This is a genomic window from Streptomyces justiciae, assembly GCF_015163075.1.
Classification (GTDB): domain Bacteria; phylum Actinomycetota; class Actinomycetes; order Streptomycetales; family Streptomycetaceae; genus Streptomyces; species Streptomyces justiciae.
Window position 1 is genome coordinate 1 of record NZ_JADDXU010000021.1, and the last position, 114,304, is coordinate 114,304.

Consider the following 114,304-nt stretch of genomic DNA (forward strand, 5'->3'; position numbering starts at 1 on the left):
CCGTACCGTCTTCCCGGACGTCGAGGGTGTGCCGTACCAGGAGATCCGTGAGGGCGCCGAAGGCCGCCCCCAGCTCCAGGTCGTCGAGGCCGGCGAGCAGTGGCGGGCGCTCATGCAGGAGGAGGCCGAGCGTGGCTTCGACGTCCGGGGTGATCTGCCGTGGCGGACCACTCTGCTGAAGGTCTCCGACACGGAGTGGGTCCTGCTGCTGGTCGCGCATCACATCGCGACCGACGCCTGGTCGATGGGCGTACTCGCCCGCGACCTTCAGGGCGCCTATCGCGCCCGTCTTGTCGGGGCGGCCCCGGAGTGGGAGCCGCTCCCCGTGCAGTACGCGGATTACGCGCTGTGGCAGCGGGAGGTGCTGGGCGACTTGGACGACGACGGGGCCGGTGCGGGGTCGGCGCAGATCGAGTACTGGCGGGGGGTGCTGGAAGGGGCGCCGCAGGAGACGGTGCTGCCGTTCGACCGGCCGCGTCCGGCGGCGCCGTCGATCCGCAGTGGGTCGGTGCCGGTCGGGGTGGATGCGGAGACGCATGCCCGGCTGACGGAGCTGGCCGCGCAGGGCGGGGCGACGATGTTCATGGTCGTGCATGCCGCGCTGGTGGTGCTGCTGGCCCGGATGGGGGCCGGGGAGGACGTCTGCGTCGGTACGCCGGTCGCGGGCCGGTCCGATGTGCAGCTGGAGGATCTGGCCGGGTTCTTCGTCAACACGCTCGTCCTCCGCTCCGACGCCTCTGGCGACCCCACCTTCGGGGATCTCCTGGCGCGTATCAGGGAGACCGATCTCTCGGCGTACGCGCACCAAGACGTGCCGTTCGAACGGCTCGTCGACGAGCTGGGTGTGGCGCGTTCCGCGGCCCGCAACCCGCTGTTCCAGGTGATGCTGGCGCTTCAGAACGTGCCGAAGGCGCAGTGGGATCTTCAGGGGCTGGCGGTCGAGGAGATACCGCCCGCGTCCGACCCGGCCGCACGGTTCGACCTGTCGGTGGCGCTGAACGAGTTCCACACCGCCGAGGGCGAGCCGGAGGGCATGCGCGGCGGCATCCTGTTCGCGGCCGATCTGTTCGACGAGGCGACGGTCCGTGCGCTGGCCGGGCGGCTGGAGCGGGTGCTGGAGCAGGTCGCGGCCGATCCGGAGCTGCGGCTGAGTGCCGTGGAGGTGCTGGACGAGGCCGAGCGGACCACGGTCGTGGCGGAGTGGAACGCCACGGCTCGCGACGCGGACGACGTCACCACGGTCGTGGAACGGTTCCGCGAGTGGGCCGCGCTGACGCCGACGGCGGTGGCACTGCGCACCCTCGACCGGTCGCTGACGTACGCCGAGGTGGAGGCGCGGTCGGACGCGCTGGCGCGTGGGCTGGTGGCGCGGGGTGTGGGCGCGGAGTCCCGGGTGGGGCTGTGCCTGCCGCGTGGCGCCGAGATGGTCGTGGCGATGCTGGCGGTGTGGAAGGCCGGTGGGGCGTACGTCCCGCTGGACCCGGAGTATCCCTCCGACCGGCTGGCCTACATGGTGACCGACAGCGCGGCACAGCTCGTGCTGGTCTCGGACGAGACCGCCGGCCGGCTGTCCGAGGGCATCGCCACCGTCCGCCTCGATGAACTCGCGGGCGGTTCCGGTGACTTGCCGGATGTCGGTGCCGGCCAACTGGCCTACGTCATCTATACGTCGGGGTCGACGGGCCGTCCGAAGGGTGTGGCCGTGGCGCACGGCCCCGTGGCGAACCTGGCCACCGCCATGCGCCCGGTGCTCGGCGTCGAGCCGGGCGTGACGGCGTTGCAGTTCGCGTCGTTCAGCTTCGACGCCTCGGTCCTGGACGTCGCGGTGACGCTCGCCGCCGGCGGTACGTTGGCCATCGCGTCGGCCGAGGAGCGGCTGGACACCGCTGCGCTCGCCGCCCTGGTGGAGGCCTGCGGGGTCGAGGTCGCGAGCGTCGTCCCGTCGCTGCTCGGGGTGCTGGAGCCGGAGGCGGTCGCCGGGATCGGCAACTGGGTGCTGGGTGCCGAGCGGCTGGAGGCCGGTCTGGCCGCCAAGTGGCGGGCGCGGTCCAGGGTGTGGAACACCTACGGTCCGACCGAGGCGACCGTCATCACCACGGCGACGTTGCTGCCGAAGGGCCTCACCGCCGAGGACGCGCCGCCGCCCATCGGGCGCCCCCTGGAGAACGTCCGGACCCATGTCCTGGACGCCTATCTGCGGCCGGTGCCGGTAGGGGTGCCCGGCGAGCTGTACATCGCCGGTGACGGACTGGCCCGCGGTTACATCGGACGCCCGGACCTGACGGCGGAGCGGTTCGTGGCCTGCCCGTTCGACGCGGACGGTGGCCGGATGTACCGCACGGGTGACCTGGCCCGCTGGATGGCGGACGGGCGACTGGAGTTCGTGGGCCGTGCCGACGAGCAGGTGAAGATCCGTGGCTTCCGGGTCGAACTCGGGGAGGTGGAGGCCGCGTTGGCCGCCCACCCGGAGGTGAAGACGGCCATCGCGGTCGTACGCGACGAACGGCTGATCGGCTACGTACTGCCGGTCGCCGGGCGGGAGCCGCGGGCGGACGCGGTACGGGAGTTCGCCGCCGGCCGGCTGCCGGACTACATGGTGCCGTCCGCCATCGTGCTGCTCGACGCCCTGCCGCTGACCGTCAACGGCAAGATCGACCGTGCCGCGCTGCCCGAGCCCGAGCGCGCGGCGGACGGTGGCCGTGCCCCGTCGACCCCGACCGAGGAGGCGCTGGCCGCCCTGTTCGCCGAGGTGCTGGACCTGGAGCAGGTCGGCGCCGAGGAGAGCTTCTTCGAACTCGGTGGTGATTCGCTGAAGGTGATGCGGCTGATCGCCCGTGTCCGCTCGGTGCTGGAGGCGTCGGTCGGGGTCCGTGAGGTGTTCGCCGAGCCGACCGTGGCCGGTGTCGCGCGGCTCGTCGACACGGCGGGGGCGTCGGCGGGCGTGGTGCTGGCGCGCCGGGAGCGCCCCGAGCGCGTCCCCCTGTCCTTCGCCCAGCAGCGGATGTGGTTCCTCAACCGCATCGACGAGACCGGGGCGTCCGCCTACAACCTCCCCTTCGCGCTGCGCCTGTCCGGCACCGTCGACACCGAGGCCCTCCAGGCGGCGCTCTGGGACATCGCCGACCGGCACGACAGTCTGCGGACGGTCTTCCCGGACGTGGAGGGAGTGCCGTACCAGGAGATCCGCGTGGGCGCCGAGGGGCGTCCGCGACTCCAGGTCATCGAGGCCGGCGAGCGGTGGCACGACCTCATGCAGGAGGAGATCGGGCGCGGCTTCGACGTGCGGGTCGATCTGCCGTGGCGGGCCTCCCTGTTGAGGATCTCGGAGACGGAGTGGGGCCTGCTGCTGGTGGCCCACCACATCGCCTCCGACGGCTGGTCGATGGGGGTGCTGGCGAACGACCTCCAGAACGCCTATCGCGCCCGTCTGTCGGGTGCCGAACCGGGATGGGAGCCGCTTCCCGTCCAGTACGCCGACTACGCGCTGTGGCAGCGCGAGGTGCTCGGCGAGCTGGACGACCCGGAGAGCCCCGGCGCTGGGCAGATCGCTTACTGGCGGCGGGTGTTGGAGGGGGCGCCGCAGGAGACGGCGCTGCCGTTCGACCGGCCGCGTCCGGCGATGCCGTCGTTCCGCAGCGGTCAGGTGCCGGTGCGGGTGGACGCGGAGACGCATGCCCGGCTCACGGAGTTGGCCGCGCAGGGCGGCGCGACGATGTTCATGGTCGTGCATGCCGCGCTGGTGGTGCTGCTGGCCCGGATGGGTGCGGGGGAGGACGTCTGCGTCGGTACGCCGGTCGCCGGGCGTTCGGATGTGCAGCTGGAGGGGCTGGCCGGGTTCTTCGTCAACACGCTCGTTCTCCGCTCCGACGCCTCCGGTGACCCCACCTTCGGTGACCTGCTGGCCCGTATCAGGGAGACCGACCTCTCGGCGTATGCCTACCAGGACGTGCCGTTCGACAAGCTCGTGGACGAGCTGAACCCGACCCGGTCGGGGGCCCGCAGCCCGCTGTTCCAGGTGATGCTGGCGCTCCAGAACGTGCCCGAGGCGCAGTGGGACCTCGAAGGGCTGGCGGTCGAGCAGATCCCGCCGGCGGAGGACCCCGCGGCCCGCTTCGACCTCTCCTTCTCACTGGGGGAGCGGTGGTCCGAGCAGGGAGTCCCGGCCGGCATGGGCGGCGGCATCCTGTACGCGGCCGACCTGTTCGACGAGGCGACGGTCCGTGCGCTGGCCGGACGGCTGGAGCGGGTCCTGGAGCAGGTCGCGGCCGATCCGGAGCTGCGGCTGAGCGCCGTGGAGGTGCTGGACGCCTCCGAGCGGGCTGCGGTCGTCGACGGCTGGAACGCCTCCGACCAGCAGGTGGACACGTCAACCGTGCTGGAGCGGTTCCGTGCCCGTGCGGCCGGCGCGCCGGAGGCGGTCGCGGTGTGGTCCGAGGGTCGGGGGCTGTCGTACGCCGACCTGGACGCGCGGTCGGACGCGCTGGCGCGTGGGTTGGTGGGGCGCGGTGTGGGCCGGGAGTCCCGGGTGGGGCTGTGCCTGCCACGCGGTGCCGAGATGGTCGTGGCGATCCTGGCGGTGTGGAAGGCCGGTGGTGCGTACGTCCCGCTGGATCCCGAATACCCGTCCGAGCGGCTGGTGTTCATGGCCGCGGACAGTGACGCCGAGCTGGTGCTGGTGACGGCCGAGACCGCCGACCGCCTGTCCGCCGAGGTCGACACCGTCCTGCTCGACGAGTTGGGCAGTGACGTCGGTGTACTGCCGGAGGTCGGCTCCGATCAACTGGCTTACGTCATCTATACGTCGGGGTCGACCGGGCGTCCGAAGGGCGTGGCCGTGGCACACGCCTCCGTGGCCAACCTGGCGTCGGTGATGCGGCCGGTTCTCGGGGTCGAACCGGGCGTCACAGCCTTGCAGTTCGCGTCGTTCAGCTTCGACGCGGCGGTGCTGGACGTGGCGGTCACTCTCGCTGCGGGCGGCACGTTGGCGATCGCCTCGTCCGACGAACGACTGGACGCGGCGGCGCTTGCGCGCATGATCGAGGCGGCCGGCGTCGGGGTGGCGAGTGTGGTGCCCTCCCTCCTCGGCGCGCTGGAGCCGGAGATGGTCTCCGGGATCGGGAACTGGGTGCTGGGCGCGGAGCGCCTGGAGGCCGGTCTGGCGGCCAAGTGGCGTGAGGGCGCCCGGGTTTGGAACACCTATGGCCCCACCGAGGCGACCGTCATCACCACCGCCGTCCTCCTGGACGAGGGCATCACGGGCGAGGACGCCCCGCCCGCCATCGGCCGACCGCTCGGAAACGTCCGTACTTACGTCCTCGACGCCTCTCTCCGCCCCGTCCCCGTAGGGGTGACGGGTGAGCTGTACATCGCCGGTGACGGTCTGGCCCGCGGCTACGTCAACCGCCCCGACCTGACCGCCGAGCGCTTCGTGGCCTGCCCCTTCGGTGACGGTGGCCGGATGTACCGCTCCGGTGACCTGGCCCGCTGGACAAGTGAAGGACAGCTGGCCTTCGTCGGCCGTGCCGACGAGCAGGTCAAGATCCGTGGCTTCCGGGTCGAACTCGGGGAGGTGGAGGCCGCGTTGGCGGCCCACCCGGACGTGAAGACGGCCATAGCGGTCGTACGGGAGGACCGCCCGGGCCAGCCGCGCATCGTCGCGTACGTCCTTCCGGGCGACTCCGGGGCCGCGGACCTTGAGGCCGGGAGTCTGCGGGAGTTCGCGGCGACGCGGCTCCCGGACTACATGGTCCCCTCGGCCGTGGTCGTCCTCGACGCGCTGCCGCTGACGGTCAACGGCAAGGTCGACCGGGCCGCGCTGCCCGTCCCCGATCCGGAGAGCGACGGCTCGGGTCTCCTGCCCCGGAACGGGACCGAGGCGCTGCTGTGCACCCTGTTCGCCGGGGTGCTGGGCGTCGACCGGGTGGCCGCCGACGGCAACTTCTTCGATCTGGGCGGCAATTCGGCGCTGGCGATGCACCTCGCGGGCCGGGTCCGGTCGGAGATCGGGGCGGAGCTGAACCTGAAGCAGTTCTTCGGTGATCCGACGCCGATCGGCGCGGCACGCATCCTGGGCACCAAGTCGCGTCCCTCGCTGCTGCCGGTCGACCATGAGGGGGGCGAGGCGCCGGCGACGGCCGGGCAGCGGTTCGTCTGGCGGCGGGCCGCGGCCGATCCGGGTACGCGGGCCCTCCAGTCGTCGGTCGCCCTGCGGCTGCGCGGGGAACTCGACCGGGACGCGCTGCGGGCGGCGCTGGCGGATGTGGCCGCACGGCACGCCATCCTGCGGACGGTCTTCGCCGAGACCCCGGACGAGGGACTGGTCCAGCGGATTCTGGACGCCGGCGATCCCGCGGCCCGACCGGAGCTCCCGGTCGTCACGGCGGCCGAGCGGGAACTTCCCGCCGTACTGGCCGCCGGGGCCGCCCGCCGGTTCGACCTCGCGAGCGAAACCCCCTGGGCCGCCACGCTGTTCGAGCTCTCCGACACCGACCATGTCCTGCTCCTCGTACTGCACCGGATCGGTGGCGACGACGCGTCCCGCGACGCTCTCGTGCGCGATGTCTCCGTGGCGTACGGCGCGCGCTGGGAGGGCCGGGCCCCGGAGCGGGCGCCCCTGCCGCTCCAGTTCGCCGACTACGCGGTCTGGGAGAGCCGGCTGCTCGCGGACGCGGACGCGGAGACGGCGGAGAGCGTGGCCGGTGATCAGCTCGCGTACTGGAAGGAGGTGCTGGCGGACGCGCCGTCCGCGATCACGCTTCCCGTGGACCGGCCGCGGTCCGCGCGGCTCAGCCGGCGGACCGGCGCGGTGCCGCTGCGGGTACCCGCCCCGGTGCACGTCCAGCTGACGGAGACGGCCCAGTCGCTCGGCGTGACCTCGGTCGCCGTGGTGCACGCCGGGCTGGCGATGCTGCTCGCCCGGATGGGCGCCGGCACCGATCTGGTGCTCGGCGCGGTGGCGCCGCGGCCGACCGGCGAGGGTGAACTCGAGGCGGTCATGGGCCCGTTCGCCGGGTTGCTGCCGCTGCGCACCGATGTCTCGGGCGACCCGACGTTCCGGGAGATGCTCGGCCGGGTCCGGGAGACCACCGAGGAGGCGGAGCGGTCCCGGGACGTGCCGTTCGCGCGGATCGCCGAGGCCCTGGGCGTCGCGGACACGGCACCGGGTGACCCGCATCCGCTCGTCCAGGTCGTCCTGGACGTCCGGGACGACACCGCGGCGAAGTGGGACGTCCCGGCGGTCCCGGGGCTGGACGCCTCGCTCGTCGGCCTCGGCACCCCGGCGTCCGCGTTCGATCTGACGGTACGGCTGACCGACCGGCACCGGGACGACGGCGGGCCCGACGGCCTCGACGGCAGCCTGGACTACGCCGAGGAACTGTTCGACCGGGCCACCGCCGCCGCTCTCGTACGGCGTCTGCTGCGGCTCCTCGGACAGGTGGCGACCGAGCCCGAACTGCGGCTGAGCCAGCTCGACATCCTGCTCGGCGAGTCGGAGCGGCGGCAGCTGACCGAGGACTGGAACCGCGGCGCGGCCAGGGTCCCGGACGGCACCGTGCTCCCGGCGCTCGCCGAAGCCGCGGTACGCGAGCCGGGCGCGCCGGCCGTCCAGGACCGGCACGGCTCCCTCAGCCGCCGCGCCCTGGACCGGGCCGCCGCGTGGCTCGCCGCGGGGCTGGACCGGCGCGGGGTGGGCGCGGGCGACACCGTGGTGGTGGCGGTACGGCCCGGCACCGACTGGGCGGTCGCCGTGCTCGGCGTGCTCCGGTCGGGCGCCATGTGCCTGATCGCCGACCCCGACGCCCCCGAGGGTCCGTTGTCGGCGGCGGCCGGACTGGGCTGCGTACGGCCGGCCGCGCTCGTCGTGGCGTCGGGGACGGGGGAGAAGGACTCCGTGGCGACGGTGCCCGTGCTGCGGGTGGCGGACGCGATCCGGGCCGCGGGCAGGCGGCTGCGCCGTCCCGCCGTACTCCCGGACCCGCTGCCGTCCCAGCCGGCCGTACTGCTCCCCGCGGAGGCGCCGGACGGCACGCTCGTGGGCGAGCTGGTGGACCACCGGTCCCTGCTCGGCCGGGTGATCGACCGTCAGGCGGCCTCCCCGTCGTCCGAGTCGGCCGCCGCCACGCTCCACCTGGACGCGGCCGCGCCGGTCACCGACCTGCTCGTCGGACTGCTGGCCGCGCTGAGCGGGGGGCGTACCGCTGCTGTGGAGACCGGCGCGCAGGGTGAGGGTCGTACCGCCGCTGTGGAGACCGCCGCATCGAGCGACGGCCCTACCGCCCCTGCCGGGGCCACCGCCTCGGGTACGGGCTCCAGCCCGATCGCCGCCCTCTCCCTCCCCCGCACCGCCCGCGCCTACGTCCTCGACGAGTGGCTCCGGCCGGTACCGGTCGGGGTGGCCGGTGACCTGTACGTCGCGGGGCCGTCGCTGGCCCGTGCCTACGCCGGGGCCCCCGCCCGCACCGCGGGCAGCCTCGTCGCCGATCCCTTCGGGCGCGGCGGTGATCTGATGCTGCGTACCGGGCGGCGTGCCGCGTGGACCTCGGACGGGCTGGTGCAGCCGCGTGCCGCGCTGGACGGCGCGGCCGGGCTGACGGCGCCGCGGCGGGCCGGGCGGCGGCGTGACGACCTCGACGCGCTGCTGGCGTTGCAGAGCGGCGGGTCCCGGACGCCGCTGTTCTGCCTGCACCACAGCACCGGGCTGGCCTGGTCCTACGCCGCGCTGCTGCGCCACCTGCCGCAGGATCTGCCGGTCTACGGCCTCCAGACGCCCGGGTTCACCGACCGCAGGGCGATGCCGGGCAGCGTGCCGGAGCTGGTGGCCGACTACGTCGAGCGGATCCGCTCGGTGCAGCCCGAAGGGCCGTACCAGCTGCTCGGCTGGTCCTTCGGCGCGGTGCTGGCCCAGGCCATCGCCGCGGAGCTGGAGGAGCGGGGCGAGGAGGTCACGCTGCTGGCGCTGCTGGACGGCTTCCCCGGCGGACACCACCGCAGGGACGAGGACGGGCCGCGCCAGGAAGGCGACGACGGCGACGCCGCCGGTGTGGACGGGACGCGCGTCCGGATCGACGGCGCCGCGGACCAGGAGGGGCGGGCCCTGCTCGACGGGCCCGGGGCGATGAGCCCGCCGGCCGACTCGTTCACGGTGAACGTGGAGGAGACGAAGGAGCACATGATCCGGCTGGCGCAGGGCCACACACCCCGGCGCTTCGGCGGTGGCGCGCTGCTGTTCCTGGCCACCGAGGGCGATCTGGCCCAGCTGTCGCTCGCGGCGGCGCGCTCCACCTGGGAGCAGTACATCGCCGAGCCCATCGAGGGGTTCGAGATCGCCGCCGACCACGTCGGGATGCTCCGCGGCACGCACGCCGAGACCATCGGCCGGGAGGTCGCCCGACGCCTGGTGGCACCGGAATCCACGTCAGACCACAAGCCCGTGTCAGAAAGGTAGGACTCGCATGACGCAGTCGTTCGAGCTTCCGGTCGACAAGCGCCGGAACGTCCTGGACCCGGTGCCGGAGCTCCTGGAACTCAACGCGCGGGCGCCGCTGTTCCGGCCCCCCGGCGGGATGCCCCACTGGATCGTGACCGATCGTGAGGTGGTGCGGCAGATCCTCGCCGACGCCGAGCGGTTCTCCAGCATGCCGCCGCCCGAGCCGGACGGCCGCAAGCCCGATCCGCACCCGGGGAGCCTGCTCCAGACCGACGGGGCCGAGCACAGCCGGCTGCGGCGGCTGGTGGCGCCGATGTTCACGGTGCGGCAGATGAAGGCGCTGGAGCCGATGATGGCGCGGATCGTGGACCAGCGGCTGGAGGTGCTGGAGCGGGCCGGCCGCCCCGCTGACCTGATGCGGTACTTCGCCCGGCCGGTGTCGGGCCTGATCCTCGCCGAGCTGATCGGCCTGCCCCGCGACGACCTGTCGGAGCTGTCCCGGCTCGGTGACCACCGGGCGTCCGGGCACAGCCCCCGGCGCCATCCGGCGACGTCGGAGTACGTGGGGCACTTCCGGAAACTGGCCGCCGCCCAGCGCCGCGATCCGGGCGAGGGCCTGGCCGGGATGCTGATCCGCGAGCACGGCGACGCGGTGTCGGACGAGGAGGTGGCCGGCATCTGCGAGAGCGTCGCCAACGGCTCGATCGAGAACACCGCGGAGACCATCGGCCTGGGGGTGCTGGCGCTGCTGTGTCATCCCGACCAGCTGGCCCTGCTGCGCGAGCGGCCGGAGCTGATGGACCGGGCGGTGGAGGAGCTGCTGCGCTATGTGTCGGTGGTGGCGTCCGTGTCGCCGCGGACCGCGCTGGTGGACGTGGAGATCGGCGGGGAGCTGATCAAGGCCGGCGAGGTCGTGTCGTGCTCGGTGTTCGCCGCGAACCGCTGCCCGTACGGCGGCGACGACGGCACCGCGGACCGTCTGGACGTCGCCCGGGAGCCCGGCAACCACCTGGCGCTGGGCTTCGGCGTGCACTTCTGCCTCGGTGCGGCGCTGGCGCGGCTCCAGCTGCGGATCGCGCTGACGGGGCTGCTGGAGCGTTTCCCCGGCCTGCGGCTGGGCACCGGGGTGGAGGAGCTGCGGTTCCGGTCGCTGGCGCCGCAGTTCGGCGTCGAGACGCTGCCGGTCCTGTGGTGAGGCCGGTGGCGGACACGGCACACCCGGCACACACGGCGGATACGGCGGATACCGCGGATACGGCAGATACGGCGGGCACCGCGGGTACCGCGGACACGGCCCGGGTGGGCATCCGGGTCGACCGGGACAGCTGTGTGGGCTCGGGCGCCTGCGCGCTGTTCGAGCCGGAGTTCTTCGACCAGTCGGAGGAGGACGGCCTGGTCGTGCTCCGGGCGCGGGAGGCGGGCGCTGAGGCGCTGCCCGCGTTGCGCCGGGCCGCGTCCCGCTGTCCCGCTCGCGCCATCACGCTGGTGCCGTCCGACGGACAGGGAAGTGCCGGGTGGGACCGGTCTGACTGAACGGCCCCGCGGGGCGCCCGTTGCAACCCTGGTGTGACCGGGCGCCCCGTAGAACTTCTGGTATGCCGAATAACCATCAGAAGCGCGTGACCGGGCCCCTCCTGGCGGTGCTGTCCGTGATGACAGCAGGAGCACTTCTCGCCGGCTGTTCGTCGGGCGAGGAGGACGCCACCGTGACCAGCGAAGGCGGCGCGAACTCCTCTTCCTCGAGTGCGGGCGGCACGGAGAGCGCGGGCGTGGCTTACGCGCAGTGCATGCGCGAGCACGGTGTCTCGGAGTTCCCCGACCCGGAGAAGGACAGCGGGGGCGGCGTGAAGCTCGTCATCCCGCAGGGCGTCGACCAGAACTCGCCGACCTTCAAGTCGGCCCAGTCCGCCTGTCAGGGCCTGCTCTACCAGGGCGACACCGGTGACGCCGCCGGCAGCCGGGCCTTCGACGCGACGAAGGTCGCCGCCTGGGCCAAGTGCATCCGCGAGAACGGCGTCCCCAACTTCCCCGACCCGCAGGTGAACGGGAACACGATCGTCATCGACGCCAACGCCTCCGGCCTGACCGGGCGGGACGATCCCAAGTTCTCCAAGGCGGCCGAGGCCTGCTACAGCATCCGGCCCGGCGGCACGCTCGCCTTCATGGGAGGGCCGCAGGGATGACCAGTCAGGAGGAGGGGACCGTCGCCCGGACGGCTCCCGAGGAAGCGCCGGGCATCGACGGCAGGGAGCTGGAGTTGCGGCCCGAGGCCATCCCCTCCCCTTCCTACGAGGGGAGCGGCGGCGCCGTGGACGAGGCGCCGGTGGACCGCCGCCGTCGCCGCCGAGGGGTGCGTATCGCCCTGGTCGTGGCGTGTGCGGCGGTGGTCGCCGCGGCCGCGGCCGGTGCCGCCCTCGGGGTGTTCGGCGGCGGGGACGACGGTACGGAGGCGACGGCGCCGTCCGGGCCGCCCGCCACGACGCAGGTCAAGCGGACGACGCTGACCAGCTCGCAGGCCCTGGACGGGCAGCTCGGGTACGGCGACACGGTGGCCGTGCAGGCCCCGGCCGCGTCCGGCTCGGCGCAGTCCGGGCAGGCGCAGGGCGGGGGCGGGGCGGCCGCCGGGGTCGTGACCTGGATGCCCTCCGACGGCGACACCATCACCCGCGGAAAGCCGGTCTACAAGGTCAACCAGCAGTCGGTGCCGCTGCTTTACGGCTCGGTGCCGCTGTACCGGACGCTGAAGCCGGGCGTCAGCGGCAGCGACGTCAAGATGCTGGAGAAGAACCTGAAGGCGCTCGGCTACGACGGCTTCACGGTGGACTCCGACTACACCTCCGACACGGCCGCCGCCGTCGAGGAGTGGCAGGACGACCTCGGCCGTACGGAGACCGGGGAGGTTTCGGCCGGCGACGCGGTGGTGGCGTCCGGCGCGCGGCGGGTCGCCAAGGCGGGGCTCGCCGTCGGCGACAGCCTCACCGGTGACGTGCTCACCTGGACGGGCACCGACCGGGTCATCTCCGTCGACCTTCCCGTGCAGTACGCGGACCTGGCGAAGAAGGGCGGGAAGTCGACCGTCACGCTGCCGGACAACACGACGGTGACCGCCGTGGTGACGGACATCGGCACGCCGACCTCGTCGGGCGACTCCGGGGGCGAGGGCGGGGACCAGCAGAAGTCCTCGGGCTCGGGTTCCTCGAACGCCACCGTGCCGGTGGAGCTGAAGGTGGAGGACGCCAAGAAGCTCGGCGCCTACCAGGCCGCCTCCGTCAGTGTCGAGTTCGCGGCGGAAGCGCGGTCGAACGTGCTCGCGGTGCCGATCAGCGCCCTGTTCGCGCTGCCGGGCGGCGGTTACGCGGTCGAGGTGGTGACCGGGTCGAAGACGGAGTACCGGAACGTGAAGCTCGGCATGTTCGGCAACGGCATGGTCGAGGTCTCCGGCACCGGCATCACCGAGGGCACCGTCGTGGGGGTCCCGAAGTGACCGTCACCGCCCACCCGGTGATCGAGCTGGCCGGGGTCGGCAAGTCGTACGGGGACGTGGCCGCGCTGGTCGAGGCGGACCTGGTGGTCCACCGCGGCGAGATGCTCGCGGTCGTCGGCCCCTCGGGCTCGGGCAAGTCCACCATGCTCAACATCATGGGCACCCTGGACCGGCCCACCTCCGGGACGGTGGCGATCGCCGGGCACGCCGTGGACTCCCTCAACGACCGGGAACTGTCGGCGCTGCGGGCCGGGACCATCGGCTTCGTCTTCCAGCAGTTCCATCTGGCCTCCGGGGTGTCCGCGCTGGACAGCGTGGCGGACGGGCTGCTGTACAGCGGGCGGCCGCGCCGGGAGCGGCGCCGGGTCGCCGAGGTGGCGCTGCGCAGGGTGGGTCTGGGGCACCGGCTCTTCCACGAGCCGCAGCAGCTGTCGGGCGGTGAGAAGCAGCGGGTGGCGATCGCCCGGGCGGTGGTCGGCGATCCGCCGCTGCTGCTGGCCGACGAGCCGACCGGCGCCCTCGACTCCCGCTCGGGGACGGTGGTGATGGAGCTGCTCCACGAACTGCACGAGGCCGGCACGACGGTCGTTGTCATCACCCACGACCGGGACATCGCGGCGTCCCTGCCGCGCGAGGTCCGGGTGCGGGACGGCCGTATCGAGCACGACTCGGGATCACCGGGGCCCCGGGCCCTGACGCACACGGGGGTGGGGCGATGAGTACGGCGTATCCGGCGCTGCCGGCCGAACGGCAGCGGCCCTGGGACGACCTGCCCCCGCCGCCGCGGCCCAAGGCGGCCCGGCTGAGCCTGTCGGACGTGGCCCGGGTGGGCGGCTGGGGCCTGCGCTCGCGCCCCATGCGGGTCTTCCTGTCGGCCCTCGGCATCGCGATCGGCATCGCCGCGATGATCGGCGTGGTGGGCATCTCCACCTCGTCGACCAACGACCTGAACAAGCAGCTGGCCGCGCTCGGCACCAATCTGCTCACCGTCGCCCCGGGCACCACGATGACCGGCGACAACGCCCATCTGTCCGAGGACGCCGTCGCGATGATCGCGAACCGGCCCGAGGTGATCTCGGCCTCCGCGACGGGCACCACGGACGCCAAGCTCTACCGCAACGACCGGGTGCCGGCGGTGGAGTCGGGCGGTCTGACGGTCAGCGCGGCCCGCACGGACCTGCTGCGCTCCATCGGCGGGAAGATCGTGGACGGCCGCTGGCTCAACAACGCCAACAGCCGCTACCCGGCCGTGGTCCTCGGGTCGGAGACGGCACGCAGCCTGGGCATCCACCGGGCCGGGACGGACGTACAGGTGTGGCTCGGCAACCGCTGGTTCACCGTGGTGGGGCTGCTGGCCCCCAACGAACTGCTGCCCGCCCTTGACACCCAGGCCTTCGTGGGCTGGTCGGTGGCGGAGAAGGAGCTGTCCTTCGACGGCTACCCGACGACCGTCTACACCCGCGCCAAGGACGCGGACGTCGAGACGGTGCACAGCGTGCTCGGCCCGACGGTCTCCCCGGAGGACCCCAACGAGGTCAACGTCTCCCGCCCCTCCGACGCACTGGCCGCCAAGCACGCCGCCGACAAGTCGCTGAGCGGGCTGCTCCTCGGCCTCGGCGGGGTCGCGCTGCTGGTCGGCGGGGTCGGGGTGGCCAACACCATGGTCATCTCGGTGCTGGAACGCCGCTCGGAGATCGGACTGCGCCGCTCGCTCGGCGCCACCCGGGGCCAGATCAGGATCCAGTTCCTCGCCGAGGCGCTGCTGCTGTCCGGGCTCGGAGGCCTCGGCGGTGTCCTGCTGGGCATCGGGGTGACCGACGGCTACGCCGCCTATCAGGGGTGGGCGGCCCTGGTGCCGCTGTGGGCGATGGCCGGCGGCCTGGCCGCCACCCTCGCCATCGGCGGACTGGCCGGCTTCTACCCCGCGGTCCGCGCGGCCCGGCTCCCCCCGACGGAGGCCCTCGCGACCAACTAGCCGCCCTGGACGGTGGCTTGACATTCCGGACCGCGGCGCCTCCGTCGCCATCCCCCGCCGGCGGGGGCGCCGCACCCCGGTCGTCCGGTGTCCAACTGCCCGGGTCGGCCGGTTGGACGACCCTGTCGCGCCGGACGCCCGCAGGTCAGACTGTGATCCGGCTCCGCCCGGCCCACCCCAAAAACAAATATCTAATGCCGCGGAATGTCCTCGAATTGGTGAACCTTGTTCGCCCCAATGGCTCGGGCTAAGGTTTTCTTATCCATCGAGGAATTAATCCGATCCGCGGGAGTGATTATGGCGAACCCGTTCGATGATGAAGACGGGACCTTTCTGGTGCTCGTGAACAGGGAGAATCAGCACTCGTTGTGGCCTGCATTCGCTGAAATTCCGAATGACTGGAGGCTCGTTTTCGGAGAGGCCTCGCGCAAGGAATGCCTCGCCTATGTGGAGGAGAGCTGGACGGACCTGCGTCCGCAGAGCCTCATCGACGCCATGAAGGAGACCGAGGCGGCCCGCTAGTGGCCCGCCCGACCGCAGCGACGCTACCCAGGGAGTACCCGTGGCCATGATGGGCGGACCCGTCATGATCCGGTCCGACGGGCCGGATTCCTCGAACAACACCCAGCGGGCGAAGCCCGGAACGACGAAGAGAATCATCCCGTACACCCGCGGACACCGCCGCGCCATCGGCTATCTCGTGGTCTGCACCACGCTGAACGCCCTGTGCGCGGTGGCCCCGCCCCTGCTCCTGAAGTACCTGATCGACGACGGCATCATGGCCGGCGACAACGGGACCGTGGCCTGGCTCGCGGGCGCGGTCGCCGCGGTCTCCGTCCTGGCGGCCGTGGTCGGCTTCGGGGAGAGCTGGTTCTCCGCCAAGGTCAGCGAGGGACTCGTCTACGACCTGCGGGTGCAGGTCTTCGACCACGTGCAGCGCCAGTCGCTCGCCTTCTTCACCCGCGCGCAGACCGGCGCGCTGGTGAGCCGCCTGAACACCGATGTGATCGGCGCCCAGCAGGCGGTCACCCAGATGCTCTCCACGGTGGTCTCCGCCGGACTGACCGTCCTGTTCGTGCTCGGCACGATGTTCTACCTGTCCTGGACGATCACCCTGATCTCCCTGGTCCTGGTCCCGTTCTTCATCCTCCCCGGCCGGCTCGTCGGCCGCCGGCTCCAGGGCCTGGCCCGACGGCACATGCAGGTCAACGCCGAGATGGGCTCGCTCATGCACGAGCGGTTCAACGTCGCCGGCGCGCTCCTCGCCAAGCTCTACAGCCGCCCGGACCGGGAGACCGCCGGCTATGCGCGGCTCGCCGCCCGCGGCCGGGACATCGGCGTGCGCAACTCGGTGTCGATGAAGCTGCTCTTCCTGTCGAGCATGTTCATCGGCTCGATCGCCACCGCCGTCGTCTACGGCGTCGGCGGGACCCTCTCCGTGAACGGCGTCTTCGAGGTCGGCACCCTGGTCGCCCTCGCCACGCTGCTCACCCGGCTGATGGCCCCGGTCGGCCAGCTCTCCAACGCCCAGGCCGACGCGATGACGGCGCTCGTCAGCTTCGACCGGCTCTTCGAGATCCTCGACCTGAAGCCGCTGGTCACCGAGAAGCCCGACGCGGTGGCGCTGCCGGCCGCCGGCAGCCGCGAGACGGCCCCCGGCGTCGAGTTCCGCGGGGTGTCGTTCCGCCACCCGCGGCCCGCCGACGTCTCGCTGGCCTCGCTGGAGGACTTCGCCACACCGACGCCCGAGCGCGAGGGCGACAGCTGGGCGCTGCGCGACCTCAGCTTCACCGTGCCGGCCGGCAAGCTCACCGCGCTCGTCGGCCCGTCCGGCGCGGGCAAGACCACCGTCACGCACCTGGTGCCGCGGTTGTACGACCCGGAGGAGGGCACCGTCCTCATCGACGGCCGCGACGTGCGCGACCTGACGCTGCAATCGCTGAGCGACACCGTCGGCATGGTCACCCAGGACGGGCACCTGCTGCACACCACCATCCGGGAGAACCTGCTCTACGCCCGCCCGGACGCCACCGAGGAGGAACTGGTCGCGGCCTGCCGGGCCGCCCAGATCTGGCGGCTCGTCGCCTCCCTGCCCGACGGCCTCGACACCATGGTCGGTGACCGCGGCTACCGGCTCTCCGGCGGCGAGAAGCAGCGCATCGCCATGGCCCGGCTGCTCCTCAAGGCCCCGCCGGTGGTGGTGCTCGACGAGGCGACCGCGCACCTGGACTCCGAGTCCGAGGCCGCCCTGCAACTGGCCCTGAAGACCGCGCTCGCGGGCCGCACCTCCCTGGTCATCGCGCACCGGCTGTCCACCATCCGGGACGCGGACCAGATCATCGTCCTGGACCAGGGGCGGATCGCCGAGCGCGGCACCCATGACGAACTGCTCGCGCTCGGCGGGCTCTACGCCGAGCTGTACCGCACCCAGTTCGCCACGCCGGCCCTCGCCGACGAGGAGCCGGCCGAGGCCGAGGAGGTGCCGCAGCAGCGGGTCCCGGAACCGGTCGGCCACGGCCACGGGGGGCCGGTCTTCTTCGGCCCCGGCGGCCCCGAGGGCCCGGGCGGCCCCGGCGGACCGGGGATGCAGGGCGGTCCGGGGATGCCCGGCCCCGGCCCCGGGCCCGGACCGCGGCCGGTCGTCTTCGGCCCCGGCCCCCAGGGGCCCGGCGGACCGGGCGGCCCCCGGCCCCACTGAGTACGGCCCGAATGACCGGTGCCCGCGACGCTCCCACGGCGTCGCGGGCACCTCTTTGTCCAGCTCACACCCACACCCCCTAGAGGTAGGGGGGAGGCCCGCTCGAACCGCAGGGGTTTCGCCCAGGATGTCAGGCTGTTAATTTCGGTCACATCTGAAGCAGGCAAATGTCGACCTTGTGAAATCGCTCCCCCCACATTCCGACAACCGGCGATGGATTTTCGGCAGAAAGCGTGCTCGGACGAGAAATTCTTCTTCGTGGACGGCAACCGCCTTTCGCAGCAGCGTGGGGATGTAAGGAGCTGGGGTGGAGTCCGAGGGAGCAATAAGTCAGCAGCCCGTCGTGGAGGTCGAGATCGGCTCGTTGAGCCTGTCCGGATCGCCACGGTTGGCCGGAGAGAGAACGGAGCACATCCAGGTACTCGCGGCGGCGCAGAATCCGCTGCCGCCGATCACGGTGCACCGGCAGACGATGCGGGTCATCGACGGCTACCACCGGCTGAAGGCCGCCCGGTTGCGCGGCGAGAGCAGGATCGCCGCCCGGTTCTTCGACGGCGACGAAGCCGCGGCCTTCGTCCTCGCGGTCCAACTCAACGTCCACCACGGCCTTCCGCTGGCGCTCGCCGACCGCAAGCGCGCCGCCGAGCGCATCGTCGTCTCCCATCCGCAGTGGTCCGACCGCAGGGTCGCCTCGGTCACCGGGATCGCCCCCGGGACCGTCGGCGAGATCCGCAAGCGGGTCGTCCAGCTGCCGGGACCGGAGGGACGGCGGCTCGGTCAGGACGGCAGACTGCGGCCGGTCGACGGCAGTACCGGCCGCATCCTGGCAGGTGAACTGCTCACGGAGAACCCGGAGCTGTCACTGCGTCAGGTCGCGCGGGCGGCCGGGATCTCCCCGGAGACCGCCCGGGACGTACGCAACCGGCTGCGCAACGGCGAGGACCCGCTGCCCCGGCAGCGCCGGCGCAAGCAGGAGCGGACCGAACCCGGGGAGCCGCCCGGGCGCGGGGAGTTCGGGGCGCTGCGACTCGCCCGGCCGGCTCCCCGGACCCGCCCGGACATGACGCAGGCGCCGGACCGCGCCGTGCTCATCAAGCGACTGAAGGCCGACCCGGCACTGCGCTTCACGGAGACCGGCCGCAACCTGCTGCGCCTGCTCGTCCTGCACTCGCTGCGCAAGGAGGAGTGGGAGGCGATCGTCAGCAACGTCCCGCCGCACTGCAGCGACATCGTGGCGGATCTCGCCCGGCAGTTCGCCGACCTCTGGTCGGATTTCGCCGAGCGGGTCAGGGACGACGTCGCACAGATCGGCTGAGACCGCCTTTCGGAATGTCGACCGTCGCGAAAGTTGCCGCTTTCGCGACGGTTTTCCTGTCCACTCCGCCGGTGAGATGGCGCGAATCCTTCGCCCGTTATTCACCGAAGGGTTCTGTGTCTTGCCTTTGAGTTTCCCGTGGATTATCGGCCGATCGCTGTCCGAAAATCGCCCCCATTCCTCTAGCCGAGTGGCCGAAATCTTGCCGTGCTGGCGCTAATGAGCCGCTATCCTGGCGATGTAGTTGCAGGTCAGAGACGTTTTGTTCGGACCTCAAATACTCACGGGTCAGCGTAGGTACGGGGGGTACCTGTGAAGCTCCATGAAAGGGACGGAGAACTCGGTCTGCTGCGAGAACTCTACGAGGGGTGCGTGGCCGGAAAGGGAGCCCTGGTCATCGTCAACGGCCCCGTGGGCTGCGGCAAGACCACCCTCGTCCGGGCATTCGCCGAGCAGGTCACGGACCGGGGAGGAACCTTCCTGTCGGTGACCGGCGCCGCGAGCGAGAGCCTCGACAGACTGGGACTGATCGACCAACTGGTCACCGCGATGCGGGCGGCGGGCCCGGCCGACGGGCCACCGGCCGCCACCGAACTCGCCGGGGCCGCGGAGGCGAGCGGACGCGTGCCGCGCGCCCTCATGCAGCGCATCCACCGGTCCGTCGCCGAACTCGCCGGCCGCGGACCGCTCGTCCTGCACGCCGACGACGTGCACTTCGCCGACGAGGCGTCACTGCAGTGCCTGCGCTATCTCGTACGACGCATCGACGCGCTGCCCGTCCTGGTCGTCCTGACCGAGACCGCCGGCCACGACCGGGCCCTCGCCACGCTGCACGCCGAGACCCTGCACCTGCCGCACTGCCGACGGCTGCGGATCGGACCGCTCGGCGTCGACGGGGTCGCCGCCCACCTGGCCGGACATCCTCCGGCGCGCGCCGCGGCGCCGGAGACCGTCGAGCTGTGGGCCAGGACCAGCGGCGGGAACCCCCTGCTGCTGGAGGCGCTGATCGAGGACACCGCGCGGTGCGGCACGCCGGAGGCCGTGAGACGGGGCGCCCCGATGCCCCACGAGGCGTTCCGCAACGCCTTCCTGCGCTGCCTCCACCGCGGTGAGCCGACCCTGCTCGCCGTCGCCCGGGCCGCCGCGGTCCTGGGCGAATCGGTCACCCCGGCGCTGATCGGCACCCTCCTGGGGGCGGACGCGACCTCCGTGCGCTGGAGCATCACCGAGCTGCGCGCGGCCGGCCTGTTCTCAGGCGCCTGGTTCGGCCACGAACGCGCCCGGCTGACCGTCCTCGCGGACATCCCCGGACCGGACCTCGCCGCCCTGCGCACCCGGGCCGCCGAAGTGCTCCGCGAGAGCGGTGCCCCGGCCGCGGTGGTGGCCCGGCAACTCCTCGCGGCCCACGACCCGGCCAGGGCCGCCTGGCAGCTGGACATCCTGCGGGAGGCCGCGCGCGAGGCCCTGGCCGCGGGCGACCTCGCCGCCGGCGTCGACCATCTGCGGCACGCCTCCCGTCTGTGCACGGACGCCGACCAGGAAGCGGAGGTGATCGCCGCCCTCGCGGACGCCCAGTGGTCCATGGACCCGGTGAAGGCGTCCCGGTACCTCCCGCAGCTCGGCCGGATGGTGGGCGCCGGGCAGCTGACCGGCTCCGACGCCCTGGTCGTCGTCAAGCAGAAGGTGTGGCGGGGCGAGTTCGCGCAGGCCGACGACCTGCTGCGGATCATCGAGGCGCGCGAGGGCGGCGGCCCGGAGCAGGCCTGGGACACCGCGGGCTACCCGCCCGCCCTCAACCGCTCGGACCCCGCCCTGGTCCGGCTCTGGCTCTCCTTCTGCTGCCCCGGCCTGCGGCGCGGCAGCAGAACGGCGACCCGTACGGCGGCCCATGCGCGCACGGCGGGGGACGCGGCGGGCCGGCAGGCCACGATGTCGCCGCGTACGTTCCTCACCCTCGCGGCCGACCTCGTCGAGTTCGAGAAGGGCCGACCGGCCGGCCGGCTGCTGCCCGGGCCCGGCAGCGTGACCCCGTTCGCGGACCCGCTGGTGGCACTGATCTTCCTGGTCGGGGCCCAGCGGCTGGACAAGGCGGTGCTCCGGGCCGAGCGGCTGCTGGACGAGCCCCGCACCCGGCGCATCCCCATGGGGCACGCGCTGCTGGAGACGATCAGGGCGGCCGCCGCCCTGGGCCGCGGTGACGTCGAGGGCGCGGGCGAGGCCACCAGGATCGCGCTCGACCTCGTCAGCCCCGAGGCCTGGGGCATCGCGATCGGACTGCCGCTGGCCCTGGCGATCCGCGCGGCGACCGAGGCCGGTGACATCGAGACCGCGCGGACCTGTCTCAACGTGCCCGTTCCCATGGTCATGTTCGGCACGCCCTTCGCCCTGCCCTACCTCCACGCCCTGGGCCGTTTCCGGCTCGCCCTGCACCGGCCGCGCTCGGCCCTGCGGGACTTCGAGTCGTGCGGCGAGCTGATGGCGAAGTGGGAGCTGGACTCCCCGGAACTCATTGACTGGCGCAACGACGCGGCCGCCGCGCTCATCGCCCTGGGCGAGGGCCCGCGCGCCCGGGAGCGGATCGAGGAGCACCTCGCCCGGCTCGGCGCCCGGCCCAGCCGGGCCCGCGGCACCGCCCTGCGTCATCTCGCGGCGGTGAGCGCGCCCCGGCACCGGCTGCGGCTGCTGGAGGAGGCCGAGCGCGTCCTCGACGCCTGCGGTGACGGTCTGGAACTGCGGCGGGCCCGGGCCGACGCGCAGGCCGCCCGGCACGCGGCCCGGGCCGACGCACCGGAGGCCGTGGATCCGCTGGCCGCGCTGTGGGACACGCCGTCCCCGCCCGACCGGGAGGCGCTGCCCGCGCCGCTGGCCGAACTCACCGACGCCGAACTCCGGGTCGGGGCGCTCGCCGCGGCCGGCCGCACCAACCGGGACATCGCCGACCGGCTCTCCATCACGGTCAGCACCGTGGAACAGCACCTGACAAAAATATACCGGAAATTGAAGGTGCGCGGCAGGGCCGATCTCCCGGCGGCAATCACCGGCCTTTCCGAGGCCTCCTGCTCGCCGAATGCAAGCTGAATAACTCCCCGTCCAAGTGACGGTTTCGGGCTGTTGGACAGAGTTGTGACCAGGATTGCGATCGTGTGATTCTGGTCGCCGAAATCAACCTGCCAAATCCGAATCCGCCGGGGGGAATTCATGGGCCTGGATCTCGTGCTGGAAGAATCCCCGGAAACCGCGGTCCACCCGCTGCGCAAGGACGACCTGCACCCGAGCCTCTCCGACCCCGTCCTGGACACGATGACCTTCCTCAACGAGGTCACCCACCGCTTCCCGGACGCGATCTCCTTCGCGCCCGGCAGGCCCTACGACGGGTTCTTCGACACCGAGCAGATCTTCACGTACCTGCGCCGCTACCTGGACCACCTGGCCGCGCAGGGCGCCACGGAGCAGGACGTACGGACCGCGATGTACCAGTACGGGCCCACCGCGGGCCAGATCCGGGAGATCGTCGCCGACTCGCTGCGCAAGGACGAGGACATCGACGTCCCCGCCGAGTCGATCGTGATCACCGTCGGCGCCCAGGAGGCCATGCTGCTGGTGGTGCGGGCGCTGACCGCCGGCCCCGAGGACACGCTCCTCGTCGCGAGCCCCTGCTACGTCGGCATCACCGGCGTGGCCCGGCTGCTGGGCGTGCCGGTGACCGCCGTCGAGGAGCGGGAGGACGGGTTCTCCCGCGCCGACCTGGAGGCCGCGATCCTGCGGGAGCGCGCCCGGGGACGGCGGCCCCGCGCCCTCTATGTGATCCCCGACCACTCCAACCCGTCCGGGACCACGATGGACCTGCCGACGCGCCACGCGCTGCTGGAGGTGGCCGAGCGGTACGGCATCCTCCTCATCGAGGACAGCCCGTACCGCCGGGTGAGTCCCGGCACGCCGCTGCCGACGCTCAAGTCCCTGGACCGGTCCCGTCGCGTCGTCCACCTCGGCTCGTTCGCCAAGACGGTCTTCCCGGGCGCCCGGGTCGGCTTCGCCGTCGCCGACCAGCAGGTGGTCGACGACGAGGGCCGGACCGGGCTGCTGGCCGCCGAACTCGCCAAGATCAAGAGCATGGTGACGGTCAACACCTCGTCGCTGAGCCAGGCCGCGGTGGCGGGCGCCCTGCTGGCCGGCGACGGCCGGCTCTCCGTCCTCAACGCGGAACCGGCCGCCTACTACGGCGACGCCCTGCGGACCACGCTGCGCGCCCTGGACGCCCGGCTGCCCGAGGCCCGGCGCACCGCCCTGGGCGTGCGCTGGAACGAGCCCACCGGCGGCTTCTTCCTCACCGTCCACGTTCCCTTCCGGGCGGACAACGCGGCCCTGACCCGGTCGGCACAGGAATTCGGCGTCATCTGGACGCCGATGACCTACTTCTATCCGCAAGGCGGCGGCCATCAGGCCCTCCGTCTCTCCACCAGCTATCTGACGACCGCCGATATCGAAGAAGGCACCGAGCGGCTCGCGCGGTTCATCGAGGCACAGGCTTCGGCGTCGTGAACTCTCCGGAAAGGCGAGGCAAGTGAGCGGGAACAGCCATGCACAGCGATCGCGGTCCAAGCCGCGAATGTGGGGGTGGACTTTTCGATGACAGTCAGCCTGGACCGGCCGCCGCTGGCCCTGACCGGTGACGGCGCCCTGAAGACGCCGTACCGGCCGCGGATCGTCGGAGTGGGGACGGCCACCTCGGCCGCCGTCTACTCCCAGCAGGAGGTGCTCGACGCCTTCGCCATCACCGACCCGAAGATCCGGTCCGTCTTCGCCAACAGCGCCATCGACCGGCGCCACCTCACCCTGCCGGAACCGGACGCCGACGGAGTCCGCGCCCCCGAACCGCAGGGCGATCTCCTCGACAAGCACAAGGCCATGGCCATCGAGATGGGCGCCGAGGCCCTGCGCGCCTGTCTGAAGCGGGCCGGCGCCGAACTCTCCGACCTGCGGCACCTGTGCTGTGTGTCGTCGACCGGCTTCCTCACCCCCGGCCTCAGCGCCCTGATGATCCGCGAGCTGGGCATCGACCGGCACTGCAGCCGCAGCGACATCGTCGGCATGGGCTGCAACGCGGGCCTCAACGCGCTGAACGTGGTGGCCGGCTGGTCCGCCGCCCACCCCGGCGAACTCGCCGTCGTGCTCTGCACGGAGGCCTGCTCGGCGGCGTACGCCATGGACGGCTCGATGCGCACGGCCGTCGTCAACAGCCTCTTCGGCGACGGCGCCGGGGCGATCGCCCTGATGAGCGGGCCCGGTGACGAGGCGTCCGGGACCACCGAGGGCCCGACCGTCCTGAAGTTCGCCAGCTGCATCATCCCCGAGGCGATCGGCGCGATGCGCTACGACTGGGATCGCGAGCTGGACCGCTTCAGCTTCTACCTCGACCCCCAGATCCCGTACGTCGTCGGCGCCCACGCCGAGATCGTGATCGACCGCCTGCTCGGGGACACCGGCCTGCGGCGCAGCGACATCGGCCACTGGCTCGTGCACTCCGGCGGCAAGAAGGTGATCGACGCGGTCGTGGTCAACCTCGGGCTGACCCGCCACGACCTGCGGCACACCGTCGGCGTCCTGCGGGACTACGGCAACGTGTCGAGCGGGTCGTTCCTTTTCTCGTACGAACGACTCCTCGACGAGCAGGTGACCCAGCCCGGCGACTACGGAGTGCTCATGACCATGGGACCGGGCTCCACGCTCGAGACGGCGCTGGTGCAGTGGTGACAACAGGAGAGAGTGCAGTGAGCGAGCTGAGCGACGTGACGACACTGACCATAGACGGCTCCCAGCCGCTGTCGATCAAGGCCATCAAGGACGTCACCGTCCTGTGCGACACGGTGGAGGACCGGGGCGGGGCCGTGGTCCTGCGTGTCACCGGCGCCCCCGCGCCGGGCTGGACCGACGGGCTGGACGTCGCCCTCGTCACCAAGTGGGAGCGGGTGCTGCGCCGGCTGGAGCGGCTGCCCGCGGTGACCGTCGCGGTCGCGACCGGCGACTGCGGCGGAACCGCCCTCGACGCCTTCCTCACCGCCGACATCCGGATCGCGACCCGCAGCAGCCGGCTGCTGCTGCCCTTCGAGGGGGAGGCCACCTGGCCCGGCATGGCCGTCTTCCGGCTCGCCCGCCTGGCCGGTGCCGCGCGCGCCCGCCGAGCCGTCCTGTTCGGCCTGCCGATCCAGGCCCCCGAGGCGCTGATGCTGGGCATCGCCGACGAGCTGACCGAGACGCCCGACACCGCGGCGGCCACCGCCGTGCAGCGCCTGGAGGGCCTGTCCGGCAAGGAGATCGCCCTGCGCCGCCAGCTGCTCTTCGACGCGGCCACCACCAGCTTCGAGGACGCCCTCGGCCCGCATCTGGCCGCCTGCGACCGGGCCCTGCGGCGCACCGCCGAGGAGGCGGCCTGATGGCGGTGGCCGGCGACGCGACACAGAAGTGGTCGGCCCTGACGGAGGCCGCCGAACAGGTGGACAAGACGCTCGCGGCGCTCCCGGAGCCGACCCGCCGCACCCCGCAGCAGCGCGACGAGGCCGAGGCGGCGAAGAACCGGGCCCGCGCCCTGCGCGCCCGCTACCTCGACGCGCACGCCGACACCGTGTACGACCGCCTCACCGAAGGACGCACCCGCGCCCTGCGCATCGACGAACTCGTCGAGGCCGCCGCGACCGCCTACCCCGGACTGGTGCCGGACGCCGACCGCCTCGCCCAGGAGCGTGGCCGCCCCCAGGCCGACAAAGAGGGCCACGAGATAGACCAGGGCATCTTCCTGCGGGCCGTCCTGCGGTCGCCCACGGCCGGCCCGCACCTCCTCGACGCCATGCTCCGCCCCACCGCCCGCGCCGAGCGGCTCCTCCCGGAGTTCCGGCGCACCGGCGTGGTCGAGATGGAAGCCGTACGACTGGAACGCCGGGACGGCGTCGCACGGCTGACGATGTGCCGGCACGACCGGCTCAACGCCGAGGACAACCAGCAGGTCGACGACATGGAGACCGCCGTCGACCTGGCCCTCCTCGACCCGGACGTCCGGGTCGGGCTGCTGCGCGGCGGGGAGATGAGCCACCCCCGCTACCGCGGCAAGCGGGTGTTCAGCGCCGGCATCAACCTCAAGAACCTCAGCTCCGGCGACATCTCCCTGGTCGACTTCCTGCTCCGCCGCGAACTCGGCTATATCCACAAGCTCGTCAGGGGCCTGCGCGTCGAGGGCGCCGACGCGCCGTGGCACTCGCCCTACGTCGAGAAACCCTGGGTCGCCGCCGTCGACGGCTTCGCGATCGGCGGCGGCGCCCAGCTGCTGCTGGTGTTCGACCACGTCCTCGCCGCGTCCGACGCCTACCTCAGCCTCCCGGCGGCCAAGGAGGGGATCATCCCCGGCGTGGCCAACTTCCGCTTCAGCCGGTACGTCGGACCCCGCCTGTCCCGCCAGGTGATCCTGGAGGGCCGCCGCATCTGGGCCGCCGAACCCGAGGCGCGGCTGCTGGTCGACGAGGTCGTGGACCCGCAGGAACTGGACGACGCCGTGGAGCGGAGCCTGGCCCGCTTCGACGGGGAGGCGGTGCTCGCCAACCGGCGGATGCTCAACCTCGCCGAGGAACCCGCCGAGGCGTTCCGCGCGTACATGGCGGAGTTCGCCCTCCAGCAGGCGCTGCGGCTCTACGGGGAGGACGTGATCCACAAGGTCGGCAAGTTCGCGGCGAGGTCCGCGTGACCGCCGCCGGCCGTCCCCTTCGCGGCGAGGTCCGCGTGACCGCCGCCGACCGCCCCCGGGTGCGGTACGAGAAGAAGGACCACGTCGCCCACGTCACCCTCGACCGGCCCGAGGTGCTCAACGCGATGGACCTGCGGATGCACGAGGAACTTGCCGGTGTCTGGGACGACGTGGAGGCCGACGACGACATCCGCGCGGTCGTCCTGACCGGCGCCGGCGAGCGGGCCTTCTCCGTCGGACAGGACCTGAAGGAACGGAGCCGCCTCGACGGCGAAGGCGTCCCCCGCACCACCTTCGGCAGCCGGGGCCTGCCCGGCTGGCCCCGGCTCACCGAGCGGTTCACCCTGTCCAAACCGGTGGTGGCGCGGGTCAACGGCTACGCCCTCGGCGGCGGCTTCGAGCTGGCGCTCGCCTGCGACCTTGTCATCGCCTCGCACGACGCGGTGTTCGCCCTGCCCGAGGCCAGGCTCGGCCTGGTCCCGGGCGCGGGCGGCGCGTTCCGGCTCGCCCGGCAGCTGCCCCTGAAGACCGCCATGGGGTACCTGCTCACCGGACGCACCATGGACGCGGCGACGGCACTGCACTTCGGGCTGGTCAACGAGGTCGCCGACGACGAGGAGGGCGACCTGGACCGCCGGGTGGCCGCCTGGACGGACGACCTGGTCCGCAGCGCGCCCCTGTCGGTGCGGGCCATCAAGGAGTCCGTGATGCGCTCGCTCGACCAGCCGCTGGAGGACGCGTTCGCCACCCGCTACGTGTGGGAGGAACGGCGCATGCACAGCGAGGACGCCGTGGAAGGGCCCCGGGCCTTCGCGGAGAAACGCGCTCCTATGTGGTCCGGCCGCTGAGCCGGACGCGGTGACCCCCGGCCCGCCGACAGGAACCCGAACACGTCGGCGGGCCCGCCCCTTTCGGCTCCCCCACCTCCGGTCCTCTCCGGACCTCTCTTCTGGTTTCCGACCGCGGAAGGACATGCCGATGCCGATCGCGTACGTCAACGGGATCGATCTCAGTTACGACGACCATGGCCCGGCCGGCCGGGCGGAGCCCGTCGTGATGCTCGCCGGCACCGGCGGCCCGGGACGGATCTGGCGCAGCCATCAGGTCCCCGCGCTCAAGGCGGCCGGCCACCGGGTGATCACGCTCGACAACCGGGGCATCCCGCCGACCGGACCGTCCGTCGTCGGGTTCACCCTCGCCGACATGGCCGCGGACGTCGCCGCGCTGATCGAGCGCCTGGGGGCGGGGCCCTGCCGGATCGTGGGCCACTCGCTGGGCGGTCTCATCGCGCAGGAACTCGTCCTCGCCCGCCCCGAACTCGTCAGCCGTGCCGTGCTGATGGCCAGCTGCGGCCGGGCGGACGCGCTGATCGAGGCCATGTCGGCCGCCGACATCGAACTCGCCGACAGCGGCGTCAAGATCCCGCCCTCCGTGACGGCGTACCAGCACGCCCTGCAGAACCTCTCGCCCCGCACCCTCAACTACGAGGACGGGCTGCGGGACTGGCTCGGCATCTTCGAGCTCTCCGCGCCCGACCCGTCGACGATCCGCGCCCAACTCGGCCTCGAGGTCATCCCGAACCGCCTTCCGCACTACCGCCGGATCAGCCGCCCCTGCCTCGTCATCGGCTTCCAGGACGACCTGGTCGTCCGCCCGCACCTGTCGCGCGAACTCGCCCTGGCCATCCCGGGCGCCCGGTACACGGAGATCCCCGGCTGCGGCCACTACGGCTATCTGGAGCGGCCCGACGCCGTGAACGAGGCGCTCATCGCCTTCCTCGCCGACTGAGCGGAACCAACCGCCGTGCGATCTCGAGTTGTTGCGCGTCCATGGGACGGCCGTCCTCGATCTCCCACAGGGAGGTCTGCAGGACGCGCCCCAGCGTCCACGCACGCGCGCGTGCCCGGTCCAGCCCCAGTACGTCGGTCATGGCGTCGAAGCGCCAGATGACGTCGTCGGCGTCGAAACGGTTCCACAGGGCGGGCAGGAGGTCGAAGCCGGGGTCGCCGGCGAGGGGCTTGGGGTCGATGGCGAGCCAGTCCGCGCGGTCGGCGCCGAGGACGTTGTCGTAGTGCAGGTCCCAGTGCAGGAGGCGGTCGCCGGGTTCGTCGACGACTTCCCTGACGACGGCCGCGCAGTCGGCGACGAGCGCCCGGTCCTGCGGGTCCGGGATGCGCTCCAGCGCCCGGGGCGTCCGCGCCAGCATCGCCCGGGCGATGTCGCCGAGCCGACGCATGCCGTCCGGTGCCGGAACGGCCGTCAGCTGGGCCAGGAGGCGGGCGATGACGAGGACGGCCTCGCGGGTGTCGGGGACGTACGACAGCATGCGGGCCGGGTCGAGGCGCTCCAGGAGCAGGGTGCCCGTGGGTTCGTCGTGTTCGAGGAGGCGTACCGCGCCGTCGCCGTCCCAGACGCGCAGGGCGACGGGCTCGCCCTCGCTCTCGTCGTCGAGGAGTTGCAGCTTCAGGACGGCTCCGGAGCCGTCGGCCCGGAGGACGGGCAGGACGAGGGCCGCGACGCCGTGCATGGCGTCGCCGTCCAGCCGTAGGTCCCACTCCGCCAGGAAGCGCTCCGCCCGCTCCGGCAGTCCGGCGATGAACGCCCTTCCCGCCGCTCCGTTGAACTTCTCCTGCGCCGCCGCGAGTCCATCCGGAATGTCGATCACGCGTCGAGCGTATCGACGTGGGTAAATCGGCTCATGCGAATTACCCGGGGCCTGCACAGGGTGTGGACGTACGTCCGCGGCGCGCCCGGCACATACGTCTGGCTGGCGGTCCTGTTCGTGACGACGGTGGCGATGCACCACATGTCGCCGGACTTCGAGGCCGAGTTCCTGCGGCAGCGGTCGACGAACATCCGTGAGCTGTCCAGCAATCCGGTGCGGGTGCTGGTGTCCAGCGCGATGTGGATCGACGGCGGGCGGTGGCTGCCGTACGCCGTCCTGTACTCCGTCTTCCACGCACCGGCCGAACGCTGGCTGGGGACGGCGCGCTGGCTGGCGGTGTGCGCGGCCGCGCACGTGCTGGCGACCCTGATCAGCGAGGGCGCGCTGCTGTGGGGCATCCGGCACGGGATGGCGCCGGAGTCGGCGGTGAACACGCTGGACATCGGGGTGAGTTACGCGCTGGCCGGGGTGGTGGCGGTGCTGGCGTACCGGATTCCGGTGCCGTGGCGGGCGCCGTACGCCGCCGCCGTGCTGATCGTCTACGGGGTGCCGCTGGTGACCGGGCGGACCTTCACCGACCTCGGGCACTTCACTTCGGTGTTGATCGGGTTCGCCTGCTATCCGCTGGTCAGAGGGCGGGCAAGACCACGAAATCCGAAGGAGACAGCGGCGGTCGTGGAGAGCTAACGTCCCGGCATGAGCAGCTCGGCCACCGCTGTCGTGAACGGCGGCATCTCGTTCTGGTTCGCGGACGACGGTCTCCCGGCGGTGCGGGAGCCGCTGACCGGGGACGCCACGGCGGACGTGGTGATCGTCGGAGGCGGATACACCGGTCTGTGGACGGCGTACTACCTGAAGAAGGCCGCCCCCTTCCTCCGCGTCACCGTCCTGGAGCAGAAGTTCTGCGGCTACGGCGCCTCCGGCCGCAACGGCGGCTGGCTCTACAACGGCATCGCCGGCCGCGACCGCTATGCGCGACTGCACGGCCACGAGGCGGCGGTACGCCTGCAACGGGCCATGAACGACACCGTCGACGAGGTCGTCCGGGCCACGGAGGCAGAGGGCATCGAGGCCGACATCCACAAGGGTGGGGTGCTCGAAGTCGCCCGTACGCCCGCCCAGTTGGCCCGGCTGAAGGACTTCCACGCGCACGAGCTGTCGTACGGCGAGAAGGACCGCGAGCTGTACGGCGCCGGTGAGACGGCCGAGCGTATCCGGGTGGCCGACGCGGTCGGCTCTACGTGGACGCCGCACGGGGCGCGGCTGCACCCGGTGAAGCTGGTGAAGGGGCTGGCCGCGGTCGTCGAGGCGCTGGGCGTGGTCATCCACGAGCGGACGCCGGTGACGGAGATCCGGCCGAAGCACGCGGTGACGCCGTACGGCACGGTCCGCGCCCCGTACGTCCTGCGCTGCACCGAGGGGTTCACGGCGAGCCTGAAGGGACAGCGGCGGACCTGGCTGCCGATGAACTCGTCGATGGTGGTGACCGAGCCGCTGACGGACGAGCAGTGGGCGTCGGTCGGCTGGGACGGGCGGGAGGCGCTCGGGGACATGGCGCACGCGTACATGTACGCGCAGCGCACCGCCGACGGGCGGATCGCGCTGGGCGGGCGCGGGGTGCCGTACCGCTTCGGGTCGCGGACGGACAACGACGGGCGGACGCAGGCGACGACGGTCGAGGCGCTGCGGGAGATCCTGGTCGGCTTCTTCCCGTCGCTGGCCGGGGTCGCCGTCGAGCACGCGTGGTCGGGGGTGCTGGGGGTGCCGCGCGACTGGTGCGCGACGGTCACCCTGGACCGGGCGACGGGGCTGGGGTGGGCCGGGGGGTATGTCGGGTCCGGGGTGGCTACGACGAACCTTGCGGCTCGGACGCTTCGGGATCTGGTGCAGTTGGACTCCGGGCAGGGTGGGAAGACCGAGCTGACGGATCTGCCGTGGGTCGGGCACGAGGTGCGGAAGTGGGAGCCGGAGCCGTTTCGGTGGCTTGGGGTGCAGGGGATGTACGCGACTTATCGGGCGGCTGATCGGCGGGAGTCCCGGTTGCATACGGCGGAGTCTTCGAGGTTGGCGCGGGTTGCGGATCGGGTTTCGGGGCGGCACTGAGGGTTGTCGGCTGCGGGTGTGTGGGGGCTGGTCGCGCCCACGCGGCGGCAGCCGCATATCGATGCAGCCCCGCGCCCCTTAGGTGGGTCATGCTGCCGTTTCCGATAGGGGAGCCGGCGTTTGGGCTCCCTGCGCCGTCGGTTTCGTCGTCACCATCAGCGCTGCCACCACCCCCGCCAGCAGCATGATCCCCGCCGCCCACCAGATCGCGACCGTGTACCCGTGCACGACCGCCTCCTTCGCGACGAGGTCCCGGTTGGCACCGCCGGTCAGATGGGCCGTGAGATAGGCCGTGCTGCTGGTCGTGGCGATCGTGTTGAGCAGGGCCGTGCCGATCGAGCCGCCCACCTGCTGGGAGGTGTTGACGGTGGCCGAGGTGACGCCGGAGTCCTGCGGGGCGACGCCCGCCGTCGCGGTGGCGAAGACCGGCATGAAGGTCAGGCCCATGCCGAGGCCCATGAGGATGAGGGCGGGCAGGATCTCGGTGGCGTAGTCGCTGTGGATCGTCATCCGGGTCAGGATCAGCATGCCGCCCGCGGCGAGGACCATGCCGGGAGCCATCAGCAGCCGGGGCGGCACCCGGTCCATCAGGCGGGCCGAGATCTGGGTGGAGCCGATGATGATCGCGGCCGTGAGGGGCAGGAAGGCCAGGCCGGTCTTGACGGGTGAGTAGGCGAGGATCACCTGGAGGTAGTAGGTCATGAACAGGAACAGACCGAACATGCCGATGACGGCCAGGCCCATCGTCAGGAAGCAGCCGGCGCGGTTGCGGTCCTTCACGATGTGTAGCGGGAGCAGCGGCATGGGGGCCCTGTTCTGCCACCACACGAAGGCCGCCAGGAGGACCACGCCGCCCGCGAGGAGTCCCAGGACCAGCGGGTCGCTCCAGCCGCGCGGCTCCGCCTCGCTGAAGCCGTAGACGATCGCGACGAGCCCGCCGCAGCCCAGCAGCACGCCGGGTACGTCGAGGCGGGCGCCCGCGTGGCCGGGGCGGTCGTGCAGGAGGGTGAGGGCGCCGAAGACGGCGACGACGGCGATGGGGACGTTGACGTACAGGCACCAGCGCCAGTCGAGATACTCGGTGAGCAGTCCGCCGACGATGAAGCCGATGGCGGAGCCGGACCCGGCGAGAGCGCCGTAGATACCGAACGCCTTGCCGCGTTCCTTCGGGTCCGTGAACGTCGTCGTCAGCAGGCTCAGCGCGGACGGGGCGAGGACCGCGGCGAAGACGCCCTGGAGGGCGCGGGCGCCGAAGAGCATGCCGGAGCTCTGCGCGGCGCCGCCGAGCGCGGAGGCGGCGGCGAAGCCGACGAGGCCGATGACGAAGGTGCGTTTGCGGCCGACGAGGTCGGCGATCCGGCCGCCGAGCAGGAGGAGGCCGCCGAAGGCGAGGGTGTAGGCGGTGATCACCCATTGCCGGTTGCCGTCGGACATGCCCAGGTCCTCCTGCGCGGAGGGGAGGGCGATGTTCACGATGGTGGCGTCGAGGACGACCATCAGCTGGGCGAGAGCGATGATCACCAGGCCCCACCAGCGGCGGGGGTCGGCCTGATCCGGTTCACCTGTTCGGGTGACACTCACCCCGCCAGAAGACCATGAATCGGGACGTATCGCATCTGCGGCGGGTGTCTTGCGGTTGCTCATGGTTCGAGTACGACCTTTCCGGTGGTGCCGCGTGTCTCCAGCGCCCGGTGCGCGGCGGCGGCCTCGGCCAGCGGGAAGCGCTGTACGGCCGGGGTGAGGCGGCCCGCGGCGGCTTCGGCGAGGGCGCGGAGTTCGAGGGTCTGTACGGGGTGGGGGCCGCCGGCCTTCCGCATCATCACGGGGCCGAGGACCTGCTCGGAGATACCGTCGACGAGGTGGGGCTCGCCGCCCTGGATGCCTTCGGCGGACCAGCCGAACACGAGGTGCTTGCCGCCGGGCGCGAGGAGGGCGACGGCCTCCCGGGCGACGTCGCCGCCGACGCCGTCGAAGACGACGGTGACCTTGTCGCCGCCCAGATGGGCGCGGACCTTGTCGGGCCAGGCCGGGTCCTTGTAGTCGACGGCGAGGTCGGCGCCGTTGGCCTCGACGCGGGCGGTCTTCTCGGGGCCGCCGGCGAGGCCGACGACGGTGGCGCCGGCGTTCTTGGCGTACTGCACGAGCAGCGTGCCGATGCCACCGGCGGCGGCCGGGACGAGGACCACGGAGTCGGGCCCGAGCGCGGCGAACTGGAGAATCCCCATCGTCGTACGGCCCGTCCCGATCATGGCGACGGCCTCGGCGAAGTCCAGGTTGCCGGGGATCTCGTGGACGCGGTCGACGTCGGTGACCGCGAGCTCGGCGTAGCCGCCGGGCGCGAACCCGAGGTGGGCGACGACGCGCTTGCCGAGCCAGAGGTCGGCGACACCCTCACCGAGCGACTCGACCACACCGGCGACCTCGCGGCCGGGGATCGTGGGCAGCTGGGGGAGTTCCGGCAGCGGCCCCTGGGCACCCTCGCGCAGGGCGGTGTCCAGGAGGTGGACACCGGCGGCTCGTACAGCGACACGGACCTGGCCCGGGCCGGGCCGGGGGTCCTCGGTCGGCTCGTAGGTGAGGTTCTCGGCCGGACCGAAGGCGTGCAGACGGATGGCGTGCATGAAGGGGCTCCCTGGGCGGTTGCTGTCGAGGGCTCCAGCCTTCAACCTCAAGCATGCTTCAGGTCAAGGGCGTTGCGGCCGAGAGCCAGGGACACGGCGGTGAGAGCGCTGTTGAAGGAGACCTCGGACAGCACGCCGGGGGCGGCCACCTGGTCGCCGGCGAGGTAGACGCCGTCGCCGCGGTCGATGGCGGGACGGTCCCGCCAGCTGGTGCCGGGCAGGTCGACGGCGCCGGTACGGCCGTTCGCGAGGGCCTCGCTGCGCCAGGTGACGCGGTCCCGCCAGCCGTCGAAGGCCAGGTCGAGGAGGGTCTCGGCGCGGGCGACACCGTCTGCCTTGGACTCGTGCGGGGCGACGGGGATCTGCCCCTGGATCAGCTGCTCGCCGGCCGGGGCAAGCGTCCGGTCCTGGGCCGTGAAGCGCTCGATCCAGCCGGGGGAGTCCAGGTCGGAGACGGCGAAGGCGTCACCGCGCCGGGTACGCACGGCGAGGTCGATGAGCGCCGTACGGCCGCTGGTCCACGTCAGCGTGGGGTCGGCGAGGAGACGGCGGGCGGCGTCGAGGGAGGTGGCGACGACGACGGGGGTGTCGGTGGGGAGGGTGTCGACGCGGGACAGGGTCTCCATCCGCACCCCCAGATTCCACGCGCGGGCGGCCATGCGGTCGACGACCGTGGCCCAGCCGCCGACCGGGTAGTGGGCCTCGGGCGGCAGCTTGGTGGCGCGGCGCAGCCGCTCCTGCACGAAGGCCGCGGACAGGGCGCCCGGGTCGTGGTGGAAGAGGGCGACGGCGGAGTAGTGGGCGGCGGCGCGGGCGCCCTCCTCACCGGCGATGCCGGTGGCCCAGGTCAGGAAGTCGCTGTCGACGGGCGCCTGGGCGAGCCCGGGGCGCAGCAGCTTCAGCATCGCGAAGGGCGGGGTGCGGCGCAGGACGCCCTTGTGGCGCAGCCGCAGCCGGGCCGCCTCCAGGGGTGGTATCGGGGCGAGCGGCCCGATGAGGTCGCGCTGCTTGAGCCAGGCCCAGTGCGGGCCGCCGTTGTAGAGGGCGTGCGGGCCCTCGTTGGTCCGGTAGGGCCCCTCGGCGGTCCGCGCTCGCCCGCCGAGGGTGTGATGGGCCTCGTGGACGGTTACCTTGGCGCCCGCTTCGGCGGCGGTGATGGCGGCGGTGAGTCCGGCCAGGCCGCCGCCGATGACGGTGATGCGGTGCATGGAGTGTCCTCACGGTGGAGTGCGCTGTCGCTGTCTCGGATATGACGTCCGCAGGGGCCGAAATGTGACGTGAGGGGTGTTTCCGCAGGTCAGGGCCTTGGTGCTCGGGCGTTGTCAGTGGTGGGGTGCAGCATGGGGGGATGGTGAGCAGAGCGGCGGGCGGGACCGGTGTGAAGAGCGCGCGGCGGCCGGAGGTGCGGTTGCCGGCGTTGGAGGCGTTCGACGGGGGTGCGCTGGAGCCGGACGGGGACTACGACGGCCTGGAGTTCCGGGACCTGGACCTCGCCGGGCAGGACGGCGGGGGCGCCCGCTTCATGGACTGCGCGCTGACGGGCTGCGCGCTGGACGAGACCCGGCTGCGCAACGCACGCTTCCTGGACTCGCTGCTCACCGGCGTACGGGGCGTCGGCACCGACCTCTCCGACGCGACCCTGCGAGACGTCGAGCTGGTGGACGCCCGGCTGGGCGGCGTGCAGTTGCACGGGGCGGTGCTGGAACGGGTGGTGATCCGCGGCGGCAAGATCGACTACCTGAACCTCCGCACGGCCCGCCTCAGAGACGTCGTCTTCGAGAGCTGCGTCCTGGTGGAACCGGACTTCGGAGGCGCCCGCCTGGACCGCGTCGAGTTCATCGACTGCGCCTTGAAACGCGCGGACCTGACAGCGGCCACACTGACGGACGTCGACCTGCGGGGCGCGGCCGAGCTGGACATCGCAAGGGGGGTGGAGCGGCTGGCGGGGTCGGTGATCAGCGCGGCCCAACTGATGGACCTGGCACCGGTGTTGGCGGCGCAGATGGGGATTCGGGTGGAGGGCTGAGGGGCCGGGTCGGACAGCCCGGGGTCGTCACCCGATCAGGGCCTGGAAGCCCTCGACGGTACCGCGGCGTGCGGTCATGAAGGCGAGCCATGAGCCGTCGGCGTAGTGCAGCCGGAAGCGGGCCGGCAGCTGAAGGCGGGGACGCCGCTCGACCCGGACCACCCAGGCCCGCGGCACCTCCCACCCGGGGATGCCGTCCCGCTGGTGGCCGGGACGGCTGTGCCGTACGGCTGGCGGTCCATGCGCGGCCTGGGCGGGGTCAGCTCACCCGCGGGAACTTCGCCTGCAAGCTCCAGATCGCCGGGTTCTCGCCCAGGTCGTCGTGGAGGTCGATCAGGTCGGCGAGGAGGTCGTGGAGGAAGTCGCGGGCCTCGCGGCGGAGTTCGGCGTGGGAGAAGGTCAGCGGGGGTTCCTCGGCCGGCATCCAGTCCGACTCGATGTCCACCCAGCCGAAGCGGCGCTCGAAGAGCATGCGGTCGGTGGACTCGGTGAAGTCCAGCTCGGCGTGCTGGGGGCGGGCCGCGCGGGAGCCGGCCGGGTCGCGGTCGAGGCGTTCCACGATGTCGCACAGCGCCCACGCGAAGTCGAGCACCGGCACCCATCCCCAGGCTGTGGACAGCTCCCGGTCCGCCTTGGTGTCGGCGAGGTAGACGTCCCCGCAGAACAGGTCGTGCCGCAGCGTGTGGACGTCCACACGGCGGTAGTCCGTCTGGGGCGGGTCCGGGAAGCGGTTGGAGAGGGCGTAGCCGATGTCGAGCACGTACGTGATGGTGTCACGCCGCCGGGGCCGGGACCTCGGCGCGCCATAGGATCTCTGACATGTCCAGATCCGCACGCCTTGTCCCGGCCTGTGTGGCCGCTCTCACCGCCCTCGCCCTCACGGCCACGGCGTGCAGCGGCGGCGGTGGCGGCGTGCAGGGCACCCCGGGCGGGGCAGGGGTCCGGGACCCGTACTTCCCCAAGGCGGGCAACGGCGGCTACGACGTCGGCCACTACGACCTGCGGCTCTCCTACGACCCCGACACGGCACAGCTCTCCGGCACCGCCGCGATCACCGCCGAGGCCACCCAGGACCTGTCCGCCTTCGACCTGGACCTGAAGGGCCTGGACGTCGACAAGGTCACCGTCGAGGGCAAGGCCGCCCGCTGGAACCGCACCGGGCAGGAACTGACCGTCCGCCCCCACGACGACCTCGACGACGGCGAGACCTTCGAGGTCGAGGTCCGCTACTCCGGCACCCCGCGCACCCTCACCGACGCCGATGGCTCCCACGAGGGCTGGCTGCGCACCGCCGACGGAGCGGTGGCCCTGGGCGAGCCGATCGGTTCGATGACCTGGTTCCCCGGCAACCACCACCCCTCGGACAAGGCGTCGTACGACATCGACGTCACCGTCCCCGAGGGCCTGGAGGCCGTCTCCAACGGGGAGTTGCGCGGCAAGGAGACCGCCGACGGCCTCACCACCTTCTCCTGGCACACCGCCGAGCCCATGGCGAGCTACGTCGCCACCCTCGCCATCGGTGACTACGACATCCGCCGGTCCACCGCGGGCGGCGTACCGGCCTACACCGCCGTCCAGCCGGGCGGGAGCGCGAAGGTCCTGGCCCGGCTGCCCGAGGTCATGGAGTGGGCGCAGACCAACTTCGGGCCGTACCCCTTCTCCTCCACCGGCGCGATCATCGGCGGCGAGGACGACGCCGAGTACGCGCTGGAGACCCAGAACCGGCCCTTCTTCCCGGGCGCCCCCGACACCGGACTCCTCGTCCACGAGCTCGCTCACCAGTGGTTCGGCGACTCCGTCACGCCGAGGAGCTGGCGGGACATGTGGCTCAACGAGGGGTTCGCCACCTACGCGGAGTGGCTGTGGGAGGAGGACGAGGGCGGCGACAGCGCCCAGGACACCTTCGACGCGCTGTACCAGGAGGGCGAGGACGAGTACCCGGACCTGTGGGCCTTCCCGCCGGCCGAGCCGACGAGCGGCGCGCACATCTCCGACGACCCCGTCTACCAGCGCGGCGCGATGGTCATCCACAAGATCCGGCAGACCGTCGGGGACGACACCTTCTACGACATCGTCCAGGGCTGGACGGCCGAGCACCGGCACGGCAACGCCGGCACCGACGACTTCACGGCCTACGTCGAACAGCAGGCGCCCGACGAGGACTTCGACGCGATCTGGGACGCGTGGCTGTACGGAGACGGCAAGCCCGCACGGCCATAACGGTCACCGCGTGAACACAGAACGGTCCCGGACGGTCGGAAACAGGCACCTTATGGGCGGCCGCCCCGCGCGCGCATCGGTATACCTAGGGTGAGCGCCCCGGGTAGGTATCCGGTCCCGCTGCCGAGGGGGCGCCATGGACAGCTTCGTACAGCCCGCGCTGCCGGCCCATGACACGGACGACGTCGGACTGCCCGCCGAACTCACCCGGTTCATCGGCCGCGAGGCCGAACTCGCCGAGATCCAGGACGCGTTGCACCGGGAGCGGCTGGTGACGCTGATGGGCGCGGGCGGGGTCGGCAAGACCCGGCTGGCGCTGCGCACGGCCCGGCGGATGCGGGAACGCTGCCCGGACGGCGTGTACTTCGTGGAGCTGTCCGAGCTGCGCGACCCGGAGCTGCTGGCCAACGCGGTCGCGGCGGTCGTGGAGCTGCCCGAGCAGTCCGAGCGGGCGGCCCGCACCCCGCTGGAGGCGCTCATCGCCTACTTCGGGACCCGCAGGCTGTTGCTCGTCCTCGACACCTGCGAGCATCTCGTCGACGCCTGCGCGGTGTTCGCCCAGTCCGTACTGCGCTACTGCCCCCAGGTGCGCATCCTCGCCACCAGCAGACAGCCGCTGGACGCCCCCGGCGAGCGGGTGCTCCAGGTGATGCCGCTGCCCGTGATCGACCCGGACGACGACGCCCGGCCCGGTGCCGAACCCAGCGACGCCATGCTGCTGTTCGCCGAACGCGCGGCGGCCGTGGTGCGCGGCTTCGGGCTCACCGACGCCAACCGCGGCCTGGTCGCCCGCCTCTGCCACCGCCTCGACGGCATCCCCCTGGCCATCGAACTGGCCGCGGTACGCCTCCGCGCACTCTCCCTCGAACAGCTGCTCTCCCGGCTCGACCACCGCTTCCGCCTCCTGTCCGGCGGCAGCCGCGGAGTACTGCCCCGCCACCAGACCCTGCGCACGGCCATCGACTGGAGCCACGGACTGTGCACCGAGCAGGAGCAGTTGCTGTGGGTGCGGCTGTCGGTGTTCGCGGGGGAGTTCGAGCTGACGGCCGCCGAGGAGGTGTGCTCGGGACCGAAACTGCCGCCGGAGGAGATCCTGGAGTGCCTGATCGGCCTGGTCGACAAGGCGATCGTGCTGCGGCTCGACGACGAGGGCGACGGCAGCGACGCCCGCTACCGCATGCTCGACACCATCCGCGAGTACGGCCGCGAGCGCCTCGCCGAGAGCGGCGCCGAGCTGGAGTACCGCACCCGCCACCGCGACCACTGCCTCGCCCTGGCCGAGGAGTTCGACGCCCGCTGGCTCACCCGCGACCAGGTGGTGTGGCTGCGCAGGGCCTGGCGGGAGCGGGCCAGTCTGCGCTCGGCACTGGAGTTCTGCTGCACCGAACCCCGCGAGGCCACCGCCGGCCTCCGCCTCGCCGCCGCCCTGTGGGGCCTGTGGCTCGGCACCGGACGCACCGTCGAGGGCCTGTACTGGCTGGAGCGGCTGCTGCCCCTGTGCCCCGAACCGCACCCCGCCCGGGCCACCGCCCTGCGCGTCGCCGGCCACCTCAGCCTCATGTCCGGCGCCCACGGCCGCGGCCTGGAGCTGACCGAACGCGCCGAGGACGCCGCGCACGAGGGCGGCGGCCGCGTCGACGCCGCCTACGTCGTCTTCAACCGCGGCCTCGCCCACACCCTGGCCGGCGAGGTCGACTGGGCGCTGGAACGCCTCAAGGACGCCCGCGAACGCTTCGCCGGCCTCGGCGAACAGGGCGGCGAGGCCTGGATGCTGGGCACGATGTGCGGGGCGCACGTCTGCGCCGGCGAGTACGACAAGACACTCGCCACCTGCGAGGAGACCCGCCCGGTCCTGGAGCCGCTGGGGGAGCGCTGGGTGCAGGGCTGGGTCGGCTGGATCCAGGGCTGCGCGCTGTGGGGGCTCGGCCGGCACGAGGAGTCGGCGACCGTGCTGCGCTCCGCGCTCACCATGTGCCTGGAGATCAACCACACCCAGGGCATCGCCTTCTCCCTGGACACCCTCGGCTGGATCGCCGCCGCCGAGGGCCGCCACGAACGGGCGGCCGCGCTGCTCGGGGCCGCCGACCGGCTGTGGGAGAGGTTCCACGACCCGCGGCTCGGCATCCCCGCCATGCACCGGGCCCACGCCGAGGCGACGGCCACCACCCGCGGCGCCCTCGGCGACCGCCGCCACGAGGAGCTGTACGCCGCCGGAGCCGCGCTGTCCCTCCAGGAGGCCGTCGACCGAGCCGTCGGCGACAGCCACCCGCCCGGCACGAAGGCGAGCGCCAAACGGGCGCCGGGACACGGCGGTTGGGGCGCCCTCACGGTACGGGAGCGAGAGATCGCGGCCCTAGTAGCGGAAGGCCTGTCGAACCGCCGTATCGCCGAACAGCTCAGCATCTCCAAGCGCACCGTGGACTCGCACGTGGAGCACATCATGGGCAAGCTCGGCTACGCGTCCCGCACCCAGATCGCCACCCTCGCGGTGGCCCAGTCGACCGCCGACCGCTGAGCTTCCGCAGCCCTGGGGGCCGCCCGGCGCGTGCTGATGATCCGCCGACAGACCACCGTACGCACCGGACGGCCTCGGGACCCTTCGGCGGCGCCGCCGGACAGGGCGATGCCGTCGTCGCCGATCACCATGACGAGCGGGCTCTGTGGTCGCACCCCGCACAGTCTGGCGCCGGCCCGCGACCGCCCGCATCGGCAACAACACCCAACAGGGATACGTAAGGTGCCGAGGCGGACGGCCTAGGTATGCCCGCAGGGGCCGTACGGCTACTGGACGTTGACGGCCTTCCAGGCCGCCGCCACCGCGTTGTACTCGGCGCTGCCCGCGCCGTACAGGTCGCTCGCCGCCTGGAGGGTGCCGGTGCGGGCGCCCGCGTAGTCGGTCGAGGAGGTGAAGTACGTCGTCAGCGCCTTGTACCAGATCTGGTAGGCCTTGGCGCGGCCGATGCCGGCGACGGTGGAGCCGTCGTACGTGGGCGAGTTGTAGCTCACCCCGTTGATGGTCTTCGCCCCGCTGCCCTCGCTCAGCAGATAGAAGAAGTGGTTGGCGACACCCGACGAGTAGTGCACGTCGAGCCGGCCCACATTGCGCGACCAGTAGTCGGCCGAGCCGCCGTCCTTGCTGGGCTTGTCCATGTAGCGCAGCGGGGTGCCGTCCCCGTTGATGTCGATCTTCTCGCCGATGAGGTAGTCGCCGACATCGGCGGAGTTGTTGGCGAAGAACTCCACGGAGGTGCCGAAGATGTCGGAGGTCGCCTCGTTGAGCCCGCCCGACTCCCGGCTGTACTTCAGGCCCGCGGTGGCCGCCGTCAACCCGTGGCTCATCTCGTGCCCCGCGACATCGAGCGAGGTCAGCGGGTGGAAGTTGCCCGATCCGTCGCCGTACGTCATGCAGAAGCAGCTGTCGTTCCAGAAGGCGTTGACGTACGCGTTGCCGTAGTGCACCCGCGAGTAGGCGGCCTTGCCGTCACCGGCGATGCCGTTGCGGTTGAAGGCGGACTTGTAGAAGTCCCAGGTGACGGCGGCACCGTAGGCCGCGTCGACGGCGGCGGTCTGCCGGTTGGCCGGGGTGCCGTCGCCCCAGGCGTCGTCGGCGTCGTGGAAGAGGGTGCCGGTCCCGGACGTACCCCCGTTGAGGTCGTACGTCTTGTGCCCCCCGCGCCCGGAGTCGACGAGGTCGAACCCGCCGGAGGCGGCGGCGGTGGTGCCCAGGGGCACGGTCCCGCTGTACTCACTGGCACCCGTGCCGGTGTCGATGCCCTGGTACTCGTAGATCTTCTTGCCGGTGGTGGCGTCGGTGATGACGTGCAGCTCGCTCGGGGTGCCGTCGTGCTGGAGCCCCTTGACGACGGACTCGTAGGCGAGGACGGGCTTGGCCCCGGCGGCCCAGACCACCTTGCGGGCGGAGGCGCTCCCGGAACCGGCGTCGGCGAGCGCGGCCTTCTTGGCAGCGGCGGCGGATATCTGCGCATCCGTCGACGCCACGGCTATCCGGGCACCGGTCGCCTTGCTGACCCCCTTCAGCGCCCCGCTCTTCGCCACGTGGGTGACCAGGTCGCCGCCGAGGACGGGCAGACCGGCGTAGGTGCGCTCGTAGCGGGTGTGCACGGTGCCGTCGGCGTCCTTGACGACGTCCCGGACGACGAGCGCCTCCCGGGCGCCGAGCCCGAGCTCGGCGGCGGTCGAACCGGCCGCGTCCTGCGCCGACTTGAGCGCGGCGGCACGGGCCGAGGTGCTGAGCGGAAGGGCACTTGCGCCACTGACGGACTCGGGCGCCGCGGTGGCGGCACCGTTCTGCAGCGCGAGCACGACCATCGCCGCCGAGCCGATCAGGGCGGCGGCACGCAGGGTGGTCGTACGGGGAGTGCGGGAGGCGCTGGGGGTGCGGGACTGCAGTCTCACTCGGTCTCCTTCGGGCCGGCCTCAAGGGTGTCGAGGCACAGGCGAGGCACATGACTGGCACAGGTGGGGCACAGAGTTGCGGCGAGCGAGGAGAGGGTGCCATCCGAACCGGCCTGTTTGACAGGCCGCCGTCAAGACTTTACGTGTTCTTGTCCGAAAGTCAGTTTTCACAATCCGCTATGCGGACGCGTGATGCATGGTCAACTCTCCGCTTGTTAAGCGAAGTTGACGGAGAAACTGTCACTCACACAGGGCGCAGCGACTTCCGCAGAACGGCACAGGGCCGACCGAGCTGGAGGTCGGCACGATGCCCGATGACCTCATAACCGAGGGCGGTCCAGAAGGAGAGCCCGCGGGGATTGTTGTCGAGAACGGCGAGCCGCACGGCGGTACGCCCGCCCGCGAGAAACCGCTCCTCGACAAGCCCGGCGACCCGCCTGCCGAACCCCTTCCGATGCGCCCCCGCGTCCACCATCAGTAGCCCGATCCAAGGATCGGGATCGTCGGGATCGGGATGGCGGTCAAGAGTGATCACCAGCCCCACCACCCTGCCCTCACTACGGGCGAGGAGCACCTCCACACCAGGACCGGCCAACTCCTCGGCCAGCGCGGCGGCCACCTGCTCGGGACGGATGTCGTCCGGGTCGGGAAAGTCGCCACTGAGGGCGTGGAACTCGTGGTTGGAGGCGTAGAGCGCGGTGAGTTCGGTGAGGACGGGGGCAGGGATGTCGTGATCGACCGTCAGAGGCAGGGATTCGAGGCGCACGCGGGGACGCTACCCCGCACAAGCCGGAACCCCCGGCCGAAGCCGGGGGTTCCGATACAACCGGACGACCGTCAGACGTTGACGCCGAAGTCCTGCGCGATACCGACGAGGCCGGAGGCGTAGCCCTGGCCGACGGCGCGGAACTTCCACTCCGCGCCGTTGCGGTACAGCTCGCCGAAGACCATGGCGGTCTCGGTGGCCGCGTCCTCGGACAGGTCGTAGCGCGCGATCTCGGCGCCGCCGGCCTGGTTGACGATGCGGATGTAGGCGTTGCGGACCTGGCCGAAGTTCTGCGAGCGGTTCTCCGCGTCGTAGATCGAGACCGGGAAGACGATCTTGTCGATGTCGGCGGGCAGACCCGCGAGGTTGACGTTGATCGCCTCGTCGTCGCCCGCGCCCTCGCCGGTGCGGTTGTCACCGGTGTGGACGATGGTGTTGTCCGGCGTCTGCTTGTTGTTGAAGAACACGAAGTGGGCGTCGGAGTAGACCTTGCCCTGCGTGTTGACCGCGATCGCGGAGGCGTCGAGGTCGAAGTCCGTACCGGTGGTCGTGCGGACGTCCCAGCCGAGGCCCACGGTGACGGCGGTCAGGCCCGGAGCCTCCTTGGTGAGCGAGACGTTGCCACCCTTGGACAGGCTTACAGCCATGGTTGGGAGTCCTTTCCCTCGTTTATGTACTGCCTGAAGCTACATCTACCCGTATGAACGCCGAGAGGGGTAGCGAAGGTTCCAGGTGTCTTTACTTTCTTTACCGAACAGCCGGTGAACGATATTCGCGTGACGTGTGCCGGTCAGCCGAGGGACGATGGACGGCATGTCCGGTCCTTACGTCATCCGCGGCTCCGTCTCCCTCCCCGAGGCCGAGCTCCAGTGGCGTTTCTCACGCTCCTCCGGACCCGGCGGCCAGCACGTCAACACCAGCGACTCCCAGGTGGAACTCCGCTTCGACCTGGCCAACACCGAGTCACTCCCCGAGGTCTGGAAGACCCGGGCCCTGGAACGGCTGGCGTCCCGCCTGGTGGACGGCACCATCACCGTCCGCTCCTCAGAACACCGCTCCCAGTGGCGCAACCGCGAAACCGCGGCGGTACGCCTGGCGGCCCTGCTGGCCGAGGCGACGGCTCCGCCCCCGAAGCCGCGCAAACCGACGCGCATTCCGAGGGGCATCAACGAACGCCGGCTGAGGGAGAAGAAGCAGCGCGCGGAGACGAAGCGGGGCAGAACGGGCCGAGACTGGGGGTGACGGCAGTCGGCCGGCTGCGGGCACGTCGTGGCTGGTCGCGCAGTTCCCCGCGCCCCTGGCGGCACGACCCGCACCCGCGTTCGAACGTGAGGGGACGTGTCGGGGGGTGTCCGCCCGCAGCGGTTGGCGCGTCAACACGGGCGCCTTATCTGAACGCCCGATTCCGCGCCGTTCCGAGGACGGACACCCCCCGGCGCGGCCCCGACCCACGACGAACCGCACCGCGCCCGTGTCACAACCCGCACCCGAGATCCGTCAACACCACGACGGAAAGGTGTGACAGATGACCGACAACGGCAACGGCAACGGCAACGACTTCCTGGCCCGCCGCTTCGAGACCCACCGCCCCCACCTCAGGGCCGTGGCCCACCGCATGCTCGGCTCGGCCGCGGAGGCGGAGGACGCGGTGCAGGAGGCCTGGTTCCGCCTCAACCGCACCGGCGACGAGGACATAGACAACCTGGGCGGCTGGCTGACCACCGTCGTGGGCCGAGTCTGCCTGGACATGCTCCGCACCCGAACCTCCCGAGCCGAACAGCCCTTGGAGCTCACCACCCCCGTCCCCGACACGACCGCCGACCCCGAACAGGACGCCCTGCTCGCCGATTCCGTAGGCGTCGCCCTGCTCGTCGTACTGGACACCCTCACCCCCGCAGAACGCCTCGCGTTCGTGCTGCACGACCTGTTCGCCGTCCCCTTCGAGGAGGTCGGCGAGATAGTGGGCCGCACCCCGGCCGCCGCCCGCCAACTCGCCAGCCGCGCCCGCCGCCGCGTACAGGGCGCCCCCGCCCCCGACGCCGACGAGGCACGGCGGCGTCAGCGGGAGGTCGCCGACGCCTTCCTCGCCGCCACGCGCGACGGCGACTTCGAGGCCCTCGTAGGCGTCCTGGACCCGGACGTAGTGGCACGCAGCGAGGCCGGCGTGACGACCGGCGCACTCGCGGTCGCGAAGGGCGCGACGAGCTTCGCCGCGCTGGCCAGGTTCGCGCACCCCGCCCTGGTCGACGGCAGGATCGGTATCGCGGCGGTGGTCGACGGCCGCGTGGAGCGGACGCTGGCGTTCACGTTCGTACGCGACCGGATCGCGGTGATCGACATAGTGACGGACGCCGGACACGTGGCCGAGAGCAAGGTAGAGCTCCTCTAGCGCCCTCTAGCGCCTTCTAGCGCCCGCCCAACCCCAGCACCCCCACAACCTCCCCCTCCACCATCTCCCCGTTGGGCCGGAACCCGAGCCCGAGATAGAAGTTCTCGGGCCCGTGCTCCCCGGGATGCCAGGTCACGTACAACTCATCGCCACCCCGCCGCCGGATCTCCGCCGCCACCGACTCCACGGCGAACCGCCCATACCCCCGCCCCTGCGAGCCCGCGTCGATGTTCAGCCGCCACAGCCCGGACCGGATGACGCTGCCGTCCTCACCCCAGTCGATGTCGAAGAAGGCCATGAGGAACCCGACCGGCCGGGCGACGGCGTCGGTGTCGTCACCGTCGACGATCAGACGCGGCCAGGCGGTGCCGGGATGGACGTACGCCTCGGCGAGGGACTTCACCACCGGGGAGACCGCGAATTCCTGCTCGGGCCGGACGCGAATGCCGAGGGCGGCGTCGATATTGCGCGGGGTTATTTCTTCGAGACGGGGACCGTGGGTGATCATGCGCGGCACCTTAGACGGGAGCGCCCGCCGGCCCCACACGAATTAGGTCCCCCCTGTTTCACCCCAACTGCCGGTACCGCCCCCGGAAGTACGCCAGCGGCCCCCCGTCCGCGCTGGGCACATGCGCCGTCAGCACCCGCCCGATCACCAGCGTGTGGTCACCGGCCGTGACGCGCTGCTCGGTGCGGCACTCCAGCGTCGCCAGCGCGCCCCCGACGAGCGCGGCACCGGTCGCCGAGCCACGGACGTACGGGATGTCCTCGAAGAGCAGACGGTCGCTGAGCCGGCCCTTCATCGCGAAGCGCCCGGCGATGTGCCGCTGGCTCTCGGCGAGGACGGAGACCGCCCACAGGGGCTGTTCGTCGAGGAGGTCGTCCATGCGGGAGCCCGTACGCAGGCTGACCAGCACCAGCGGCGGGTCCAGGGACACCGACATGAACGAGGTCGCCGTCATGCCGACGTCCTCGCCCTTGGGCCCCTCCGCGTCCAGCGGTGGCTCGAAGGCGGTCACGAGGACCACACCCGCGGCCAGCCGGGACATGGCGGCGCGGAACTCGTCGTTGCTCACCCCCTCAGGATGCCCGGAGGGAAGGACGGTGGCGGTGGGGGCTGTGTTCGGCACGTCGGGAACGCTAGTGTCCGCCCAGCGCACCCCGCATCGGACCTCAGCCCGAACCCGGACCTAGGACCCGCGACCGACCCGCCTCGACCGCCTCGACCGCACTCATAGGCACAGCGCACATGCCCACAAAGTTTGCGTTCAGTAAACGCACAGCGAAAACGCAGAAACTCCACTCAATTGTTCATCTTTAGCTGTGACTTGAGTCACAAGGGGCATTAATTGTTGACCCTGTGTACCGAGTGGGCAGCGCGCTGTGATTCAGTGGCGGGGAAGCTGCCAGAACGATACGCCGATGAGAACCCTTGATTCGCTGCGAGGTCTCGGGGGGAGGGCGAGCATGGAGACCGAGTCGGAGCCCTACGTCCGTCTTGCCACTCTGCGGCAACTGCATCAGGTCATGGCGGACATGAACACCGCCCGGTCTCTTGCGGACACCCTGCAGACGGTCGCCGACGGCGTCGTCACCGGCCTCGGCTACGAACTGGCGTGCGTCAACCTCGTCCGCCCCGACGGCGACCTCGTCGTCGCCGCCTTCGCCGGCAACCCCGCCGCCGAGGCGCTGATCACCGGCCGGGTCGGCTCCCGCGAGTCCTGGGAGCGCCGGCTGAGCATGGGCGAGAACTGGGGCGACCTGGTCTTCATCCCGCACACCGAGGGCTGGGTCCTCGACGACGACGACGTACCGCAGTGGTACACCGACGGCCCCGCCCCCCGCTTCGAGGACGAGTGGCACCCCTCCGACCGGCTCTTCGCACCGATGTTCACGCCGGGCGTGCAGGGCGGCTCGTGCGGCGAGCTGATCGGCGTGCTGTCGGTGGACCGGCCGCGCAACGGACGACGGCCGGGCGCGTGGGGGCGCGAAGCGCTCCAGATGTACGCGTTCCAGGCCGCGATCGCGATCAGCAACGCGCGCCTGAGGGCCAACATGCAGCGCGCACTGGTCAGGCTCGAAAGGGAGCAGCAGGCGCTCAGGGCGAGTGAAGAGAGCTTTCGGCAGGCCTTCGAGTACGCCCCCTCCGGCATGGCGATCGCCGAGATGGGCGGCGACCAGCACGGTCGGATCCTGCGGACGAACGACGCGCTGTGCCGTCTCCTCGGCCGCCCCGCGTCCGCGATGCGCCGCTACTCCTTCTCCGACCTCGTGCACCCCGAGGACATAGGCACCCTGCTGCGCACCTCGGCGGAGGGCGGCCGCGCGGAGCTGCGCCTGGGCCGCCGCGACGGCACGTATGTCTGGGTCTCGCTGCGCAACTCGGTCGTCGCCGACGCCGCGGACGGCCCGCGCTTCCTCCTCACCCACGTCGAGGACATAGAGGACCGCAAGCGCCGCGAGCTCCAGCTCGCCCACCGCGCCTCCCACGACTCCCTCACCGGCCTGCCGAACTCCGCCGAACTGCGCGCCCGCCTCTCCTCCCGCCTGTGCCAGCGCCCCGCGCACCCCGGCGCCCTGGAGTCCCTGGACGCGGCCTACGGCCACCCCGCCTTCGACGCCCACGGCCACGGCTTCGACTTCCGGCCCGGCGCCGAGTCCTTCGACGCCTACGACCACCATGTGCACACCGTCGCCCCCGAGAGCGACCACGACGACGGCACCAAGGGGCTCGCGGTCCTCTTCTGCGACCTCGACGGCTTCAAGTCGATCAACGACCGGTTCGGGCACAACGCCGGTGACGCGGTCCTCATCGAGGTCGCCCGCCGGCTGACCCGGCAGGTCCGCGACGGCGACACCGTCGCCCGGCTCGGCGGTGACGAGTTCGTCATCCTCGCCGACGGCCTCGGCCGCGCCGACGCCGCCGACCTCGCCGTACGCCTGCGCAACGAGATCATCCAGCCCATCCGCGCCGAGGGCCGGGCCGTCCGGGTGGGCGCCAGCTTCGGCATCGGCTGGGCGCACTGCGGCATGACGGCCGACGAGGTGCTCAAGTCCGCGGACGAACGGATGTACGTAGAGAAACGATCTCGTCCCAAACAGCACAGGCGCGCGGGCTGAATCCCAGGTCAGGGCGTGAAGCGGTCGGGTGATGAGGTCCGAGTCACCCGTTTGGGGCAGCTGGAGCGGGTAGGCTCGCCCCAGTCATCGCACGTAACGCATCCACCCGCACCTGGTGAGGAGACCTGAGGGATGACGTCCGGCAACAACGGCGCCAGCACGCCCGAGGACGACGACCCGTTCGGCTACCTCTACGCCGACGGGCAGGCCAACGGAGCCCAGCCGCCCTCCGGTGGCTACGGCTACCCGAACACCGTCAACCGGGTGCGCCCCGTCGGACAGCGCCAGTACGGCCAGCAGCAGCCGACCGCGCCGTACGGACAGGTCCCGCAGCAGCAGGCACCGCAGCAGGGCGCGTACGGCCAGCCGACCAACGCGCACTACGCCGCCCCGGAGACGTTCCCGGGCGGCGCCCCCACCACGCAGCAGCAGCCGTACGGCGGCCATGGCGGCAACGGCGGCGGGCGCGGCCGTGGCCCCAACACCAAGGGTCTGCTGATCGGCGCCATCGCGGTGGTCGCCGCGGTCGTCATCGGCATCGGCGTGGCCATGCTCGGCGGTGACGACGACAAGGACGCGGGCGGCAGCGACGCGTCCAGCACGCCGTCCGCCCAGCAGAGCAGCGAGCCGAGCCCCTCGGAGAGCAGCAGCGCGGCGAGCGAGGAGGACCTGCCGAAGATCGACGCGAAGGCCCTCTCGCTGAGCCCCGGCATCACCACCGCGTCCGACATCCAGGGCGCCAAGGCCGACGGCGGGATCTACCTCAACGGCTTCAACCAGGTCGGCGCCTCGGTCACGTGGAACGTGAGCGGCATCCCGAAGAGCGGCAAGTACACGCTGTACACGGGTTACAGCGTCCCCGGCAAGGACGCCACCGCCACCCTCTCGATCAACGGCACGGCCTCCAAGACCCCGGTCGGCATGGACAACTACGCCAAGGCCGCCGAGGGCGACTACGCCAAGGGCTGGACGCAGACGTACAACTACGTCCAGCTCAACAAGGGCAGCAACACCATCAAGATCTCCTGCGAGCAGGGCAACCAGTGCGACGCCCTCCTGGACCAGCTGTGGCTGGTGAACGGCTGGGTCGACTCCTAGTCGTCTAGGCCGCGTTGACCCCGCCCGTCACCGCGACCCGCCCCAGCAGCTCCTCGTAGGCCTTCCGGTCGAACTCGCCCGCCACCGGTGCCGCGACCGTCGCCGCGGACAGCGCGACCGCGCGGGCCAGCCGGTCCGGCCACGGCAGGTGTTCCACCAGCCCCGACAGCAGGCCCGCGACCGCCGAGTCGCCGGCGCCGGTCGGGTTGCCGTGGAGGCGGGCCGGTGGGGTGGCGCGCCAGCGGCCCTCGGGGGCGGCGGCGAGCAGGCCGTCGGTGCCGAGGGAGGCGACGACCGCGCGGGCGCCCCGGCGCAGCGCGTCCTGCGTGGCCCGCAACGGCTCGTGGGAGCCGGTCAGTTCGGCCAGTTCGTCGGCGTTCGGCTTGATGAGGTCGGGGCGGGCGGCCACGCCCCGGCGCAGCGGCTCCCCGCTGGTGTCGAGGAGCACCGGCACTCCGGCCGCGCGCGCGGTGCGGACCAGCCCGGCGTACGCGCCCACCGGAACGCCCGGCGGCAGGCTGCCGCACAGGGCCACCGCGTCCGCCGACGCGAGGAGATCCTCGTACGCCTCCTGGAAGGCCGACCACTCCGGTGGGGTGACCGCGGGGCCCGGTTCGTTGAGCTGGGTGGTGTCGCCGGTCTGTTCGTCGACGACGGCGATGGTGCGGCGGGTGGCGCCGGAGACCGGGAGCAGCGCGTCGGTCACGCCGGGGGTCGTGGTGAGCCGGTCCTGGATGACGCGGCCGGTGGCGCCGCCCGTGAAGCCGGTGACCGTCACCTCGTGCCCGAGGGCCGCCAGCACGCGGGCCACGTTCAGGCCCTTGCCGCCGGGGCGTTCCGTGACCTCGGAGACCCGGTGGGAGGCATGCGGCTTCAGGGTTTGTACGCGATAGGTGATGTCGAGAGCGGTGTTCAGCGTGACCGTGAGGATCACCTGGGCCGACCTCCCCCGAAAGACGTTGCTGAGCCGTTTGGTGGGGTGATCATGCCAAACGGACGGCGGTCGGCCCAGTCTCCCAGGACAACCGCCGCCCTCAACAGATGGACAGATCACCCCAGTTGGGGAGCGACCACCCATTCACCGCGACGCATCACGCCCTTGAGCTCGAAGTCGGCGTCGAGAAGCACGAGGTCGGCGTACCTGCCGGGCTCCAGGGAGCCGATGCGGTCGGCCATGCCCAGCAGCCGGGCCGGGTTGGCGGACAGCGCCGCGACCGCGTCCTCCACCGGCAGCCTGTCGACCGTCACCGCACGCTTGAAGGCGCGGTCCAGGGTCAGCGTCGACCCCGCGATCGAACCGCCCTCCACCAGCCGGGCGACGCCCTCGCTGACCTCGACCTCCAGCGGGCCGAGCATGTAACGGCCGTCACCGAAGCCGGCCGCGTCCATCGCGTCCGTGATGAACGCGACCCGGTCCGCGCCCTTGTGATGGAACGCCAGCTGGAGGGCGGCCGGGTGCAGATGCGTGCCGTCGTTGATCAGCTCGACCGTGATCCGCTCGTCCTCCAGCAGCGCGGCGATCGGGCCCGGGGTGCGGTGGCCGAGGGCGGGCATCGCGTTGAAGAGGTGGGTGGCGACCGTGGCGCCCGCGTCGATGGCCTCCACCGTCTGCTCGTACGTCGCGTCGGTGTGGCCGATCGCCGCGATGACGCCGTGCTCGGCGAGCAGCCGTACGGAGTCGATGCCGCCGGGGAGTTCGGTGGCGAGCGTGACCATCTTGGCCTTGCCGCGGGCGGCGTCGATCAGCTTGCGGACCTCGGCGGGGTCGGGGTCGCGCAGGAGTTCCTCCGAGTGCGCGCCCTTGCGGCACGGGGAGATGAACGGGCCCTCGAAGTGGATGCCGGCGATGTCGCCCTGCTCGGCGAGTTCGCTGAGCAGGCCGGCGCGCTGGGCGAGGAAGTCCATGTCGCCGGTGACGGTGGAGGCGACGAGGGTGGTGGTGCCGTGCACGCGGTGAGTGTGGATGCCGGTGAGTACGTCGTCGGCGGTGCCGGAGGTGAAGCTGGCTCCGCCGCCGCCGTGGTTGTGGATGTCGACGAACCCTGGGACGAGGGTGTGGCCGGTTACGTCGATGACCTGGGCGTTCTCCGGTGCGGCGCCGATGATTTTGTCGCCGTCGATGATCACTCGGCCGTTTTGGACGGTTCCTGTGGGGAGGACGACCGTGGCGCCGGACAGGATGAGGGGGGCGCTGTCCGTTGCGGGGTGCGGGCTCGTCGTGGCTGGTCGCGCAGTTCCCCGCGCCCCTTGCGGCGTTGCCATCAGGGCGTTACCTCCATGCCGTCAGTTGTTGTGAGGAGATCCCAGGCCAGTAGCCCGGCACCCAGGCAACCCGCTGTGTCGCCCAGTGCCGCCGGGACCACCGACGGCAGCTTCTGGAAAGTGATCCGTTGCCGGATCGCGTCCCGCAGTGGTGTGAACAAGGTTTCCCCCGCCTCCGCCAGGCCGCCACCGATGATCAGGGTGCTGGGGTCCAGGAGGGTGAGGGCGGTGACCAGGCCGTCGGCGAGGGCGTCGACGGCGTTCTGCCAGACGGTCTGGGCCCGCGGGTCGCCGGACTCGACCGCTTTCGCGCAGTCGGCCGCGTCGGCCTCCGGGTCCCCGGTCGCCGCCGCCCAGGCCTCGCTGACCGCGGACGCGGAGGCGTACCGCTCCAGGCAGCCGACCTGTCCGCAGGGACACGGGGTCCCTCCCGGTCGTACGACGATGTGGCCGATCTCGCCCGCGAAGCCGTGGGCGCCCGCCTCCACCCGGCCGCCGATGCCGACGGCGCCCGCGATGCCGGTGCCGAGGGGGACGAAGAAGAAACGGTCGGCTCCCTGGCCGGCGCCGATCCGGCCCTCGGCGAGGCCGCCGGTGCGGACGTCGTGGCCGAGGGCGACGGGGATGCCGCCGAGCCTCTCGGTGAGCAGATCGCGCAGGGGGACGTCGCGCCAGCCGAGGTTCGCGGCGTAGACGGCGACGCCCTGCTCCGCGTCGACGATGCCGGGGACGGCGACGCCGGCGGCGGACGCGGGCTCGCCGAGGTGTTCGGCGCCGTACGCGTGCAGCTCGGCGGCGAAGTCGAGGATGCCCTCGACGACCGCGTCCGGGCCGCGCTCACGGCCGGTGGCCCGGCGGGCCTGGTGGAGCAGCTCGCCGGAGGCGCCGACGAGGGCGGCCTTCATTCCGGTGCCGCCCACATCGAGGGCGATGACATGTCTCACGGGGGTAGTGTGGCCCGCCGACCCGTGAGAGGTCTAGTCCACTCACGTGGTGTAGACCTTATGTCTGACCTTTCGAAAGTTTCGGAGACCATGAGGGGCTTGGCAGTGCAGCGGCGTAGGACAGGAACGATCGCGGTGGTGTCCGCACTGGGCATGACGGCGGTTCTCGGCGGCTGCGGCCTCGGCGGGGAGTCGGGGGACGTGACCTTGAGGCTGGTCGCCGCCGACTACGGGGACAGCAAGGCGAACAGCTCCCAGAAGTACTGGGACAAGCTCGTGGCCGACTACGAGTCCGCGCACCCGGGTGTGAAGGTCGACGTCAGCGTCTACTCCTGGAACGACGTCGACCGCAAGGCCAAGGAGATGGTCGCGGACGGCGACGCGCCGGACATGGCGCAGATCGGCGCGTACGCCGACTACGCCCACGACGACCTCCTCTACTCGGCGGACGAACTGCTCTCCATCCCCACGCAGGCCGACTTCGTCTCGCAACTCGCCACGGCGGGCGAGGTGGACTCGACGCAGTACGGGATGCCGTTCGCCTCCTCCACCCGGCTGCTCTTCTACAACAAGACCCTCTTCAGCAAGGCCGGGCTGACCCCGCCGAAGACCTGGGACGAGCTCGCCGAGGACGCCGCCGCGCTGAAGGCGGCCGGCGTGAAGTACCCGTACGCCCTGCCGCTCGGCTCCGAGGAGGCGCAGGCCGAGACCATGCAGTGGCTGCTCAGCGGCGGGGGCGGCTACACCGAGGACACCGGCACCTACGGCATCAACTCCCCGGCCAACATCGAGACCCTCACCTGGCTCAAGGACGACCTGGTCGGCAAGGGGCTGACCGGGCCGGTCGCGCCGGGGAAGCTGAACCGGGCGGACGCGTTCGCCGCGTTCGCGAACGGCCAGGTCGGCATGCTCAACGGGCATCCCACGCTGATGAAGACGGCCGCGGCGAAGGGCGTGAAGTTCGGCATGGTCCCGATGCCCGGTGTCGACGGCCCGACCAAGTACTCCATGGGCGTCGCCGACTGGATGACGGCGTTCAAGCAGAACGGGCACGCCGAGCAGATCGGGGACTTCCTCGACTTCGTCTACGACGAGAAGAACGTGCTCGCGTTCTCCCGCGAGTACGACCTGCTGCCGGTGACCATGTCGGCGTCCGACACCATGAGCACGGCGAAGCAGGACCAGGACCTCAAGCCCTTCCTGACGGAACTCACCGGCTCCGAGCTCTACCCCGTCGGCAAGGTCTCCTGGGCGGAGGTCAGCGCGGCGGTCAAGCAGCGGATCGGCAAGGCGGTGACGGCCGGCGGCAGCCCCTCGGCGATCCTCAACGGCCTCCAGTCGACGGCGCTGATGGCGGAGAGCGCGGAGTAGGGCTTGTCAGTGGCGGGGGCTACGGTCGGTGACATGAACGACCTGGCCCCCCGAGAACAGGCCATCCTCGCGCTGGAACGCCGCGGCTTCACCGGCCCCGGCGCGAAGGAGCGTGCGATACGCGAGGAACTGGGCCTGGCCCCGGTCCGCTACTACCAACTCCTGAACGCCCTGCTGGACGACCCACGAGCCCTGGCCCACGACCCGGTGACGGTGAACCGACTGCGCCGGGTCCGGGAGACGCGCAGATCGGAGAGGTGACGGCGGGGGCGAGAAAAAGGCGTGTCATGCGCCCGCGTGGATAGGGTCCCCCTATGGGCAGCCACAAGGACTCCACGGACGACTCCCTGCCGACGCCGACGCCGACGCCGACGCCGACGCCGACGCCGGTGACCCCGGCCGGGCGGGACGGGCTCGCCGCGATCCTCGCGCACCCCGCGAAAACCATCGTCGCGCTCGACTTCGACGGCACGCTCGCCCCGATCGTCGCCGACCCGGAGCAGGCGCGGGCCCACCGCGACGCCGTACCCGCGCTCGCCGCGCTCGCCCCGAAGCTCGCCGCGGTCGCCGTCGTCACCGGCCGCCCCGCCGGTGTCGCCGTACGCCTCGGCGGCTTCGCCGGCGTCCCCGGCCTCGAACACCTCGTCGTCCTCGGCCACTACGGCGCCGAGCGCTGGGACGCCGTCAGCGGCGAGGTCACCGCGCCCGCCCCGCACCCCGGTGTCGCCGCGGTCCGCGCGGAACTGCCGGGCTTCCTGGACGGCATCGGCGCCTGGCAGGGCACCTGGATCGAGGAGAAGGGGCGGGCCGTCGCGGTCCACACCCGCAGGGCCGAGGACCCGCAGGCCGCCTTCGACGCCCTCCGCACCCCGCTCACCGACCTCGCCACCCGCCACGGCCTGATCGTCGAACCCGGCCGCCTCGTCCTGGAACTCCGCCCACCCGGCATGGACAAGGGCCGCGCCCTGACGGACTACGTCCGCGAACTGGGCGCCGAGGCCGTCCTCTACGCCGGCGACGACCTCGGAGACCTCCCCGCCTTCGCCGCCGTGGACAAACTCCGCTCCGACGGCGTACCGGGCCTCCTGGTGTGCAGCACAGGCAGCGAGGAGGTGACGGACCTGAAGGAACGGGCAGATCTGGTGGTGAACGGCCCGGCGGGTCTGGTGGAGCTGCTGAGGCACCTGGCGGACCAACTGCCTCCCCCAGGTCACCCCTCCAGCGCCGCCAGCTGATCCAGGAACCACTGCGCCGGCGGCAACGCCGTGGCCGCCGCCGCGAGCCGCTTCGTGCGTTCCGCCCGCTCGCCCGGCGCCATCGTCAGCGCCTCGTGCAGCGCGTCGGCCGTGCCGATCACGTCGTACGGGTTGACCACGATCGCGTCGTCGCCCAGCTCCTCGTACGCCCCCGCCTCCCGCGACAGCACCAGCACGCACCCCTCGTCGGAGACGACCGGTACCTCCTTCGCGACGAGGTTCATGCCGTCCCGGATCGGGTTGACGAGCGCCACGTCGGCGAGCCGGTACGCGGCGAGGGAGCGGGCGAAGTCGTCCTTGACGTGCAGCACCACCGGCGTCCAACCCGGCGTCCCGTACGCCGAGTTGATCTCCTCGGCCAGCCGCTGCACCTCGGCCGTGTAGTCCCGGTAGACGGCGAGGTCCTGCCGGGACGGGTAGGCGAACGCCACGTGCACGACCCGCTCCCGCCACTCGGGGCGGCTCGCCAGCAGGTGTTCGTACGCGTGCAGGCCGCGCACGATGTTCTTCGACAGCTCGGTGCGGTCGACCCGGACGATCGTCCTGCGGCCCGCGCCGATCTCCGCCCGCAGGGCCGTGATCCGTTCGTTCACGTCCGCCTCGTGCGACCGCTCGCGCAGGAAGTCCGCGTCCGCGCCCAGCCCGTGCACGCCGATCCGCGTGTCCCCGAGCCCGCCGACGATCTCCGCAGCGCACGCCTCGAACGCCGACGCCCAGCGCCGGGTCAGGAACCCCAGCCGGTCGGCGCCCAGCATGCCCCGCAGCACCTGCTCCGCCACGTCGTCCGGCAGCATCCGGAAGTACTCCGGCGGCGCCCACGGCGTGTGCGAGAAGTGTCCGATCCGCAGGTCGGGGCGGAGCTCGCGGAGCATGCCCGGTACCAGGGTGAGGTGGTAGTCCTGGACGACGACCGCCGCACCCTGCGCCGCCTCGTCCGCGAGCGCCTCGGCGAAGGCCCGGTTGTACGTCTCGTACGACGCCCACTGCCGCCGGAACTCCGCGTCGAAGACCGGCTCCAGCGGGGTCTGGTACAGCATGTGGTGGACGAACCAGAGGACCGAGTTGGCGATGCCGTTGTACGCGTCCGCGTGCACGTCGGCCGGGATGTCGAGCATCCGTACCCCGGCCTCGCCCACCCCGCGCCGCACCGCCTCACGGTCGCCGTCGCTCAGCGCCGAGCACACCCACAGCGCGTCCGCGTCCGTCCCGATCGCCGACAGCCCCGAGACCAGCCCCCCGCCACCGCGCCGCGCGGACAGCGTGCCGTCCGCCTGGACGTCGTACGAGACCGGTCCCCGGTTGGAGGCCACCAGTACCCGCGCAGCACCGAACGTTGAAGCCATACGAGCCATACGGATCAACCTAGCCCGGCCGCGGATTGCTCAAACGTTCGTCCGGTTCACCGAGGCCCCGGCCTGGCGGACTCACGCCACCTTGCGTTCCGCGTACTCGGCGATGTCCACCATCGGCGGGCGTTCCTCCGTGTCCACGGAGTAGGTGCGCGGTTCGAAGCCGGTCTCGCCGCGTTCGAACTGGGTGAGCGCGGGGCGGATCAGATGGCCGCGGGCCAGGCGGAGCTGGGCCGTGCGGTAGATCGCGGCGGACATCCGGCCGAGGGCCTGGCCGTCCTGGTGGCGGTGCTTGCGGACGCCCACGTCGACCTGGGCGAGCGCGTCGAGGCCGACCAGGTGCAGGGCGTCGACCAGCATGCCGAGCTCGACGCCGTAGCCGACGGGGAACGGCAGCTGTTCGAGCAGGGAGCGGCGGGCCGCGTACTCGCCGCCCAGCGGCTGGACGAAGCCGGCCAGCTGCGGCCAGTGCATGTTCAGGAGCGGGCGGGCCATCAGCTCGGTCACCCGGCCGCCCTGGCCCGCCGCGCCGCCCAGCGGGCGGTCGTACATGGCCTTGACCAGGTCGACCCCGGGCTCGGTCAGCAGCGGGCCGACGATCCCGGCGACGAAGTCGGAGGAGAACTCCTTCAGGTCCGCGTCGATGAAGCAGACGATGTCACCGCCGGTCACGAGCAGCGACCGCCACAGCACCTCGCCCTTGCCGGGGACGGCAGGGAGGCGGGGGAGGATCGCGTCGCGGTGCACGACCGTGGCCCCGGCCGCGGCCGCCACCTGTGCCGTACGGTCGCTGGAGCCCGAGTCGACGACGACTATCTCGTCGACCAGCGGAACCTGCTGCATGAGGTCGTGACGGATGATCGCGACGATGTCGCCGACCGTCTCCTCCTCGTTCAGCGCGGGCAGCACGACGCTCACCGACTGGTTCGTGCGTTGCTTGGCGGCCAGGATCTGGTGCAGCGGCCGGTCGGTCACGGACCAGGAGCGCGTGGTCAGCCAGCGCTCGACTTCTTCCAGCACGTAGGCGGCCCCTTCTCATGTGATCCATCTCGCGGTTCGGACGACTATCTCAACTGTCCTGGTCGTCGGTTACAGTCTTGAACAACGCGGATGACCATCGCATGTCCTGGATCGTCCGACGTTCACAACTTCATACCGCTCATCCAGAGGGGCAGAGGGATACGGCCCGATGAAGCCCCGGCAACCCTCCAGCCGGTCTCGTAGCGATCAGAGACGATCGCACCGCGAGGCTCCCGGCTAGGGAAGGTGCCAAATCCGTCTCACGGCGAGATGCGTCGTGAGGAAGATGAGGAGAAAGGGCCTCGCCTCTCATGGCTGCGCAGACTGTTGCAAGCACCACCGAAACCACCGTGGACCTCGGCCCCGCCGCGGCGCTCAGCTGCCGCGAATGCGGCCACCGCGTGCCTCTCGGCCCGGTCTTCGCGTGCGAGGAGTGTTTCGGCCCGCTCGAGATCGCGTACGACTTCTCCGCCTACGACGCCGAGGAGCTCCGCAAGCAGATCGAGGCGGGACCCGCGAACATCTGGCGCTACGCACCGCTGCTGCCCGTCCCCGCGGACGTGGCCGACAAGCCCAACATCAACCCCGGCTGGACCAAGCTCGTCAAGGCCGACAACCTCGCCCGTGAGCTGGGTGTCGAGGCCGGCAAGCTGTTCGTGAAGGACGACTCCGGCAACCCGACGCACTCCTTCAAGGACCGGGTCGTCGCCCAGGCCATCGAGGCCGCCCGCGTCTTCGGCTTCACCACTCTGTCCTGCTCCTCCACCGGCAACCTCGCGGGTGCCGTCGGTGCCGCCGCCGCCCGCGCCGGCTTCCGCTCCTGCGTGTTCATCCCGCACGACCTGGAGCAGGGCAAGGTCGTCATGGCCGCCGTATACGGCGGTGAGCTCGTCGGTATCGAGGGCAACTACGACGACGTGAACCGCTTCTGCTCCGAGCTGATCGGCGACCCGGCCGGCGAGGGCTGGGGCTTCGTCAACGTCAACCTGCGGCCGTACTACGCGGAGGGCTCCAAGACCCTGGCGTACGAGATCTGCGAGCAGCTCGGCTGGCAGCTCCCGGACCAGCTGGTCGTCCCGATCGCCTCCGGCTCCCAGCTCACGAAGATCGACAAGGGTCTCCAGGAGCTGATCAAGCTCGGCCTCGTCGAGGACAAGCCGTACAAGATCTTCGGCGCCCAGGCGGAGGGGTGCTCGCCGGTGTCGGTCGCCTACAAGGCGGGCCACGACGTCGTACGTCCCCAGAAGCCGAACACCATCGCCAAGTCCCTCGCCATCGGCAACCCGGCCGACGGTCCGTACGTCCTCGACATCGCCCGCCGTACCGGCGGTGCCGTGGAGGACGTCGACGACGAGCAGATCGTCGACGCGATCAAGCTGCTGGCCCGCACCGAGGGCATCTTCGCGGAGACCGCCGGTGGCGTGACGGTCGGTGTGACCCGCAAGCTGATCGAGAACGGTCTCCTGGACCCGACGAAGACCACCGTCGTGCTGAACACTGGCGACGGCCTCAAGACCCTCGACGCGGTGGCCGGCACCGGCCTCACCGCGACCATCCGCCCCAACCTGGACTCCTTCCGAGAGGCTGGCCTCGCATGAGCGTGACCGTCCGCATCCCCACCATCCTGCGCACCTACACCGGCGGGCAGGCCGAGGTCGCCGCCGAGGGTGCCACCCTCGCCGATGTCATCGCCGACCTGGAGAAGAACCACACGGGCATCGCCGCCCGCGTCCTCGACGACCAGGGCAAGCTGCGGCGGTTCGTCAACGTGTACGTCAACGACGACGACGTCCGCTTCGAGCAGGGCCTGGAGACCGCCACCCCGGACGGCGCGGGCGTCTCGATCATCCCGGCCGTCGCCGGCGGCTGACCGAATGACCGAACATTACCGTCGGTAAGGCGAATTACTGAGAGTTCAACGAATTGCCCCCTCCGTGAGAGAAGCGGAGGGGGCAATTCTCTATGGTTGAGCGCGGTACAGTTGGGGAAGCTGCTGCGCCTTCCATGCCACACGCATATGAGTACCTGCTCCACTTGCGACGAGAAGCAGCCAAAGTGTGCGGTTCTTTTGCGAGTTTTGCGCCTTTTATGGGGCCCGACTTGCCCTGAATTCGGGCGAATTCTCACTACATTCCGGACCCCGCACGTCCAGAATTCTCGTCCGATTGACCTGTTGCAGACGGCAGTTGGACAGATACATTCAGCCGCGGTCGACGCGTTCCGGCGCACGCCCCCAATCCGTGGGGGGTGAGGTCTGACCCGGATCCGCGAAGTGTGGATCTGTGCAAGGGCCAGTAATAGGGGAGTTAGGCATGGCTCAGGGCACCGTCAAGTGGTTCAACGCGGAGAAGGGGTACGGCTTCATCGCGGTCGACGGTGGTGCGGATGTTTTCGTCCACTACAGCGCGATCCAGATGGACGGGTACCGCACCCTGGAAGAAGGCCAGCGGGTGGAGTTCGAGATCTCGCAGGGCCAGAAGGGCCCGCAGGCCGACATGGTTCGCGTCACCGCCTGATCGCGCGACCGACCAAACCGCAAGCGACGTCTTCTGTTGAAGGGCTCGTACCTCGCGAGGGGTACGGGCCCTTCGGCCTGTCCAGGCCCGGTCCAGGTCCGGCGGCGGGATGCCTGGTGGGGCTGCCCGATCCCCGGGAGGCGCTTGCACTCGACCATGCCGAGTGCTAATCATTGGCGTTAGCACTCTGAAGGTGAGAGTGACAAAGAAGGACCGGGTCGGTGAGGCCCGCAGGCCAGGTGGGGCAAGGAACCACGGGCCGGCGAGCCGTCCGTCGCGGGCGCGGGCGCGGTCCGAAGGAATCACCCCCAGTCCTGGAGGGACCACTTCACATGGCCAAGATCATCGCGTTCGACGAGGAGGCGCGGCGCGGCCTCGAGCGCGGCATGAACCAGCTCGCGGACGCCGTCAAGGTGACGCTCGGCCCCAAGGGTCGCAACGTCGTCCTCGAGAAGAAGTGGGGCGCCCCCACGATCACCAACGATGGTGTGTCCATCGCCAAGGAGATCGAGCTCGAGGACCCGTACGAGAAGATCGGCGCCGAGCTGGTCAAGGAAGTCGCGAAGAAGACCGACGACGTAGCCGGTGACGGCACGACGACCGCGACCGTCCTGGCCCAGGCCCTGGTGCGCGAGGGTCTGCGCAACGTGGCCGCCGGTGCCAACCCGATGGCTCTCAAGCGCGGTATCGAGAAGGCCGTCGAGGCCGTCTCCGGTGCCCTCCTTGAGCAGGCGAAGGATGTCGAGACCAAGGAGCAGATCGCTTCGACGGCCTCCATCTCCGCCGCCGACACCCAGATCGGCGAGCTCATCGCCGAGGCGATGGACAAGGTCGGCAAGGAAGGCGTCATCACCGTCGAGGAGTCCCAGACCTTCGGTCTGGAGCTCGAGCTGACGGAGGGTATGCGCTTCGACAAGGGCTACATCTCCGCCTACTTCGCCACCGACATGGAGCGGATGGAGGCGTCGCTCGACGACCCGTACATCCTGATCGCCAACTCCAAGATCGGCTCCGTCAAGGACCTGCTCCCGCTCCTGGAGAAGGTCATGCAGTCGGGCAAGCCGCTGCTGATCATCGCCGAGGACGTCGAGGGCGAGGCCCTGTCGACCCTGGTCGTCAACAAGATCCGCGGCACCTTCAAGTCCGTCGCCGTCAAGGCCCCGGGCTTCGGTGACCGCCGTAAGGCCATGCTCGGCGACATCGCCATCCTCACGGGCGGCGAGGTCATCTCCGAGGAGGTCGGCCTCAAGCTGGAGAACGCGACCCTGGACCTCCTGGGCCGCGCCCGCAAGGTCGTCATCACCAAGGACGAGACCACCATCGTCGACGGTGCCGGCTCCGCCGACCAGGTCGCCGGTCGCGTGAACCAGATCCGTGCCGAGATCGAGAACAGCGACTCGGACTACGACCGCGAGAAGCTCCAGGAGCGCCTGGCGAAGCTCGCCGGTGGCGTCGCCGTCATCAAGGCCGGTGCCGCGACCGAGGTCGAGCTCAAGGAGCGCAAGCACCGCATCGAGGACGCCGTGCGCAACGCCAAGGCGGCCGTCGAGGAGGGCATCGTCGCCGGTGGTGGCGTGGCCCTGCTCCAGGCCTCCGGTGTCTTCGAGAAGCTGGAGCTGGAGGGTGACGAGGCGACCGGCGCTGCCGCCGTCAAGCTCGCCCTCGAGGCCCCGCTGAAGCAGATCGCCGTCAACGCCGGCCTCGAGGGCGGCGTCGTGGTGGAGAAGGTCCGCAACCTCACCCCGGGTCACGGCCTCAACGCCGCGACCGGTGAGTACGTCGACCTGGTCAAGGAAGGCATCATCGACCCGGCGAAGGTCACGCGCTCCGCTCTGCAGAACGCCGCCTCCATCGCCGCGCTCTTCCTCACCACCGAGGCCGTCATCGCCGACAAGCCGGAGAAGGCCGCCGCGCCCGCCGGTGGCGGTATGCCGGGCGGTGACATGGACTTCTGATCACCCCGGGCCGCGAGGCCTGACGGTTGATCAACGTCCGTACCGAGGGCGGCACTTCTCGCGAGAGCGGGGGGTGCCGCCCTCGGGCGTTTCAGGCGTAGTGCGAGCCGACGGCGGGCTGCCCCGTGTAGTTGGGCCCGGCGTCGGGATCGGCACCGACGTACCGGAAGGGAAGGACGACGGACCGTCCGCCACGCAGGCTGAGCCGATGGCTGCGGGCGTCGTAGCGGAACCCGGCCGCGCGCAGCGCCGTCACCGCGGCCCGCCCGGCCGGTGATCCGTCCGGTCGCCGGACGGAGTCGGGGTCGAAGTGCGCCACCAGCAGGCCCTCGGGGGTGAGCCAGGAGGCGGCGCGGGCGAGGAGCCCGAGCTGGTCGCCCACGTAGTGCAGTCCGTGGACGCAGGTGATGAGGTCGTACGTCCGGATCGGCGTCCAGGTCGTCACGGAGGCGACGATCTCCTCCAGCGCGGGCGGGGCCGGTGTCGGCGCGAGCGGTCCCACCAGGTCCACGGCGGTGAGGACGGCGTCCTCGGGCAGCCGCGCCGCCGCCTCCCGCAGGGCCCGGCCTTCGCCGCTGCACAGGTCCAGCCAGGAGGGAGAAGGGCTGCCCGACAGCTCGTCCAGGGGGTCCAGGCCCAGTTCGCGGGCGTAACTGTTGACCCCGGTCAGGCCGCGCTCGCGGTTCATCGTGTTGTTGGCGACCACGGAGGACAGCTCCAGGTCCTGCGCGGTGAGCAGCGGGGGTTCGGGCATGCGGTCATTGTCCTGTGCGGGCGGTGGCGGTGACCGTGGGCGGGATCACAGGGGCGGGAGGAAATGGAGGGGTGTACTGAGCGGTTGCTTACTGCGTAGTGTCCATGCGTATGCACATACCCGCTGGTACCCCACCGCTAGGAGCCCCCGCGTGACCGCCACCCCCACCCGTGCCGCCGAGATCCTCGCCCGGCCGATCGCGATCAACGGTCTGACCGTCCCGAACCGCATCGTGATGGCGCCGATGACCCGGATGTTCTCCCCGGGCGGCATCCCCGGCGCGGACGTGGCCTCGTACTACGCGCGCCGCGCGGCCGCGGGCGTCGGCCTGGTCGTCACCGAGGGGACGTTCGTCGGGCACGACTCGGCCGGGTACAGCGGCCGCGTCCCGCGTTTCCACGGCGAGGAGCAGCTCGCGGGCTGGCAGCGGGTCGCCGAGGAGGTGCACGCGGCGGGCGGCACGATCGTCCCGCAGCTGTGGCACATCGGCATGGTCCGCAAGGAGGGGCAGAACCCCGTCCCCGAGGCCCCCGCGGTCGGCCCCTCCGGCCTGCGCATCGGCGCGACCGAGCCCACCGGCACGGACATGACCCAGCGCGACATCGACGACGTCATCGGCGCCTTCGCCGAGGCCGCGGCCGCCGCGGAGCGCATCGGCATGGACGGCGTGGAGATCCACGGCGCGCACGGCTACCTGGTCGACCAGTTCCTGTGGGCGGGCACCAACCGCCGTACCGACGCCTACGGCGGTGACGCGGTCGCCCGTACCAAGTTCGCCGCCGAGATCGTCGCCGCCGTCCGCGAGACCGTCTCCGCCGACTTCCCGGTCATCTTCCGCTACTCGCAGTGGAAGCAGGAGGCCTACGACGCCCGGCTCGCCGAGACCCCGGAGGAGCTGGAGGCCATCCTGACCCCGCTCGCCGCGGCCGGCGTCGACGCCTTCCACGCCTCCACCCGCCGCTACTGGCTCCCGGAGTTCGACGGCGCCGACCTCAACCTCGCGGGCTGGACGAAGAAGCTCACCGGCAAGCCCGTCATCACCGTCGGCTCGGTCGGCCTCGACGGCGACTTCATCAACGCGTTCGTGGGCGAGGGCTCCCCCCTCAAGGGCCTCGACGACCTCCTCGACCGTCTGGAGCGCGACGAGTTCGACCTCGTCGCCGTCGGCCGCGCGCTGCTCCAGGACCCGGAGTGGGCAGCGAAGGTCCTCGCGAACCGGCTCGACGAGCTGAAGCCGTACGACGCGGCGGCGCTCCAGTCGCTGAGCTGACCTTCAACTCCTGTGTAGTGTCCGGGAGATGAGGATTCTCCAGCTCTCGGACACACACCTGGAGCGCACCGACGCCGTCAACCGGCACGGCGTCAACGCGCATGACTCCCTGCGGCTTCTCCTCGACGAACTCCGGCATCTGCGGGGCATCGACGCCGTCGTCGTCACCGGCGACCTCGCCGACGACGGTTCCCCGGAGGCGTACACGGCCGTGCGGACGCTGGTGGGCGGGTTCGCACGGGACGTGCTGGGAGGGGTGCCCGTGTTCTGTACGACCGGCAACCACGACGAGCGCGAGGCCTTCGGGAAGGTGCTCGGCAGCGGACACGGCGAGCCGGAGGCGGTGTTCGCGTCGGAGGCCGGTGAGCGGGCCGCGGTCAGCACCGTCGACGGATGGCGGTTCGTCACGCTCGACTCGCTGGTGCCCGGCAAGGTGCACGGCCGCCTCTCCACCGGACAACTCGCCTGGCTGCGGCAGGTGTTGAACACCCCGGCGGAGCACGGCACCGTCCTCGCCTTCCACCACCCGCCCATCGCCCTCGACAACCCCCTCCAGCAGGTCTTCGGTCTGCGCAATCCCGCCGACCTCGCCGACGCCCTGCGCGGCAGCGACGTCCGGGTCGTCCTCACCGGGCACTTCCATCTCCAGCTCTTCGGGCTGCTGGAGTCGGTGCCGGTCTGGGTGACGCCCGGCGTGGTCAACCGCATCGACCTGACGGCGGCGCCGGGCACCGAGCGGGCGGTGCGGGGGGCGTCCGCCTCCCTCGTGGTGCTCGGCGGGCCCTCCGGTCCGCTCTTCCACACGTTCCACGCGCGTGACCCCCGGGCGCACGAGACGGTCTACGAGCTGGGGGCGGAGCGCGTGAAAGAGCTCGTCGCCCGCCTCGGGAGCTGACCCGGGCGGCGATCCGCGCGGGCGCTGATCTGCGCCACTTGGTTAAGTCAATCAACTGACTTAAGGTTGCCTCGGTCAAGTACTAGTCGATGGAGGCCCAGCCATGTCCGACGCCCTTGCCCGTCCCGCCGCGGCGGGAGGCTCCGCGCCGCCGCGGTCGAATGCCGTGGTGGCGGTGCTGGCCTTCGCCGGAATCGTGGTCTCGCTGATGCAGACCCTGGTGATCCCGATCGTCCCCGAGCTGCCGAGGCTCCTGGACGCGCCCGCCTCCGACACCGCCTGGGCCGTCACCGCCACGCTGCTCGCCGCCGCCGTGGCCACGCCGGTCGTCGGACGTCTCGGCGACATGTTCGGCAAGCGCCGCATGCTGCTGATCAGCGGCGTCATGCTGATCGTCGGCTCGGTCGTCTGCGCGCTGGCCGACTCCCTGCTGCCGATGATCGTCGGCCGTGCCCTCCAGGGCCTCGCCTCCGGTGTCATCCCGCTCGGCATCAGCATCATGCGCGACGAACTGCCCGCCGAGCGGCTGGCCTCCGCCACCGCCCTGATGAGCGCCTCCCTCGGCATCGGCGGCGCCCTCGGCCTGCCCGCCGCCGCGCTCATCGCCGACAACTTCAGCTGGCACGTGCTGTTCTGGACCTCGGCGGCCCTCGGTGCCGTGGCCATCGGCCTGGTCACCGTCTTCGTACCGGAGTCCAAGGTGCGCACCGGCGGCCGGTTCGACCTCGTCGGCGCCATAGGCATGGCGGCGGGGCTCATCTGCCTTCTCCTGGCCATCTCCAAGGGCGCCGACTGGGGCTGGGGCAGCGGCACGACGATCGGCCTGTTCGTCGCGGCCGTCGTGATCCTGGTGGCCTGGGGCTTCTTCGAACTGCGCACCGACCAGCCGCTGGTGGACCTGCGCACCACCGCCCGCCGTCAGGTGCTGGTCACCAACCTCGCCTCGATCGCGGTCGGCTTCGCCATGTTCGCGATGAGCCTGGTCATCCCGCAGCTCCTCCAGCTCCCGGCCCAGACCGGCTACGGCCTCGGCAAGTCGATGCTGGCCGCCGGTCTGGTCATGGCCCCCTCCGGCCTCGTCATGATGGCCACCGCGCCGGTCTCCGCCGCCGTCTCCAAGGCCCGCGGCCCTAAGGTCACGCTGATGATCGGCGCCCTGATCGTCGCCGCCGGGTACGGCCTCAACATCGTCCTGATGAGCGAGGTCTGGCACTTCGTGCTCGTCTCCTGCGTCATCGGCGCCGGCATCGGCTTCACGTACGGCTCGATGCCCGCGCTCATCATGGGCGCGGTGCCCGCGTCGGAGACGGCCGCGGCGAACAGCCTCAACACCCTGATGCGGTCCATCGGCACCTCGTCGGCGAGCGCCATCGCCGGCGTCATCCTGGCCCAGCTGACCACCGACTTCGGCGGCTACGCGCTGCCGTCCGAGAACGGCTTCAAGGCGGTCCTGGCGGTCGGCGCGGGAGCGGCGCTGCTGGCCTTCGCGGTTGCGTCGTTCATCCCGCGGCAGAGGGTGGCGGGGGACGGGACGCTGGTGGCGGAGGGGGCGACGGAGTCGGCGGAGGCCGCCGCCAAGTCGTAGACGCAGTCTGTCGCTTTTACAGGTTCCCCAGTGGCTCGATGTCGACCTTCACCGGGGTGCCCCACACCCGCAGCACCTCGTAGTCGGTGAACTCGTGCACCAGCCGGTACGCCATCGCAGCACGCGGACCCCGGCGGGCCGCCGCGAGATACAGCTCGGCCTCGCGGCGGTCGCGGCGCGGGGTGCCGCACAGCTGCCACTCCTGCCCGTTCCACAGCTCGGGCAGCCAGCGCTGCTGCGGCTGCGGCCGGTCGTCGCGGACGCCGTAACGGGACGGGGCGGTGGCGGACGGGCCGGTCTGGGCGGGGCCGTTGATGGAGGCGCGGCGGGCGGCACGGCGCCGGGTCTCGCACAGCAGGCACAGGTCGGGGGCGTTCTCGTCGACCGGCCCGTTGGGGTGCTCGGCGCAGCGGGTGCTGGGCGCGGCGCTGGTGACGCTCTCGTCGAGCAGCTCCAGGGCGCGCTTGAGGTCGGCCTTGACCTCGTGGAGCTTGGCGTCGGGGGTGTCGGAGGAGAGGGCCTCGCCGTGCTCGCCGAGGAGACGCAGGGCTCGGCCCAGTGCGGTGAGCTGGGCGTGGTTCATGGGTGAAACCGTACACATCCGGATGAGGCGGCGAGACGGCCGCGCTCAACTCCCTAAGAATCTCCGCCAATATTGCTGACAATCTTGTGGGCGATCGTTTCCCTCTGTTCTGCTGTGGGCCTCAGCAGAGCCGCGCAGACAGGAGACGGCAGTGGCAGTGCAGCGCAGAACAGTGGTCAAGGGGCTCACCGCGGTCGCCGCGGCGGTACCGGCCGTCGGGTTCACCTCGGGCAGCGCCCAGGCGGCCGGAGCCTCCGGCGACTCCCTCGTCTTCGACCCCTCCGCCTACACCGAGCAGACGATCACCCTCACCGACACCGAGGGCACCGCCCACGAGGTCGTCTACCGCTTCCACAAGGTGGCCTCGTACGTCGCGAAGCCCGTCGACGCGACCTACCAGTCCCTCAACATCAGCGTCCCGGTGCGGATCGACGGCACGGCCGTCGACGCCTCCGACGCCCCCATCCTCTTCGCCAACTCCATCGGCGGGTACATGCCGTCCTCGCTCGCGAACCGCACCGGGATCGCCGCCACCGGCATGGGCGGCGCCACCAGCCGTCAGGGGCTCGCGCTCGCCGCCGGGTACGTCGTCGTCGAGCCGGGCGCCCGCGGCCGTACGCTCGTCGACTCGTCCGGTGTCTACTACGGCACCGCCCCCGCCGCGATCGTCGACCTCAAGGCCGCCGTCCGTTATCTCAAGTTCAACAAGGGCCGCGTTCCCGGCGACGTCCACCGCATCGTCTCCTGCGGCACCAGCGCGGGCGGCGCGCTGTCCTCGCTGCTGGGCGCGTCCGGCGACAGCCCGCTCTACGCGCCCTACCTGGAGGAGATCGGCGCGGCCGACGCCTCCGACGCCATCTTCGCGACCGGCGCCTGGTGTCCGATCACCGACCTGGAGCACGCGGACATGGCGTACGAGTGGTGCTGGGGGAGCAACCCGCTGGCCTCGGGCTCCCTCGTCGACCGGACCGTCTCCGGGGAGCTGAGCAGCGCCTACGGCCCCTATCTCGCCTCGCTCAAGCTCAGGGCCCGCGGCTTCGGCGCCCTCACCGCCCGGAACATGGACGACTACCTGCTGCGGACCTTCATGCAGCCGTCGGCCACCAAGTACCTTGCTGCCCTGTCGGACTCGGCCCGCGCGGCCTATCTCGCCGCGAACCCCTTCATCTCCTGGGACGGCAGCACGGCCACCTTCACCTGGGCCGACTTCCTTACCCACGTCGGCGCCCGCAAGAAGAACGCCCCCTCCTTCGACGCCTTCGACCTGTCCACCCCGGAGTGCAACCTCTACGGCACCGGCACCACCGCCGCCCGCCACTTCACCCTCTACAGCCTCCGGCACGAGAGCGGCGCCGGCGCCCGCCTCGACGAGGACATCCCGGCCAAGCTGCGGCTGATGAACCCGATGTACCACCTCGTCGACAAGGTCAACGCCGGCCGCTCCAGGCACTGGTGGATCAGACTCGGCACCAAGGACACCGACACCTCGCACACGGTCGCCGGCAACCTCTCCGCGCGGCTCACCGACCTCGGGGACGACGTCGACACGTCGTACTACTGGGACGCGGGGCATGGCGCCGACCAGGACCCCGGCGACTTCGTGAAGTGGATTGCCGCGGTGTCCGGGCACCGGCACCGGTAGCAACGCCGGCTGCGCCCCGGTCGACGGCGGCCGGGGCGCGCGACGGGCGGGGCTCAGCCCTGCGGGCAGGCGTGCGTCGGGGCGGAGGCGAGGTCGCCGAGGACCGGTGTGACGGCGTGCTCCGCGGTGCACATCACCGGGGCGGCCGTGCCCCAGTGGTTGCCGGAATGGGCGTCGGAGCCGTGATCGGCGTGCGCGGGGGCGGCGAGGGCAACGGCGGAGGAGGCCAGGACGACGGCCATGAGCGTCTTCTTCATGATCGGGCAACGACCGGCCGCGGCAGGGGTCACCTCTCCGTCGGGAGCCCGAAGGTGTACGCCGCCGGGGTCACCTCTCCCTCGGCAACCCGAAGGCGTACGTCGCCCCGAACCCGACCGCGTACGCCGTCCCCAGCCCGCCCGCGTAGATCGCCGCCGCCGTCCCCAGCCCGCCGTCCCCCGCGAGCAGCGGGAACAGCGCCCAGCCCGACGGCCCGATCGCCGTCGCCCCCACCCGCTCCCCGAGCATCGCGAACAGCCCCACGAAGGAACCCCCCGCCGCCCCGCCCGCGCAGGCGGTGAGGAAGGGGCGTCCCAACGGCAGCGACACCCCGTAGATCAGCGGCTCGCCCACGCCCAGCAACCCCGCGGGCAGGGCCGACTTGATCGTCGTACGCATGGCCGTGTCGTGCCGCAGCCGTACGTACACCGCGGCCGCCGCCCCCACCTGCCCCGCGCCCGCCATTGCCAGCAGGGGGAGAAGAGTCGTGGAGCCCTGCTGTTCGATGAGGGTGGCGTGGATGGGGATCAGGGCCTGGTGCAGGCCCAGCATCACCAGGGGGAGGAACAGCCCGCCGAGGACCGCGCCCGCGAAGGCGCCCGTCGTCGACAGCAGCCAGTTCGCTCCCATGCCGATCGCCGACGAGACCGCGCCGGCGGCGTACATGAGGACGTACAGGGTCGTCAGGCCGGACACCAGGACCGTCAAGGTCGGCGTGAGCAGGACGTCCAGCGTCCCCGGCACCCGGCCGCGGCACCACTTCTCCACGTACGTCCCGAGCAACGCGGCCGCCAGCGCGCCCAGGACGCCGCCCTGCCCGGGCGCCAGCGTCACCCCGAAGGCCGTCACCTTGGCGACCCCCGGGTACACGACGACGGCCGCGACCGCCCCGCCCAGTACCGGCGTGCCGCCGAACTCCTTGGCGGTGTTGTAGCCGACGAAGACCGCGATGAGGGACATGAAGGCGGACGCGCAGGCCGCCAGGGCCGGGGTCAGCCCGGGCAGCCAACCGGCGTTCGTCAGTAGCCCGCCCAGGCCCGCGAGGATGCCGCAGCCGATGAGCGCGGGGATGAGCGGGACGAAGACGTTCGCCACCCGGCGCAGCACCAGCTTCAGCGGGGTCGCGTTCCGGGCCTTCCGCGTCTCCTTCCGCAGCAGCGCCTCGAAGTCGGCCGTCACCCGCGCGACCGCCCCCGGCCCGAGCACGACCTGATACGTCCCGTCGTCCTCGACCACCCCCAGCACCCCCGGCAGCGCCCGCAACGCCTCCCGGTCCACCAGCGACGGGTCGGCCAGACCCAGCCGCAGCCGGGTCATGCAGTGGGCGACGGAGGTGACGTTGGCGGGGCCGCCGACCAGGGGGAGGAGCGCTGTCGCGGTGTCGTACGAGGTGGTCACGCACCGAGCGTGCGGGTCAGCCGCCCGCCGCCGCCAGCGCGGCACGCAGATGCCCGCCGGACTCCTCCAGAAGGCGGGTGGCCGCGGGGCCGTCCACGCCGGTGAGGAGCACCAGGATGGCGTTCTTCACCTCGCCGTCCGTCTCCGCCAGCGCCCGCTCGATCTCGTCGTCCTCGGCGCCCGTGGCGAGGGCGACGATCCGCCGGGAGCGCGCCCGGAGCTTCTCGTTCGAGGCGCGTACGTCGACCATCAGGTTCCCGTACGTCTTGCCCAGCCGGATCATCGTGATCGTCGACAGCATGTTCAGCACCAGCTTCTGGGCGGTGCCCGCCTTGAGCCGGGTGGACCCGGTGACCAGCTCGGGGCCGACGACGACCTCGATGCCGTGCTCCGCCGCGGCGGCCAGCGCGCTGTGCGCGTTGCAGGCCAGCCCGATCGTCAACGCGCCCTGCGCGCGGGCGTGTTCGACGGCACCGATGGCATAAGGGGTACGACCGGACGCGGAGACCCCGACCACGGTGTCCAGGGGCGTCAGCTTCAACGCGTCCAGGTCGGCTCTCGCCAGCTCCTTCGAATCCTCGGCGCCCTCGACCGAGGTCACCATGGCCTCCGGCCCGCCCGCGATCAGTCCGACGACCTGCGCGGGATCGGTGTTGAACGTCGGCGGACACTCGGAGGCGTCCAGCACACCGAGCCGCCCGGCGGTACCGGCCCCGGCGTAGACGAGCCGCCCGCCCTGGGCCATCCGGGCGGCGACGGCGTCGATGGCGGCGGCGATCTCGGGCAACCGCTCGGCGACAGCAGCGGGCACGGTGACGTCCTCACCGTTCATGAGCCGGGCGATGTCGAGGGTGGGAAGCCGGTCGATGTCGGCGAGCTCCGGCCGGAAGGCCTCGGTGGTGAGGCCTTCCAACTCGGCACGGAGATCACGGGGGTTGGAGGTGGAGGTCATGGGGGGCGGCTCTTTCACGTGGTTCTTTCACGTAGCGGAGTTGGGGGGAGGCTTTACGTTCTCCCGCGATGCCGGTGTGCCAACGCCTCGTACGACGAGGCCAGCGCGGGCGCCGCAGTCTCGTATGTCCGTTGCGCCACCCCCACAAACAGGCAGTCCACGACCAGCAACTGACTCGTCCGCGACGACATCGCCGCCGGCCGCAACTCGCTCTCCCGAGCCGTCGATGTCGTCAGCACATGGTCCGCGTACTGCGTCACCGAACTGTCCGGCCGCCCGGTGATCGCAACGGTCGTCGCCCCGCGCTCGAACGCGACCCGCAGCGGCTCGATGACATCCCCCGTCGCGCCCGAGTGCGTGATCGCGATAGCCACATCACCCGCCCGCAACTGCACCGCGTTGGTGACGGCGAGATGCGGATCGCTGTGGGCGTGGGCTATCAGCCCGATCCGCAGCAGCTTCTGCACCAGGTCCTGGGCGACCAGCCCGGACGCCCCCACGCCGTACACGTCGATGCGCCGCGCGGTCGCCGCCGCGGCGACGGCCGCCGCCAGCTGCACGGTGTCCAGACCGGCGGCCGTGTCGGCCAGCGTCTGCTGCTCGTCGTAGGCGAGTTTCGCGACGACGTCGGCGATGGGGTCGTCCACCGCGATGTCCGTCGTGATCGCGGGCGCCCGCCCCGACTGCTGCTGCGCGGCGAGCCCGGCGAGGGCGAGGCGCAGGTCGCGGTAGCCGGGGTAGCCGAGGATGCGGGCGGTGCGGACGACGGTCGCCTCGCTGGTGCCGGTCAGTTCCGCGAGGCCGGTGACCGTCAGGGCCGCGCAGCCCGCCGGGTCACCGGCGACGGCCTCGGCGACCCGCTGCATGGAGCGGGTCATGGAAGGGGTGAGGGTGCGTACCTTGGCGGCGAGCGCGGCGGGGGCGGGCGGTGTGCCCGGGCCGCCCGAGGCGCTGCCGAAAATTTCCTTCACTTCCTGGGTCACCCATGAAAGATATTTTCGGCTCGGTCTCGTGGTCAAGAGTGCGCACAATGGGTGCATGGATCCCTCCGGCCTCCCCGTAAGCCCTTTGGAGCAGGCGTTGCACGCGGCACGCGCCCTGGTGCTCGCCGATCTGGTCGCGGGAGAGGTCGCCGACGCGGACGTGGTGTCGCTCGTCGAGGAGTCCGTCGTCCAGCGCCGCTGGTGGGTGGAGCAGTGGCCGGACGGCGCGGACTTCGTGGCCGGGCTGGTCGCGCAGGACGTACAGGACGCGCTTCTTGAGCGGTACGGCCGCTGGCCGCTGTGCCCGGTGTGCGGGGCCGGTGACCCGCACGCGCTGGAGGTCGAGCCGGAGCTCGGGCCCGATCCGCACTGGGTGTGCCACAAGGCGGGCGTGAAGGTCGCGTCCGTGGGCGCGCTGGGCTCGGCGGCCGGCGGGGCGCCTTCCTCGTGACCGTCTACATCGACCCACCCGCCTGGCCGGGGCACGGCCGGATGTGGTCCCACCTGGTGAGCGACGTGTCGTACGACGAACTCCACGCGTTCGCCGACGGGTTGGGCGTCCCGCGCCGGGCCTTCGAACGCGACCACTACGACATCCCCTCGCACCGGTACGCGGACGTGGTCGCCGCCGGCGCGGTGGAGGTCAGCAGCCGCGAGGTGGTGCGGCTGCTGACGGAGTCGGGGTTGCGGCGGCCGAAGGGGCGCCCGGTCTAGGCCTCCCGGGTCAGGACGTACAGCCGCAGGCCCTGCTCGACGGCGTCCCGTTCCTCGTTCACCGTCCGCTCCTCCTCCACCGTCGCCCGCCGGAAACCGGCGCGGGCGACCACGCGCTGGGAGGCCGGGTTGTCGTGGTCGATCGTCGCGACCAGGCTCTTCAGGTCGTCCCTGGCCAACGCCCACTCGCTCAGCGCGCGCAGCGCCTCCGTGGCGTAACCCTGGCCGCGGGCGGAGGCGGCGAGGTCGTAGCCGACCTCGGCGCGGCCCTCCTCGTCCGGGGCGCCGTGGAAGCCCATGCCGCCGACCGCCTTGCCGTCCTCGCGGCGTACGAGGACGAAGACGCCCCACTCCGGCCGGTGCACGCCCGCCTCGTACGCCTTGACCAGCATCCCGGCGGCCTCGCGGGTGCCGTCGTAGGGGCCGTCGGCGACCCAGTCGTAGCCGCCGTCGCCGCCGAGGCGCAGGTCGGCGGCGGCCGCGGGGGTGAGGCCTTCCAGGGTGAGGCGGTCGGTGGGGAGGACGAGGTTGTTGTACCAGTCCCACTCGGTGACCGGGGCGCGGCCGGGCAGCTCGCCGCGGCCGGTGGCCCACAGCAGGGTGGGCCAGTGCTCGGGGCCGGGCTGGATGTGCGGAAACATGCGGGTGAGCACGAACTCGGCGAGTTCGGCCGGGGGTTCGTAGGCCAGGTTGAGGCCCTCGGCGATGTCGTGGGTGTGCAGCAGCACCTCACCGACGGCGAGCGCGGCGAAGCCCTCGGGGTTGGCGGAGTAGTACGGCCGCGGGTGATAGGCGCGGGCCCGGGGCGGCGTCACCCGGATCGTCGCGGTGAGCAACACCCCACCCCCCTCGATGAGTTGGAGCACGCGCGCGTTGTCCGTGCTGTCGTCGACGACGACATCGAACGGCCGGTAGGTGTCCTGCACCCGCCCGGCCAGCCGCCCCGCGTACACGATCAGGTCCTGCGCGATGTGCTGGGCCGTCTCCCGGCAGCTCCACTCGCACCGACCCGCCCGCACGCCGCCCCAGTCCCGTTCGACCGCGCTCCGCAGCACCGCGACGGCCCCCGCGACGGCCTCTTCCACCCGCTCCGCACCCCTGTTTGCCATGAGGGCAGGCTATGAGGCCGGTCTGCTCAGGGCGACAGCATTTCCAGCTCGGCGGCGAGGTTGTAGCGGGCGGTCGCCTCCCACTCGGCCGCCCCGTACGGCGTCCGGAACAGCCGGGGAAGGTCGAGGAGTTGCCTCAGGACCGCCGAACGGCCCTCCCGGAAGGCCTCGTTGGGGACGAAGTGGTACTCCTCGCGCACGGCGGCCGTGTACGCGGCGTACGCGGAGGGCGGGGCGGCGAGGATCGCGAGGTCGGCGTCGCACAGCACCTGCCCGTCGCGGTCGTCGTCGGCGGGGTCGTGGGTGACGGTGAGCCGCACGAGCCGGGCGACCTCCGCGGTGGTCGCCGACGGGACGCCGGCCTCGGGGAGGGCGCGCTCGGCGAGGCGGGCGGAGCGTTCCTCGTTCGTGGACCGCTCCGGCAGATACACCGCGTCATGGAACCAGGCGGCCAGCCGTACGGCGTTCGGATCGTCGGCGTACTCCTCCAGTACGTCGATCCGGTCGAGGACCGCCGCCAGGTGTTCCACGGTGTGGTACCGGCGCTGCGGCTCCTGCCAGCGCCGCAGCAGGTCGTCGGCGTACCGGTGCGGGGAGATGGCGCAGGAGTCGTCGGCGCGTGCCGCGAGCAGCGCGCGCAGCCAACGGGAACGAAGGTCGTCGAGATCGGCCATGGCCTCATTGTCCCGCCTTCCGCCTCCTGGCAGGTTGGGCGGCATGACTACTGCTGACGTACGCGACCCCGAACTGCCCGGCCTCCTCCTGACCACCGAGCGCGACGGCCTGATCCCGCTGCTGCGGGCCCGCCCGGACGCCGACTTCGCCCTGCCCACGGCCGGGTGTCCCGGCTGGACCGTCCGGGACGTGCTGGCGCACTGTTCGTCCGCGCTGATGAGGGTCGTGGAGAGCCGCTTCGAAAAGGGCGTCTTCTCGCCGGAGTCGAACGACCGGGACATCGCCGAGCGCGCCGAATGGACGAACGCGCAGGTCGTGGACGAGCTGGAGCGCGGGATGACCGAGGCCGGGCCGGTGATCGCCAAGGCGGGCGGGGTGCTGGACATGGTCGCGCTGGGGGAGTGGGTGCACGGCGGGGACGTACGGGATGTGTTCGGGGAGCCGGGGGCTTACGCGGGGCCGGGGCTGCCGCATGCCCTTGTGTTGTTGTCCCGGATCACCCGGGAGAAGGGCAGCCTGCCGCTCCACGCCGACCTCGACGACGTCGACGAGCCGCTCACGCTGGGCGCGGTGTCGGGCGAGCGGACACCGGCCCGGTTCATCGGGGACGCCGCCACGCTCGTACGGCTGTACGCGGGGCGTCCGGTGGAGGGGCGGGCCTTCGAGCTGGCGGGGGCGGAGGCGGCGGAGCTGAACATCTTCTTCTGATTCTTCTGAGGGGCTGGCGTACCCTGAGATTGGACTAGACCTGTCACCTACGCCTACGAACGGGGTCCCATGAGCAAGCGTGCAGTCCTCGAGGTCATCGCCCTCGACGCCGAGGACGCGATCGCGGCGCAGGCCGGTGGCGCGGACCGGCTGGAGCTGGTGACCGACATGGCGGCCGACGGTCTGACCCCGTCCGTGGCGACCTTCACCGTGATCCGGGCCGCCGTCGACATCGACCTGCGCGTGATGCTCCGCCTGACGGACGGCTTCGCGGCGGGAGACGTCGACCGGCTGGTCCGCACCGCCGGCGAGCTGCGCGCGGCCGGCGCGGACCAGTTCGTGCTCGGTTTCCTCGACGCGGAGGGCGGCGTGGACCTGCCGGCCGTGGAGCGGCTGGTTGCTGAGCTGGACGGCTGCCCGTGGACCTTCCACCGCGCCCTCGACCACGCCGCGGACCGGGACGCCTTGCGCAAGCAGCTGGCGGACCTGCCGGGCCTGGACACCTACCTCACGGCGGGTTCACCGAAGGGCGTGGAGACCGGCCTCCCCACGCTCCTCGCGGAGGCGGAGAGGGCGGGGGAACCGGGGTACGAGCAGCAGGTGCTGGTGGGCGGGGGCTTGGGGCTGGAGCATGTCCCACACCTCCTGTCGGCCGGGATCCACGGCTTCCACATCGGAGGGGCGGCCAGGCCGAAGGGCTGGGACCACCCGGTGTCGGCGAGGGCGGTAGAGGACTGGCGCCGCGCACTAGAGGGCCTTTAGGGGCGCGGGGCTGTATCAATGTGCGGCTCCGCCGCGCGGGCGCGCCCAGCCCCCACCAACAAGAACCACTGCTGCTCAAAGAAACCAGCACCGGCGGACACGGCCAACGCGCTCGGCAGCGTGCGCAGCGTCCAGGGCCTAGGCGAGCTGGGGCGGCAGCGGGGCCGTGTGGGTGACGATCAGGCCTGATACCGCACGGGTGAGCGCCACGTACAACCGCCGCAACCCCGTCCGCTCATCGGGCTCGCCGTCGACGACCGCCTGCGGCTCGTCGAGGACGACGTAGTCGTACTCCAGGCCCTTCGCGAGCGAGGCGGGGACGAGGGTCAGCCTGGTCTCCTCGGTCGTCTCCTCACCGGGCGCGAGGTAGCCGATGCCCGCCGCGTCGAGCGCCTCCGCCAGCGCCGGGACGCGGGCGTCCGCCGCGATCAGGCCCGTCGAGCCCTCGTTGCGCAGCAACTCATCGCAGGCGGCGACCACTTCGGCCGTGTCGGTGATCGCGCGGAGGTCGAAGAAGCCGGGGTTCTCACGGACCGACGCGACCGGGGTGAGGCCCGGCGCGATGTGCGGGAGCAGCCGGGAGGCGTACGTGATGACGTCCGTCGGCACGCGGAAACCGGCCGTCAGCTCCTCGATCACGCCGTCCGACTTGCCGAGGTGGGCGAGCGCCTCGTCCCAACTCCGGGTCGCCCAGGGCGTGGTGCCCTGCGCCAGGTCGCCGAGGACGGTCGCGGAGCCGGTGGTGCAGCGGCGGCCGACCGCCCGGTACTGCATGGGGGAGAGGTCCTGCGCCTCGTCCAGCACCACATGTCCGAGCGAGTGCGTGCGCTCGACGACGTCCGTCGCCTCGTCGATCAACACCGCGTCCGCGGCCGACCACTTGGCCGACTTCACGGACCGCGCCGGCTTCGCCCACAGGATCGTCTTCTGCTCGTCCTCGTCGAGGACACCGTCCGCGTGCGCGGCGAGGAAGTCCGCGTCCGTCAGCAGCCGCAGGACCAGCTTCGCCGGGTCGACGGGCGGCCAGATCTGTTTCACGGCCGCCTTCACCGCCGTATTGCGGGCCACCGCGTCCTGCACCCGGTCGTCCGGCGCCTCGCCCGAGCGCTCCATCTGCACCAGCACGGCGTGCGCGATGCGCTGCGGGAGGGCGTCGCGGGCGGCGCCGTAGCGGATGTCGCGGTCGAGCAACTCGCGGACGATGTCCTCCAGTTCGTACGCCGGGACCCGCCACCGCCGTGACCCGCGCACGACCACGACCGGCTCGGTCGGCATCGTGACGTGCGAGTAGACGGCCCGCCGGATGACCTCCGCCATCCGCGCGTCGCCCTTGATGACCGCGGCGGCCGCGTCGTCCGTGCCGCGCACCTCGACGCCCTTCGCCACCAGGTCGTCGACCGTGGCCTGCTGCACGCTCAACTCGCCCAGCGCGGGCAGCACTTGCTCGATGTAGTGCAGGAAGGACCGGTTCGGCCCGATGACGAGGGTGCCGGTGCGGGCGAGCCGGTCGCGGTGGGCGTACAGCAGGTAGGCGACCCGGTGCAGACCGACGGCCGTCTTCCCGGTCCCCGGTCCTCCCTGGACGCACACCGTGCCGCCCAGCCCCGACCGCACGATCTCGTCCTGCTCGGGCTGGATCGTCGCGACGATGTCGCGCATCGGACCCACACGCGGCCGCTCGATCTCCTGCTGGAGGAGCTTGCTGGTGGTGGCCGCCTCGGCGGGGTCGGAGAGGTGCTCGTCCTCGTACGCCGTGATGTCACCGCGCGTGTAGCCGAAGCGGCGGCGCAGGCCGACGTCCATCGGGTCCTTCTTGGACGCCCGGTAGAACGGCTGCGAGACCGGCGCACGCCAGTCGATGACCATCGGGTCGCCGTCGTGGTCGTGGACGTGCCGCCGCCCGATGTAGAAGCGCTCGCCCTCCGCGCCCTCCGCCTGCTCGGCGCCCGGTGCGTGCAGATAGTCGAGGCGGCCGAAGAAGAGCGGGGTGTCGCTGAGGTCGGCGAGGGCCTTGATGCGCTCGTTGATCTGGCGTTCCAGGATCTGGGCGTTGACCCAGTTCGCGGTGACGTCCTTGATGTCGAGGGACTCGACGTCCTCACGCATGGCGCGCAGGGCGGCACGGGACTCGGCGAGATGGCCGCGCTCGCGGCCGAGGGGGTCGTCCAGGGGCGCGGGGTCGTCGACGGACGTGGACAAGGGGGTGCCTCCGAAGGTGCTGCGGGCTGGGTGGCTGCTGCTGCGAGGTACCGACCGGTTTCCGTCCGGGCGGCGGCGCTCCGTCGAGGGAGGCGGGCAAGAGCGGAGATTCTAGGTGAGGGAGGTAAGAGGCCGCCAACGGATTTCCACGGACCCGGACCCCATGGATTTCCACGGGCCCGGACCTCATGGATTTCCACGGGCCCTGCCCCATGGATTTCCGCGGGCCCTGCCCCATGGGTTTCCGCGGACCTGGACCCCTAGGGGATGCGGCCCTACGGCCCCTACGACTCAGGTATCACAGCAAGTCGGGACCTTGGGCCGATGCCCTCCTTATGCCTCGAAAGCCACCATGGAGACATGAGTGCAGCGACCATCACCCCAGCCCCCGGTCGCCCGTCCGGAGCGACCTCCCTCACCGACACCCACCCCACCCACCGCCTCGGCGACACCCTCCGCGCGATACGCGTCTTCGCCGGCGCCGCGTTCGAGGTGATCATCCTCGGCGAGTACGGCGAGGAGGCCGGCGTCCGCCGCAGGCGCTAGGCCGTCAGCCCCCGCCCTGAGCCCTCCGCCCCTCAGCCCTCCGCCAGCAGTTCGTCGGCGTCCACGATCCGGTAGGCGTACCCCTGCTCCGCCAGGAACCGCTGCCGGTGCGCGGCGAAGTCCTGGTCGATCGTGTCCCGGGCGACCACCGAGTAGAAGTGCGCCTGGTGCCCGTCCGCCTTGGGCCGCAGCACCCGCCCCAGCCGCTGCGCCTCCTCCTGCCGTGACCCGAAGGTGCCCGACACCTGGATGGCGACCGTCGCCTCGGGCAGGTCGATGGAGAAGTTCGCGACCTTGGAGACGACGAGGACGCTGATCTCGCCCTCCCGGAAGGCGTCGAAGAGCTTCTCGCGCTGCGCGTTGGGCGTCTCGCCCTTGATGACCGGCGCCCCGAGGTGCTCCCCGAGTTCGTCGAGCTGGTCGATGTACTGCCCGATGACGAGGATCTGCTGCCCGGCGAAGCGCCGCACGAGCGCCTCCGTGACCTTCCGCTTCGTCGCGGTCGTCGCACAGAAGCGGTACTTCTCCTCCTGCTCGGCGGTGGCGTACGCGAGCCGCTCGGAGTCGGTCAGGTTCACCCGGACCTCGACACAGTCGGCGGGCGCGATGTAGCCCTGCGCCTCGATCTCCTTCCAGGGCGCGTCGAACCGCTTGGGCCCGATGAGCGAGAAGACGTCCGACTCCCGCCCGTCCTCGCGGACGAGGGTGGCCGTGAGGCCGAGCCGCCGACGCGCCTGGAGATCGGCGGTGAACTTGAAGACGGGCGCGGGCAGCAGATGCACCTCGTCGTAGACGATCAGCCCCCAGTCCCGGGAGTCGAACAGCTCCAGGTGCGGATAGACGCCTTTACGCCGGGTCGTCAGCACCTGGTAGGTGGCGATGGTGACGGGCCGGATCTCCTTCTTCGTCCCGCTGTACTCGCCGATCTCGTCCTCGGTCAGCGAGGTCCGCTTCACCAGCTCGTGCTTCCACTGCCGGGCGGAGACGGTGTTGGTGACGAGGATGAGCGTGGTCGACTTGGCCTGCGCCATGGACCCGGCGCCGACAAGGGTCTTCCCGGCCCCACAGGGCAGCACCACGACCCCGCTCCCGCCGTGCCAGAAGTTCTCCACGGCCTGCTTCTGGTACGGCCGCAGCGCCCACCCGTCCTCCGCGAGCTCGATCGGGTGCGCCTCGCCGTCGACGTACCCGGCGAGGTCCTCGGCCGGCCAGCCCAGCTTCAGCAGTGTCTGCTTGATCTGTCCCCGCTCGGACGGATGCACGATGACGGTGTCCGGATCGATCCGCGCTCCGACCAGCGGCGCGACCTTCTTCGACCGCAGGATCTCCTCCAGCACCGGCCGGTCGGTGGTCGTCAGCACGAGCCCGTGCGCCGGGTGCTTGGAGAGCGTCAGCCTTCCGTACCGGTCCATGGTCTCGGCGACGTCGACGAGCAGCGCGTGCGGCACCGGATACCGGCTGTACTGCACGAGCGCGTCGACGACCTGCTCGGCGTCGTGCCCGGCCGCCCGCGCGTTCCACAGTCCGAGCGGCGTCACCCGGTACGTGTGGATGTGCTCCGGTGCCCGCTCCAGCTCCGCGAACGGCGCGATGGCCCGACGGCACTCGTCGGCCTGCTCGTGGTCGACTTCCAGGAGCAGGGTCTTGTCCGACTGGACGATCAGCGGTCCGTTCACGTACGCACTTCCCTTCCGCACGGGCCAAACGTCCAGTGTGCCGCATACCGGCGGGAACCGATCGGGGCGCCTGTGCAACCTCCGCCCCCGGTTGTCTGTCTAGTCGGTCGGGGAACCGGCGGAGTGAGGAGCACGCGGTGTCGGTGGTCAGGTGGGGGGTCGGGCTCGGGGCCACGGCGGTGCTGGTGGCCACGGGGGCGTGGGTGGTGTGGCCGCAGGACGTCGACAGCGACCTGTGGCACGAGATACGTCCGGCGATAGAGGCCCGCCTCGTCGCCGAGTCGCACGGCACGGGGTACGGCGAGAGCGTCCCGGAACTCGGCGCGCGATGGTTCTGCCACGCGGAGGCGCTGGAGCTGGACGAGCGCGACGGGGTCGTGAGGGCGGGCGTCGACACGCTCTGCATGGAGTACGGCGTCCAGGCACACTCCCTCGTGGAGTGCTCCGGCGCCCACGTCCCGCAGGTGCTGCGCCTGGAACGGGACACGGACGCGCCCGGCGGCTACCGGATCGTCTCGCAGGAGGAACCCCCCGACGGGGCGGGCTACACGGAGTGGACCCACGCCCACTTCGGCCACTTCACCCGCGCGGAACTCGACGACACCCTCTCGGCCACGCCCCTGGAGGCGGCCGCCCGCACCCACTTCGGCCTGGCCGCGGACGCCCCGGTGAGCGACTGTTAGCAGCCTGGGCCCAGCCGCCCAGCCGCCCAGCCGCCCAGCCGCCCAGCCGCCCAGCCGCCTAGTCGTCGGCGAGTTCGGCCACCCCCGTGATCCGGTGCAGTGGGTACGTCCGTACCTCGTCCGCCGTGTGGTCGTACGCCGTCACGAAGCCGCCCTCCACCCGGACCGGGGCGATGACGCGCTGGCTGGCGGCGCCCTCGGCGTTGACGTAGCCGATCCACAGGGCCTCGCCGGTGAGGACGGCGGCCTGCATGGTGGCGAGGGTCTCGGCGGAGCTGGTGCGCGGGAGTTCACCGGTCGGGCCCGTCGACGGGGTCTGCTTGCGCGGTGCCGTGGAGGCCAGGTCACCGGCCCGGATCGCGCGGATCGCCGCCGCCAGCAGCGTGGCGTCCGGCACCGGCGGGCCGTCCGGCACCGGCTCGGGGGCGGTGCGCGGCGGGGTGCGGTGGGCGTGGGCGCGGGCGATCAGGACGTCGCCCTCGGCGGACTCGGCGGCAGGCGCGAACCCCATCGAGCGCAGCCCGTCCAGCAGGGCGGCCGGGTCGGCCTGAGAGGCGAGGACCGTGGGCGCCAGGCGCCGTAGCCCCAGCCCCGCGGCCCGCTTGTCGGCGAGGATCTCGTTCAGCACGGCGTCGTCGTCGCAGCGGACGTACGCGGAAGCCGCGCCGACCCGTAGGTGCCCGTGCTTGCGGGCCACGTCGTCGATCAGATAGGCGAGCGGCTGCGGCACCGGCGTACGGGAGTGCGCGGTCAGGAAGGCGTGCAGGTCGGAGGCGGACTGCCCGGCGTCCAGCGCCCGCCGCACCGAGCCCGGCGTGAACCGGTACACGGTCGCCCCGCCCTTCGACTCCACGTCCGCGAGCACCCCCAGCATGTCGGCGAGCGGCCGCCGCAACGGCCCCGGCGCCACCGCGGTCAGGTCGGCCTGGAGCAGCACATGATCGAGCGGCTCGGGCAACAACGGCGCGAGCAACCGCCCGGCAGCCGCGACGGCGACGGCCTGCTCGGCGGCGGAGAGGGGTTCGGGGTGGGGTGCCGGTACGGGGTGATGGTGCACGGGGAGCTTGTCGCCGGGTCCGGTCGGCTCGTCGGGTTGCTCCGGTTCTTCCTCGGCGGCCCGGACGGGGGCGGCCGCCGCCCCCAGCAACGCCCGCCCGTGCGCCGACAGCGCTCCGCGCCCGGTGACGCCCAGCAGCTCGGCCTCGTCCAGCGTCCAGCGGGCGAGCCGCGAACGCAGGTCGTCCTCGCGGCGCTGCGGCCGTTCCCACCGCAGCCGTGCCAGTACCGACTCCGCCGTCGGTGCCGCTCCCTCCGGGAGGCCCGCCAACAGCGTCAGTACCCGGTGTCGTACCTCCGACGCGGCGCTGCGGTCCAGGCCGGGGCCCAGTGCCGACAGTGTTCGTTCCTTCGCGTCCCGGCCGCCGACCAGGCCGGCCGTGCGGGTCGCCGCCAGCCACGCCTCCGCGAGCCGTGCCCAGCGCTCGGCGGGGGGCTGTTCCAGCCACTCGTCGTACGCCGGGGTCGCCGCGTAGCGTTCGTCGGCCTCGCCGTCGGAGGCCAGGAGCCCGGCCGCGTAGGCCAGTTCGACCCAGAACGCGGCGACCGGCTCGGGCACGTCGAGGGCGACCGCCGTCCGCTTCAGGTCCCGCACGCTCAGCCCGCCGGCCCGCAGCACCGCGGGCCCGCCCTCGTCCCAGTCCTTCAGCAGCTCCTCGACGGTCGCGAGCGCGGTGTACGCCTGTCCGGCCGCCGTCGCGTCCACAACCTGTGGACGGTACGAGGCCGCCGCCTCCACGACCGGCGGCACCGGCTCGGTCGCCCGGTGCGCGAGCCCGCCCCGCAGATGCAGCGCGACCTCACGCGGCAGGACGACCGTCCCCGGCGCTGTCGGCAGCAGCAGCCCGAGGTCGAGCAGCCGCCGCAACCGAGGCGCCGGATCGGCGGTGACCTGCCCGTACGGCGGCCCCCACACCAGCCGCCGCAGCACGTCGAGGGACTCCTCCGGCAGCCCGCCCAGCAGCTTCGTCATCCGCTTGCGGTCGGTGAACAGCCCGGTCAGCGCGGCCACCGCCGACACCGAGTCGTGCGTGGACGGCAGCCCGGCCGCGGCCACGATCTCCTGGATGCGCCCCGGGGACATCCCCGCCGACGCCTCCTGCACGGTCGGCCCGAGCCCCGTCGGCGACGGATGCTGCGGCGAGGGCGCGAGCAGCTCCCGCGCGGTCCGCACCAGCCGCAGCCGCGCGTCCTCGCCCCACACCAGCGCCTGCTCGCGCAGCGTGCCCAGCGCGCGGGGCAGCGCGGCGGCGACGGCGCGGTCCCCGGCGTCCCCGGCCATCAGCCCGAGCAGTTCCTCGTACGACGCCGGGTCCCCGGCCACGGCCAGCGCCTCCGCGGTCTGCAACGCGAACCGGTCCAGGCGTTCGAGCGCCCGCACGACCGAGGCACGCGTCCCGGCACGGGTGGCGAGCTGGGTGAGATCGGTCGGGACGGGGGTGATGAGGTCGGGGCGGGCCCGCAGCAGCAGGGCCAGGGAGGCGTCGTCCCTGGCCCGGAGGGCTTCGGCGAGGGAGCGGGGCGGGGTGGCCGGGGTGCTCATCCGACCCACGGTATCCGGTCGGTACGACGGTGAGGTGTGGCTCGGTGGGTCGCAACCCGCCCCGGCGGCACGACCGTACGCGGCTACGTCGGCCGCCCCGCGCGCGATACCGTCACTCCGGGGTTTCAACGCGCCGCCCCCCGGAGGGACTTCGTGGGTATCGAGAGCGATCAGGTCGTCTACGAGTATCTGAGCCGCGTCGGCGACGTCGCGCAGCAGCGGCAGTTGCCGTCCGGCACCCGCATGCGCCTCGTCTCCGAGCTGCGCAACGAGATCGACCGGCGCCGCGCCAAGGCCCCCGTGGACAGCCCCGCGGCCGTGCGCCGCATCATCGACCGGCTCGGCAGCCCCGACGAGGTCGTCACCGCGGCCGGCGGCGCCCCGCAGGCCGCGTCGGTGCCCGCGCCCACCCCCACCGCCGTACCCGTGCAGCGGGACCGGGACGTGGCGGAGCCGCGCCCCAAGGGGCTGCGCCGGATCATCCCCAAGCCCCGCCCCGCCGAGACCCCCGAGGCCGATGACGAGGCCCCGGCCCCGCCGCACCTCGCCGGCGCGGCCGAGCTCGGGAACAGCACGCTGCCGCCGGACTGGTGGCGGGGGGAGGACTCCCCGTTCGGCGCCGGCGAGAGCGTTCCCGGTTTCGTCGGCGGCGTGGAGATCCCCGAGCTGCTCAAGCCCCCGCCGCCGAAAGAGGCCCCTCAGGCCCCGAAACCGCCGGCCGAGAAGGCGGCGGAGGAGGCGGCGGAAGAGGCCGCCGAGGAGGCCGCGGCCCCGCGCCGCCGTCGTCTCTTCGCCCTCCCGAAGGGCAAGTGGACCAACCCCCTCCTGCTGCTCGCCGCCGGCTGCCTGGTCGTCGGCGCGGTGATCGGCAACCTCGTCGTGCTCCTCGTCGGCTGGCTCATCGCCTACGCCTCCCGGCGGCTCACCGACACCGAGACCAAGTGGGCGGTGATGTACCTGCCCGGCCTGGCGCTCAGCGCCGGGATCGTGTGGCTGTGGGGCAGGAACGAGGGCCGCTGGGGCGACCCCGTCGCCGAGGGGCAGATGAACGCCGCGGTCGCCGACACCTGGCCCTGGGTGGTGCGGGGCGCGGCGGTGGCGTCGGCGCTGTTCGTGGTGTGGCGCTCGCAACGGCAGCGCTAGGAGAGGCCCACGGCCCGCTTTTATCCGCTGTCTGTCCGTCGTACCGTCCGGGCACAATGGCCCATATGGCCTCTACACCCATCACCGCCGCCCCGACCGTCGGCTTCGACCTGGACATGACCCTCATCGACTCCCGCCCCGGCATCCACGCCTGTTACGTGGCGCTCGCCGAGCGGACGGGGACGTACATCGACGCCGACCTCGCGGTCTCCCGGCTCGGGCCGCCGCTGGTGGAGGAGATCGCCCACTGGTTCCCGGCGGAGCGGGTGGCGGAGACGGCCGATCTCTACCGGTCGATGTACCCGGCGATCGCCATCGCCGCGACCCCCGCGATGGCCGGCGCCCGTGAGGCCATCGCCGCCGTGCGCGCGGCGGGCGGGCGCGCGATCGTCGTGACCGCGAAGTACGAGCCGAGCGCCAAGCTGCACGTGGAGCACCTCGGGCTCGCCCCCGACGCGGTCATCGGCGACCTGTGGGCCGAGCAGAAGGCGGTGGCGCTGCGCGAGCACGGGGCGTCGGTGTACGTCGGCGACCACCTCGGGGACGTGCGCGGAGCGCGTACCGCCGAGGCGCTCTCGGTCGCCGTGGCGACGGGCCCGTGCAGCGTGGCGGAGCTGACGGAGGCCGGCGCGGACGTGGTCCTGGGCGACCTCACGGAGTTCCCCGACTGGCTCGCCGATTACCTCTCGGCGGCCCGCGCCTGACGCCGCCCCGCCGCGACCGACCGCAGCACCCCGGCACCGGCGATCAGGAAGCCGACGCCCATGAGCATGCTCAGTCCGAACATGTACGTCGGAAAGGGCGTCGTACCGAGCAGGAACGGGGCCACGGTGACCAGAGTGGCCACGGCACCGACGAAGAACACGACGGCTCCGGCACGGATCAGTCGGTCGCCGGGCTCGGCGGAATTCGTTTGGGTTTTGTCACGCACCGGACCAGGGTAGTTCCCTGCCCGAAGGAACAACCGGGCGACGTCTTGTCACCGGCCCTAAGACCATTAGCCTTGGTACCGGCGGGTCCGACGACCCGCCCCAGTGCTATCAAGAGCCGTTTTCAGAAGCAGTTTTCCGACGAGTACGAGGACGAGGAACAGACGTGCCTACCGGCAAGGTCAAGTGGTTCAACAGCGAGAAGGGCTTCGGCTTTCTCTCCCGCGACGACGGCGGTGACGTCTTCGTCCATTCCTCGGTCCTCCCCGCCGGAGTCGAGACACTGAAGCCGGGCCAGCGAGTGGAGTTCGGCGTCGTCGCCGGACAACGCGGTGACCAGGCCCTTTCGGTCGTCATCCTGGACCCGACCCCGTCGGTCGCGGCCGCCACCCGAAAGAAGCCGGACGAACTGGCCTCCATCGTCCAGGATTTGACGACCCTCCTGGAGAACATCACGCCGATGCTGGAGCGCGGCCGCTACCCCGACAAGGTCGCCGGAAAGAAGATCGCCGGCCTGCTGCGCGCGGTCGCCGATCAACTCGACGTATAGAAGACGTACGGAGACCACGTACGGAACTGGTGGATTTCTAGGGGAATTCCAGTGCGTTCGGGCCGAGGGGCGGCACCAGCCCCTCGGCCGCCGCACGCGTCAGCAGACCCCTGACCGCGGCGTACCCGTCCGCGCCGAGATCCGCCGTGAACTCGTTGACGTACAGCCCGATGTGCTGGTCGGCGACGGCCGGGTCCATCTCCTGGGCGTGCTCCATGACGTACGGCCGGGACACCTCGGGCTCGTCCCAGGCGGCGCGCACGGAGTGGCGGATGGAGTCGGCGAGCCGCGTCAGCGTCTCCGCGCCCAGCGACCGCTTCGCGATGATCGCGCCCAGCGGGATCGGCAGCCCGGTGGTGTCCTCCCAGTGCTCGCCCATGTCGGCGAGCTTGTGCAGCCCGTAGTTCTGGTACGTGAAGCGCGCCTCGTGGATGACGAGCCCGGCGTCGACCTTCCCGTCCCGCACGGCCGGCATGATCTCGTGGAACGGCATGACGACGATCTCGCCGACCCCGCCCGGCAGCGTGTCCGCCGCCCACAGCCGGAACAGCAGATACGCCGTCGACCGCTCACTCGGCACCGCGACCGTCCGCCCCGTCAGATCGGCGCCCGCCTCCCGCGTCAGCACCAGCGGCCCGCAGCCCCGCCCCAGCGCCCCGCCGCAGGGCAGCAGCGCGTACTCGTCGAGGACGTACGGCAGCACGGCGTACGACACCTTCAGCACATCGAACTCACCACGCTCGGCCATGCCGTTGGTGAGGTCGATGTCCGCGAACGTGACGTCCAGCGCGGGCGCGTCCGGCACCCGGCCGTGCGCGAGCGCGTCGAAGACGAAGGTGTCGTTCGGGCAGGGGGAGTAGGCGATGTCGAGGCTCATACCGTGTTCCAACTCTCCAGTACGGGTGCGAGCTTCCCGAAGCCCTCGGTCAGTGCCTGAAGCGCGTCGCCGATCCGCCAGGCGGCGCGGTCGCGCGGGCCGACGGGGTTGGAGACGGCCCGGATCTCCAGCACGGGCACGCCGTGCAGCGCGGCGGCCTCGGCGACGCCGAAGCCCTCCATCGCCTCGGCGAGCGCGGTGGGGTGACGGTCCTTCAGGAGGGCGGCGCGGGCGGCGGTGCCGGTCACCGTGGAGACGGTGAGGACGGCTCCGGCGCGGGCGCCGGTGGCGCCGACGACATCTCGTACGAGTGTTTCCGGCGGACGGTGGGTGACGGTCCCGAAGCCGAGTTCGGTGACCGGCAGGAACCCCTCGGCCGTCTCGGCGCCCAGATCGGCCGCGGTGATCTCGTCGGCGACGACGAGCGACCCGACGGGCGCGTCCGGCTGGAAGCCGCCGGCGATCCCGGCGGAGACGACGAGGCCGTAGGGGGCCGCGGCGAGGGCGGTGGCGGTCGCGGCGGCGGCGAGCGCGGGACCCACCCCGGCGGCGATCACCTCGACGTCCGCCCCCGTCAACGCGCGAGCCACCGCGTCCCGTTCGACCGGGACCGCGGTGGCTACGAGGATGCGCATGACGTACGACGGATCAGGCGTCGGCGTTGTGGAGCTTGAAGTTCCAGACGCCCTTGAACTCCTTGCTGGTGCCCGCGCTCTTGGGCTTGTCCTGCTCGACGATGCTGATGTACAGCGTCTTCGGCGCGGCCTGGCCCTGCTGGTCGGCGAAGAGGTCGACGCCCTGGAACGAGTAGTACGTCTTCTTGTAGACGTTCGTGACCTGCTGGCCGTTGATCCACAGGGCCCAGCCGGTGTCCGCGATCTTCGGGTCGACGCCGATGCGGAGGGTCTCGCTCTGGGAGACCTCGATCGAGTCGGACGCCTTCTTCAGGGCGCACTTGGTGGCCTTCTCCTGGCCGAGGTCGTCGCCGTCCTCGTAGCAGGTGGCCTCGGCGCTGATGGAGTTCTTGCCGACCGTCACGGTCGCGCGGGGCGTCGGCTTGTCACAGGCCGCCAGGACGAGCAGTCCGGCGGAAACGGCGCCGGCGACGGCGACGGCGCGGCGGCGTCGCACAGCGGCTTGCATCGTGGTCATGGCCGAAGGCTATCGGGCAGGTGCGACAGTCTCTTTATGCGGGGTACGGCGTGCCCTGTTCGTTACGCCACGCGCGTGCGCGGAGTGCCCCCGTGGCGGGCCGATCCGAGCAGCCCCTTCACCGTCGTCAGCCAGCCCGTGGCGATGACCGCGGCGGCCACCGCCAGGCCCAGGGTGCCGTTGAGGGGCATCACGATGCCGACCGCGCCGCCGAACACCCAGGCCATCTGGAGCATCGTCTCCGAGCGGGCGAACGCCGAGGTGCGCACCTGTTCGGGCACGTCCCGCTGGATCAGCGCGTCCAGGGACAGCTTGGCGAGGGCCAGCGTGAAACCGGTGACCGCGGTGAGGACGGCGACGAGGAACGCGCCGAAGAAGATCGCCGCCGTGATCGCCGTACCGAGGACGACCGCGAGGACGGTCACGATGATGATCTCCGGCGCGCGGGAGCGCAGCCCGGCGCCGACCGCCGTGCCCAGCGCGTTGCCCACACCGGCCGAGACGGCGACGATCCCGAGGGAGACGGCCGCGCTCTCGCCGGTCAGGGGGTGCTCGCGCAGCAGGAAGGCGAGGAAGAAGGTCAGGAAGCCGGACAGCCAGCGCAGGGCGGCGTTGGCGCCGAGGGCGTGGGTGACGGCGATGCCGACGGTCCGCAGGCCCGGGCGCTTGACCGGCTGGCGGTGAGGGCCGTGCAGATGCTTCTCGTCGGCGGCGAGCAGGGCGACGTCCTCGCCCTTGGCGGAGTCGACCTTCGGCGGCAGCGTGAAGGACAGGAAGGTCCCCGCGACGAAGATCACGAAGGCGCCGTAGAGCGGCCAGCGCGGCCCGAGCGCCTGGAGCCCGGCCCCGATCGGGGCGGCGATGCCGGTGGCGAGGAGCCCGCCCAGCGTGACCCGGGAGTTGGCCTTGACGAGGGAGAACTTGGGCGGCAGCAGCCGGGGCACGACGGCGCTTCTCACCACCCCGTACGCCTTGGAGGAGACCAGCACCCCGAGCGCCGCCGGATACAGCTCCAGGCTGCCGGTGACGACGGCCCCGGACAGGACCAGGGCCAGCAGCGCCCGGGCGAGCATGGCACCGGCCATGGCGGCGCGGCGGCCGTGCGGGAGCCGGTCGAGGAGCGGGCCGATCACCGGGGCGAGGACCGTGAAGGGCGCCATCGTGATCGCGAGGTAGAGGGCGACACGCCCGCGGGCCTCGTCGGTCGGGACGGAGAAGAACACGGTCGAGGCGAGCGCGACCGTGATCATCACATCGCCCGCGCCGTTCACACCGTGCAGCTCGATCAGCTTGCCGAGGCCGGATTCCCCCGCCCCGTGCGCGTGCGTGGCCTTGCGGATGCCGCGGGCGGGCCCGGACACCGGGAAGTGCAGGGCGCGCCCGACGGAACGCAGGGAACCTCGCGTCCTGCCGTTGCCCTTGATCCCGGTGGCCCCTTGGGGCGTCTTCGCGGCTGCCACGACGTTCATAGTGCCCCGAGTGAGGCGTTCGTAGTGCGGTTACCGCGCGTATGTCCGTGCTTTCGTGAGGTGCTTTCACGAGGTGCCGAGCCGGACGGGTGGGGGTAAACGTCCCGTCGGTGTAGGCCGTACGCACGCGAGCAGGTAGCGTGCGTATCTCAGCCATCCCGCAGAATGGATGGACAGGTGCGCCCGAGTGCGAGCGGGCGCGGACGTCGACGCGGTCCCTCGGTCCGCTCCGTCCGCCCGACCGCGCTTTCAGGCAGGCGCACCGACGAGACGGCGTAGGAGAGAAGCGATACCTGTGAGCGCAGCGACCACGCGAAGCCGCACCCCCGACCGCCTGTGCGCCGAGGCCGTCGACCTCGCCCGCGCCGCAGCCGAGGAGGCGGCGGCTCCCGGCGTGGTCGGGGAGCACACCGGTGCGGTCTCCGAGGGCGACCGTGTCGTCACGCACTTCTTCGAGTGCAAGGAACTCGGCTACCGCGGCTGGCGCTGGGCGGTGACGGTGGCGCGGGCGTCGCGCGCGAAGGTCGTGACGCTGGACGAGGTCGTCCTCCTCCCCGGCCCGGACGCCCTCCTCGCCCCCGAATGGGTCCCGTGGAGCGAGCGCCTGCGCCCCGGTGACATGGGCCCCGGCGACCTGCTCCCCACCGACGCCGAGGATCTCCGCCTGGAGCCCGGCTACTCCGGCGAGGACGAGCCGATCCCGAACTCGGCGGTCTCGGAGGAGATGGCCGAGCTGGTGGAGGCGGAGGACGCGGAGGTGACCGCGGGCACCCCGTCGAACCTCCCGGTGGCCCCCGCGCGGGGCACGATCGCCGCGATCGCCGAGGAACTCGGCATGCGCCGGGCCCGCGTCCTGTCCCGCTACGGCCTGCACAGCGCCGCGGACCGCTGGGAGGAGGCGTTCGGTTCCAAGACCCCGATGGCCCAGGCGGCCCCCGCCACCTGCGTCAGCTGCGGCTTCCTCACCCCGATCGGCGGCTCCCTCGGCCAGGCCTTCGGCGTCTGCGCCAACGAGTTCGCCCCGGCGGACGGCAGGGTGGTGTCCCTGGCGTACGGCTGCGGCGGCCACTCGGAGGCAGCGATCATGCCTAAGCCGCCCCGCCCGGCCCCCCCGGTGATCGACGAGACCAAGGTCGACGCCTTCCCCCTCCGCCCGGCGGCGGACTCGGGCTCGGTCCCGGCGGTCCCGGACGAGGACTCGGCGGAGCTGGGACACTCCTGAGAACGCCGTGCGCCTCGCGGTGAGCAACGCGAACGCCGGCCCCGGATGGCTTCCGGGACCGGCGTTCTTGTAAGGCCGCTTACTGCACGTCGACGAAGTCACCCGCGGCGGAGACCGCCGGGGTGGTCGTGGTGCCCGCGAAGGCGTAGCGGAAGTAGCCGTCGGTGGAGGCGGTGACGGTCGTCTTGAGGTTGCCCGTCGAGTTGGTCTTGATCGTCTTCACCGTGGTGTAGGTGCTGGTGCCCTTCTTGCGGAACTGCAGCTTCACCGGCTGGTTGGTGTACCCGTGGTACTCGTTGTCCTCCCAGTTGGCGCGGGAGAGCTTGCCGGTGACCGTGATGGTCTTGCCCTTGCGGACCGGCTCGGGCGAGGCGTTGACCGTCAGCTTGGAGTAGCGCTGGACGAGCGTGGTGCCCAGGTCGCCCTGGATCGCGGTGTCCTCGGTGGTGTAGTTCAGGGCCAGCGCCCCGGCCTTCCACGTGCCGGCGTCGGAGTTCAGCAGGTCGCCGTCGCCGGGGTAGATGTCGATCAGACCGGCGCAGTCGGCGGTGGTCGCCGAGGTGGCCGTGCAGGTGGCCGCCTCGTAGCCGAGGAGGACGTTGACCGGCGCGTCGAGGGTGCCCTTGTAGATGAGCGGGCCGTTGGCGAAGTCCTCGGACGTGATGTCCACGTCGGCGCCGTGGGTCAGCGTGTAGGTGACCTTGGTGGAGACGTGGTTGCTGATGCCGACCTTGACCGCCTTGGCGATCTTCAGGTTCGAGAAGGAGACGTCCAGCTGCGCGGCGTCGGACGCGGCGAAGGCGGACTTGCCCGAGACGGCCTGGACGGCGGCGTCACGGTACGAGGTGCTGTTGTCGGCCTGCGCGGCCGGGACGGCCAGCGCGGAGAGGGCCAGGGCGCCGGAGACGGCGGCCACGGTGGCGCGAATACGCATGTGTTTCCCCAGAGGAGAGAGGGAGTACGGAGATTTACTGCACGTCGATGTAGTCACCCGTGGCGTTGACCGCCGGGGTGGTCGAGGTGCCCGCGAAGCTGTAGCGGTAGTAGCCGTCGGCCGACGCGGTGACCGTGGTGCTCAGACCGCCCGTGGAGGTGGACTTGATGGTCTTGACCGTGGTGTAGGTGCTGGCGCCCTTCTTGCGGAACTGCAGCTTCACCGACTGGCCGGAGTAGCCGGAGTACTTCTCGGCGTCCCAGTTGGCGCGGGTCAGCTTGCCGGTGACCGTGATGGTCTTGCCCTTGCGGACCGGCTCCGGGGAGGCGTTGACGGTCAGCTTCGACAGACGCTGGACGAAGAAGCTCTTGGCGTTCTCCTTGATGACGTAGTCGGCGTCGTCGCCCGTGGCGATCGCCCACGTACGCCAGGTGCCGGCGTGCTTGTTGAAGACGTCGTAGCCCGCGTCCAGGGTGTAGCTCGCCTTGCAGTTCGACTTCGTGGCGGAGACGGCGGTGCAGGTGGCGCGGCCGTCGCTGCTGTTGGCGAGGGCGCCGGCGTCGGAGCTGTCGATGTCCGCGCCGTGGTAGAGGATCGCCTCGGCGTAGTCGACGCCCGAGTTGTCGGTCACCGTGAAGGTGACGTTGAAGGTCTTGGTCCCCGTCGCGCTGATGACGACCGGCTTGCCGCCGTTGACCACGACGTTCGAGATCGCGGTGTCCCCGTGGACCTCGTCCGCCTGCGCGGCCGGTACGGCAAGAGCGGACAGTGCCAGGGCGCCGGTGACGACGCCGAGGGTGGCACGCATGCGCATGTGTTCCCCAGGTCGAGAAAGGGGCCCGGACGGAGGTCGTCCCCCACGGCTCGTCTCCACGCCTGGGCCCAAAGTGATCAGGGAGTCTGTTGACTCAGCTGATCAGATTCGTGGCGCATGGGAATGGTTGTACGGCTGGTAAGAAATTTGTGCGGGAATTTTCAAGATCGGCCGAGCGGCTCCGCCCGCTCAGCCGAGCTGCCCCGTCCGTCTCAGTCGAGCCGCCCCGTCCGGCTCAGTCGAACCACCGGTCCCGCGCCAGTTCCTCCGTCCGCGACGGGTCCTCCAGGAGTGCCGCCACCTCGAACCGTCGCGGCCACTGCCCCGCCGCCCAGGCCAGGCCCGCCGCGACCCCTTCCAGGGTCGCCGCGTGGAGCACCCCGTCGCCGGTCAGGCGCCAGTCGATCTCCACGCCGTCCACGACGAGCTCCTCGTGCTCGACGTAGGAGGACGGGGTCCGTGCACCCAGCAGCACCCGCACCGACTCCGGTACGTCGTGCTCGGTGCCCTCGGAGTCCACCGACCCGGTGACGGACTCACTGAGCCGCCGCACCTGGAACAGTTCGGCCAGCTCGGCGGCCCGGGCCGGCCGGACCGGCAGCAGCGGCACCCCGTCGGTGAAGGGCAGCAGGTCGGGCGAGTCGACGACCACCGCGTCGGCGGCGTCCACGACCTCGACGTGACCGTCCACCACGGCCCGCAGCTCGTCGGGGAGGGTGACCTGTTCCGGGTCGAGGTCGGCCAACGCCCCGTAGAGGGCGTGCAGTTGCGCCCCGCTGACCTCCCGCTCGGGGTCGGCCAGGCGGTCGAGGAGCTCCGCCGCGCCGCCCGGCTCGTCGAGCAGCGCGGCGACCGACGTCCGTACGCCCAGCGCCCGCAGCACCTGCTCGTCGTCGAACCCGGTCGCGTCGGCCTCGTCGTACAGCCCGCGCAGGAGCGGGTCGCCGCCGGCCGCGAGCAGGCCCGCCGGGCGGCGGCCGTCGAGCACCGGGTGTCCGCGCAACCACCATGCCGTGTACGGCCGTACGACCTCATGGGTGCCGTCCGGGAGCAGGACGCGCACCTGCTGGGTGAGCGCGTCCCGCAGGGGCGGCTGGGCGAGGAGCGCGAGGGCCTGGGGCCAGCGTTCCTCGTCGACGAGTTCCAGGTCCCGTACGGCGACCAGCTCGGTGGCGACCGGCGGGACCGGCGAGTCGGGGAAGCGGTCGAGGACGTCCTCGCTCCACACGTCCACGGCGTCCAGCAGCCCGGCGTCGTCCGGTTCGGCGAAGTCCCCGTCGCGCGGCTCCAGTTCGTCCGGGTCGAGGACGACGTCGGTGGCACGGATGAGGGCGAACGTGGCGAGGACACCGCAGGCGGCCAGCGGTTGTTCGCCCCAGCGTTCGGCCAACTCCGCGTCCACGGTCGCGAGTTCACCCTCCCGCATGACCTGGTGGAACGGGCTGCCGGGGAAGACCAGTTCACCGGCGGGGGCGGGCTCGCCGTCCTCGTCGGGGAGGGCGAGTGCGCCGAGCCAGGGCTCGTCACCGGGTTCGAGGCCCGCGTCCCGCACCAACGCCAGGACGGTGTCGGCGAGTTCGTCGGCGTCGAGGGTGTCCTGCTCCCAGTCGAGCCCGCCCTCGTCGTCCAGCGAGGCGGCGACGGCGGCCCGCACCTGGGGGGTCGTGAGGACGGCTCGCGGGGACGCGGGCAGCGCGCCGAGCTTCTCCAGCAGCGGGTGCGCGCCGTCGGGATGCGCGACCTTCAGCCCGAGCCGGGCGAGCGTCTCCGGCTCGACCGAGGCACCCTCGGACGTGGGCAGCAGCACCTGTCGCGGCCCGATGGTGGTCCGTCCGTCGGCGAGCGGCACGGGCAGTCCGGACAGCCGGTCCGGGTCGACCCCGGCGAGGCTGTCGTAGAGCCGCCGCCACCAGCCGGGCTCCTTCTCCAGCCCGGCGAGCCGGTCGACCGCGTCGGTGAGCGGGACGCGGGCGACGCCCAACGTCCGCAGTTCCACACGCCGTTCGAGTCCGGCGGGGAGCAGGGTCGGCAGCACTTCCGCCAGCACCTGGACGGTCTCCGCCCCCGCGCCCTCGACGACCTCGGCCTCCCGCGGCCGCAGCGCCTCGGGCAGTTCGTCCGTGGGCTCCAGGGCGGGCGGCAGGAAGGCGGTGCGCGGCAGCCGCTCCAGGATGGCGTGGCGCAGCGCGCCGTCCAGCTCGCCCTTGCCCAGCGGGCCGGGCACGAGGTCGATGATCCCGGACGTCACCGGCCGCCAGGCGGCGAGCAGTTCGGTGTACGCGTCCGCCGCCCGCTGCACCAGGAAGTCGGTCAGCGGGCCGGGGGCCGCGTGTCGCCGGGTGGGGTCGAGGGGGAAGGAGGCGATGAGCAGGGCGGGGACGCCGAGGGGCTCGTCGCTGGGGGTCGGGGCGTGCACGACGGGGTTGGTGCGGGGCCGGACGGGCGCACCGTCCGCGTCCACCGGCACGGCCCAGGTGACCGACCAGTGCGGCCGCAGCCGCTCCTCGACGGGCCGGTCGGCGAGCAGGTCGGCGGTGAGCGGCCCGTGCCCGGAGACGACCCGCCACGTGGTGGCGCCGGTCTCCCCGTCCCGCGTGTCCTCTACGACGACGAAGGCGCCGTCGGTGCGGCGGCGCAGCGTGCGGACGTCGGCGCCCGCCTCGATCACGACCTCCTCCAGGCCGGGCAGGGCGAGGAGCAGGGCGTCGTCGACGGCGCGCAGCAGCCGCTCGGCGAGGTCGGCGGCGGCCGTGTCGCGCAGCGGGAGGATGACGGCGGTGTCGTAGGTGTCGGGGGCGGTGCCCTCGGCGGCGAAGGGGAGCCGGAGCAGCGGGACGTGCCCGTCGCGCCGCCGGATCTCGTCACCGAGGCCGGGGCTGTGCCGGGCAGTCTCGGCGGCGTGGTCACGGGCCTCGGCGAGGGACCACCGCACGCCACCATGCCGGCCGACGACGGCGGGCTCGTCGGTGACGGCGAGGACGGCCGCGAACCCGACGCCGAACCGCCCGACCGAGGGGGCGCCGGAAGCGGTGTCCCGCTTGGCGGAGGCGCGGAGGGTGGAGAGCGACTCGACACCGGCGGCGTCCAGCGGGGCACCGGTGTTGGCGGCGACGAGGACGCCGTCGCGGAGGGTGAGCCGGAGGCGTCCGGGCACCCCGGCCCTCGCTGCCGCGTCGGCGGCGTTCTGGGCGAGCTCGACGACGAGCCGGTCCCGGTAGCCGCCGAGGACGAGATCCTCCTCGGCGTTCGCGTCCTCGCGGAACCGGGCGGGGCTGGTGGCCCAGGCGTCGAGCACGCCCCGCCTGAGACGGGCGGTCCCGAACGGGTCGGCTCCCTCGGCTGCGGGCCGCACGAACTTGCTCACGATGACTCTCCTCGTCTGCGTGCGACGAAGGTACCGCGAGTTGGTCTTGGGGCCCTGACGGGATCTCCCGTCAGGGGGATCGGCGCGAGGTCAGCGGGTGGCGGACTCGGCGGAGGGAGGCGGCGGACTCAGCGAGGGTGGCGCAGCCCCGCGACGAGAAGCCCGACCATCCGGCGCGCGTCGTAGCGGGGGTCGGTGTCCGCGCCGATGCACAGGTTGCCGACGCCGCGCATGAGCTCGTAGGCCGTCAGGTCGGAGTCGATCTCGTCGGCGGTGGACGCGGCGTCGAGGAGCTCGGCGCAGACGGGGACGAGCCGGTCGAGGAAGTAGGTGTGCAGGGCCTCGAAGTCGGCGTTGCCGGACTGGAGGACGGCGGCGAGGCCGTGCTTGGTGACGAGGAAGTCGACGAAGAGGTCGATCCACTGGACCAGAGCGTCGTACGGCGTCGGCCCCGCCGCCAGCAGGGCGGGCCCCGCCTCCACGCAGGCCTCGATCTGATGCCGGTAGACAGCGATGACGAGGTCCGCGCGGGTCGGGAAGTGCCGGTAGATGGTGCCGAGCCCGACCCCGGCCTCGGCGGCGATGTCCCGGACCGGCGCGTCGACGCCCTTGGCGACGAAGACGGCGGCAGCGGCGTCGAGCAGCGTCTCCTGGTTGCGCCGGGCGTCCTTGCGCCGGGGCGGGGCGGAGGGCCGGGTGGCGGGGTCGCGGTCGTTCACGGGCTCACGGTACGGCATGACGCGGCACCCACATGCAGAAACGGAACATGGTTCCGTATCGTCTTGCACGGCAGATCCGGAACACAGTTCCGCTTTTCCAGCTGAGGAGTGACCATGCAGTACCGCACCCTGGGCCGCACCGGCGTACAGGTCAGCGCGCTGGCGCTCGGCGCCATGAACTTCGGTGCGATCGGACGCACCACGCAGGACGAGGCCACCGCCCTGGTCGACCGGGCGCTGGAGGCGGGGGTGAACCTGATCGACACCGCGGACTGGTACGGCGCCGGCGAGTCGGAGGAGATGGTCGGCAAGGCGATCGCGGGCCGCCGCGAGGACGTCGTACTGGCCACGAAGGCGGCCATGCCGATGGCGGAGGACAAGCCCAACCACCGCGGCACCTCCCGCCGCTGGCTGACGAAGGCCCTGGACGACAGCCTGCGCCGGCTGGGCGTGGACCACGTCGACCTCTACCAGATCCACCGCTGGGACCCGGAGACGAGCGACGAGGAGACGCTGGCGGCCCTGACCGACCTCCAACGCGCGGGAAAGATCCGCTACTTCGGCTCGTCGACGTTCCCGGCGTACCGGATGGTGCAGGCGCAGTGGACGTCCCGCGAGCTCCACCTCGCCCGCTACGTCACCGAGCAGCCCAGCTACTCGATCCTCCAGCGGGGCATCGAGGCGGACGTCCTGCCGGTGTCGGAGGAGTACGGGCTGGGGGTGCTGGCGTGGAGCCCGCTGGCGTCGGGATGGCTGACGGGAGCGGTCCGGGAAGGCCGTGAGGTGACGACCAACCGCTCGGCGTTCATGCCGGACCGCTTCGACCTGAGCCTGCCGTACAACCGGGCGAGGCTGGACGCGGTGGAGAAACTGACGAAGCTCGCGGAGGAGTCGGATCTGACCCTGATCCAGCTGGCGCTGGGCTTCGTGACGGCGCACAGGGCGGTGACGAGCGCGCTCATCGGCCCACGCACGCCGGAACACCTGGAGTCACAGCTGGCGGCGGCGGAAACGGTGCTGCCGACCGCCGTACTGGACGAGATCGACAAGATCGTGGCCCCCGGCACGGACCTGGCCCCCCACGAGAAGTTCAACACCCCGCCGGCGCTGCTGGACCCGACCCTGCGCCGCCGCTGAGTGACACCGTGTGGGAGGGCGGCACGGCACCGCAGGCCACGCCGCCGTACGTGATCCTGGAGGAGTATCTGGGGAGGTTCGGCCGGCCCGGCCTGTGGTCCGAGCTGGAGTGGCTGGAGGCGGCACCGCTGCCCGAGGCGATCAGACGGCTGGCCGGGTGCTGCTTCCACCAGGACTACGACCCCGACTCCTGCGACCCCCGGCAGGCTGTCGAGTCCTACCGCGACGAAGACCCGCCGGAGGCGGTGGCGGCACTGCGCACGGCGGTCACGGAACTGCTCGCCACCAACCCCTCGGAACGCGACCTGACCCGCCTCTGGCTCGGCCAGGCCGGGGCGGCGTACGACCCACGTGACGAAGGGATCGCGCTGTCAGGGTGGTTCGCGACGGTCCTGGAGGTGCTGGGCTCGGATTGATCGCGGACGTCGTCGTTTCGTCATGCGGAACCCATATGGCGATCAAGCACTCTGCATGTAACGACAAAGTCGGCAAATTCGGCGTAGGGCCCTACAACCCGCTCTCCGGGCCACGGATCTGATCCCGTGAGTCAACAGACTCCTAGATCAACTCTCCCCCTGGGGAACGCACATGCGCATCAGAGCCACCGTGGCCGCCGTCTCCGCCGTCACCGGCGCCCTGGCCCTCACCTGCCTCGCCGTCCCGGCCGCCCAGGCCGCCGACTCCGGCACCCCCTACACGCTGGACGTCAGCTTCTCCAACTTCAAGATCGCCTCGTCGATCAAGGTCGGCACCTCCGCCGTCGTCAGCGCGAAGGTCAGCTACACGCTGACCCACGGCTCGGACGTCGACCCCACCGCGTCGGACTTCTACACCGACCCGTTCCTCTACCGGGGCACGTTCGGCGCCGACAGCACCCCCGAGCTCTACGGCGACAACCCGGCCACCTGCACGGTCACCTCGGCCACCACCGCCACCTGCACCGGCACCGTCGACATCCACCCCGCCGACGGCGACCTCAGCAACGCGAACGCCGGTACCTGGAAGGGCGCCGCCGAGGCCGTCGACTTCAACGGCCAGGACCCGAACAGCAGCAACCTCGACCTCAGCAAGGTCGGCTACAAGGACCAGGGCGACCTCGCCACCACCAAGGTGCTGCGCCTCGGCAAGCTCACCGCCAACGCCTCCCCTGAGCCGGTCCGCAAGGGCAGGACCATCACGGTCACCGGCAAGCTGTCCCGCGCCAACTGGGACACCGGCAGCTACTCCGGCTACTCCGGCCAGTACGTGAAGCTCCAGTACCGCAAGGCCGGCACCACCACGTACACGACGGTCAAGACCATCAAGTCCAGCTCCACCGGCGGCCTCAGCACCACGGTCACCGCGTCGGCCGACGGCTACTACCGCTACAGCTTCGCGGGCAGCGCGACGACGTCGGCGGTGAACGCCACAGGCGACTACATCGACGTTCAGTAAGACGCCCTAGGGGCGCGGGGAACTGCGCGACCAGCCACAACGGACCCGCAGCCACCCCACAAGCCCCCGGCTCAAGCCAAGCGCTAAGCGGGAACGCGGCGGTCGACCCATTTCCATGTGACTTCCAGGGCGGCCGCCGCCACCACCGAGATGCCCACCGCTATCCACGGCATCGTCAGTCCGACCAGCTTCAGCGCGAAGAAGTCCTGGAGCCACGGGACGGCCAGGACCAGCAGGAACCCCGCGCCCATCGACGCCACCAGCACCACCCGCCACCACGTGTACGGCCGGGCGATGATGGCCAGCACCCACATCGAGATCAGGAACAGGGTGAGGGTCGCGACGCTCGTCTCCGCGTCCAACGAGCCTTCACCTGTGTAGTAGTGACGGGCGATCAGGTAGGTCACGAAGGTCGCCACCCCGGCCACCAGCCCGCCCGGGATCGAGTACCGCATCACCCGCCGTACGAAGTGCGGCTTCGCCCGCTCCTTGTTGGGCGCCAGGGCCAGGAAGAACGCCGGTACGCCGATCGTCAGCGTCGACAGCAGGGTCAAGTGGCGGGGCAGGAACGGGTATTCCACCTGCCAGCACACCACCAGCACCGCCAGCAGCACCGAGTACACCGTCTTCACCAGGAACAGCGTCGCCACCCGCGTGATGTTCCCGATGACCCGGCGCCCCTCCGCCACCACGTCCGGCAGCGTGGCGAAGCTGTTGTTCAGCAACACGATCTGGGCGACCGCGCGCGTGGCCTCCGACCCCGAGCCCATCGAGACGCCGATGTCCGCGTCCTTGAGCGCCAGTACGTCGTTCACACCGTCGCCGGTCATCGCGACCGTGTGCCCGTGGGACTGCAACGCCCCCACCATGTCCCGCTTCTGCTGCGGGGTGACCCGCCCGAACACCGTGCCCTCGTCGAGCGCGTCCGCCATCCCGTCCTTGTCGGAGGGGAGCGTACGGGCGTCGACCGTCGTGCCCTCCAGGCCCAGCTTCCCGGCCACCGCGCCCACCGACACCGCGTTGTCACCGGAGATGACCTTGGCGCGGACGTCCTGCTCGGCGAAGTAGCGCAGGGTGTCGGCCGCGTCGGGCCGCAGCCGCTGCTCCAGTACGACGAGAGCGGCGGCGGAGGCACCGCGCGCGACCTCCGGATCGTCGAGGTCACCGGTCACCCGGGCCAGCAACAACACCCGCAGGCCCTGCTCGTTGAGGCGTTCCGTCTCGGCCAGCGCCGGGTCGTCGGCGCCCAGCAGCACGTCCGGCGCGCCAAGGAGCCAGGTGCTCGCCTCCCCGTTGCCCTCGCTGAAACTCGCGCCGCTGTACTTGCGGGCGGAGGAAAAGGGGAGCGACTCGGTGCAGCGCCAGTCCTCGGCGTCCGGGTAGGCGTCGATGATGGCCTGCAACGAGGCGTTCGGGCGCGGGTCGGACTCACCGAGGGCGCCGAGCACCTTGCGGACGTACGTCTCGTCGCTGCCGTTGAGGGCGCGCAGCTCGGTGACGTCCATACCGCCCTCGGTCAGCGTGCCCGTCTTGTCGAGGCAGACGGTGTCGATGCGGGCGAGGCCCTCGATGGCCGGCAGCTCCTGGACGAGGCACTGTTTTCGGCCAAGTCGGATCACGCCGATCGCGAAGGCGACGGAGGTCAGCAGGACCAGTCCCTCCGGGACCATCGGGACGATGCCGCCGACCGTGCGGGCGATGGACTCCTTCAAGTCGTGGCTCTTGACGACCAGTTGCGTGATCACCAGGCCGATCGCCGCCGGGATCATCATCCAGGTCACGTACTTGAGGATCGTGGAGATACCGGTCCGCAGCTCTGAGTGGACCAGCGTGAAGCGGGAGGCCTCCTCGGCGAGTTGGGCGGCGTACGCCTCGCGCCCCACCTTGGTGGCCTGGAACGCGCCCCCGCCCGCGACCACGAAACTCCCGGACATGATCGGGTCGCCGGGCTGTTTGACGACCGGGTCGGCCTCGCCGGTGAGCAGCGACTCGTCGATCTCCAGGCCGTCCGCCTCGACGCACACCCCGTCGACGACGGCCTTGTCGCCGGGCCCGATCTCGATCAGGTCGTCGAGGACGATCTCCGACGTACTGACCTCGAGCGCCTCGCCGTCCCGCCGTACCGTCGGCTTCGCCTCGCCGATCACCGCGAGGGAGTCGAGGGTCTTCTTCGCCCGCCACTCCTGGATGATGCCGATGCCGGTGTTGGCGATGATCACGTATCCGAACAGGCTGTCCTGGAACGGCGCGACGAACAGCATGATCAGCCAGAGCACGCCGATGATCGCGTTGAACCGGGTGAAGACGTTCGCGCGGACGATCTCGCCGAGCGACCGGCTGCTGCGCACCGGTACGTCGTTGACCGCCCCCCGCGCCACCCGCTCGGCGACCTCGGCGGTGCTCAGCCCGCCGTTCGCCACGGGGACGGGCATGGGTACGGGATGCACAGGATCGAGTTCGGCGCCCGCGTCGATGTGCGTCATGCATTCGACGGTACGTGCGGTTTTGCGGCTTCACCCGCCGAGTGGGCGGAAGTTCCGACCTGGGGAGGAGAGGCGGCCGGGCCGAGTGGTGCCCAGGTAGTACGGGCCTACTCGGCTTCCCGTAGGGCCTCGGCCCGCTTGATGGCCGCGTCGCGGCGGCGGACGTAGTAGATGCCGATCAGGCCGAGCCCCGCGCCGGCCAGGCAGGTCCACACCCACCAGGCGTGTCCGCGGTCGTCGAACCAGCCGTAGAAGGGGAGCTGGACGACGAAGAGGACGAACCAGAGGATCGTGCCGCCGATGATGGTCGGCACGATGGGGCCCTCCAGGGGCTCCGGTGCCTCGTGCTGAGGGGTCCACTTCGCCATGGGCACAGCTTACGAGGCGGTTCGCGATGATCCGTCGACGATCAGTTCTACGCGCGGAGATAGCTAACTCCGGGTTTATATGTTCATACTGAAACTGTTTGACTCTGTCCACTTCTGCTCGTAGGAACATCCAATGTCCACCTCGGCCACCGCCAAGGCTCCCGCGCCCGAACAGCCGGGCGGCACGCCCGCGTACGGCGCCCTCGACCGCTACTTCAAGATCTCCGAGCGCGGCAGCAGCCTCGCCCGCGAGGTCCGCGGCGGTTTCGCCACCTTCTTCGCGATGGCCTACATCATCGTGCTGAACCCGATCATCCTCGGCAGCGCGAAGGACATGTACGGGCACCAGCTCGACAACGGCCAGCTCGTCACCGCCACCTGTGTCACCGCGGCCTTCACCACGCTCCTCATGGGCGTCATCGGCAACGTGCCGATCGCGCTGGCCGCCGGCCTCGGCGTGAACTCGGTCGTCGCCCTCCAGCTGGCGCCCCGGATGTCGTGGCCGGACGCCATGGGCATGGTGGTCCTGGCGGGCTTCATCGTGATGCTGCTGGTGGCGACCGGTCTGCGTGAGCGCGTGATGAACGCGGTGCCGTTCGGTCTGCGCAAGGCGATCAGCATCGGTATCGGCCTGTTCATCATGCTGATCGGCCTCGTCGACTCCGGCTTCGTCTCCCGCATCCCGGACGCCGCCCAGACCACCGTCCCGCTCCAGCTCGGCGCCGACGGTCACCTCAACGGCTGGCCGGTCCTGGTCTTCATCCTCGGCGCGCTGCTCACGCTCGCGCTGATCGTCCGCAAGGTGTCCGGCGCGATCCTGATCTCGATCGTCGCGATGACCGTCGTGGCGATGATCATCGACGCGGTCGCCAAGATCCCGTCCTGGGGTCTGACGACGCCGAAGTGGCCCGGCAACCCGGTCGCCAGCCCGGACTTCGGTCTGATCGGTGACGTCAGCCTGTTCGGCGGCTTCGACAAGGTCGGTGTGCTCACCGGCGTCCTCTTCGTCTTCACCGTGCTGCTGTCGTGCTTCTTCGACGCGATGGGCACGATCATGGGCGTCAGCGACGAGGCCAAGCTGACCGACGCGCAGGGCCAGATGCCCGGCATCAACAAGGTCCTCTTCGTGGACGGCCTCGCGGTCGCGGCGGGCGGCGCGAGCTCCTCGTCCGCCACGACCGCCTTCGTCGAGTCCACGGCCGGCGTCGGCGAGGGCGCCCGCACCGGCTTCGCGAACCTCGTCACCGGCGGCCTCTTCACGGTGGCGCTGTTCCTCGCGCCGGTCGCCACGATGGTCCCGTCCCAGGCGGCCACCCCGGCGCTGCTCGCGGTCGGCTTCATGATCCTGGCCAACTCGGTCAAGGAGATCGACTGGGCCGACTACACGATCGCGATCCCGGCGTTCATCACGATGGTGATGATGCCGTTCACCTACTCCATCACCAACGGCATCGGCATGGGCTTCATCACCTTCGTGGTGCTGCGCCTGGCGGCCGGCCGCGGCAAGGAGATCCCGGTCGCGATGTACGTCGTCTCCGCCGTGTTCGCCTTCTACTACCTGATGCCGGCCCTCGGCCTCACGTGACGCGGACGGAGGGCCGGCCTTCCGCTCAGGAGGCCAGGTCGCTCTTGTAGAACACGCTCGCGTCCAGGGTGTCCGGGTCGGTCGAGGTGGTCTTCGACGAGAAGCCGAAGGCCAGCCTCGGCGCCCCGGACACCATCCAGACGGCCGCGCCCTGGGGCTCGCGGCCCGGCAGGGAGGCGCCGGCGGTGGTCTCGAACTTGTCGTAGTACGAGCCGCCGGTGGCGTTCAGGTCGAGCGTGACCAGGTACGAGGGGCCGCTCGGGCCGCCGTAGGTGAGGTACGCGTACTGCCCGCACAGGGTGATGCCCTGGAACAGGTCGGAGTCGGTGAGCCCCAGCTCGTCGTTGTTGGGGATGGCCCGCTCGACCAGCCGGTAGCCGTCGCTGAGGCGGCCTGCGACCGCGTCCGCCATGTCGAAGACGGCGAGCCGCCACACCCGGGCGGCGGAGTCGCTGGTCGCGTACCGGATCAGCAGCCGGTTGGTGGACGGGTCGATCGCGGGCCGGGGCAGCTTCACGAAGCTGGAGATCGTCGGCGTACGGTCGTAGATCGTGATCGACGGGTTGAAGTACTCGAGGGTCAGCCCGTCGGTGAAGCGGAAGCGGGCCAGCGTCTCACCGGCCCCGTTGTCGTTGGAGTCGCCGCCCTCGATCCACAGGTACGGCGTCGAGCCGGAGCCGGTCGGCTCCACGCCCATCGACGAGCCGTGGCCGAAGCCCTGGATGGCCATCGCGCCGAGCACGTTGCCCGCGAGGTCGGTCTGGGAGATCCACAGGTCGCCGTTGTGGCCGGCGCTGTCGCCGATGCGGTGCTGGGCGAAGTAGATGTGGCCGTTGACGTTGTCGTAGGCGAAGGACTGCATCGCCCAGTACGGCTGGTGCAGGGTGGCCCGCCAGACCGGGTTGCCGCCGTTGCCGGAGAGCACGAAGTGCTGCGAGGCGGGGACGACGGCCTGTGCCGTGCCCGCCGCGATCAGCGGGGCCGCCGTACCGACCGCGGCCGCGGCGGCGAGTCCGGCACCGCCCCGCAGCAGCCCCCGCCTGCTCGGCCCCCGCAGGGCTCTCCCCGCTGTCCCGTCGATCCCGTCACGCATGGGTCGTCCCCTCCCGAGTGGCCGGGCGGGCGCCCGGCACGGAAGATCGACCCTAGGCGTAAGGAAGTTGACGGTTGATCGAGTTGGTCAGGTCAGTCCGTAAAACTTCTCTGTCTCGTCCACGGCGGCCTGAAAGCGCTCGTCGAAGTCGTCCCGCACGAGCGTCCGGATCACATAGTCCTGGACGCTCATTCCCCTTTTGGCCGCATGGTCCCGGAGCCGGTCGAGCAGCTCCCCGTCTATCCGCAGGCTGAGCACGCTGGTCCCCATGAACACGAGGGTCGCGGGCCGATCCGGGCGCCGTTCACTTTCCGCTGCCGTCTCACTCGTACGGGTGAAGGTCCGGTTTCAGTGGCCAGGCTCACGGGAATCCTCGCGCGCGCCAGCTTGTTTAGCGAGAGTAATGAGTTACCCTAAAGAGATGCCGGACCTTACCCATGGCGACGACGTAGCCGCCGTGAACTCCCTACGCTCCGCCGTGATGCGACTGTCGCGCCGACTCAAGCACCAGCGGGTCGACGAGTCGCTGAGCCCCACCGAGATGTCGGTCCTGGGCACCCTCTCCATCTGCGGCAAGGCCACCCCCGGTGAGCTCGCCCGCAAGGAGCACGTACAGCCGCCGTCGATGACCCGCATCGTGGCGCTGCTGGAGGCCAAGGGACTCGTCCGGCTGGAGCCGCACCCCGAGGACCGCCGCCAGAAGGTCGTCACGAAGACGGAGCAGGCGGAGGCGATGCTCGCCGAGAGCCGCGCCAAGCGCAACGCCTTCCTGGCCACCCTGGTCGACGGACTCGACGAGGACGAGTGGGCGAAACTGCGCGCCGCCGCCCCCGTGCTGGAGAAGCTCGCACACCTGTAACCGTCTTGAGGAGGCGAACCCTTTTGAGTACGGGACCCGGAGCAGACTCCGCCCCCGCACCGTCCACCTCGACCCTTGAGGACCCTGGCAGGTCCTCGATGTTCAGCTCACTCAGGAACCGCAACTACCGCCTGTTCTTCCTGGGACAGGTCGTCTCCAACACCGGTACCTGGATGCAGCGCATCGCCCAGGACTGGCTCGTCCTCAGCCTCACCGGCTCCGCGACCGCCGTCGGTGTCACGACGGCACTCCAGTTCCTGCCGATGCTCCTGTTCGGCCTCTACGGCGGCGTCCTCGTCGACCGGCTCCCCAAGCGCCCCACCCTCCTGGTCACCCAGTCGGCGATGGCCCTCACCGGCCTGGCGCTCGCCTTCCTCACCCTGACCGGCCACGTCGAGGTCTGGCACGTCTACCTCGCCGCCTTCGCCGTCGGCCTCGCCACGGTCGTCGACAACCCGGCCCGGCAGACCTTCGTCTCCGAGATGGTCGGCCCCGACCAGCTCCAGAACGCCGTCAGCCTCAACTCCGCGAACTTCCAGTCCGCCCGCCTGATCGGCCCCGCCGTCGCGGGCCTGATGATCACCGGTGTCGGCACGGGCTGGGCGTTCCTCGCGAACGGCCTGAGCTTCATCGCCCCGATCACCGGCCTGCTCCTGATGCGCGCCCGCGAGCTGTACGACGTGCAGCGCGCCCCGCGCGGCAAGGGCCAGCTGCGGGAGGGGCTGCACTATGTCGCGGGCCGCCCGGACCTGATCTGGACGATCGTGCTGGTCGGCTTCGTGTCGACCTTCGGCTTCAACTTCCCCGTGTACCTGTCGGCCTTCGCCGACGACGTCTTCCACGCGGGCGCCGGCTCCTACAGCCTCTTCAACACCGTCATGGCGGTCGGCTCCCTCGCGGGCGCCCTCCTCGCCGCCCGCCGCGGCACCGCCCGGATGCGGGTCCTTGTGGTGGGCGCGGTGGCCTTCGGCACGCTGGAGATGGTGGCGTCCCTCGCCCCGTCCCTCTGGCTCTTCGCCCTGCTGATGATGCCGATCGGCATGTTCGGCATGACGGTCAACGTCACCGCCAACAGCAGCGTCCAGCTGAGCACCGACCCGGCCATGCGCGGCCGGGTGATGTCCCTCTACATGATGGTGTTCATGGGCGGCGCCCCGCTGGGCGCCCCGATCGCCGGCTGGATCACCGACGCGTACGGCGTCCGGGCGGGCCTGGCGGTCGGCGGCGCGATCGCCGCGGGCGCGGCGGTCGTCATCGGCCTGGTCCTCGCCAGGGTCGGCAACCTGCGGCTGTCGGTGGGCTGGAACCGCGGCCACCCGCAGGTCCGCTTCGTGCCGCGGCAGGCACAGGAGCAGCTGGCACCGGCGGCGTAGCTCTTTCGACTGGGGCCGGCTCGGAGGGCTAAACCCTCCGGGCCAGCAACTGTCCCGGCCACTCCTGCTCGCCGACCGTGAAGGCCTGGACGCGGCTGAAGCCGTTGTCCTCGTAGTAGCGGACGAGCTTGCCGTCGTCGCCCGCGTAACAGTCCACGCGGAGCAGCGCGACGCCCGCCCGCCGAGTCTCCTCGGCCGCGTGTTCGATGAGGGCGCTGCCCACGCCCTGGCCCTTGAAGCGGCGCTCCGAGGCCAGCCAGTGGATGTACCGCTCGGGCTCGCCGGGCGCGGGGAGATGGGCCAGATAGGCGCCGGGCGCGTCGGTGAGGCTGAGGGTGGCGGCCGGTACGCCGTCGACCTCGGCGATGTAGGTGATGCCGTCGTCCATGTACCGCGTGACGGACTCCACGGTCTTCGGGCTCTCCGACAGCGGCTTCGATCCCCACTGCCCGGTACGCCCCTGTGAGACCAGCCACTCCACACAGCTGTCCAGCATGCCGAGTATCGCCGGGATGTCGTCGTGGTCGCCGTTCCTGATGGTGATCGCCATGACGGCAGCGTAGATCTTTGCCAAGGTGACGGGCATGAGACTTTTCGCCGCGGTGCTGCCGCCGGAGGACGTGGCCGAGGAACTGGCCACCGAGCTGGACGGATTGAAGCGGCTTCCGGGGGCGGATGAGCTGCGCTGGACCGGCCGGCCCGGCTGGCACTTCACGCTGGCGTTCTACGGCGAGGTCGACGACGACGTCGTACCGGAACTGTCGGCCAGGCTGGAGCGCGCGGCGGGCCGTACCGAGGCCTTTGAGCTGACCCTGCACCGGGGCGGGCAGTTCGGGCGCGGCCGGGCCCTGTGGATCGGGGCGGACGGGGACATGGCGGCGCTGCGGCTGCTCGCCGAGCGGGCGGAGGCGGCGGGGCGCAAGGCCGGCGTCGACATGGGGGAGCACCGGCGGTACAAGGCGCATCTGACCGTGGCGCGGAGTCGGTCGGAGGTGGATGTGCGGCCGTATGTCGCGGAGCTGGGTGCGTTCCGGGGGCGGTCGTGGACCGTGGGTGAACTGGCGCTCGTGCGGAGCAGCCTGCCGCGGTCTGGGATGCCGGGGGAGCAGCCTCGGTATGAGGTGGTCGGGCGGTGGGGGTTCGGAGGGGCCGGTTAGGCTCGGGGGTGTGGACCCGAAGACCCGGAACCGGATCATGGCCGTTGTGCTGGTGCTGATGTTTGGCGTTGTCGCGGTGGCGGCGGCGCTTGGTAAGTGACGGCTGGGGAACTGCGGGTGCGTTTTCGGCTGCGGGCCGGATGTGGCTGGTCGCGCAGTTCCCCGCGCCCCTTGGGGGCGTAGCCGTCACCGGTGCTACCAGGCGAAGGCCTCCGGGGAGGGTCCCGGGCCCGGGAAGATCTCGTTCAGGTCGGTCAGGAGCTCTTCGCTCAGGTCCAGCTCTGAGGCTCGGATCGCTGATTCCAGCTGTTCCGCCGTGCGCGGGCCGACGATCGGGCCCGTGACGCCGGGGCGGGTGAGGAGCCAGGCCAGGGCCGTCTCGCCGGGTTCCAGGCCGTGCTTGTCGAGGAGATCCTCGTACGACTGGATCTGCGCGCGCACGGCCGGATTGGTCAGCGCCTCCGCCGTACGGCCGGAAGTACGGCGACCGCCCGCCACCTCCTTCTTGATGACCCCGCCCAGCATGCCGCCGTGCAGCGGCGACCAGGGGATCACGCCGAGGCCGTACTCCTGCGCGGCCGGGATGACCTCCATCTCGGCGCGGCGCTCGAAGAGGTTGTAGAGGCACTGCTCGCTGACGAGGCCGATGGTGCCGCCGCGGCGGGCGGCGATCTCGTTGGCCTGGGCGATCTTGTAACCCGGGAAGTTGGAGGAACCGGCGTACAGGATCTTGCCCTGCTGGACCAGGACGTCGATCGCCTGCCAGATCTCCTCGAAGGGGGTGGCGCGGTCGATGTGGTGGAACTGGTAGACGTCGATGTGGTCGGTCTGGAGGCGCTTGAGCGACGCATCGACGGCACGGCGGATGTTCAGCGCCGAGAGCTTGTCGTGGTTGGGCCAGGCCTCGCCGTCGGCGCCCATGTTGCCGTAGACCTTGGTGGCGAGGACGACCTTGTCGCGATGGGCGGGGTTCTTGGCGAACCAGGTGCCGATGATTTCCTCGGTACGGCCCTTGTTCTCGCCCCAGCCGTACACGTTGGCGGTGTCGAAGAAGTTGATGCCCGCGTCCAGCGCCGCGTCCATGATCGCGTGGCTGTGGGTTTCGTCCGTCTGCGGACCGAAGTTCATGGTGCCGAGGACGAGCCGGCTGACCTTGAGTCCCGTGCGTCCGAGCTGCGTGTACTTCATGGGTTCTTAGCCAACGGCGTGGAGTGGGCTCTAGGCAAGCATCTTGAGGAAGGCGGTCCAGGTGGCGGGGGTGAGGTGGAGGTGGGGGGCGTGGGGGTCGGGGGATTTTGAGTCGCGGAGGTGGATGGTGGTGGGGGTGGGGGCTATTTCGAGGCACTCGCCGCCCTGACCGCCGCTGTAGCTGCTCTTGAACCAGTGCAGTTCGGTACTCATAGGTCCCGGGCCACCTTGTCGATCAGTTCCGCTGACTCATCAGGGTTGAGAGCCTGAGCTCGAAGAATGCCATATTGAGTGAACAGGTCGCCTAGGTGCGGCTGTTCACTGACGAAGTAGCCGCCCCCTGGTCCTTCGACGTAGGCGAGCGGGGTGCGCTCGTCGGTTTCCAGCAGGATCATCGGGCCGTTCAGAGAGGCGTGTTCCTCACGGTCACCGGGCATGACCTGGACCTCGACGTTGCGCCGCTTGCGCACGTGCAGAAGGTGCTCCAGCTGCTCTTTGAGAGCCTGCTTACCGCCCAGCGGGCGCTTCAGGGCGTGCTCCTCCAGTACGAAACCGAGGACTGGTGCGGGTTTGCGTTCCATCACCCGCTGCCGGTCGAGGCGTGCAGACAGCCTGGTCTCGATCTCCTCGTCCTCCAGGGGAGGACGCTGCGAGTCGAAGATCGCACGGGCGTAGGCCTCGGTCTGGAGCAGGCCCGGGATCACGTGGTTGGCGTACATGTAGATCGCACTGGCCTTCGCCTCCAACGCCGCGTAGTCCTCGAACCACGAGGGAAACCGACTGACCTTGAGCTTCCGCGCAGTGGCGAGCAGTGCACCTTGTGCACCGAGCTTCTCGTCCGCGATCTCGACGAACTGCCCCTTCGGAGCCCGTTCTCCCCGTTCCACCATGGCCACTTGGGACTTGGAGTAACCGACGTACTTGCCCAGTGTCTCCTGTGTCATCCCAGCTCGCTCCCGGTAGAACCGCAGCAACGAGCCGAACATCTCCAGGTTCCCCGAGCCCTGTTCACCGGAGTGCACAAGGACCTCCCCAACTACACAGCGCTGCACCACCCTTGCTCAACCCTGGTCACAGTATGTGACCGCCCGCCACGATTTGCGGCATGAACGAGAGAATCGACGCCCCCTGGATCCCGCTCTGGATTCCCGACGCCGGTCACGCCCTGCGGCTCGTCGGCGTGCACTTCGATGCCGTACGGATGAGGGAGCCGCTGGCCGAGCGCGTCGCCTCCGAGCTGCTGCGCTGTACCGACTTCGACGCGGGACCGATCGTCACCGAGTCCACGGGCGACCGGAACATGTACTTCCTGTTGCCCCCGCAAACCGGCGGCGCCTATGCATGGCCGCCGGGCGTACGGGTGCTGACACGCAGTCACGGCGGCATGGCTTACGTAGGCGTGCCCGCGCTGACCGGGATCACCTGGCCACTGGGATGGCGGTCGGTACCGTCGGCCGGAGTGCCGTTCGTGGACGGGGAGTTGCTGTGGGAGGTGGGGTGCCGGCTCAGTCCCGGGGGAATTCTTCGGTCTTGAGGACGAGGTCGACGACGGTGCCGGTCAGGTCGAGGTCGGTGCCGAAGTCGACCTTCGTGGGTTCGGCGTAGTCGCCCTGCTTGGGGTCGGTGTAGATGTAGCAGCGGCCCTGATAGGGGTCGGCGATGACGTACAGGGGGACCTCGGCCTCAGCGTAGGCGAACCTCTTTGGACCGTAATCGTTGGCGGCCGTGCCTTTGGAGATCACCTCGGCGACGAACACGACGTCCTGCCAGCGCCAATGGCCCGTGCCGTCCTTCTTCGCCGAGTCCTTGAGCAGGGCGACGTCCGGACAGAAGCCGTTCTCGTGACCCGGGAAGTCGATACGGACGTCCGAGAACGCTTTGACGTGCATCCCGAACTTGTCTTCCAGCGCCCGCACGATTCGGCGGATGATGATCCAGTGCGTGTCCCGCTGCGGCGTCATGTGAACGTTGCCCTCGACGATCTCGACCCTGTAACCCTCGGGGACGGGCATCCGCTCCAGCCGCTCGAACCACTCGTCCAAGCGCTCGGTGTTGGCGTCGGCGTCGGCCATCTCGATCCTGTCGGTCTCTACGACGGTCATCGTGGCGCTCCTCCCCGGCTGCCCCACGGACAGGTGCAGCCGCGCAGTACAACGATACGCACGGTGATCAGGGTGCGCCGATATTCAGTCAGCCTGTTCCGGCCTCGTACGTCTGTCCCCATCCCCAAGCCTGGTACATCGCCTCCGCGAACGCCCCCGCGATCTTGTGCTCGCCGTCGGCGTTCGGATGGGTCCCGTCGTACGTGTCGACCCTGAAGTCGTACGACACCGGCGGCGACGCCAGCAGCAGCGGCGAGCGCGGCTCGTCGAGGTCGGCGACCGTCTTCGCGAGCAGCTCGTTGAAGAGGGTGACCTGGGCGGCGAAGTCGGCGTCCTCCTCGACGCGGACGTTCGTGAGCACCGGGAGGACGACCATCCGGACGCGCGGGTTCGCTTCCCTCGCCGCCGCGATGAAGGCGCGCGCGTTCTCCGCCGTCTGCTCCGCGTTCGTGTAGAAGCCCAGGTCGATCAGGCCGAGCGAGACGAGCAACACCCCCGCCCGGCACGACCGCACCGCCTCGCCGATCAGCGGCGTCATGTGGAGCCAGCCCTCGCCCCAGCCGGCCAGGTGGGCGCTCGGGAAGTCGGGGTCGGCGTACTCGTACGACGTCGGCGCGTCCGTCGCCTTGTCGTGCAGGGTCTCGCGCGGGCCCACCACGGCGAACGGGCCGCCGTACGTGTCGCGCAGGTGCTGCCACATCCGGTAACGCCATGTGTGTTCGCCCGCGCTTCCGATCGTCATGGAGTCGCCGACGGGCATGAACCTGAGCATCCGCTCATGATGAACGATCACGGCGAGAGGTGGGGTGTGACAGTCACCACGTGATCACCGTCCCTCCCCATCCGGGGATGGCAAGCTTGACCGCATGCGTGCGCTACTGGGTGTCGTCGGAGCCTCCGCCCTGCTCCTTCTCATGGGCGCGGCCCCCGCCGCCGTCGCCGCGGACGGCAAGGGTGACCAGGACTTCACCATCGAGGACTCCCGCATCACCGAGTCCAGCGGCCTCGCCGCCTCCCACCAGCACCCCGGCATCTACTGGACGCACAACGACCAGGACACCGGCAGCTACATCTACGCGGTCGACAGCAGCACCGGGAAGACCGTCGCCCGCATCACCCTCGCCGGCGTCGGTCAGCAGCGGGACGTCGAGGCGATCTCGATCGGGCCCGACAACCAGATCTACGTCGGGGACATCGGCGACAACGATGGTGTGAGCTGGCCGTACGTCTGGATCTATCAGCTTCCCGAGCCGAAGAAGCTCGTCGACCAGACCATCCGCGCCAAGCAGTACGTCGTGAAGTACACGGACGGATCGCGCGACGCCGAGTCGATGATCGTCCACCCCAAGACCGGGCGCGTCTACATCATCGACAAGCAGGAGGACGGCGGGCATCTGTATGAAGGGCCCGCCAAGCTCTCCACCTCCGGCACCAACGTCTTCAAGCCCGTCAAGCCCGTCGACCTCTGGGCCACCGACGCCGCCTTCTCACCGGACGGCCGACACCTCGCCGTACGCGGGTACTTCGGCGGCATCTGGTACGACTGGAACGGCGGCGACCTGAAGAAGGAGGGGCGGCTGAGCGTGCCCCTCGGGCAGGGCGAGTCCGTCACCTACTCCGCCGACGGCACCAAGCT

At 71.4% G+C, this 114,304-nt stretch carries 102 protein-coding genes and 1 riboswitch (1 of these 103 cut by a window edge); of the genes, 56 read left to right on the forward strand and 46 right to left on the reverse strand.

Translation table 11 applies throughout. The annotated features are described in order from the left end of the window. The 17 genes from IQ210_RS39475 to IQ210_RS39555 all read left to right on the forward strand — a co-directional run. Positions 1-9,445 (forward strand): non-ribosomal peptide synthetase (locus tag IQ210_RS39475; RefSeq protein ID WP_194084098.1); only part of this gene is annotated, 9,445 nt, incomplete at its 5' end. Positions 9,446-9,452: 7 nt separating this feature from the next. Beyond that, positions 9,453-10,622, forward strand: a complete 1,170-nt coding sequence (locus IQ210_RS39480; RefSeq protein WP_194084099.1) for a cytochrome P450 — start codon at positions 9,453-9,455, stop codon at positions 10,620-10,622. 5 nt (positions 10,623-10,627) lie between these two features. Next, positions 10,628-10,960 (forward strand): ferredoxin, encoded by a 333-nt coding sequence (locus tag IQ210_RS48345; RefSeq protein ID WP_322657867.1) that lies wholly within the window; start codon positions 10,628-10,630, stop codon positions 10,958-10,960. An 86-nt stretch (positions 10,961-11,046) separates the two neighbouring features. Continuing rightward, a complete protein-coding gene (locus IQ210_RS39490; protein WP_256780115.1) occupies positions 11,047-11,610 on the forward strand; it encodes a hypothetical protein in 564 nt (187 codons plus the stop codon). Further along, complete coding sequence (locus IQ210_RS39495) at positions 11,607-12,911, forward strand: peptidoglycan-binding protein (RefSeq protein WP_194084102.1); 1,305 nt, start codon at positions 11,607-11,609, stop codon at positions 12,909-12,911. The genes IQ210_RS39490 and IQ210_RS39495 overlap by 4 nt, the downstream gene beginning before the upstream one ends. After that, on the forward strand, positions 12,908-13,630 hold the full coding sequence (locus IQ210_RS39500) for an ABC transporter ATP-binding protein (protein WP_194084104.1): 723 nt from the start codon (positions 12,908-12,910) through the stop codon (positions 13,628-13,630). Before IQ210_RS39495 ends, IQ210_RS39500 begins: the two co-directional genes overlap by 4 nt. After that, positions 13,627-14,886 carry an ABC transporter permease gene (locus IQ210_RS39505; RefSeq protein WP_194084105.1) on the forward strand — a complete coding sequence of 420 codons (1,260 nt, stop codon included), beginning with the start codon at positions 13,627-13,629 and terminating at the stop codon, positions 14,884-14,886. The genes IQ210_RS39500 and IQ210_RS39505 overlap by 4 nt, the downstream gene beginning before the upstream one ends. A 297-nt stretch (positions 14,887-15,183) precedes the next feature. Continuing rightward, on the forward strand, positions 15,184-15,408 hold the full coding sequence (locus IQ210_RS39510) for an MbtH family protein (protein WP_228049327.1): 225 nt from the start codon (positions 15,184-15,186) through the stop codon (positions 15,406-15,408). A gap of 46 nt (positions 15,409-15,454) precedes the next feature. Further along, positions 15,455-17,584, forward strand: a complete 2,130-nt coding sequence (locus tag IQ210_RS39515; RefSeq protein WP_194084106.1) for an ABC transporter ATP-binding protein — start codon at positions 15,455-15,457, stop codon at positions 17,582-17,584. 388 nt (positions 17,585-17,972) lie between these two features. Beyond that, complete coding sequence (locus tag IQ210_RS39520) at positions 17,973-18,899, forward strand: ParB/RepB/Spo0J family partition protein (protein ID WP_228049328.1); 927 nt, start codon at positions 17,973-17,975, stop codon at positions 18,897-18,899. A 312-nt stretch (positions 18,900-19,211) separates the two neighbouring features. Next, complete coding sequence (locus IQ210_RS48350; protein ID WP_194084107.1) at positions 19,212-21,977, forward strand: AAA family ATPase; 2,766 nt, start codon at positions 19,212-19,214, stop codon at positions 21,975-21,977. A 120-nt stretch (positions 21,978-22,097) separates the two neighbouring features. Continuing rightward, complete coding sequence (locus IQ210_RS39530) at positions 22,098-23,438, forward strand: aminotransferase-like domain-containing protein (RefSeq protein WP_228049329.1); 1,341 nt, start codon at positions 22,098-22,100, stop codon at positions 23,436-23,438. 87 nt (positions 23,439-23,525) lie between these two features. Further along, the gene (gene dpgA / locus IQ210_RS39535; protein ID WP_194084108.1) at positions 23,526-24,650 is read left to right on the forward strand and encodes a 3,5-dihydroxyphenylacetyl-CoA synthase DpgA; all 1,125 of its coding nucleotides are present in this window, start codon (positions 23,526-23,528) and stop codon (positions 24,648-24,650) included. 17 nt (positions 24,651-24,667) lie between these two features. Further along, on the forward strand, positions 24,668-25,330 hold the full coding sequence (gene dpgB / locus IQ210_RS39540) for an enoyl-CoA-hydratase DpgB (RefSeq protein WP_256780118.1): 663 nt from the start codon (positions 24,668-24,670) through the stop codon (positions 25,328-25,330). Further along, on the forward strand, positions 25,330-26,628 hold the full coding sequence (gene dpgC, locus IQ210_RS39545; protein ID WP_194084109.1) for a (3,5-dihydroxyphenyl)acetyl-CoA 1,2-dioxygenase DpgC: 1,299 nt from the start codon (positions 25,330-25,332) through the stop codon (positions 26,626-26,628). The genes dpgB and dpgC overlap by 1 nt, the downstream gene beginning before the upstream one ends. A gap of 35 nt (positions 26,629-26,663) precedes the next feature. Then, entirely contained in the window at positions 26,664-27,476 is an 813-nt protein-coding gene (dpgD, locus tag IQ210_RS39550; protein WP_322657874.1) for an enoyl-CoA-hydratase DpgD, read from the forward strand. 130 nt (positions 27,477-27,606) lie between these two features. After that, positions 27,607-28,416, forward strand: a complete 810-nt coding sequence (locus tag IQ210_RS39555; RefSeq protein ID WP_194084110.1) for an alpha/beta fold hydrolase — start codon at positions 27,607-27,609, stop codon at positions 28,414-28,416. Here IQ210_RS39555 and IQ210_RS39560 read toward each other — a convergent pair. After that, positions 28,394-29,320 (reverse strand): aminoglycoside phosphotransferase family protein, encoded by a 927-nt coding sequence (locus IQ210_RS39560; RefSeq protein ID WP_407699741.1) that lies wholly within the window; start codon positions 29,318-29,320, stop codon positions 28,394-28,396. The genes IQ210_RS39555 and IQ210_RS39560 overlap by 23 nt on opposite strands. Before the next feature lie 6 nt (positions 29,321-29,326). On the opposite strand from IQ210_RS39560, the gene IQ210_RS39565 reads away from it, so the two are divergent. Both IQ210_RS39565 and IQ210_RS39570 read left to right on the forward strand, forming a co-directional pair. Next, a complete protein-coding gene (locus IQ210_RS39565) occupies positions 29,327-29,980 on the forward strand; it encodes a rhomboid-like protein (RefSeq protein ID WP_194084112.1) in 654 nt (217 codons plus the stop codon). A gap of 9 nt (positions 29,981-29,989) precedes the next feature. Next, positions 29,990-31,396, forward strand: coding sequence for an NAD(P)/FAD-dependent oxidoreductase (locus tag IQ210_RS39570; RefSeq protein ID WP_194084113.1), 1,407 nt, complete (start codon positions 29,990-29,992; stop codon positions 31,394-31,396). Between the two features lie 87 nt (positions 31,397-31,483). Here the strand turns inward: IQ210_RS39570 and IQ210_RS39575 are convergent, their stop codons facing one another. The 3 genes from IQ210_RS39575 to IQ210_RS39585 are packed head-to-tail and all read right to left on the reverse strand — an operon-like array spanning position 31,484 to position 35,225. Continuing rightward, positions 31,484-32,977, reverse strand: a complete 1,494-nt coding sequence (locus tag IQ210_RS39575; RefSeq protein WP_322657879.1) for an MFS transporter — start codon at positions 32,975-32,977, stop codon at positions 31,484-31,486. Positions 32,978-33,036: 59 nt separating this feature from the next. Then, on the reverse strand, positions 33,037-34,017 hold the full coding sequence (locus tag IQ210_RS39580) for a zinc-binding dehydrogenase (RefSeq protein WP_194084115.1): 981 nt from the start codon (positions 34,015-34,017) through the stop codon (positions 33,037-33,039). A 47-nt stretch (positions 34,018-34,064) separates the two neighbouring features. Beyond that, positions 34,065-35,225, reverse strand: a complete 1,161-nt coding sequence (locus IQ210_RS39585) for an NAD(P)-binding protein (RefSeq protein ID WP_194084116.1) — start codon at positions 35,223-35,225, stop codon at positions 34,065-34,067. Between the two features lie 140 nt (positions 35,226-35,365). On the opposite strand from IQ210_RS39585, the gene IQ210_RS39590 reads away from it, so the two are divergent. Beyond that, on the forward strand, positions 35,366-36,043 hold the full coding sequence (locus tag IQ210_RS39590; RefSeq protein WP_194084117.1) for a pentapeptide repeat-containing protein: 678 nt from the start codon (positions 35,366-35,368) through the stop codon (positions 36,041-36,043). A 27-nt stretch (positions 36,044-36,070) separates the two neighbouring features. On the opposite strand, the gene IQ210_RS39595 is transcribed toward IQ210_RS39590, so the two are convergent. Together IQ210_RS39595 and IQ210_RS39600 are read right to left on the reverse strand one after the other, a co-directional pair. Continuing rightward, on the reverse strand, positions 36,071-36,220 hold the full coding sequence (locus IQ210_RS39595) for a hypothetical protein (protein WP_194084118.1): 150 nt from the start codon (positions 36,218-36,220) through the stop codon (positions 36,071-36,073). An 82-nt stretch (positions 36,221-36,302) separates the two neighbouring features. Then, positions 36,303-36,803, reverse strand: coding sequence for a hypothetical protein (locus IQ210_RS39600; RefSeq protein ID WP_194084119.1), 501 nt, complete (start codon positions 36,801-36,803; stop codon positions 36,303-36,305). A 59-nt stretch (positions 36,804-36,862) separates the two neighbouring features. On the opposite strand from IQ210_RS39600, the gene IQ210_RS39605 reads away from it, so the two are divergent. Both IQ210_RS39605 and IQ210_RS39610 read left to right on the forward strand, forming a co-directional pair. Then, positions 36,863-38,263 carry a M1 family metallopeptidase gene (locus tag IQ210_RS39605; protein WP_194084120.1) on the forward strand — a complete coding sequence of 467 codons (1,401 nt, stop codon included), beginning with the start codon at positions 36,863-36,865 and terminating at the stop codon, positions 38,261-38,263. A gap of 136 nt (positions 38,264-38,399) precedes the next feature. After that, positions 38,400-40,778, forward strand: a complete 2,379-nt coding sequence (locus IQ210_RS39610; protein WP_194084121.1) for a LuxR C-terminal-related transcriptional regulator — start codon at positions 38,400-38,402, stop codon at positions 40,776-40,778. A gap of 266 nt (positions 40,779-41,044) precedes the next feature. On the opposite strand, the gene IQ210_RS39615 is transcribed toward IQ210_RS39610, so the two are convergent. From IQ210_RS39615 to IQ210_RS39625, 3 genes are all read right to left on the reverse strand, one after another. Continuing rightward, entirely contained in the window at positions 41,045-42,592 is a 1,548-nt protein-coding gene (locus IQ210_RS39615; protein WP_194084218.1) for a M4 family metallopeptidase, read from the reverse strand. A gap of 331 nt (positions 42,593-42,923) precedes the next feature. After that, positions 42,924-43,445, reverse strand: coding sequence for a GNAT family N-acetyltransferase (locus tag IQ210_RS39620; RefSeq protein WP_194084122.1), 522 nt, complete (start codon positions 43,443-43,445; stop codon positions 42,924-42,926). Positions 43,446-43,516: 71 nt separating this feature from the next. Beyond that, positions 43,517-44,092 (reverse strand): TerD family protein, encoded by a 576-nt coding sequence (locus IQ210_RS39625; protein WP_059195829.1) that lies wholly within the window; start codon positions 44,090-44,092, stop codon positions 43,517-43,519. A 157-nt stretch (positions 44,093-44,249) separates the two neighbouring features. Between IQ210_RS39625 and arfB the strand changes: the two genes are divergently transcribed. Together arfB and IQ210_RS39635 are read left to right on the forward strand one after the other, a co-directional pair. Further along, positions 44,250-44,687 (forward strand): alternative ribosome rescue aminoacyl-tRNA hydrolase ArfB, encoded by a 438-nt coding sequence (arfB, locus tag IQ210_RS39630; RefSeq protein WP_194084219.1) that lies wholly within the window; start codon positions 44,250-44,252, stop codon positions 44,685-44,687. 283 nt (positions 44,688-44,970) lie between these two features. After that, the gene (locus IQ210_RS39635) at positions 44,971-45,834 is read left to right on the forward strand and encodes a sigma-70 family RNA polymerase sigma factor (RefSeq protein ID WP_194084123.1); all 864 of its coding nucleotides are present in this window, start codon (positions 44,971-44,973) and stop codon (positions 45,832-45,834) included. Between the two features lie 16 nt (positions 45,835-45,850). Here the strand turns inward: IQ210_RS39635 and IQ210_RS39640 are convergent, their stop codons facing one another. Together IQ210_RS39640 and IQ210_RS39645 are read right to left on the reverse strand one after the other, a co-directional pair. Continuing rightward, positions 45,851-46,342 (reverse strand): GNAT family N-acetyltransferase, encoded by a 492-nt coding sequence (locus IQ210_RS39640; RefSeq protein WP_194084124.1) that lies wholly within the window; start codon positions 46,340-46,342, stop codon positions 45,851-45,853. Positions 46,343-46,400: 58 nt separating this feature from the next. After that, the gene (locus IQ210_RS39645; RefSeq protein WP_228049343.1) at positions 46,401-46,883 is read right to left on the reverse strand and encodes a flavin reductase family protein; all 483 of its coding nucleotides are present in this window, start codon (positions 46,881-46,883) and stop codon (positions 46,401-46,403) included. A 418-nt stretch (positions 46,884-47,301) separates the two neighbouring features. On the opposite strand from IQ210_RS39645, the gene cdgB reads away from it, so the two are divergent. Further along, the gene (cdgB, locus tag IQ210_RS39650) at positions 47,302-48,954 is read left to right on the forward strand and encodes a diguanylate cyclase CdgB (protein ID WP_194084126.1); all 1,653 of its coding nucleotides are present in this window, start codon (positions 47,302-47,304) and stop codon (positions 48,952-48,954) included. A gap of 132 nt (positions 48,955-49,086) precedes the next feature. Then, on the forward strand, positions 49,087-50,052 hold the full coding sequence (locus tag IQ210_RS39655) for a CBM35 domain-containing protein (protein ID WP_194084127.1): 966 nt from the start codon (positions 49,087-49,089) through the stop codon (positions 50,050-50,052). A gap of 4 nt (positions 50,053-50,056) precedes the next feature. On the opposite strand, the gene IQ210_RS39660 is transcribed toward IQ210_RS39655, so the two are convergent. The 3 genes from IQ210_RS39660 to IQ210_RS39670 form a co-directional block, all read right to left on the reverse strand. Then, positions 50,057-50,986, reverse strand: a complete 930-nt coding sequence (locus IQ210_RS39660; protein WP_194084128.1) for a 1-phosphofructokinase family hexose kinase — start codon at positions 50,984-50,986, stop codon at positions 50,057-50,059. A gap of 116 nt (positions 50,987-51,102) precedes the next feature. After that, complete coding sequence (nagA, locus tag IQ210_RS39665; protein WP_194084129.1) at positions 51,103-52,314, reverse strand: N-acetylglucosamine-6-phosphate deacetylase; 1,212 nt, start codon at positions 52,312-52,314, stop codon at positions 51,103-51,105. Beyond that, positions 52,314-53,258, reverse strand: coding sequence for an ROK family protein (locus IQ210_RS39670; protein WP_194084130.1), 945 nt, complete (start codon positions 53,256-53,258; stop codon positions 52,314-52,316). The genes nagA and IQ210_RS39670 overlap by 1 nt, the downstream gene beginning before the upstream one ends. A gap of 105 nt (positions 53,259-53,363) precedes the next feature. Here IQ210_RS39670 and IQ210_RS39675 point away from each other — a divergent pair, with 105 nt between their 5' ends. The 3 genes from IQ210_RS39675 to otsB are packed head-to-tail and all read left to right on the forward strand — an operon-like array spanning position 53,364 to position 55,864. Further along, a complete protein-coding gene (locus tag IQ210_RS39675) occupies positions 53,364-54,629 on the forward strand; it encodes an ABC transporter substrate-binding protein (protein ID WP_456115069.1) in 1,266 nt (421 codons plus the stop codon). Between the two features lie 33 nt (positions 54,630-54,662). Beyond that, entirely contained in the window at positions 54,663-54,890 is a 228-nt protein-coding gene (locus IQ210_RS39680; RefSeq protein ID WP_194084132.1) for a DUF3263 domain-containing protein, read from the forward strand. Positions 54,891-54,943: 53 nt separating this feature from the next. Beyond that, entirely contained in the window at positions 54,944-55,864 is a 921-nt protein-coding gene (gene otsB / locus IQ210_RS39685) for a trehalose-phosphatase (RefSeq protein ID WP_194084133.1), read from the forward strand. Here the strand turns inward: otsB and IQ210_RS39690 are convergent. Then, positions 55,840-57,228 carry an alpha,alpha-trehalose-phosphate synthase (UDP-forming) gene (locus tag IQ210_RS39690; RefSeq protein ID WP_194084220.1) on the reverse strand — a complete coding sequence of 463 codons (1,389 nt, stop codon included), beginning with the start codon at positions 57,226-57,228 and terminating at the stop codon, positions 55,840-55,842. The two genes, otsB and IQ210_RS39690, sit on opposite strands and share 25 nt — an antisense overlap. Before the next feature lie 81 nt (positions 57,229-57,309). Continuing rightward, positions 57,310-58,254 carry a glucosyl-3-phosphoglycerate synthase gene (locus IQ210_RS39695; RefSeq protein ID WP_194084134.1) on the reverse strand — a complete coding sequence of 315 codons (945 nt, stop codon included), beginning with the start codon at positions 58,252-58,254 and terminating at the stop codon, positions 57,310-57,312. Between the two features lie 136 nt (positions 58,255-58,390). Continuing rightward, positions 58,391-58,547: riboswitch (SAM riboswitch) on the forward strand. Between the two features lie 18 nt (positions 58,548-58,565). Here IQ210_RS39695 and thrC point away from each other — a divergent pair. The 4 genes from thrC to groL all read left to right on the forward strand — a co-directional run bounded on the left by thrC (position 58,566) and on the right by groL (position 62,725). Next, entirely contained in the window at positions 58,566-59,852 is a 1,287-nt protein-coding gene (gene thrC / locus IQ210_RS39700; RefSeq protein ID WP_194084135.1) for a threonine synthase, read from the forward strand. Continuing rightward, entirely contained in the window at positions 59,849-60,124 is a 276-nt protein-coding gene (locus IQ210_RS39705) for a ubiquitin-like small modifier protein 1 (protein WP_059195843.1), read from the forward strand. The genes thrC and IQ210_RS39705 overlap by 4 nt, the downstream gene beginning before the upstream one ends. A gap of 442 nt (positions 60,125-60,566) precedes the next feature. Next, positions 60,567-60,770, forward strand: coding sequence for a cold-shock protein (locus IQ210_RS39710; RefSeq protein WP_004986573.1), 204 nt, complete (start codon positions 60,567-60,569; stop codon positions 60,768-60,770). A gap of 332 nt (positions 60,771-61,102) precedes the next feature. After that, on the forward strand, positions 61,103-62,725 hold the full coding sequence (groL, locus tag IQ210_RS39715; protein WP_059195844.1) for a chaperonin GroEL: 1,623 nt from the start codon (positions 61,103-61,105) through the stop codon (positions 62,723-62,725). Between the two features lie 91 nt (positions 62,726-62,816). Here groL and IQ210_RS39720 read toward each other — a convergent pair whose 3' ends face one another. Continuing rightward, on the reverse strand, positions 62,817-63,479 hold the full coding sequence (locus tag IQ210_RS39720) for a class I SAM-dependent methyltransferase (protein WP_194084136.1): 663 nt from the start codon (positions 63,477-63,479) through the stop codon (positions 62,817-62,819). A gap of 151 nt (positions 63,480-63,630) precedes the next feature. Between IQ210_RS39720 and IQ210_RS39725 the strand changes: the two genes are divergently transcribed. From IQ210_RS39725 to IQ210_RS39735, 3 genes are all read left to right on the forward strand, one after another. Continuing rightward, positions 63,631-64,749, forward strand: coding sequence for an NADH:flavin oxidoreductase (locus IQ210_RS39725; RefSeq protein WP_322657914.1), 1,119 nt, complete (start codon positions 63,631-63,633; stop codon positions 64,747-64,749). A 28-nt stretch (positions 64,750-64,777) separates the two neighbouring features. Beyond that, the gene (locus IQ210_RS39730) at positions 64,778-65,644 is read left to right on the forward strand and encodes a metallophosphoesterase family protein (RefSeq protein ID WP_194084138.1); all 867 of its coding nucleotides are present in this window, start codon (positions 64,778-64,780) and stop codon (positions 65,642-65,644) included. Positions 65,645-65,747: 103 nt separating this feature from the next. After that, positions 65,748-67,229 (forward strand): MFS transporter, encoded by a 1,482-nt coding sequence (locus tag IQ210_RS39735; RefSeq protein WP_194084139.1) that lies wholly within the window; start codon positions 65,748-65,750, stop codon positions 67,227-67,229. A 16-nt stretch (positions 67,230-67,245) separates the two neighbouring features. On the opposite strand, the gene IQ210_RS39740 is transcribed toward IQ210_RS39735, so the two are convergent. Further along, positions 67,246-67,812 carry a hypothetical protein gene (locus IQ210_RS39740; RefSeq protein ID WP_194084140.1) on the reverse strand — a complete coding sequence of 189 codons (567 nt, stop codon included), beginning with the start codon at positions 67,810-67,812 and terminating at the stop codon, positions 67,246-67,248. Positions 67,813-67,969: 157 nt separating this feature from the next. Here IQ210_RS39740 and IQ210_RS39745 point away from each other — a divergent pair, with 157 nt between their 5' ends. Next, on the forward strand, positions 67,970-69,454 hold the full coding sequence (locus IQ210_RS39745; protein ID WP_194084221.1) for a subtype B tannase: 1,485 nt from the start codon (positions 67,970-67,972) through the stop codon (positions 69,452-69,454). Positions 69,455-69,507: 53 nt separating this feature from the next. On the opposite strand, the gene IQ210_RS39750 is transcribed toward IQ210_RS39745, so the two are convergent. From IQ210_RS39750 to IQ210_RS39765, 4 genes are all read right to left on the reverse strand, one after another. After that, positions 69,508-69,711, reverse strand: coding sequence for a hypothetical protein (locus tag IQ210_RS39750; RefSeq protein WP_194084141.1), 204 nt, complete (start codon positions 69,709-69,711; stop codon positions 69,508-69,510). Positions 69,712-69,781: 70 nt separating this feature from the next. Continuing rightward, positions 69,782-71,110 (reverse strand): PTS transporter subunit EIIC, encoded by a 1,329-nt coding sequence (locus tag IQ210_RS39755; RefSeq protein ID WP_194084142.1) that lies wholly within the window; start codon positions 71,108-71,110, stop codon positions 69,782-69,784. A 16-nt stretch (positions 71,111-71,126) separates the two neighbouring features. Then, the gene (gene murQ / locus IQ210_RS39760; protein WP_194084143.1) at positions 71,127-72,062 is read right to left on the reverse strand and encodes an N-acetylmuramic acid 6-phosphate etherase; all 936 of its coding nucleotides are present in this window, start codon (positions 72,060-72,062) and stop codon (positions 71,127-71,129) included. A 53-nt stretch (positions 72,063-72,115) separates the two neighbouring features. Next, positions 72,116-73,045, reverse strand: a complete 930-nt coding sequence (locus IQ210_RS39765; RefSeq protein WP_194084144.1) for a MurR/RpiR family transcriptional regulator — start codon at positions 73,043-73,045, stop codon at positions 72,116-72,118. A gap of 55 nt (positions 73,046-73,100) precedes the next feature. Between IQ210_RS39765 and IQ210_RS39770 the strand changes: the two genes are divergently transcribed. Both IQ210_RS39770 and IQ210_RS39775 read left to right on the forward strand, forming a co-directional pair. Beyond that, on the forward strand, positions 73,101-73,496 hold the full coding sequence (locus IQ210_RS39770) for a hypothetical protein (RefSeq protein ID WP_194084145.1): 396 nt from the start codon (positions 73,101-73,103) through the stop codon (positions 73,494-73,496). Further along, positions 73,493-73,759 (forward strand): DUF4031 domain-containing protein, encoded by a 267-nt coding sequence (locus IQ210_RS39775; RefSeq protein WP_194084146.1) that lies wholly within the window; start codon positions 73,493-73,495, stop codon positions 73,757-73,759. Before IQ210_RS39770 ends, IQ210_RS39775 begins: the two co-directional genes overlap by 4 nt. On the opposite strand, the gene IQ210_RS39780 is transcribed toward IQ210_RS39775, so the two are convergent. After that, positions 73,756-74,868 carry a GNAT family N-acetyltransferase gene (locus IQ210_RS39780; protein WP_228049331.1) on the reverse strand — a complete coding sequence of 371 codons (1,113 nt, stop codon included), beginning with the start codon at positions 74,866-74,868 and terminating at the stop codon, positions 73,756-73,758. The two genes, IQ210_RS39775 and IQ210_RS39780, sit on opposite strands and share 4 nt — an antisense overlap. Before the next feature lie 26 nt (positions 74,869-74,894). Next, positions 74,895-75,542, reverse strand: coding sequence for an HD domain-containing protein (locus IQ210_RS39785; protein WP_194084147.1), 648 nt, complete (start codon positions 75,540-75,542; stop codon positions 74,895-74,897). 43 nt (positions 75,543-75,585) lie between these two features. Here IQ210_RS39785 and IQ210_RS39790 point away from each other — a divergent pair, with 43 nt between their 5' ends. Both IQ210_RS39790 and IQ210_RS39795 read left to right on the forward strand, forming a co-directional pair. Further along, complete coding sequence (locus IQ210_RS39790; protein ID WP_194084148.1) at positions 75,586-76,251, forward strand: maleylpyruvate isomerase family mycothiol-dependent enzyme; 666 nt, start codon at positions 75,586-75,588, stop codon at positions 76,249-76,251. 69 nt (positions 76,252-76,320) lie between these two features. Beyond that, positions 76,321-77,013 carry a copper homeostasis protein CutC gene (locus IQ210_RS39795; protein ID WP_194084149.1) on the forward strand — a complete coding sequence of 231 codons (693 nt, stop codon included), beginning with the start codon at positions 76,321-76,323 and terminating at the stop codon, positions 77,011-77,013. Positions 77,014-77,151: 138 nt separating this feature from the next. Here the strand turns inward: IQ210_RS39795 and IQ210_RS39800 are convergent, their stop codons facing one another. Next, on the reverse strand, positions 77,152-79,212 hold the full coding sequence (locus IQ210_RS39800) for a HelD family protein (RefSeq protein ID WP_194084150.1): 2,061 nt from the start codon (positions 79,210-79,212) through the stop codon (positions 77,152-77,154). A gap of 360 nt (positions 79,213-79,572) precedes the next feature. Here IQ210_RS39800 and IQ210_RS39805 point away from each other — a divergent pair, with 360 nt between their 5' ends. After that, positions 79,573-79,758 carry a hypothetical protein gene (locus IQ210_RS39805; protein ID WP_194084151.1) on the forward strand — a complete coding sequence of 62 codons (186 nt, stop codon included), beginning with the start codon at positions 79,573-79,575 and terminating at the stop codon, positions 79,756-79,758. Positions 79,759-79,790: 32 nt separating this feature from the next. On the opposite strand, the gene IQ210_RS39810 is transcribed toward IQ210_RS39805, so the two are convergent. Further along, positions 79,791-81,434, reverse strand: coding sequence for a DNA repair helicase XPB (locus tag IQ210_RS39810; protein ID WP_194084152.1), 1,644 nt, complete (start codon positions 81,432-81,434; stop codon positions 79,791-79,793). 137 nt (positions 81,435-81,571) lie between these two features. Here IQ210_RS39810 and IQ210_RS39815 point away from each other — a divergent pair, with 137 nt between their 5' ends. After that, positions 81,572-82,117, forward strand: coding sequence for a hypothetical protein (locus IQ210_RS39815; RefSeq protein ID WP_194084153.1), 546 nt, complete (start codon positions 81,572-81,574; stop codon positions 82,115-82,117). Between the two features lie 58 nt (positions 82,118-82,175). Here the strand turns inward: IQ210_RS39815 and IQ210_RS39820 are convergent, their stop codons facing one another. Beyond that, positions 82,176-84,716 (reverse strand): helicase C-terminal domain-containing protein, encoded by a 2,541-nt coding sequence (locus tag IQ210_RS39820; protein ID WP_194084154.1) that lies wholly within the window; start codon positions 84,714-84,716, stop codon positions 82,176-82,178. 153 nt (positions 84,717-84,869) lie between these two features. Between IQ210_RS39820 and IQ210_RS39825 the strand changes: the two genes are divergently transcribed. Further along, positions 84,870-85,859, forward strand: coding sequence for a hypothetical protein (locus IQ210_RS39825; RefSeq protein ID WP_194084155.1), 990 nt, complete (start codon positions 84,870-84,872; stop codon positions 85,857-85,859). A 65-nt stretch (positions 85,860-85,924) separates the two neighbouring features. After that, positions 85,925-86,563 carry an HAD family hydrolase gene (locus tag IQ210_RS39830; RefSeq protein WP_194084156.1) on the forward strand — a complete coding sequence of 213 codons (639 nt, stop codon included), beginning with the start codon at positions 85,925-85,927 and terminating at the stop codon, positions 86,561-86,563. Here IQ210_RS39830 and IQ210_RS39835 read toward each other — a convergent pair. After that, positions 86,539-86,790 carry a hypothetical protein gene (locus tag IQ210_RS39835; protein WP_194084157.1) on the reverse strand — a complete coding sequence of 84 codons (252 nt, stop codon included), beginning with the start codon at positions 86,788-86,790 and terminating at the stop codon, positions 86,539-86,541. The genes IQ210_RS39830 and IQ210_RS39835 overlap by 25 nt on opposite strands. Before the next feature lie 164 nt (positions 86,791-86,954). On the opposite strand from IQ210_RS39835, the gene IQ210_RS48355 reads away from it, so the two are divergent. Next, on the forward strand, positions 86,955-87,338 hold the full coding sequence (locus IQ210_RS48355; RefSeq protein ID WP_059195867.1) for a cold-shock protein: 384 nt from the start codon (positions 86,955-86,957) through the stop codon (positions 87,336-87,338). A gap of 37 nt (positions 87,339-87,375) precedes the next feature. Here IQ210_RS48355 and IQ210_RS39845 read toward each other — a convergent pair whose 3' ends face one another. From IQ210_RS39845 to IQ210_RS39860, 4 genes are all read right to left on the reverse strand, one after another. Next, positions 87,376-88,215, reverse strand: coding sequence for a 1,4-dihydroxy-6-naphthoate synthase (locus IQ210_RS39845; RefSeq protein ID WP_194084158.1), 840 nt, complete (start codon positions 88,213-88,215; stop codon positions 87,376-87,378). Continuing rightward, positions 88,212-88,850 carry a futalosine hydrolase gene (locus tag IQ210_RS39850; RefSeq protein WP_194084159.1) on the reverse strand — a complete coding sequence of 213 codons (639 nt, stop codon included), beginning with the start codon at positions 88,848-88,850 and terminating at the stop codon, positions 88,212-88,214. The genes IQ210_RS39845 and IQ210_RS39850 overlap by 4 nt, the downstream gene beginning before the upstream one ends. Before the next feature lie 13 nt (positions 88,851-88,863). After that, on the reverse strand, positions 88,864-89,367 hold the full coding sequence (locus IQ210_RS39855) for a hypothetical protein (protein WP_194084160.1): 504 nt from the start codon (positions 89,365-89,367) through the stop codon (positions 88,864-88,866). 62 nt (positions 89,368-89,429) lie between these two features. Further along, complete coding sequence (locus tag IQ210_RS39860; protein ID WP_256780153.1) at positions 89,430-90,827, reverse strand: MFS transporter; 1,398 nt, start codon at positions 90,825-90,827, stop codon at positions 89,430-89,432. Positions 90,828-91,131: 304 nt separating this feature from the next. On the opposite strand from IQ210_RS39860, the gene IQ210_RS39865 reads away from it, so the two are divergent. Then, positions 91,132-92,058, forward strand: a complete 927-nt coding sequence (locus IQ210_RS39865; protein WP_194084162.1) for a DUF3027 domain-containing protein — start codon at positions 91,132-91,134, stop codon at positions 92,056-92,058. Between the two features lie 79 nt (positions 92,059-92,137). Here the strand turns inward: IQ210_RS39865 and IQ210_RS39870 are convergent, their stop codons facing one another. From IQ210_RS39870 to IQ210_RS39885, 4 genes are all read right to left on the reverse strand, one after another. Continuing rightward, complete coding sequence (locus IQ210_RS39870; RefSeq protein WP_194084163.1) at positions 92,138-92,992, reverse strand: hypothetical protein; 855 nt, start codon at positions 92,990-92,992, stop codon at positions 92,138-92,140. A 34-nt stretch (positions 92,993-93,026) separates the two neighbouring features. After that, positions 93,027-93,806, reverse strand: coding sequence for a lipocalin/fatty acid-binding family protein (locus IQ210_RS39875; protein WP_194084164.1), 780 nt, complete (start codon positions 93,804-93,806; stop codon positions 93,027-93,029). A gap of 235 nt (positions 93,807-94,041) precedes the next feature. Beyond that, complete coding sequence (locus IQ210_RS39880; RefSeq protein ID WP_194084165.1) at positions 94,042-97,170, reverse strand: sacsin N-terminal ATP-binding-like domain-containing protein; 3,129 nt, start codon at positions 97,168-97,170, stop codon at positions 94,042-94,044. 128 nt (positions 97,171-97,298) lie between these two features. After that, a complete protein-coding gene (locus tag IQ210_RS39885) occupies positions 97,299-97,889 on the reverse strand; it encodes a TetR/AcrR family transcriptional regulator (protein ID WP_256780156.1) in 591 nt (196 codons plus the stop codon). A gap of 114 nt (positions 97,890-98,003) precedes the next feature. On the opposite strand from IQ210_RS39885, the gene IQ210_RS39890 reads away from it, so the two are divergent. The 3 genes from IQ210_RS39890 (at position 98,004) to IQ210_RS39900 (ending at position 100,460) form a co-directional block, all read left to right on the forward strand. Then, the gene (locus IQ210_RS39890; protein ID WP_194084167.1) at positions 98,004-99,026 is read left to right on the forward strand and encodes an aldo/keto reductase; all 1,023 of its coding nucleotides are present in this window, start codon (positions 98,004-98,006) and stop codon (positions 99,024-99,026) included. A gap of 8 nt (positions 99,027-99,034) precedes the next feature. Continuing rightward, positions 99,035-99,442 carry a contact-dependent growth inhibition system immunity protein gene (locus IQ210_RS39895; RefSeq protein ID WP_194084168.1) on the forward strand — a complete coding sequence of 136 codons (408 nt, stop codon included), beginning with the start codon at positions 99,035-99,037 and terminating at the stop codon, positions 99,440-99,442. Positions 99,443-99,614: 172 nt separating this feature from the next. Next, on the forward strand, positions 99,615-100,460 hold the full coding sequence (locus IQ210_RS39900; protein WP_194084169.1) for a hypothetical protein: 846 nt from the start codon (positions 99,615-99,617) through the stop codon (positions 100,458-100,460). A gap of 83 nt (positions 100,461-100,543) precedes the next feature. Here IQ210_RS39900 and IQ210_RS39905 read toward each other — a convergent pair whose 3' ends face one another. Next, on the reverse strand, positions 100,544-102,943 hold the full coding sequence (locus tag IQ210_RS39905; RefSeq protein ID WP_194084170.1) for a cation-translocating P-type ATPase: 2,400 nt from the start codon (positions 102,941-102,943) through the stop codon (positions 100,544-100,546). A gap of 107 nt (positions 102,944-103,050) precedes the next feature. Then, positions 103,051-103,311, reverse strand: coding sequence for a DUF2530 domain-containing protein (locus IQ210_RS39910; RefSeq protein WP_194084171.1), 261 nt, complete (start codon positions 103,309-103,311; stop codon positions 103,051-103,053). Between the two features lie 133 nt (positions 103,312-103,444). On the opposite strand from IQ210_RS39910, the gene IQ210_RS39915 reads away from it, so the two are divergent. Then, a complete protein-coding gene (locus IQ210_RS39915) occupies positions 103,445-104,896 on the forward strand; it encodes an NCS2 family permease (RefSeq protein WP_194084172.1) in 1,452 nt (483 codons plus the stop codon). A 25-nt stretch (positions 104,897-104,921) separates the two neighbouring features. On the opposite strand, the gene IQ210_RS39920 is transcribed toward IQ210_RS39915, so the two are convergent. Next, the gene (locus tag IQ210_RS39920) at positions 104,922-105,989 is read right to left on the reverse strand and encodes a phage baseplate protein (protein ID WP_228049333.1); all 1,068 of its coding nucleotides are present in this window, start codon (positions 105,987-105,989) and stop codon (positions 104,922-104,924) included. A gap of 87 nt (positions 105,990-106,076) precedes the next feature. Next, positions 106,077-106,259: a ribbon-helix-helix protein, CopG family gene (locus IQ210_RS39925; protein WP_194084173.1), complete on the reverse strand. Its 183-nt coding sequence runs from the start codon at positions 106,257-106,259 to the stop codon at positions 106,077-106,079. Positions 106,260-106,410: 151 nt separating this feature from the next. Between IQ210_RS39925 and IQ210_RS39930 the strand changes: the two genes are divergently transcribed. Beyond that, on the forward strand, positions 106,411-106,848 hold the full coding sequence (locus tag IQ210_RS39930) for a MarR family winged helix-turn-helix transcriptional regulator (RefSeq protein WP_194084174.1): 438 nt from the start codon (positions 106,411-106,413) through the stop codon (positions 106,846-106,848). Between the two features lie 23 nt (positions 106,849-106,871). Beyond that, the gene (locus tag IQ210_RS39935; protein WP_390897427.1) at positions 106,872-108,221 is read left to right on the forward strand and encodes an MFS transporter; all 1,350 of its coding nucleotides are present in this window, start codon (positions 106,872-106,874) and stop codon (positions 108,219-108,221) included. Between the two features lie 28 nt (positions 108,222-108,249). On the opposite strand, the gene IQ210_RS39940 is transcribed toward IQ210_RS39935, so the two are convergent. Continuing rightward, the gene (locus tag IQ210_RS39940) at positions 108,250-108,771 is read right to left on the reverse strand and encodes a GNAT family N-acetyltransferase (protein ID WP_194084176.1); all 522 of its coding nucleotides are present in this window, start codon (positions 108,769-108,771) and stop codon (positions 108,250-108,252) included. Between the two features lie 34 nt (positions 108,772-108,805). On the opposite strand from IQ210_RS39940, the gene thpR reads away from it, so the two are divergent. Further along, positions 108,806-109,378, forward strand: a complete 573-nt coding sequence (thpR, locus tag IQ210_RS39945) for an RNA 2',3'-cyclic phosphodiesterase (RefSeq protein WP_194084177.1) — start codon at positions 108,806-108,808, stop codon at positions 109,376-109,378. A 195-nt stretch (positions 109,379-109,573) separates the two neighbouring features. Here the strand turns inward: thpR and IQ210_RS39950 are convergent, their stop codons facing one another. The 3 genes from IQ210_RS39950 to IQ210_RS39960 are packed head-to-tail and all read right to left on the reverse strand — an operon-like array spanning position 109,574 to position 111,588. After that, positions 109,574-110,566: an aldo/keto reductase gene (locus IQ210_RS39950; protein ID WP_194084178.1), complete on the reverse strand. Its 993-nt coding sequence runs from the start codon at positions 110,564-110,566 to the stop codon at positions 109,574-109,576. A gap of 30 nt (positions 110,567-110,596) precedes the next feature. Beyond that, complete coding sequence (locus IQ210_RS39955; RefSeq protein WP_194084179.1) at positions 110,597-110,779, reverse strand: DUF397 domain-containing protein; 183 nt, start codon at positions 110,777-110,779, stop codon at positions 110,597-110,599. Next, entirely contained in the window at positions 110,776-111,588 is an 813-nt protein-coding gene (locus tag IQ210_RS39960) for a helix-turn-helix domain-containing protein (protein WP_407699740.1), read from the reverse strand. The genes IQ210_RS39955 and IQ210_RS39960 overlap by 4 nt, the downstream gene beginning before the upstream one ends. Before the next feature lie 83 nt (positions 111,589-111,671). Here IQ210_RS39960 and IQ210_RS39965 point away from each other — a divergent pair, with 83 nt between their 5' ends. Beyond that, positions 111,672-112,100, forward strand: a complete 429-nt coding sequence (locus IQ210_RS39965) for a hypothetical protein (RefSeq protein ID WP_194084180.1) — start codon at positions 111,672-111,674, stop codon at positions 112,098-112,100. On the opposite strand, the gene IQ210_RS39970 is transcribed toward IQ210_RS39965, so the two are convergent. Both IQ210_RS39970 and IQ210_RS39975 read right to left on the reverse strand, forming a co-directional pair. Then, positions 112,072-112,668 (reverse strand): Uma2 family endonuclease, encoded by a 597-nt coding sequence (locus tag IQ210_RS39970; RefSeq protein WP_194084181.1) that lies wholly within the window; start codon positions 112,666-112,668, stop codon positions 112,072-112,074. The two genes, IQ210_RS39965 and IQ210_RS39970, sit on opposite strands and share 29 nt — an antisense overlap. Before the next feature lie 88 nt (positions 112,669-112,756). After that, complete coding sequence (locus IQ210_RS39975; RefSeq protein ID WP_194084182.1) at positions 112,757-113,440, reverse strand: GDSL-type esterase/lipase family protein; 684 nt, start codon at positions 113,438-113,440, stop codon at positions 112,757-112,759. A 94-nt stretch (positions 113,441-113,534) separates the two neighbouring features. Here IQ210_RS39975 and IQ210_RS39980 point away from each other — a divergent pair, with 94 nt between their 5' ends. Next, positions 113,535-114,304: the 5' portion of a WD40 repeat domain-containing protein gene (locus IQ210_RS39980; RefSeq protein WP_194084183.1), read on the forward strand. Its footprint extends 220 nt past the window's final position; 770 of the gene's 990 nt are visible here — the first part of the coding sequence; the start codon lies at positions 113,535-113,537; the stop codon falls past the right edge of the window.

Bases quoted from the DNA above. Each gene is read 5' to 3' on its own strand.
- IQ210_RS39480 (WP_194084099.1), top strand. From the start codon at position 9,453: ATGACGCAGTCGTTCGAGCTTCCGGTCGACAAGCGCCGGAACGTCCTG.
- IQ210_RS39495 (WP_194084102.1), top strand. From the start codon at position 11,607: ATGACCAGTCAGGAGGAGGGGACCGTCGCCCGGACGGCTCCCGAGGAA.
- IQ210_RS39505 (WP_194084105.1), top strand. From the start codon at position 13,627: ATGAGTACGGCGTATCCGGCGCTGCCGGCCGAACGGCAGCGGCCCTGG.
- IQ210_RS39510 (WP_228049327.1), top strand. From the start codon at position 15,184: ATGGCGAACCCGTTCGATGATGAAGACGGGACCTTTCTGGTGCTCGTG.
- IQ210_RS39515 (WP_194084106.1), top strand. From the start codon at position 15,455: ATGATGGGCGGACCCGTCATGATCCGGTCCGACGGGCCGGATTCCTCG.
- IQ210_RS39530 (WP_228049329.1), top strand. From the start codon at position 22,098: ATGGGCCTGGATCTCGTGCTGGAAGAATCCCCGGAAACCGCGGTCCAC.
- dpgA (WP_194084108.1), top strand. From the start codon at position 23,526: ATGACAGTCAGCCTGGACCGGCCGCCGCTGGCCCTGACCGGTGACGGC.
- dpgC (WP_194084109.1), top strand. From the start codon at position 25,330: ATGGCGGTGGCCGGCGACGCGACACAGAAGTGGTCGGCCCTGACGGAG.
- IQ210_RS39555 (WP_194084110.1), top strand. From the start codon at position 27,607: ATGCCGATCGCGTACGTCAACGGGATCGATCTCAGTTACGACGACCAT.
- IQ210_RS39565 (WP_194084112.1), top strand. From the start codon at position 29,327: ATGCGAATTACCCGGGGCCTGCACAGGGTGTGGACGTACGTCCGCGGC.
- IQ210_RS39570 (WP_194084113.1), top strand. From the start codon at position 29,990: ATGAGCAGCTCGGCCACCGCTGTCGTGAACGGCGGCATCTCGTTCTGG.
- IQ210_RS39580 (WP_194084115.1), bottom strand. From the start codon at position 34,017: ATGCACGCCATCCGTCTGCACGCCTTCGGTCCGGCCGAGAACCTCACC.
- IQ210_RS39585 (WP_194084116.1), bottom strand. From the start codon at position 35,225: ATGCACCGCATCACCGTCATCGGCGGCGGCCTGGCCGGACTCACCGCC.
- IQ210_RS39590 (WP_194084117.1), top strand. From the start codon at position 35,366: ATGGTGAGCAGAGCGGCGGGCGGGACCGGTGTGAAGAGCGCGCGGCGG.
- IQ210_RS39605 (WP_194084120.1), top strand. From the start codon at position 36,863: ATGTCCAGATCCGCACGCCTTGTCCCGGCCTGTGTGGCCGCTCTCACC.
- IQ210_RS39610 (WP_194084121.1), top strand. From the start codon at position 38,400: ATGGACAGCTTCGTACAGCCCGCGCTGCCGGCCCATGACACGGACGAC.
- IQ210_RS39615 (WP_194084218.1), bottom strand. From the start codon at position 42,592: ATGGTCGTGCTCGCGCTGCAGAACGGTGCCGCCACCGCGGCGCCCGAG.
- IQ210_RS39625 (WP_059195829.1), bottom strand. From the start codon at position 44,092: ATGGCTGTAAGCCTGTCCAAGGGTGGCAACGTCTCGCTCACCAAGGAG.
- arfB (WP_194084219.1), top strand. From the start codon at position 44,250: ATGGACGGCATGTCCGGTCCTTACGTCATCCGCGGCTCCGTCTCCCTC.
- IQ210_RS39635 (WP_194084123.1), top strand. From the start codon at position 44,971: ATGACCGACAACGGCAACGGCAACGGCAACGACTTCCTGGCCCGCCGC.
- IQ210_RS39640 (WP_194084124.1), bottom strand. From the start codon at position 46,342: ATGATCACCCACGGTCCCCGTCTCGAAGAAATAACCCCGCGCAATATC.
- IQ210_RS39645 (WP_228049343.1), bottom strand. From the start codon at position 46,883: ATGTCCCGGCTGGCCGCGGGTGTGGTCCTCGTGACCGCCTTCGAGCCA.
- cdgB (WP_194084126.1), top strand. From the start codon at position 47,302: ATGGAGACCGAGTCGGAGCCCTACGTCCGTCTTGCCACTCTGCGGCAA.
- IQ210_RS39655 (WP_194084127.1), top strand. From the start codon at position 49,087: ATGACGTCCGGCAACAACGGCGCCAGCACGCCCGAGGACGACGACCCG.
- nagA (WP_194084129.1), bottom strand. From the start codon at position 52,314: ATGGCAACGCCGCAAGGGGCGCGGGGAACTGCGCGACCAGCCACGACG.
- IQ210_RS39680 (WP_194084132.1), top strand. From the start codon at position 54,663: ATGAACGACCTGGCCCCCCGAGAACAGGCCATCCTCGCGCTGGAACGC.
- otsB (WP_194084133.1), top strand. From the start codon at position 54,944: ATGGGCAGCCACAAGGACTCCACGGACGACTCCCTGCCGACGCCGACG.
- IQ210_RS39690 (WP_194084220.1), bottom strand. From the start codon at position 57,228: ATGGCTTCAACGTTCGGTGCTGCGCGGGTACTGGTGGCCTCCAACCGG.
- thrC (WP_194084135.1), top strand. From the start codon at position 58,566: ATGGCTGCGCAGACTGTTGCAAGCACCACCGAAACCACCGTGGACCTC.
- IQ210_RS39705 (WP_059195843.1), top strand. From the start codon at position 59,849: ATGAGCGTGACCGTCCGCATCCCCACCATCCTGCGCACCTACACCGGC.
- IQ210_RS39710 (WP_004986573.1), top strand. From the start codon at position 60,567: ATGGCTCAGGGCACCGTCAAGTGGTTCAACGCGGAGAAGGGGTACGGC.
- groL (WP_059195844.1), top strand. From the start codon at position 61,103: ATGGCCAAGATCATCGCGTTCGACGAGGAGGCGCGGCGCGGCCTCGAG.
- IQ210_RS39720 (WP_194084136.1), bottom strand. From the start codon at position 63,479: ATGCCCGAACCCCCGCTGCTCACCGCGCAGGACCTGGAGCTGTCCTCC.
- IQ210_RS39730 (WP_194084138.1), top strand. From the start codon at position 64,778: ATGAGGATTCTCCAGCTCTCGGACACACACCTGGAGCGCACCGACGCC.
- IQ210_RS39735 (WP_194084139.1), top strand. From the start codon at position 65,748: ATGTCCGACGCCCTTGCCCGTCCCGCCGCGGCGGGAGGCTCCGCGCCG.
- IQ210_RS39740 (WP_194084140.1), bottom strand. From the start codon at position 67,812: ATGAACCACGCCCAGCTCACCGCACTGGGCCGAGCCCTGCGTCTCCTC.
- IQ210_RS39750 (WP_194084141.1), bottom strand. From the start codon at position 69,711: ATGAAGAAGACGCTCATGGCCGTCGTCCTGGCCTCCTCCGCCGTTGCC.
- murQ (WP_194084143.1), bottom strand. From the start codon at position 72,062: ATGACCTCCACCTCCAACCCCCGTGATCTCCGTGCCGAGTTGGAAGGC.
- IQ210_RS39770 (WP_194084145.1), top strand. From the start codon at position 73,101: ATGGATCCCTCCGGCCTCCCCGTAAGCCCTTTGGAGCAGGCGTTGCAC.
- IQ210_RS39780 (WP_228049331.1), bottom strand. From the start codon at position 74,868: ATGGCAAACAGGGGTGCGGAGCGGGTGGAAGAGGCCGTCGCGGGGGCC.
- IQ210_RS39785 (WP_194084147.1), bottom strand. From the start codon at position 75,542: ATGGCCGATCTCGACGACCTTCGTTCCCGTTGGCTGCGCGCGCTGCTC.
- IQ210_RS39790 (WP_194084148.1), top strand. From the start codon at position 75,586: ATGACTACTGCTGACGTACGCGACCCCGAACTGCCCGGCCTCCTCCTG.
- IQ210_RS39795 (WP_194084149.1), top strand. From the start codon at position 76,321: ATGAGCAAGCGTGCAGTCCTCGAGGTCATCGCCCTCGACGCCGAGGAC.
- IQ210_RS39805 (WP_194084151.1), top strand. From the start codon at position 79,573: ATGAGTGCAGCGACCATCACCCCAGCCCCCGGTCGCCCGTCCGGAGCG.
- IQ210_RS39820 (WP_194084154.1), bottom strand. From the start codon at position 84,716: ATGAGCACCCCGGCCACCCCGCCCCGCTCCCTCGCCGAAGCCCTCCGG.
- IQ210_RS39830 (WP_194084156.1), top strand. From the start codon at position 85,925: ATGGCCTCTACACCCATCACCGCCGCCCCGACCGTCGGCTTCGACCTG.
- IQ210_RS39845 (WP_194084158.1), bottom strand. From the start codon at position 88,215: ATGAGCCTCGACATCGCCTACTCCCCCTGCCCGAACGACACCTTCGTC.
- IQ210_RS39850 (WP_194084159.1), bottom strand. From the start codon at position 88,850: ATGCGCATCCTCGTAGCCACCGCGGTCCCGGTCGAACGGGACGCGGTG.
- IQ210_RS39855 (WP_194084160.1), bottom strand. From the start codon at position 89,367: ATGACCACGATGCAAGCCGCTGTGCGACGCCGCCGCGCCGTCGCCGTC.
- IQ210_RS39870 (WP_194084163.1), bottom strand. From the start codon at position 92,992: ATGCGTATTCGCGCCACCGTGGCCGCCGTCTCCGGCGCCCTGGCCCTC.
- IQ210_RS39875 (WP_194084164.1), bottom strand. From the start codon at position 93,806: ATGCGCATGCGTGCCACCCTCGGCGTCGTCACCGGCGCCCTGGCACTG.
- IQ210_RS39890 (WP_194084167.1), top strand. From the start codon at position 98,004: ATGCAGTACCGCACCCTGGGCCGCACCGGCGTACAGGTCAGCGCGCTG.
- IQ210_RS39900 (WP_194084169.1), top strand. From the start codon at position 99,615: ATGCGCATCAGAGCCACCGTGGCCGCCGTCTCCGCCGTCACCGGCGCC.
- IQ210_RS39905 (WP_194084170.1), bottom strand. From the start codon at position 102,943: ATGACGCACATCGACGCGGGCGCCGAACTCGATCCTGTGCATCCCGTA.
- IQ210_RS39910 (WP_194084171.1), bottom strand. From the start codon at position 103,311: ATGGCGAAGTGGACCCCTCAGCACGAGGCACCGGAGCCCCTGGAGGGC.
- IQ210_RS39915 (WP_194084172.1), top strand. From the start codon at position 103,445: ATGTCCACCTCGGCCACCGCCAAGGCTCCCGCGCCCGAACAGCCGGGC.
- IQ210_RS39920 (WP_228049333.1), bottom strand. From the start codon at position 105,989: ATGCGTGACGGGATCGACGGGACAGCGGGGAGAGCCCTGCGGGGGCCG.
- IQ210_RS39925 (WP_194084173.1), bottom strand. From the start codon at position 106,259: ATGGGGACCAGCGTGCTCAGCCTGCGGATAGACGGGGAGCTGCTCGAC.
- IQ210_RS39930 (WP_194084174.1), top strand. From the start codon at position 106,411: ATGCCGGACCTTACCCATGGCGACGACGTAGCCGCCGTGAACTCCCTA.
- IQ210_RS39940 (WP_194084176.1), bottom strand. From the start codon at position 108,771: ATGGCGATCACCATCAGGAACGGCGACCACGACGACATCCCGGCGATA.
- thpR (WP_194084177.1), top strand. From the start codon at position 108,806: ATGAGACTTTTCGCCGCGGTGCTGCCGCCGGAGGACGTGGCCGAGGAA.
- IQ210_RS39950 (WP_194084178.1), bottom strand. From the start codon at position 110,566: ATGAAGTACACGCAGCTCGGACGCACGGGACTCAAGGTCAGCCGGCTC.
- IQ210_RS39955 (WP_194084179.1), bottom strand. From the start codon at position 110,779: ATGAGTACCGAACTGCACTGGTTCAAGAGCAGCTACAGCGGCGGTCAG.
- IQ210_RS39965 (WP_194084180.1), top strand. From the start codon at position 111,672: ATGAACGAGAGAATCGACGCCCCCTGGATCCCGCTCTGGATTCCCGAC.
- IQ210_RS39970 (WP_194084181.1), bottom strand. From the start codon at position 112,668: ATGACCGTCGTAGAGACCGACAGGATCGAGATGGCCGACGCCGACGCC.
- IQ210_RS39975 (WP_194084182.1), bottom strand. From the start codon at position 113,440: ATGCTCAGGTTCATGCCCGTCGGCGACTCCATGACGATCGGAAGCGCG.